83 protein-coding genes and 2 riboswitches (2 of these 85 only partly in view) are annotated in these 115,343 nt (G+C 73.6%); of the genes, 37 read left to right on the top strand and 46 right to left on the bottom strand.

What is annotated here, in order from left to right:
* Both ASC82_RS06550 and ASC82_RS06555 read left to right on the top strand, forming a co-directional pair.
* A protein-coding gene (locus tag ASC82_RS06550; protein WP_056642860.1) for a non-ribosomal peptide synthetase crosses the window boundary here: on the top strand, positions 1-13,073 show its 3' portion. 1,402 nt of this gene lie to the left of the window's left edge; only the last 13,073 of its 14,475 coding nucleotides appear in the window; the start codon falls outside the window, past its left edge; its stop codon occupies positions 13,071-13,073.
* Positions 13,070-13,279 (top strand): MbtH family protein, encoded by a 210-nt coding sequence (locus tag ASC82_RS06555; RefSeq protein WP_056642863.1) that lies wholly within the window; start codon positions 13,070-13,072, stop codon positions 13,277-13,279. The genes ASC82_RS06550 and ASC82_RS06555 overlap by 4 nt, the downstream gene beginning before the upstream one ends.
* Positions 13,280-13,371: 92 nt before the next feature.
* Here ASC82_RS06555 and ASC82_RS06560 read toward each other — a convergent pair whose 3' ends face one another.
* Positions 13,372-15,225, bottom strand: coding sequence for an ABC transporter ATP-binding protein (locus tag ASC82_RS06560; protein ID WP_056643387.1), 1,854 nt, complete (start codon positions 15,223-15,225; stop codon positions 13,372-13,374).
* 65 nt (positions 15,226-15,290) lie between these two features.
* On the bottom strand, positions 15,291-16,988 hold the full coding sequence (locus ASC82_RS06565; protein ID WP_079039092.1) for an ABC transporter ATP-binding protein: 1,698 nt from the start codon (positions 16,986-16,988) through the stop codon (positions 15,291-15,293).
* A 166-nt stretch (positions 16,989-17,154) separates the two neighbouring features.
* Between ASC82_RS06565 and ASC82_RS06570 the strand changes: the two genes are divergently transcribed.
* From ASC82_RS06570 to ASC82_RS06585, 4 genes are read left to right on the top strand one after another with little or no spacing between them, the layout of a single operon-like run.
* Positions 17,155-18,216, top strand: coding sequence for an iron chelate uptake ABC transporter family permease subunit (locus tag ASC82_RS06570; protein ID WP_107105837.1), 1,062 nt, complete (start codon positions 17,155-17,157; stop codon positions 18,214-18,216).
* A complete protein-coding gene (locus ASC82_RS06575) occupies positions 18,213-19,304 on the top strand; it encodes an iron chelate uptake ABC transporter family permease subunit (protein ID WP_056642868.1) in 1,092 nt (363 codons plus the stop codon). The genes ASC82_RS06570 and ASC82_RS06575 overlap by 4 nt, the downstream gene beginning before the upstream one ends.
* Positions 19,301-20,293 (top strand): ATP-binding cassette domain-containing protein, encoded by a 993-nt coding sequence (locus ASC82_RS06580; RefSeq protein ID WP_242427575.1) that lies wholly within the window; start codon positions 19,301-19,303, stop codon positions 20,291-20,293. Before ASC82_RS06575 ends, ASC82_RS06580 begins: the two co-directional genes overlap by 4 nt.
* A gap of 38 nt (positions 20,294-20,331) precedes the next feature.
* A complete protein-coding gene (locus ASC82_RS06585; protein WP_056642870.1) occupies positions 20,332-21,906 on the top strand; it encodes an amidohydrolase in 1,575 nt (524 codons plus the stop codon).
* Positions 21,907-21,913: 7 nt separating this feature from the next.
* On the opposite strand, the gene ASC82_RS06590 is transcribed toward ASC82_RS06585, so the two are convergent.
* Genes ASC82_RS06590 through ASC82_RS06610 form a run of 5 tightly spaced genes read right to left on the bottom strand, consistent with a single transcriptional unit; the run spans position 21,914 to position 27,504 of the window.
* Positions 21,914-22,840, bottom strand: a complete 927-nt coding sequence (locus ASC82_RS06590) for an adenosine kinase (RefSeq protein ID WP_056642873.1) — start codon at positions 22,838-22,840, stop codon at positions 21,914-21,916.
* Between the two features lie 59 nt (positions 22,841-22,899).
* Complete coding sequence (locus ASC82_RS06595; RefSeq protein WP_056642876.1) at positions 22,900-23,760, bottom strand: amidohydrolase family protein; 861 nt, start codon at positions 23,758-23,760, stop codon at positions 22,900-22,902.
* 35 nt (positions 23,761-23,795) lie between these two features.
* On the bottom strand, positions 23,796-24,680 hold the full coding sequence (locus tag ASC82_RS06600; protein ID WP_056642879.1) for a 3-hydroxyacyl-CoA dehydrogenase NAD-binding domain-containing protein: 885 nt from the start codon (positions 24,678-24,680) through the stop codon (positions 23,796-23,798).
* The gene (locus ASC82_RS06605; RefSeq protein ID WP_079039094.1) at positions 24,677-26,743 is read right to left on the bottom strand and encodes an acetoacetate--CoA ligase; all 2,067 of its coding nucleotides are present in this window, start codon (positions 26,741-26,743) and stop codon (positions 24,677-24,679) included. Before ASC82_RS06605 ends, ASC82_RS06600 begins: the two co-directional genes overlap by 4 nt.
* On the bottom strand, positions 26,740-27,504 hold the full coding sequence (locus tag ASC82_RS06610; protein ID WP_242427576.1) for a crotonase/enoyl-CoA hydratase family protein: 765 nt from the start codon (positions 27,502-27,504) through the stop codon (positions 26,740-26,742). The genes ASC82_RS06605 and ASC82_RS06610 overlap by 4 nt, the downstream gene beginning before the upstream one ends.
* A 131-nt stretch (positions 27,505-27,635) precedes the next feature.
* On the opposite strand from ASC82_RS06610, the gene ASC82_RS06615 reads away from it, so the two are divergent.
* A complete protein-coding gene (locus ASC82_RS06615) occupies positions 27,636-28,061 on the top strand; it encodes a MarR family transcriptional regulator (protein WP_056642883.1) in 426 nt (141 codons plus the stop codon).
* A 42-nt stretch (positions 28,062-28,103) separates the two neighbouring features.
* Here ASC82_RS06615 and ASC82_RS30950 read toward each other — a convergent pair whose 3' ends face one another.
* From ASC82_RS30950 to ASC82_RS06630, 3 genes are all read right to left on the bottom strand, one after another.
* Positions 28,104-30,293 (bottom strand): DUF4157 domain-containing protein, encoded by a 2,190-nt coding sequence (locus ASC82_RS30950; RefSeq protein WP_242427577.1) that lies wholly within the window; start codon positions 30,291-30,293, stop codon positions 28,104-28,106.
* Between the two features lie 169 nt (positions 30,294-30,462).
* Positions 30,463-30,918 carry a nitroreductase family deazaflavin-dependent oxidoreductase gene (locus tag ASC82_RS06625; RefSeq protein WP_056642887.1) on the bottom strand — a complete coding sequence of 152 codons (456 nt, stop codon included), beginning with the start codon at positions 30,916-30,918 and terminating at the stop codon, positions 30,463-30,465.
* Between the two features lie 65 nt (positions 30,919-30,983).
* Positions 30,984-31,949 (bottom strand): LysR family transcriptional regulator, encoded by a 966-nt coding sequence (locus ASC82_RS06630; protein WP_056642890.1) that lies wholly within the window; start codon positions 31,947-31,949, stop codon positions 30,984-30,986.
* A gap of 265 nt (positions 31,950-32,214) precedes the next feature.
* Between ASC82_RS06630 and ASC82_RS06635 the strand changes: the two genes are divergently transcribed.
* Complete coding sequence (locus ASC82_RS06635) at positions 32,215-33,387, top strand: molybdopterin-binding protein (protein ID WP_242427578.1); 1,173 nt, start codon at positions 32,215-32,217, stop codon at positions 33,385-33,387.
* 119 nt (positions 33,388-33,506) lie between these two features.
* Complete coding sequence (locus ASC82_RS06640; protein ID WP_242427599.1) at positions 33,507-35,144, top strand: FUSC family protein; 1,638 nt, start codon at positions 33,507-33,509, stop codon at positions 35,142-35,144.
* On the opposite strand, the gene ASC82_RS06645 is transcribed toward ASC82_RS06640, so the two are convergent.
* Complete coding sequence (locus ASC82_RS06645; RefSeq protein ID WP_056643408.1) at positions 35,122-37,392, bottom strand: FdhF/YdeP family oxidoreductase; 2,271 nt, start codon at positions 37,390-37,392, stop codon at positions 35,122-35,124. The two genes, ASC82_RS06640 and ASC82_RS06645, sit on opposite strands and share 23 nt — an antisense overlap.
* A 305-nt stretch (positions 37,393-37,697) precedes the next feature.
* On the opposite strand from ASC82_RS06645, the gene ASC82_RS06650 reads away from it, so the two are divergent.
* The 3 genes from ASC82_RS06650 to ASC82_RS06660 are packed head-to-tail and all read left to right on the top strand — an operon-like array spanning position 37,698 to position 40,143.
* Entirely contained in the window at positions 37,698-38,693 is a 996-nt protein-coding gene (locus tag ASC82_RS06650) for a Dyp-type peroxidase (RefSeq protein WP_056642895.1), read from the top strand.
* Positions 38,690-39,505, top strand: coding sequence for a family 1 encapsulin nanocompartment shell protein (locus ASC82_RS06655; protein WP_056642898.1), 816 nt, complete (start codon positions 38,690-38,692; stop codon positions 39,503-39,505). Before ASC82_RS06650 ends, ASC82_RS06655 begins: the two co-directional genes overlap by 4 nt.
* Positions 39,506-39,507: 2 nt before the next feature.
* On the top strand, positions 39,508-40,143 hold the full coding sequence (locus ASC82_RS06660; RefSeq protein WP_242427579.1) for a DUF1345 domain-containing protein: 636 nt from the start codon (positions 39,508-39,510) through the stop codon (positions 40,141-40,143).
* A 127-nt stretch (positions 40,144-40,270) separates the two neighbouring features.
* Here the strand turns inward: ASC82_RS06660 and ASC82_RS06665 are convergent, their stop codons facing one another.
* A complete protein-coding gene (locus ASC82_RS06665; protein ID WP_056642901.1) occupies positions 40,271-40,762 on the bottom strand; it encodes a GreA/GreB family elongation factor in 492 nt (163 codons plus the stop codon).
* 332 nt (positions 40,763-41,094) lie between these two features.
* Here ASC82_RS06665 and ASC82_RS06670 point away from each other — a divergent pair, with 332 nt between their 5' ends.
* Both ASC82_RS06670 and ASC82_RS06675 read left to right on the top strand, forming a co-directional pair.
* Positions 41,095-42,309, top strand: coding sequence for a S8 family peptidase (locus tag ASC82_RS06670; RefSeq protein ID WP_056642904.1), 1,215 nt, complete (start codon positions 41,095-41,097; stop codon positions 42,307-42,309).
* Between the two features lie 121 nt (positions 42,310-42,430).
* Entirely contained in the window at positions 42,431-44,119 is a 1,689-nt protein-coding gene (locus ASC82_RS06675) for a glycosyl hydrolase family 8 (protein ID WP_056642907.1), read from the top strand.
* A gap of 20 nt (positions 44,120-44,139) precedes the next feature.
* On the opposite strand, the gene ASC82_RS06680 is transcribed toward ASC82_RS06675, so the two are convergent.
* The 5 genes from ASC82_RS06680 to ASC82_RS06700 form a co-directional block, all read right to left on the bottom strand.
* Positions 44,140-45,297, bottom strand: a complete 1,158-nt coding sequence (locus ASC82_RS06680) for a phosphoribosylaminoimidazolecarboxamide formyltransferase (protein ID WP_056642910.1) — start codon at positions 45,295-45,297, stop codon at positions 44,140-44,142.
* A gap of 34 nt (positions 45,298-45,331) precedes the next feature.
* Positions 45,332-45,427: riboswitch (ZMP/ZTP riboswitch) on the bottom strand.
* A gap of 85 nt (positions 45,428-45,512) precedes the next feature.
* A complete protein-coding gene (locus ASC82_RS06685) occupies positions 45,513-46,958 on the bottom strand; it encodes a glyceraldehyde-3-phosphate dehydrogenase (RefSeq protein ID WP_056642913.1) in 1,446 nt (481 codons plus the stop codon).
* Between the two features lie 27 nt (positions 46,959-46,985).
* Entirely contained in the window at positions 46,986-47,678 is a 693-nt protein-coding gene (locus tag ASC82_RS06690; protein ID WP_056642917.1) for a GNAT family protein, read from the bottom strand.
* Positions 47,679-47,785: 107 nt separating this feature from the next.
* Positions 47,786-48,817, bottom strand: coding sequence for a serine hydrolase domain-containing protein (locus tag ASC82_RS06695; protein WP_056642919.1), 1,032 nt, complete (start codon positions 48,815-48,817; stop codon positions 47,786-47,788).
* A gap of 117 nt (positions 48,818-48,934) precedes the next feature.
* Positions 48,935-50,674, bottom strand: a complete 1,740-nt coding sequence (locus ASC82_RS06700) for a VanW family protein (protein WP_079039097.1) — start codon at positions 50,672-50,674, stop codon at positions 48,935-48,937.
* A gap of 199 nt (positions 50,675-50,873) precedes the next feature.
* On the opposite strand from ASC82_RS06700, the gene ASC82_RS06705 reads away from it, so the two are divergent.
* From ASC82_RS06705 to ASC82_RS06725, 5 genes are all read left to right on the top strand, one after another.
* Complete coding sequence (locus ASC82_RS06705; RefSeq protein WP_056642923.1) at positions 50,874-51,638, top strand: IclR family transcriptional regulator C-terminal domain-containing protein; 765 nt, start codon at positions 50,874-50,876, stop codon at positions 51,636-51,638.
* A 45-nt stretch (positions 51,639-51,683) separates the two neighbouring features.
* Complete coding sequence (locus ASC82_RS06710; RefSeq protein ID WP_056642926.1) at positions 51,684-52,016, top strand: putative quinol monooxygenase; 333 nt, start codon at positions 51,684-51,686, stop codon at positions 52,014-52,016.
* A gap of 104 nt (positions 52,017-52,120) precedes the next feature.
* Positions 52,121-53,155, top strand: a complete 1,035-nt coding sequence (locus tag ASC82_RS06715; protein WP_056642929.1) for a LacI family DNA-binding transcriptional regulator — start codon at positions 52,121-52,123, stop codon at positions 53,153-53,155.
* 303 nt (positions 53,156-53,458) lie between these two features.
* Positions 53,459-57,922, top strand: a complete 4,464-nt coding sequence (locus tag ASC82_RS06720; RefSeq protein WP_347336071.1) for an aminotransferase class I/II-fold pyridoxal phosphate-dependent enzyme — start codon at positions 53,459-53,461, stop codon at positions 57,920-57,922.
* Positions 57,922-58,716 carry a class I SAM-dependent methyltransferase gene (locus ASC82_RS06725; protein ID WP_056642931.1) on the top strand — a complete coding sequence of 265 codons (795 nt, stop codon included), beginning with the start codon at positions 57,922-57,924 and terminating at the stop codon, positions 58,714-58,716. Before ASC82_RS06720 ends, ASC82_RS06725 begins: the two co-directional genes overlap by 1 nt.
* Before the next feature lie 4 nt (positions 58,717-58,720).
* Here ASC82_RS06725 and ASC82_RS06730 read toward each other — a convergent pair whose 3' ends face one another.
* From ASC82_RS06730 to ASC82_RS06740, 3 genes are all read right to left on the bottom strand, one after another.
* Positions 58,721-59,815 (bottom strand): glycosyltransferase family 4 protein, encoded by a 1,095-nt coding sequence (locus tag ASC82_RS06730; protein ID WP_056642934.1) that lies wholly within the window; start codon positions 59,813-59,815, stop codon positions 58,721-58,723.
* A gap of 58 nt (positions 59,816-59,873) precedes the next feature.
* Positions 59,874-61,730 (bottom strand): glycosyltransferase, encoded by a 1,857-nt coding sequence (locus tag ASC82_RS06735; RefSeq protein WP_056642936.1) that lies wholly within the window; start codon positions 61,728-61,730, stop codon positions 59,874-59,876.
* A gap of 676 nt (positions 61,731-62,406) precedes the next feature.
* A complete protein-coding gene (locus tag ASC82_RS06740; protein ID WP_079039099.1) occupies positions 62,407-63,240 on the bottom strand; it encodes a glycosyltransferase family 2 protein in 834 nt (277 codons plus the stop codon).
* A gap of 158 nt (positions 63,241-63,398) precedes the next feature.
* On the opposite strand from ASC82_RS06740, the gene ASC82_RS06745 reads away from it, so the two are divergent.
* From ASC82_RS06745 to ASC82_RS06765, 5 genes are all read left to right on the top strand, one after another.
* Positions 63,399-65,249 carry a glycoside hydrolase family 15 protein gene (locus tag ASC82_RS06745; RefSeq protein ID WP_056642939.1) on the top strand — a complete coding sequence of 617 codons (1,851 nt, stop codon included), beginning with the start codon at positions 63,399-63,401 and terminating at the stop codon, positions 65,247-65,249.
* Positions 65,250-65,330: 81 nt separating this feature from the next.
* Positions 65,331-66,401 carry a phosphatase PAP2 family protein gene (locus tag ASC82_RS06750; RefSeq protein ID WP_056642942.1) on the top strand — a complete coding sequence of 357 codons (1,071 nt, stop codon included), beginning with the start codon at positions 65,331-65,333 and terminating at the stop codon, positions 66,399-66,401.
* Between the two features lie 45 nt (positions 66,402-66,446).
* Positions 66,447-68,672, top strand: a complete 2,226-nt coding sequence (locus ASC82_RS06755; protein WP_056642944.1) for an NADP-dependent isocitrate dehydrogenase — start codon at positions 66,447-66,449, stop codon at positions 68,670-68,672.
* 132 nt (positions 68,673-68,804) lie between these two features.
* Positions 68,805-69,095 carry a hypothetical protein gene (locus tag ASC82_RS06760; RefSeq protein WP_056642947.1) on the top strand — a complete coding sequence of 97 codons (291 nt, stop codon included), beginning with the start codon at positions 68,805-68,807 and terminating at the stop codon, positions 69,093-69,095.
* A gap of 110 nt (positions 69,096-69,205) precedes the next feature.
* Positions 69,206-70,669 (top strand): sigma-70 family RNA polymerase sigma factor, encoded by a 1,464-nt coding sequence (locus tag ASC82_RS06765; protein WP_056642950.1) that lies wholly within the window; start codon positions 69,206-69,208, stop codon positions 70,667-70,669.
* Positions 70,670-70,687: 18 nt separating this feature from the next.
* Here the strand turns inward: ASC82_RS06765 and ASC82_RS31445 are convergent, their stop codons facing one another.
* From ASC82_RS31445 to ASC82_RS06785, 4 genes are all read right to left on the bottom strand, one after another.
* Positions 70,688-71,356, bottom strand: coding sequence for a CAP domain-containing protein (locus ASC82_RS31445; protein WP_347336072.1), 669 nt, complete (start codon positions 71,354-71,356; stop codon positions 70,688-70,690).
* A 236-nt stretch (positions 71,357-71,592) separates the two neighbouring features.
* Complete coding sequence (locus ASC82_RS06775) at positions 71,593-72,465, bottom strand: universal stress protein (RefSeq protein WP_056642956.1); 873 nt, start codon at positions 72,463-72,465, stop codon at positions 71,593-71,595.
* Positions 72,466-72,602: 137 nt separating this feature from the next.
* Positions 72,603-73,919, bottom strand: coding sequence for an acyl-CoA dehydrogenase (locus tag ASC82_RS06780; RefSeq protein WP_056642960.1), 1,317 nt, complete (start codon positions 73,917-73,919; stop codon positions 72,603-72,605).
* A 194-nt stretch (positions 73,920-74,113) separates the two neighbouring features.
* Positions 74,114-74,569, bottom strand: a complete 456-nt coding sequence (locus ASC82_RS06785; protein WP_056642962.1) for an Rrf2 family transcriptional regulator — start codon at positions 74,567-74,569, stop codon at positions 74,114-74,116.
* A 547-nt stretch (positions 74,570-75,116) separates the two neighbouring features.
* Between ASC82_RS06785 and ASC82_RS06790 the strand changes: the two genes are divergently transcribed.
* Positions 75,117-75,977 carry a glutathione S-transferase C-terminal domain-containing protein gene (locus ASC82_RS06790; RefSeq protein ID WP_056642964.1) on the top strand — a complete coding sequence of 287 codons (861 nt, stop codon included), beginning with the start codon at positions 75,117-75,119 and terminating at the stop codon, positions 75,975-75,977.
* A gap of 39 nt (positions 75,978-76,016) precedes the next feature.
* Here ASC82_RS06790 and ASC82_RS06795 read toward each other — a convergent pair whose 3' ends face one another.
* Positions 76,017-77,054, bottom strand: a complete 1,038-nt coding sequence (locus tag ASC82_RS06795) for an NAD-dependent epimerase/dehydratase family protein (protein ID WP_056642967.1) — start codon at positions 77,052-77,054, stop codon at positions 76,017-76,019.
* Between the two features lie 140 nt (positions 77,055-77,194).
* Here ASC82_RS06795 and ASC82_RS06800 point away from each other — a divergent pair, with 140 nt between their 5' ends.
* Entirely contained in the window at positions 77,195-77,437 is a 243-nt protein-coding gene (locus ASC82_RS06800) for a DUF5133 domain-containing protein (protein WP_056642971.1), read from the top strand.
* 157 nt (positions 77,438-77,594) lie between these two features.
* Positions 77,595-79,985, top strand: a complete 2,391-nt coding sequence (locus tag ASC82_RS06805; RefSeq protein WP_056642973.1) for an excinuclease ABC subunit UvrA — start codon at positions 77,595-77,597, stop codon at positions 79,983-79,985.
* Here the strand turns inward: ASC82_RS06805 and ASC82_RS06810 are convergent.
* Both ASC82_RS06810 and ASC82_RS06815 read right to left on the bottom strand, forming a co-directional pair.
* A complete protein-coding gene (locus ASC82_RS06810) occupies positions 79,970-80,614 on the bottom strand; it encodes a DUF6058 family natural product biosynthesis protein (protein ID WP_056642977.1) in 645 nt (214 codons plus the stop codon). The two genes, ASC82_RS06805 and ASC82_RS06810, sit on opposite strands and share 16 nt — an antisense overlap.
* Positions 80,615-80,772: 158 nt before the next feature.
* The gene (locus ASC82_RS06815) at positions 80,773-82,074 is read right to left on the bottom strand and encodes a serine hydrolase (protein WP_056642980.1); all 1,302 of its coding nucleotides are present in this window, start codon (positions 82,072-82,074) and stop codon (positions 80,773-80,775) included.
* Between the two features lie 451 nt (positions 82,075-82,525).
* On the opposite strand from ASC82_RS06815, the gene ASC82_RS06820 reads away from it, so the two are divergent.
* The gene (locus ASC82_RS06820) at positions 82,526-84,475 is read left to right on the top strand and encodes an NAD(P)-binding protein (protein WP_056643420.1); all 1,950 of its coding nucleotides are present in this window, start codon (positions 82,526-82,528) and stop codon (positions 84,473-84,475) included.
* 61 nt (positions 84,476-84,536) lie between these two features.
* Positions 84,537-85,787 (top strand): cytochrome P450, encoded by a 1,251-nt coding sequence (locus ASC82_RS06825; RefSeq protein WP_056642983.1) that lies wholly within the window; start codon positions 84,537-84,539, stop codon positions 85,785-85,787.
* A gap of 19 nt (positions 85,788-85,806) precedes the next feature.
* Here ASC82_RS06825 and ASC82_RS06830 read toward each other — a convergent pair whose 3' ends face one another.
* The 5 genes from ASC82_RS06830 to ASC82_RS06850 form a co-directional block, all read right to left on the bottom strand.
* A complete protein-coding gene (locus ASC82_RS06830; RefSeq protein ID WP_056642987.1) occupies positions 85,807-86,052 on the bottom strand; it encodes a hypothetical protein in 246 nt (81 codons plus the stop codon).
* 63 nt (positions 86,053-86,115) lie between these two features.
* On the bottom strand, positions 86,116-86,592 hold the full coding sequence (locus ASC82_RS06835; protein ID WP_056642990.1) for an NUDIX domain-containing protein: 477 nt from the start codon (positions 86,590-86,592) through the stop codon (positions 86,116-86,118).
* Between the two features lie 192 nt (positions 86,593-86,784).
* Entirely contained in the window at positions 86,785-88,014 is a 1,230-nt protein-coding gene (locus ASC82_RS06840; RefSeq protein ID WP_107105838.1) for an FAD-dependent oxidoreductase, read from the bottom strand.
* A 59-nt stretch (positions 88,015-88,073) separates the two neighbouring features.
* Positions 88,074-89,492, bottom strand: a complete 1,419-nt coding sequence (locus ASC82_RS06845) for an FAD-dependent oxidoreductase (protein ID WP_056642997.1) — start codon at positions 89,490-89,492, stop codon at positions 88,074-88,076.
* Positions 89,489-90,964, bottom strand: a complete 1,476-nt coding sequence (locus tag ASC82_RS06850) for an FGGY family carbohydrate kinase (RefSeq protein ID WP_056642999.1) — start codon at positions 90,962-90,964, stop codon at positions 89,489-89,491. Before ASC82_RS06850 ends, ASC82_RS06845 begins: the two co-directional genes overlap by 4 nt.
* 315 nt (positions 90,965-91,279) lie before the next feature.
* Between ASC82_RS06850 and ASC82_RS06855 the strand changes: the two genes are divergently transcribed.
* The 4 genes from ASC82_RS06855 to ASC82_RS06870 all read left to right on the top strand — a co-directional run bounded on the left by ASC82_RS06855 (position 91,280) and on the right by ASC82_RS06870 (position 97,313).
* A complete protein-coding gene (locus ASC82_RS06855) occupies positions 91,280-92,254 on the top strand; it encodes a hypothetical protein (protein WP_024759263.1) in 975 nt (324 codons plus the stop codon).
* A gap of 72 nt (positions 92,255-92,326) precedes the next feature.
* Positions 92,327-93,859 (top strand): amino acid permease, encoded by a 1,533-nt coding sequence (locus tag ASC82_RS06860; protein ID WP_056643003.1) that lies wholly within the window; start codon positions 92,327-92,329, stop codon positions 93,857-93,859.
* A gap of 139 nt (positions 93,860-93,998) precedes the next feature.
* Complete coding sequence (locus ASC82_RS06865; protein WP_056643006.1) at positions 93,999-95,324, top strand: phytase; 1,326 nt, start codon at positions 93,999-94,001, stop codon at positions 95,322-95,324.
* Positions 95,325-95,510: 186 nt separating this feature from the next.
* Positions 95,511-97,313: a rhamnogalacturonan lyase gene (locus ASC82_RS06870; protein WP_107105853.1), complete on the top strand. Its 1,803-nt coding sequence runs from the start codon at positions 95,511-95,513 to the stop codon at positions 97,311-97,313.
* Positions 97,314-97,320: 7 nt separating this feature from the next.
* Here ASC82_RS06870 and ASC82_RS06875 read toward each other — a convergent pair whose 3' ends face one another.
* On the bottom strand, positions 97,321-98,085 hold the full coding sequence (locus ASC82_RS06875; RefSeq protein WP_056643011.1) for a GntR family transcriptional regulator: 765 nt from the start codon (positions 98,083-98,085) through the stop codon (positions 97,321-97,323).
* A gap of 182 nt (positions 98,086-98,267) precedes the next feature.
* Here ASC82_RS06875 and ASC82_RS06880 point away from each other — a divergent pair, with 182 nt between their 5' ends.
* Positions 98,268-99,608 (top strand): DUF2252 domain-containing protein, encoded by a 1,341-nt coding sequence (locus ASC82_RS06880; RefSeq protein WP_056643014.1) that lies wholly within the window; start codon positions 98,268-98,270, stop codon positions 99,606-99,608.
* Between the two features lie 64 nt (positions 99,609-99,672).
* Here the strand turns inward: ASC82_RS06880 and ASC82_RS06885 are convergent, their stop codons facing one another.
* Together ASC82_RS06885 and ASC82_RS06890 are read right to left on the bottom strand one after the other, a co-directional pair.
* A complete protein-coding gene (locus tag ASC82_RS06885; protein ID WP_056643016.1) occupies positions 99,673-101,064 on the bottom strand; it encodes an FAD-dependent monooxygenase in 1,392 nt (463 codons plus the stop codon).
* 23 nt (positions 101,065-101,087) lie between these two features.
* Positions 101,088-101,465, bottom strand: coding sequence for a metalloregulator ArsR/SmtB family transcription factor (locus ASC82_RS06890; protein ID WP_024754524.1), 378 nt, complete (start codon positions 101,463-101,465; stop codon positions 101,088-101,090).
* Between the two features lie 119 nt (positions 101,466-101,584).
* Here ASC82_RS06890 and ASC82_RS06895 point away from each other — a divergent pair, with 119 nt between their 5' ends.
* On the top strand, positions 101,585-103,483 hold the full coding sequence (locus ASC82_RS06895) for a heavy metal translocating P-type ATPase (RefSeq protein ID WP_242427580.1): 1,899 nt from the start codon (positions 101,585-101,587) through the stop codon (positions 103,481-103,483).
* Positions 103,484-103,571: 88 nt separating this feature from the next.
* Here ASC82_RS06895 and ASC82_RS06900 read toward each other — a convergent pair whose 3' ends face one another.
* The 6 genes from ASC82_RS06900 to ASC82_RS06925 all read right to left on the bottom strand — a co-directional run bounded on the left by ASC82_RS06900 (position 103,572) and on the right by ASC82_RS06925 (position 109,063).
* Entirely contained in the window at positions 103,572-104,111 is a 540-nt protein-coding gene (locus tag ASC82_RS06900) for a helix-turn-helix transcriptional regulator (RefSeq protein ID WP_056643019.1), read from the bottom strand.
* 75 nt (positions 104,112-104,186) lie between these two features.
* Positions 104,187-106,220, bottom strand: coding sequence for an NADPH-dependent 2,4-dienoyl-CoA reductase (locus ASC82_RS06905; RefSeq protein WP_056643022.1), 2,034 nt, complete (start codon positions 106,218-106,220; stop codon positions 104,187-104,189).
* A 115-nt stretch (positions 106,221-106,335) separates the two neighbouring features.
* Positions 106,336-107,217 carry an ATP-binding cassette domain-containing protein gene (locus tag ASC82_RS06910; protein ID WP_056643026.1) on the bottom strand — a complete coding sequence of 294 codons (882 nt, stop codon included), beginning with the start codon at positions 107,215-107,217 and terminating at the stop codon, positions 106,336-106,338.
* On the bottom strand, positions 107,214-107,963 hold the full coding sequence (cbiQ, locus tag ASC82_RS06915) for a cobalt ECF transporter T component CbiQ (protein ID WP_056643029.1): 750 nt from the start codon (positions 107,961-107,963) through the stop codon (positions 107,214-107,216). Before cbiQ ends, ASC82_RS06910 begins: the two co-directional genes overlap by 4 nt.
* A 6-nt stretch (positions 107,964-107,969) precedes the next feature.
* On the bottom strand, positions 107,970-108,368 hold the full coding sequence (locus ASC82_RS06920) for an energy-coupling factor ABC transporter substrate-binding protein (protein ID WP_056643032.1): 399 nt from the start codon (positions 108,366-108,368) through the stop codon (positions 107,970-107,972).
* A complete protein-coding gene (locus ASC82_RS06925; protein ID WP_056643035.1) occupies positions 108,365-109,063 on the bottom strand; it encodes an energy-coupling factor ABC transporter permease in 699 nt (232 codons plus the stop codon). The genes ASC82_RS06920 and ASC82_RS06925 overlap by 4 nt, the downstream gene beginning before the upstream one ends.
* Before the next feature lie 28 nt (positions 109,064-109,091).
* Positions 109,092-109,286, bottom strand: a riboswitch (cobalamin riboswitch).
* 42 nt (positions 109,287-109,328) lie between these two features.
* On the opposite strand from ASC82_RS06925, the gene ASC82_RS06930 reads away from it, so the two are divergent.
* Complete coding sequence (locus ASC82_RS06930) at positions 109,329-109,721, top strand: RidA family protein (RefSeq protein ID WP_056643038.1); 393 nt, start codon at positions 109,329-109,331, stop codon at positions 109,719-109,721.
* 89 nt (positions 109,722-109,810) lie between these two features.
* Here the strand turns inward: ASC82_RS06930 and ASC82_RS06935 are convergent, their stop codons facing one another.
* The 5 genes from ASC82_RS06935 to dhaK form a co-directional block, all read right to left on the bottom strand.
* Positions 109,811-110,203: a VOC family protein gene (locus ASC82_RS06935; protein WP_056643041.1), complete on the bottom strand. Its 393-nt coding sequence runs from the start codon at positions 110,201-110,203 to the stop codon at positions 109,811-109,813.
* The gene (locus ASC82_RS06940; RefSeq protein WP_056643425.1) at positions 110,200-110,502 is read right to left on the bottom strand and encodes a metalloregulator ArsR/SmtB family transcription factor; all 303 of its coding nucleotides are present in this window, start codon (positions 110,500-110,502) and stop codon (positions 110,200-110,202) included. Before ASC82_RS06940 ends, ASC82_RS06935 begins: the two co-directional genes overlap by 4 nt.
* A gap of 73 nt (positions 110,503-110,575) precedes the next feature.
* A complete protein-coding gene (locus tag ASC82_RS06945) occupies positions 110,576-110,983 on the bottom strand; it encodes a PTS fructose transporter subunit IIA (protein ID WP_056643044.1) in 408 nt (135 codons plus the stop codon).
* On the bottom strand, positions 110,980-111,600 hold the full coding sequence (dhaL, locus tag ASC82_RS06950) for a dihydroxyacetone kinase subunit DhaL (RefSeq protein ID WP_056643426.1): 621 nt from the start codon (positions 111,598-111,600) through the stop codon (positions 110,980-110,982). The genes ASC82_RS06945 and dhaL overlap by 4 nt, the downstream gene beginning before the upstream one ends.
* Before the next feature lie 44 nt (positions 111,601-111,644).
* Positions 111,645-112,637, bottom strand: a complete 993-nt coding sequence (gene dhaK / locus ASC82_RS06955; protein ID WP_056643047.1) for a dihydroxyacetone kinase subunit DhaK — start codon at positions 112,635-112,637, stop codon at positions 111,645-111,647.
* Positions 112,638-113,374: 737 nt separating this feature from the next.
* On the opposite strand from dhaK, the gene ASC82_RS06960 reads away from it, so the two are divergent.
* Positions 113,375-115,343 carry the 5' end (the start) of a DNRLRE domain-containing protein gene (locus ASC82_RS06960; RefSeq protein ID WP_242427582.1) on the top strand. The gene runs 5,294 nt beyond the window's last position, so 1,969 of the gene's 7,263 nt are visible here — the first part of the coding sequence; its start codon is at positions 113,375-113,377; its stop codon lies beyond the right edge, outside the window.

The following is a 115,343-nucleotide window of genomic DNA, read 5'->3' on the forward strand; positions in this document are numbered from 1 at the left end:
CCTTCGAGCGACAGGTCCGCCGCAGGCCCGACTCCGTCGCCCTCGTCTGCGAGGACCGGGAGCTGACGTACGCCGAACTCAACGCCGCCGCCAACCGGCTGGCCCGGCTCCTCGCCGCCCGCGGCGTCGGAACCGAGGACGTCGTGGGCGTGGCCCTGCCCCGCTCGCCCGAGCTCGTCGTCGCCCTGCTCGCCGTGATGAAGGCCGGCGCCGCCTACCTGCCGCTGGACGCGGACCACCCCCGGGACCGCATCGCCTACATGCTCGACGACGCCGGGGCCCGGACCGTCCTCACCGTCCGCGACCTCGCCGGAGAGCTCCCGGCGCCCGCGGGCGTCACCCATCTCCTGCTCGACGACCCGGCGACCGAGAGCGCCCTCGCCGCCCTGGCCGACACCGACCCGGGCGTCCCGGTCGCCCTCGACCAGGCCGCGTACGTCATCTACACCTCCGGCTCGACCGGCCGCCCCAAGGGCGTCGTCGTCCCGCACGACGGCGTCGGCAGCCTGATCGCCACGGCGACCGACCGCATCGGCGTCACCGCCGACAGCCGGGTCGTGCAGTTCGCCTCCGTCGGCTTCGACGTGACGGTGTGGGACCTGATCATGTCGCTGTGCGTCGGCGGCCGGATCATCGTGGTCCCCGCCGAGCGCCGCGTCGCCGGACCCGCGCTCACCGACTACATCGCCCGCCACCGCGCCACCCACATGATCCTGCCGCCCTCGCTCGTCTCCGCGCTGCCGCAGGAGTGCGAACTCCCTTCTGGCGCCGTGCTCGTCGTCGGCACCGAGGCGGTCCCGAGCGAACTGATCGCCCGCTGGGACGGCAGGCTCCGGGTCGTCGTCGCCTACGGCCTCACCGAAGCCAGCGTCAACTCGACGCTCTGGCTCGCCGAGGCCGACCGGCCCGGCCCCGCTCCCATCGGCCGCCCCGACCCCAACACCCGCGCCTACGTGCTCGACACGGCGCTCCGACCGGTGCCCGTCGGCGCGGAGGGCGAGCTGTACGTCGCGGGGCGCGGCCTCGCCCGCGGCTACCTGGGCCGCCACGGCCTGACCTCCGAGCGGTTCGTCGCCGACCCGTACGGCGAGCCCGGCACCCGGATGTACCGCACGGGCGACCGCGTCCGCTGGGGCGCCGACGGCAACCTGGAGTTCCTCGGCCGCGCGGACGGCCAGATCAAGATCCGCGGCCACCGGATCGAGCCCGGCGAGATCGAGAGCGCCCTCATGGCCTGCCCGGGCATCGCCCAGGCCGCCGTCCTCGCCCGCGAGGACCACCGGAGCGTGAAGCGCCTCGTCGCCTACCTCGTCGCGGAGGCGGACGGCGCGGAGGCCGAGGCCGCCGTGGCGGCCGCCCGCGCCCACGTGACCGACGCGCTCCCCGACCACATGGTCCCGTCGGCCGTCGTCGTCCTCGACGGGCCCCTCCCGCTGACCCCCAACGGAAAGCTCGACGGCAAGGCCCTGCCCGAGCCCCGGTGGACCGCCCTGACCGGCGCCGACACCCCGGACACCCCGGCCGAGACCGCGCTCGCCGCGCTCTTCGCCGAGGTCCTCGGCCTGCCGTCGGTCGGCGTCCACGACAGCTTCTTCGAACTGGGCGGTGACAGCATCGTCGCCATCCAGCTCGTCAACCGCGCCCGCGAGGCCGGACTCACGATCACCCCGCGCGAGGTGTTCCGCAACAGGACCGTCGCCGCGCTCGCCCGGGTCGCCCGGACCCCCGGCGAGACCGCCTCCGCCCCGGCGCACCGGGTGGAGCTCGACGCGGACGCGCTGCCCGTCTCCCCGCTCCAGGAAGGCTTCTTCTTCCACGCGGAGTTCGACGACCGGGCCGCGGACCTCTACGTCGTCCAGGAACTCCTCGACCTCGCAGGACCCATCGCCCCCGAACGGCTCCGCGGCGCCCTCCAACTCCTCCTCGACCGGCATCCGTTGCTGCGGGCTTCGTTCCGCCAGCTGCCCGACGGGGAGATCGTCCAGCGGCTCGCCGAGCACGCGACCCTGCCCTGGCGGGAGGCCGACACCGCCGGCACCGCACTCGACGACATCCTGCGCGCCGACCGCGCCGAGCGGTTCGCCCTCGACCGGCCACCACTGCTGCGCGCCACCCTCATCAGGGACGGGCAGCGCCACCGGCTCCTCCTCACCCTGCACCACATCGTCGCCGACGGGTGGTCCGTCTCCGTCCTCCTGCGCGAACTGACCGCTGCCTACGAGGGGTTGACGCTCCCGGAGCCGGTCGCCCCGGAGCCGTACCTGGCCTGGCTGGCGGGCCGGGACCGGGACGCGGCGCGCGAGGCCTGGCGCCAGGCACTCGACGGGCTCACCGGCCCGACCCGACTGCCCGAAACGCCGGCCAGGGGCACCGCGGAGGCCGGGGGGACTACGGAGACCAGGGACACCGCCGACGGCTCACGGGCCCGGCCCGAGCACGTCGACACCCGGCTGCCCCAGGACCTGGCCGAGAGTCTGACCGCCTACGCCCGGACCCACGGCCTGACCCTGAGCACCGTCCTCCACGGCGCCTGGGGCCTCCTCCTCGGCGCGCTCACCGGAAGCCGGGACGTCGTCTTCGGCACCACCGTCTCCGGGCGCACCACCGAGGTCGCGGATCTCGACTCCGCAGTGGGCCTGTTCATCAACACCGTCCCCGCGCGGGTGACCCTGCGCCCCGAGGAGTCGCTCACCGACCTCCTGCGACGCGTCCAGGACGAGCACGCGGCCCTGCTCGACCACCAGCACCTCGGGCTCGCCGAGATCCAGCGGGTCGCGGGCGGCGGCGAACTCTTCGACACGCTCGTGGTGTTGGAGAACTACCCGACCGGCGGGCAGCAGGCGGAGAAGCCGCTCGTCACCGGCGCCGAGGTCCTCGACGCCGTGCACTACCCGCTCGCCCTCGTCGTCGAGCCGGCCGACGACGGGCTGCTCCTGCGGTTCAAGCACGACGCGGCACGCCTCGACCAGGTCGCCGTCGCCGTCCTCGCCTGCCGGTTCACGGCCCTGCTGCGGACGGTCGTCGCCGAACCCGCCCGCCTCGTCGGCCGGACCGGTCTGCTCTCCCGCCGCGAGCGGGACCACCTCGCGGAGCTCAACGCCACGGAGCACCCGGTTCCCGAGGAGACCCTCGCCTCCCTCTTCGCCGCCCGCGTGGCGGAGACTCCGGACGCCCCGGCCGTCGTCTTCGAGGACACCACCCTCACGTACGCGGAACTCGACCTGCGCGCCGAGGTGTTGGCCCGGCGGCTACGGGCCCGCGGTGCCGGGCCCGAGCGGTACGTCGCCGTCGCCGTGCCGCGCTCGGCCGAGCTGATGGTCGCGCTCATCGGCGTCCTCAAGTCGGGCTCCGCCTACCTGCCGGTCGACCTCGACTACCCCGCCGACCGGGTCGCGTTCATGCTCGCCGACTCGGGCGCCCGTACCGTCGTGACGACCGAGGAGGCCGCCCGCCGGCTGCCCGCCGTCCCGGACCTCGACCCTCTGTTCGTCGACCTGTTCGTCGACCTGTCCGTCGACGGGGAGGAGCGGGACGAGGCCGGTCGCGACGCTCCCGTCCTGCCCGCCGGACCCGACCACCCCGCCTACCTGATCTACACCTCGGGCTCCACCGGCCGCCCCAAGGGCGTCGCCGTCACCCACCGGGCGATCGTGAACCGGCTCGCCTGGATGCAGCACGCGTACGGGCTGACCGCCGACGACCGGGTCCTCCAGAAGACCCCGTCCAGCTTCGACGTGTCGGTGTGGGAGTTCTTCTGGGCGCTGACCGAGGGCGCGGCCGTCGTCCTCGCCCGCCCCGACGGCCACCGCGACCCGGCCTATCTGGCGGCCCTGATCCACGAACGGGCCGTCACCACGGCCCACTTCGTGCCCTCGATGCTGGCCGCGTTCGCGCAGGTCATGGAGACCTCCACGGACGTCTCCGGCTGGGCGGCGAGCCTGCGCCGGGTGTTCTGCAGCGGAGAGGCCCTCACCGGCGCCGACGCCCGCCGCTGGCGTGAGCTCACGTCCCGGACCTCCGGCGAGGGCCGGGGACCCGTACCGCTCCACAATCTCTACGGCCCCACCGAGGCCGCCGTCGACGTCACGTACTTCCCGTACGAGGGCGGCGACGAACCGGCCGTGCCGATCGGCCGGCCCGTGTGGAACACCCGGCTCCACGTCCTGGACCCGTTCCTGCGCCCGGTGCCCGACGGGGTGCCCGGCGAGCTGTACCTCGCGGGCGTCCAGCTGGCGCGGGCCTACCACGACCGGCCCGGCCTCACGGCCGAGCGGTTCGTGGCCGACCCCTTCGGGGAGCCCGGCACCCGGATGTACCGCACCGGCGACCTGGTGCGGCGACGCGCCGACGGTGCGATCGAGTACCTCGGCCGCACCGACCGCCAGGTCAAGATCCGTGGCAACCGCGTCGAGCCGGGCGAGATCGAGACCGCGCTCGCGGCCCTCCCCGGCGTCGCCCGCGCCGCCGTGATCGTCCGCGACGGCGCGCTCGTCGGCTACGCCGTGCCGGCCCCCGGAGCCGTCCCTGAACCGGCGGCCCTCCACGAGGCGCTCGCCGCCGCGCTGCCCGCCCCGATGGTGCCCGGCGCCGTCGTCGTCCTCGACGAACTGCCCCTGACGCCCAGCGGCAAGCTCGACCAGAACGCCCTGCCGGCCCCCGAGGCCGCACCCCGGGCGGACGGACGAGCGCCCCGCGACGAGCGCGAGCGCGCCCTGTGCGCGATCTTCGCCGACGTCCTCGGCGTGCCGGGGATCGGCGTCGACGACGACTTCTTCGTCCTCGGCGGCGACAGCCTCACCTCCATCACCGTCGCCACCCGCGCCCGCGAGCAGGGCCTGACGCTCAGCCCGCGCGACGTGTTCGCGTGCCGCACCCCCGCGGCCCTCGCAGAGACGGCCGCAGTGACGGCCGCAAAGACGGCCGCAGTGACGGCCGCACAGACGGCCGCAGTGACGGCCGCACAGACGGCCAGGCAGACGGCCGCGCAGACGGCCCCGGCCGAGGCTCCGGCCGACCCCACCGCACCCCAGACACCCGAGGTACCCGTGCACTCAGACGGCGTGACCGTCTCCGCCACCGACGCCGGGCAGGCCGCCGCCGCCCTCCAGGCCGTCCTGGCCCTCCAACAGCAGTCCGGCGCGGCCGTCGACCCGGCCCTGAAGGCCCTGCTCGACCAACTGACCGCCGCCGCGCCCCCGGAGCCCCCGGCCACGGCCCCGGTCCCGGCCCCGCTGGGCGGGCTCGTCCTCACCCCCGAGGAGACCGAGCGCGTCCACGCCGCCGCCGGGCTCCCCGTCGCCGACATCTGGCCGCTCTCCCCGCTCCAGGAGGGCATGTACTTCCACGCCACCTACGACGCGGGAGACGCCCTCGACGTCTACCAGTCCCAGGAGGCCCTGGACTTCGACCGCAGGGTCGACGCCGACCGGCTGCGGGCCGCCTGCCGCACCCTCCTCGCGCGCAACACCAGCCTGCGCGCCGGATTCACCGGCGACGGCCTGCCCCGGCCCGTGCAGTTCATCGCGGACGGCGCCGAGATCCCGCTGGTCGAGGAGGATCTGAGCCACCTGCCCGAGGAGGAGCAGCGGACCCGGGTGGAGGAGCTCCTCGCCACCGACCGCCACCGGCGCTTCGACCTGTCCGCCGCACCCCTCTGCCGCCTGCTGCTCATCCGCCTCGGCGAGGGCCGCGACCGGCTGGTCGTCACCCACCACCTCATCCTCTGGGACGGCTGGTCCGCCTGGCTGTTCCTGGAGGAGCTGTTCACGCTGTACGAGCGGGCCGGCGACGCCACCGGTCTGCCCGAGCCCGGCTCGTACCGCGACTACCTGGCCTGGCTCGACGCCCAGGACACCACGGCCGCCCTGGCCGCCTGGCGCGGGACGCTCGCCGGATTCGACGAACCGACGCTCGTCGCCCCGACCGGCCGCGACGCGGGCCCGGTCATCCCGGCCGACTTCGACGCCCTCCTCACCCAGGAGAGCAGCGACCGGCTCCGGACCCTCGCCCGGCGCCACGGACTCACCCTGAACACCGTCCTGAACGCCGCCTGGGGCCTCGTCCTCTCGGCGATGACGGGCCGCGGCGACGTCGCCTTCGGCACGGCGGTCGCCGGACGCCCGGCGGACGTGCCGAACGTGGCCGGCATCATCGGCATGTTCCTGAACACCGTCCCCGCCCGCGTCGCCTTCGCCCCCGACGAGCCGCTGCTCGACCTGCTGCGGCGGATGCAGACCGAGCGCGCCTCCGTCATGCCGTACGAGTACGTGGGCCTGGGCACCCTCCAGCAGGAGACCGGCCACCGCCGCCTCTTCGACACCCTCTTCGTGCTCCGCTCGGCCGACGGCGAGGACCGGGCGGCCGAACTCCGGGCGCGGCACGGCATCACCGGCGTCTCCAACGTCGACGGCACCCACTTCCCCCTCACCCTCATCGTCACGCCCGGCGCGCGACTGCGGGTGACCCTGGCGGCCAGGCCCGACCTCTTCGACGCCGGGGCCGCCACCACGATCCTGGCCCGCTTCACGACGGTCCTCGACCGGCTGGGCGAAGCCCTCGACGGCGCGACGCCCACGGGTACCGCCGGAGTGGACCTGCTGCTGCCGGAGGAGCGCGCCGCGCTGGAATCCGGCCGGGCGGCCACCCGCGAGGACGTGCCCGACGAGACCGTCGCCGACATGCTGACGGCCCAGGTCGCCCGTACCCCCGACGCCGTGGCGCTCGTCTTCGGCGACCGGGCCCTCACGTACGCCGAACTGGACGCGCAGATCAACCGGCTCGCCCGGCTGCTCCTCGCCCGCGGCGCCGGACCCGAGACGGTCGTGGCGCTCGCGCTGCCCCGCTCCATCGAGATGGTGGCCGCGCTCTTCGCCGTCCTGCGGACGGGCGCCGCCTACCTGCCGCTGGACCTCGACCACCCCGCCGACCGGCTGCGCCTGATGGCCGAGGACACGGGACCGCTCTGCCTGCTGTCCACCACCGCCGTCGCCCCGACCCTGCGCGGCGAGGACGGGCCCGTCGCCCCCGAGGTCCTCCTCGACGACCCGGCCGTCGCGGCCGAGCTGGCCGCGCTGCCCGGCGACGGGATCACCGACGCCGAGCGGCCCGCCTTCGCCCACGGGGTGCCGGACCGCCTGGAACACCCCGCGTACGTCATCTACACCTCCGGCTCCACCGGCCGCCCCAAGGGCGTCGTCACCCCCTACCGGGGATTGACGAACATGCAGCTCAACCACCAGAAGGAGATCTTCGACCCGGCCATCGCCTCGGCCGGCGGACGGCGCCTGCGCATCGCGCACACCGTCTCCTTCGCCTTCGACATGTCCTGGGAGGAGCTGCTCTGGCTCGTCGAGGGCCATGAGGTCCACGTCTGCGACGAGGAGCTCCGCCGCGACGCCGAGACCCTGGTCGCCTACTGCGACGAGCACCGGGTCGACGTCGTCAACGTGACGCCCACCTACGCCCAGCTCCTCATCGAGGAGGGCCTGCTCGACCGCGACGAGACCACGGGCCGGCACCGGCCCGCGCTGGTCCTGCTCGGCGGCGAGGCCGTGTCCGACACGGTCTGGACCCGCCTGCGCGACACCGACGGCACCTACGGCTACAACCTGTACGGCCCGACCGAGTACACGATCAACACCCTCGGCGGCTCCACCACCGAGAGCGCGACGCCCACCGTCGGCCTGCCCATCCGCAACACCCGCGCCCACGTCCTCGACACGATGCTGCGCCCCGTACCCCCGGGCTGCTCCGGCGAGCTGTACATCGCCGGTACGGGCCTCGCCCGCGGCTACCACGACCGGGCGGGACTGACGGCGGAGCGGTTCGTCGCCGATCCCTTCGGCGAGCCCGGGGAGCGCATGTACCGCACGGGCGACCTCGTACGGCAGCGCCCCGACGGCCTGCTCGACTTCCTCGGCCGCACCGACGACCAGGTGAAGATCCGCGGCTACCGCATCGAGCTCGGCGAGATCTCCACGGCCCTGTCCGCGCACCCGGAGGTCGCCCACGCCGCCGTGGTCGTCCACGAGTCCGCCGGGACCAAGCGCCTCGTCGGCTACGTCGTACGGGAGGAGGGCGCCGGAGCGGACGAGACCCTGGTCCGGCGGCTGCGCGAGCACCTGAAGGCCGGCCTGCCCGACTACATGGTCCCGTCCGCGCTCGTCACCGTGGCGACGCTGCCGCTGACCGTGAACGGCAAGCTCGACGTCAAGGCCCTGCCCGCCCCCGACCTCTCCGGCACCGGCGAGACCCGTGCGCCGCGCACCCCGCGGGAGGAGACGCTGTGCGCGCTCTTCGCGGAGGTGCTCGGCCTCGACGAGGGCGCCGTCGGCATCGACAGCGACTTCTTCGAGCTGGGCGGGCACTCGCTCCTCGCCACCCGGCTCGTCAGCCGCGCCCGCACCGCGCTCGACGCCGAGCTCGCGATCCGCGACCTCTTCGAGGCGCCCACCGTCGCCGAGCTCGTCGAGCGCGCGGCCGCCTCGCGCGGCGCCGCCCGCCCGGCCCTGACCGCGCTCACGCCGGCCGAACGGCCCGAGGAACTGCCGCTCTCCCACGCCCAGCAGCGCCTGTGGGTCATCCAGCAGATCGAGTGCACCTCGGCCGCGTACAACTTCCCGCTCGTCATGCGGCTGCGCGGCGCCTTCGACCGCGCCGCCTGGTGCGCCGCCCTCACCGACGTGACCGCCCGCCACGAGGCGCTGCGCACGGTCTTCGCCGAGCGCGAAGGACAGGCGTTCCAGCGGGTCCTGCCCGCCGGCGTCCGCCCCGTCGTGGAGCACCTGCGCGCCACCGAGGACGAGGTGCCCGGCATCGTCGACGCCGCCGTCCTGCGGCCCTTCGACCTCGCCCACGAACTGCCCGTCCGCGCCACCATCGTGGAGGTCGCGCCCGACGACCACGTCGTCGCGCTGCTCCTCCACCACATCACCACCGACGAGTGGTCCGACCGCCCCTTCCTGCGGGACCTCACCACCGCCTACACGGCCCGCCTCGGCGGCGCCGCCCCCGACTGGGAGCCGCTGCCCGTCCAGTACGCCGACTACGCCCTCTGGCAGCAGCGCCTCCTCGGCGACCCGGCCGACCCGGCAGGGCTCGCGGCCCGGCAGCTGGACTACTGGAGCACGACCCTCGCCGGCGCCCCCGAGGAGCTGGAGCTGCCCACCGACCGGCCGCGGCCCGCCCGCCCGGCGTTCACCGGCGCCGAGCTGGACATCGTCTTCGACCCGACGGTCCACGAGGGCCTCAGGCGGCTCGCCCGCGAGACCGGCGCCAGCATGTTCATGGTGGCGCACGCGGCCGTCGCCGTCCTGCTCCACCGGCTCGGCGCGGGCACCGACATCCCTCTCGGCGCACCCATCGCCGGGCGCGGCGACGAGGCCCTGGACGAGCTCGTCGGCTTCTTCGTCAACACCCTGGTCCTGCGGACCGACCTCACCGGCGACCCCGGCTTCACCGAGCTGCTCGGCCGGGTCCGGGAGACCGACCTGGCCGCGTTCTCCCACGCCGACGTCCCCTTCGAGTCGGTCGTGGAGAAGCTCAACCCGACCCGCTCCCTCTCCCGGAACCCGCTCTTCCAGGTGATGGTCGGCTACCACGCCCGCACCGACGACGAACTGCGGCTGCCGGGCCTCCGGGCCTCCTACGTCCCCTTCGGGATCGGCACCGCCAAGTTCGACCTCGTGTTCGGCTTCACGGAGCACACCACGGCGGACGGCGGCGCCGACTCCCTCGGCTGCCGCCTCGAGTTCGCCACCGAACTCTTCGACCGGGAGACCGCCGAGCACATCGCCGACCGCCTCCGCAGGCTCGTCACGGCCCTCGTCGCCGCCCCCGACCAGCCGGTGTCGAAGGCCGGGATCCTCTCCGCCGAGGAACGCCGGCTGGTCCTCGAAGGCTTCAACGGCACGCCCCGCGCGGTCGACGAGGAGACCCTGCCCGCGCTGTTCGCCCGGTGGGTCGCCGAGCGCCCGGACGCCGTCGCCGTCGTCGACCGCTCCCGGTCGGTGACGTACGCCGAACTCGACGCCCGCGCCGACCGCGTCGCCCGGCTGCTCGCCGCCCGCGGAGTCGGGGCCGAGAGCGTCGTCGGCGTGGCCGTGCCGCGCTCGGCGGACATGATCGCGACGGTCCTCGCCGCCCTGAAGCTGGGCGCCGCCTTCCTGCCGCTCGACCTCGTCCACCCGGGCGACCGGCTCACGTACATGATCGAGAACTCGGGCGCGGCCGTCGTCGTCGGCACCGAACCGGTCGCGGGGAAGATCCCGGACGTCACGGGCGTCCCGGTGGTCCTCCTCGACGACCCCGACACCGCCGCCACACTGGACGCGCTGCCCGCGACGCCGCCGCCCGGCGGACCCGTCGGGCTGCACCAGGCCGCGTACGTGATCTACACCTCCGGCTCCACCGGCCGCCCCAAGGGCGTCGTCGTCCCGCACGAAGGCATCGCCAGCCTCGTCGCCACCGCCGTCGACCGCATGGGCCTCGAACACGACAGCCGCGTCCTCCAGTTCGCCTCCATCGGCTTCGACGTCTTCGCCTTCGAACTCGCCATGGCGCTCTGCCACGGCGGCCGGCTCGTGCTCATCACCGACGAGGCCAGGGTCGCCGGCCCCGCGCTCACCGACTTCCTCGCGGACCAGCGGATCACCCACATGATCCTGCCGCCGTCCCTCGTCTCGGCGCTGCCCCCGGGCTGCGCCCTGCCCGAGGGCTCGACCGTCCTCGTCGGCACCGAGACCGTCCCGCCGGACCTCTTCGAGCGGTTCGGCGCCACCGCGCACCTGATCTGCGCGTACGGACTCACCGAGGCCACGGTCAACTCGACGCTCTGGCCCGCCCGCGAGCACGGCGGCCGGGCCACCGGCCGGGTGCCGATCGGCCGCCCCGACCCCAACACCCGCTGCTACGTCCTCGACGAGCACCTGCGGCCGGTGCCGCCCGGTGTCGTCGGCGAGCTGTACGTCGCCGGGCGCGGCCTCGCCCGGGGCTACCTCGGGCAGCCGGGGCTCACCTCGGAGCGGTTCGTCGCCGACCCGTTCGGCGCGCCCGGCAGCCGCATGTACCGCACGGGCGACCGCGCCCGCTGGCGCGCCGACGGCAACCTCGACTTCCTCGGCCGCGTCGACACCCAGGTGAAGATCCGCGGCTTCCGCATCGAGCTCGGCGAGATCGAGGCCGCGCTCGCCGGCCACCCGTCCGTCGCCCAGGCCGCCGTCCTGCCCGACCGCGACGGCGACATCGTCCGGCTCGTCGGCTACGCCGTACCCGAGACCGGGGGAGGCGCGGCGGGGGAGCTCGACCCGCAGGAGCTGCGCGCCCATGTCGCCGGGCAGCTGCCCGAGTACATGGTCCCCGCCCTCGTCGTCGCCCTCGACGGCCCGCTGCCGCTCACGCCCAACGGCAAGCTCGACCACAAGGCGCTGCCCGCGCCGGAGTGGTCCGCGATGACGGGCGACGCCCGACCGGCGACCCCGACCCAGACCCGGCTCGCCGAGCTCTTCTGCGAGATCCTCAATCTGGACGGAGTGGGCGTCCACGACAGCTTCTTCGCGCTCGGCGGCCACTCCATGGCGTCGATGCGGCTGCTCGGCAGGATCCGCGCCGAGTTCGGCGTCGAACTCAGCATCCGGGACGTCTTCGACGCCCTCACCGTCGCCGGCATCGCGGGCAAGCTGGACGGCGCGACCGCCGCCCGGCCCGCCCTGCGCCCGGCCCGCGCGGCCCGTTCGGCCCAGGACGCCTCGGCCGACGGCGCCGACCTGCCGGTGGCGCCCGTCCAGCAATGGCAGTGGGACGCCTACCGCCGGAGCCCCGCCTTCGACCACACGCTCGTGCTCCGCTCGCCGGGCGGGCTCGACGCCGACGCCCTCACCGCGGCGCTCGCCGACGTGACGGCCCGGCACGAGCCGCTGCGCACGGCCTTCGCCGAGCAGCCCGACGGGACGGTGCTGCGTCGGCCCGCCGAGGCACCCGTCCCGACCTCGGAGCGGTGCGCCGACCTGGACGCCCGACTCGCCGAACTGGCCGGACAGGCACCGGACCTGGAGCGGGAACCCGCCCTGAGGGTCCGGCTGCTCACCGCCCCGGACGGGGCCCAGGCCGTCCTGCTGACCATGCACTACCTGGCCGTGGACGAATGGTCCGTGGTCCCGCTCCTGCGCGACCTCACCACCGCCTACGCCGCGCGCACCGCGCGACGGGCACCCGACTGGGAGCCGCTCCCGGTGACGTACGCCGACTACACCCGCTGGGCGCGCGAGGTCCTCGGTGACCTCGACGACCCGGACAGCCGGGGCGGCCGCCAACTGGCCTACTGGCGGCGGACGCTGAGGGAGGCGCCGCGCGAACTGGCCCTGCCGGCCGACGTCCCGGACCCCGGGACCGACGGCCCCGCCGGGCGCGGGGCGGCCGGGGTCGTCGAGTTCGCCCTCGACGAGCGGCTGCACGCCGACGTCGACCGGCTCGCGAGGGCCACCGGCACCAGCATGTTCATGGTCCTGCACTCGGCGCTCGCCGCACTGCTCACCGCCCACGGCGCGGGCACCGACCTGCCCATCGGCACCATGGTCGCCGGGCGCACCGACGATCAACTGGCCGATCTGGTCGGCTGCTTCTTCCAGACGGTCGTGCTGCGCACCGACACCGCCGGGGACCCGACCTTCGCCGAACTGCTCGCCCGCGTACGGGAGACGACGCTCGGCGCCCTCGACCGGCAGGACGTCCCCTTCGACGCGGTCGTCCGCGCCGCCGGTCTACGGCCGGAAGGCCCGCAGGTGATGGTGATCCACCACGAGCAGGCCGACCTCGACCGGCTGGAAGGCCAGGTGGGCGCGCTCGGGGCCGTCCCGACCGGCACCACCCGGGCGGAGCTGACGCTCTCCTTCTACGAGCCCCGCGGCGACGGCCCCGTGCACTGCGGGCTGATCCACGCGACCGGGCGGATCGGCGCCGCGAAGGCCCGCCGGCTCGCCGAAGAACTCCAGACCCTGCTGCGCACGGTGACGGCCGACGCCGAGCAGCCGCTGTCCGAACTGTTCCACGTCACATCCATGAGGAGTGAGAACGCATGACGACCAACCCCTTCGAGGACCCGCAGGGCCGCTTTCTGGTGCTCGTGAACGAGGAGAACCAGCACTCGCTGTGGCCCTCCTTCGCCGCGGTGCCCGCCGGCTGGCGGACCGTCTTCGGCGAGGACACCCGCGAGGCCTGCCTGGCCCACGTCGAGTCCCACTGGACCGACCTGCGGCCGGCGAGCCTCGTCACCCGGCAGGGCTGAGCCGAACGAAGGAGGGGCGTCACGACGATCCGTCGTGACGCCCCTCCTTCGTTCGTTGCGCCCCTCATTGGGCCGGTGAGACCGGCCGCCTCTCAGTGGGCCGGTGAGACCGGCACGTCGGAGTCGGCGTCGGAGGTGGCGGCCGGCTTCGGCACGCTCCCGCTCCCCTTCTCCCCGGGCTGCCGCCGGCTGTCGGACCACGCCGCCCAGAGGTCGGCGTACCGGCCGCCCGCGGCGATCAGCTCCTCGTGGGTGCCGTTCTCCACGACCCGGCCCCCGTCCAGGACGACGACGCGGTCGGCGGTCGCGGCCTGCGGCAGACGGTGGGCCACCATCAGCCCCGTACGGCCCTCAAGGGCCCGCGCCGCCGCCTCCTCCAGGACGCGCGCGCCCGCGCTGCCCGCGTCGGCCGTCGCCTCGTCGAGGATGGCGACGGGCGGATCGGCGAGGACGAGCCGGGCCAGCGCGAGGTGCTGCGCCTGCGTCACCGTCAGCCGGTGGCCGCCCTCGCCGACGACCGTGGCGAGCCCCTCGGGAAGCGCCTCCGCCCACGCCAGGGCGCCCACCCGGTCCAGGGCCGCGCGCAGTTCCTCGTCACCGGCGTCGGGCCGGGCGAGACGCAGGTCCTCGGCGAGCGGACCGGCGAAGACGTGCACTTCCTGGCTGATGAGGGCCACCGCGCGCCGGACCCCGGCCGGGCCCAGCTTCGCGACCGGGACGCCGCCGAGGGTGATCGAGCCCGACGTCGGCTCGTGGACCCCGGCGATGACCTTGGCGAGGGTCGTCTTGCCCGCCCCGCTCGCGCCGACCAGGGCCACCCGCTCCCCGCTGCGTACGGTGAGGTCGACCTCGTGCAGCACGGGAGCCCCCGTGCCGTACGCGTGGCTGAGCCCCGACACCGTGACCGAGCCGTCCACGGGAGCGTCCGCGCCCTGCGGCGCGGGCTCGGCCGGGAGGGCCGAGACCCCCACCAGGCGGGCGAAGCTCGCGCCCGCGGACTGCGCGTCGTCCAGGAGGTACAGCGTCGCGTTGATCGGGTTGAAGAGGCTGTGGAAGTACAGCGCGGCGGCCGTGGCCGTACCGATGCTGACCGAACCGCCGTCGACCAGGACGAATCCGGTGGCGAGCATCGCGGCCAGGCCGATGAACTCGGCGAGGTTCAGCCGGGAGAAGAAGCCGCTGACGAGGTGGATGCCCCGCAGGCCGAGGTCGCGCGCCGCCGCCGACCGCTCCTCCAGGAGACCGGAGTGCGTCCCGCCGAGGCGGAAGGCGCGGACGGTCCGCGCGCCGCCGACGCTGTCGAGCAGCTGGTGCTGCAAGGCGCCGGTGGCGATGCGGTGCTCGCCGTACACGGGGGAGGAGCGGCGCATGTACCAGCGGACGGAGAAGACCTGGACCGGCGCGGCGAGGAGCGCGGCGAGCAGGAACCGCCAGTCGAGGACGGCGAGTCCGACGAAGGTGAGCACGATCGTGAGCGCGGAGCGGCTGAACTCGGGCAGCGCCTGCCGCACCGACTTCGCGATCATGGACACGTCGCTCGTCACCCGGGAGACGAGGTCGCCGGAGCCGGCCGCCTCGACGCGCTCCAGCGGCAGCCGCAGCGCCCGCTCGATGAACTGCTCGCGCAGCGCGGCGAGCACGGTCTCGCCGAGCCGGGCGACGAGCGTGCTGCCGACGGCCGCCGCCGCGCCGCGGGCCACGGCGACGGCGATGAGCAGGACGAGCGGCAGCGTCAGGGCCTGGGGCCCGCGCTGCTCCACGACCAGGTCGACGATGTGCCCGAGGAGGGGCGCGGTGAGCAGGCCGATCGCGGTTCCGGCGACCAGGACGGTCATCGCGCCCACGGCCAGGAGCCGGTGGCCGTGGAGCATCGTGCGGAGCGCCGCCCTGCACGCGGCGCCCGAGGCGGTCGGCAGGAGCGCGCGGTCGGGGCTGCTTGCGGTCATGGTCTGTTCCGTCTCCTCGGGCGGTGTCGTACGCGGTGCCTCGTCGGTCGTCATGGCGGCGTCCGTCATGCCAGCACCGTCGCGCGGTACGTCTCGTCGGCGGCGAGGAGGTCGTTGTGGTGGCCGGCGGCCCGTACCGCGCCGTCCTCCAGGACCACCACCCGGTCGGTCACCGCGAGGAGCGCGGGGCTGGTGGTGACGAGGACGGTCGTACGGCCCCGGCGGACCTCCCGCAGCCGGCTCGCGATCCGCGACTCGGTGACGGTGTCGACGGCGGTGGTCGGATCGTGCAGCACGAGCACGGGCCGGTCGGCGGCGAGCGCCCGGGCCAGCGCCACGCGCTGGCGCTGGCCGCCGGAGAGCGACCGGCCGCGCTCGGCGAGGAGGGTGTCCACGCCGTCCGGGAGGAGCTGGGCCACGTCGTCGGCGGCCGAGGCCCCTAGGGCGCGGTCGACCGCCGCCGTGTCGCCGTCGGCCGCGGCCCGTACGTTGTCGATGAGGGTGCTCTCGAACAGGTCCGCGTCGTGGTGGGCGACGAGGACGGCCCGGCGCAGCGCGTCGGGGTCGAGCCCGGTGAGGGGCACGCCGTCGAGCTCGATCGTGCCCTCGGCGGGGTCCTTCTCGCGGGCCAGGCAGAGCAGCAGGTCGGCGGCGGCCGCCGGGTCCCGGGCGACGATGCCGGTCAGGCCGCCGGCGGGCAGGTCGAGGTCCACGCCCCGGAGGGCGCCGAGCGACACCCCGCGCAGGGCGAGGTGACCGGCGGCCGGGTCGGCCGGGACCGCCTGCCCGCCCTCGACGGCGGCGGGCTCGGCGAGCACCTCGGCGATCCGCCGTGCCGAGGCCCGGCCCTGGGCGAGTTCGGCGTTGACGTAGGTGAGCAGCTGGAACGGCCCGAGGAGGAACTGCGCCAGGCCCACGGCCGCCACCAGGTCGCCGACGCTGATGCTGCCGTCCATGGCGAGGTAGGCGCCCACCAGACCGATCACGGCGATGAAGACGCCGGTCAGGGCGAGGACCGCGCCCTCGTGCCCGGCCCGGCTGCGGGCCGCGCGCAGGGCGGCGGCCAGCGAGTCCTGGCTCGTGGTGCGGTAGCGGGCGACGGCCGCCGACTCGGCGCCCATGCCCTTGAGGACGCGCAGACCGGAGACGAGGTCGGCGGCGACGCCCGAGGCGTGGGCGGCGCGCTCCTGCTCGGTCTCGCTGCGCCGTTCCAGGGGCCGGCTGATGCGGTGTCCGAGCCAGAGCAGCGGCGGGATGCCGAGCAGGACGAGGAGGCCCAGCGGGACGGAGATCCGCAGGAGCGCCACGGCGCTGATCGCGAGGGCCGCGACCGCCGACACCCCGTACGCGATGATGGTCGCCACCGAGCCCACCCGGCGGGCGTCGTTGGTGGCGATGCTCGTCAGGGCGCCGGGGAGCCGGTTCGTCTCGGCGCCGCCCCGGGGGTCGAGGACGCGCGCGGCCAGCTCCATGCGGAGCCGGTGCGCGGCGTGCTCGCCCGCGCCCTCGGTGATCCGTGCGCTCGTGCGGTAGCAGGTGGAGAGCACGAGGAAGAGGACGGCGAGGACGACCAGCCAGCGCAGCAGGGCGTCGGAGGAGCCGGTCGCCACCGCTGTGTCGATGATGACGCCGATGACCACCGGGATCAGGGCCTCGCACCCTTGGTGGGTCATGCCGAGCAGGGACGCCGCGATGATGCGGGGACGCTGCCCTCTGATCGCTCGACCGAGGACAAGTGCCCCTGTCGGTCCGCCCGTTGGCATGTGGCTCCTCCACGGAGAGCTTGATGATGGTTAGGTAAGCCTACTCTGACCTTGCGGCGCGTTGACCGGTCGATTGCGTTCGGTTAGCCTCACCTAAGTACCGGCCTGTCAGTCTCGGTTCCGCGGGGTCCGCCCCGCGCGCCAACTGCCTTCAGGGGAGCTGTCGTTGTCCGTCCAGTCCCGCGAACAGGTCGGGAAGGCCGTCGACGCCGCACCCCCCTCGGGCCGCACCGGGGCGACGCTCCGGAGCCTCGGCCTGCTGCTCGGCGTCGCGGCCCTCGTCCTCGTCTCCCTCCTCAGCGTCTGGGTCGGCACCCGGGGCATCCCCTTCACCGCCACCTGGCACGTGCTGTGGAACCCCGACGGGTCGGAGACGTCGGTCATCATCCATGACTACCGCATCCCCAGGACCCTCCTCGGGATGCTGGTCGGCACGGCGCTCGGCCTCGCCGGCGCCCTGATGCAGGCACTGACCCGCAATCCGCTCGCCGACCCCGGCATGCTCGGCGTCAACCTCGGGGCCTCCGCGGGCGTCGTGGTGGCCATCGCCTTCTTCGGCGTCGCGGCGCCCCTCGGCTACGTGTGGTTCGCCCTCGCCGGCGCCGCCGCCGCGTCCGCCGGGGTCTACCTCCTCGGCTCCTCCGGCCGGAAGCTCGCCTCGCCCGAGCGGCTCGTCGTCGCCGGCGCCGCCGTCACCGCCGTGCTGTACGCCTTCAACTGGGCGATCCTCATCCTCGCCCCCAAGGCCTTCGACCAGTTCCGCTTCTGGACCGTCGGCTCCCTCGCCGGCCGCTACTACGACGTCGTCCTCATGGCGCTGCCCTTCATCGCGGTCGGCCTCGTCGTCGCCCTCTTCCTCGCGCCCTCGCTCAACGCCCTCGCCATGGGCGACCAGATGGGGCGGGCCCTCGGCGTGAACGTCGGCAGGACCCGCGCCCTCGGCGCCGTCGCCGTCATGCTCCTGTGCGGCGCCGCGACCGCAGCCGCCGGACCGATCGGCTTCGTGGGGCTCGCCGTCCCGCACGTCGCCCGGTTCGTCGTCGGCCCCGACCAGCGGTGGGTGTTCGCGTACTCGATGCTCATCGCCCCCGTCCTCCTCATCGGCTCGGACGTCATCGGCCGGATCCTCGGCGCCCCCGGCGAGGTGCAGGTCGGCATCGTCACCGCCTTCATCGGAGCGCCCCTCTTCATCGCCCTCTGCCGCCGCCGAAAGCTGGTCATGCTGTGACTGCCGTACGGGAGGCGAAGGCCTCCGGACCCCCGCCGCCGCCCCGCGTCGTCAGCGGCCGGGTCGTCCGTACGCCCTCGGGGACCGTCTCCCTGCTCGTCCGGGGCCGGACCGTCGCCGTCACCGCCGGCATCCTCGCCGCGCTCCTCGTCGTCGCGGGCGTCACCCTGACCACGGGCGACTTCGACCTCTCCGTCGGGGAGGTCCTCCAGGCCCTCACCGGCAACGGCTCCGGCATCGCCGACTTCGTCGTCAACACCCTGCGCATGCCGCGGCTCGTGACCGCGCTCTGCGTCGGCGCGGCCCTCGCGGTCAGCGGGGCCATCCTGCAGAGCGTCACCGGCAACCCCCTCGGCAGCCCCGACATCATCGGCTTCACCAACGGCTCCGCCGTCGGCGCGCTCGTCGTCATCGTCGTGCTCCACGGCAGCATGACGCAGATCGCGCTCGGCGCCCTCGTCGGCGGACTCGCCACCGCCCTCGCCGTCCACCTCCTCATGCTCGGCCGGGGGATCCAGGGCTTCCGCCTGGTCGTCGTCGGCATCGGCGTCAGCGCCCTGCTCCTCGCCGTCAACTCGTACCTGATCACCCGCGCGACCTTCCAGGAGGCCCTGGAGGCCCAGGCCTGGCTGATCGGCAGCCTGGGGAACCGGCTCTGGACCCACGCCACCGCCATCGGCATCGCCGTCGCCGTCCTGCTGCCGCTCGCCTTCTTCCTCTCCCGCCGCCTCTCCATGGTCGAGATGGGCGACACCACCGCCATGGCCCTCGGCGTCGACGTGGCCCGCACCCGCACCCTCCTCCTCGTCATCAGCGTCGCCCTCGCCGCGTTCGCCACCGCCGTCACCGGCCCCATCTGGTTCATCGCCCTGGCCGCGCCGCAAGTGGCCCGCAAGCTGACCCGCTCCGCCGGGCCCGCCCTGCTGCCGTCCGCCCTCATGGGCGCGGTCATGCTCGCGCTGAGCGACCTCGCCGTGCAGCGCCTCTTCGCCCCCGCCCTCCTCCCCGTGGGCACGGCGACCGGCTGCGTCGGCGGGCTCTACCTGATCTGGCTACTGGTCACCGAGTCGCGAAAGAGCCGCGCATGACAGCAACAGCGAACCGCCCGAAGAACGGCCCGTCGGACCGCCCGGAGAACAGCCCGACCAACGGCCCGACCGACCTCCCGGCGTCCGACCCGACCGGCCTCCCGGCGTCCGGCCCGACCGACCGTCCGACGTCCGACCCGACCGGCCGCCGCCCGGCCTCCCGCCTGCGCGCCGAGAACCTGACGCTCTCCTACGACCAGCGGACCGTCGCGACCGGCCTCGGCGTCGACATCCCCGACCACTCGTTCACCGTCATCATCGGGCCCAACGCCTGCGGCAAGTCGACCCTGCTCACGGCCCTCGCCCGGATGCTCAAGCCCCGGACCGGGCAGGTCTACCTGGACGGAGCGGCCATCTCCTCGTACCGCTCCCGCGAGGTCGCGCGCCGCCTCGGACTGCTCCCGCAGTCCTCGACCGCCCCCGGCGGCATCACCGTCGGCGACCTCGTCGCCCGCGGCCGCTACCCGCACCAGGGCATGCTGAAGCAGTGGTCCGCCGACGACGAGGCGGCCGTGGTCGAGGCGATGCGGCAGACCGGCGTCCTCGAACTCGCCGACCGGCCCGTCGACGACCTCTCCGGCGGCCAGCGCCAGCGCGTCTGGCTGTCCATGGTCCTGGCACAGCAGACCTCGATCCTGCTCCTCGACGAGCCGACGACCTTCCTGGACATCGCCCACCAGGTCGAGGTCCTCGACCTGTGCGCCGAACTCCACGCCCGCAAGGGCCACACGATCGTGGCCGTCCTCCACGACCTCAACCAGGCCTGCCGCTACGCCACGCACCTCATCGTGATGCGGCCCGGGGGCGTGATCGCCGCCGAGGGCGACCCGTCGACCGTCATGACCGCCGAGCTGGTCGAGGACGTGTTCGGCCTGCCCTGCCGGATCATCGACGACCCGGAGACGGGCACGCCGCTGATGGTGCCGGCGGCGCCCAAGCGGTACGCGCCCACGACGGAACCCGCGGAGCTCACCCCGACCTCTGTCTGACCCCTGACGACTCCGACGACCAACCGGACGGACCGCCCATGCTCTGTACGAGGCTGACGAACGCGCACATCCTCACGATGGACCCGGACCACCCCGTCGCCCACGACCTGGGGATCTGGCGCGGCCGGATCGTCGGCCTCGACGAGGCCGTGACCTCGCTGCCCGCCCGCGAGGTCGTCGACCTCCAGGGCGCCACCGTGCTGCCCGGCTTCATCGACAGCCACGTGCACCTCGCGTGGACCGGGCTGAAGGCGAACACCCCGAGCATCGCCCCGTGCGAGCGCGTCGAGGACGTGCTCGCCGTCATCGAGGAGGCCGCCGCCCGGAAGGCGCCCGGGGCCTGGGTGGACATCGCCGGATACGACCAGCGGGCCCTCGGCCGCCATCTCACCGCCGCCGAGCTCGACCGGGTCGCCCACGGGCGCAGGCTCTTCGTCATGCACGACTCCGGACACGCCTGCGTGGTCGACAGCGCCGTCCTGGAGCTCCTCCCGGCGGACGTCCCCCACCAGGACGGCTTCCTCGTCGAGAGCGCCATGGCCGCCGTGCGCCGTCTCCGGCTGCCGTACTCCCAGGAGGAACTCGCCGACGCCATCGAGCTCGCGGGCCGCGCCTGCCTCGCCGAGGGGATCACCGCCGTCGCCGAGGCGGGCATCGGCGGCGGACTCCTCGGCCACAGCCCGGTCGAGCTCGGCGCCTACCAACTCCTGCGCGACCAGGGACGACTGCCTCTGCGAGTCCAGGTCATGGCCGCCGGCGACACCCTGCGGCCGCGCGCCGCGCACCGCGACGACGGCATCCCCCGCGCCCTCGACCTGGGCCTGCGGACGGGCTTCGGCGACGACTGGCTGTCCCTCGGCGCGCTCAAGATCTACACGGACGGCGGGATGATGGCCCGTACGGCCGCCCTCACCGCCCCGTACGAGGGGATGTCCCACACCGGCCAGCTCCAGGACGACCCCGAACGGCTCACGCAGCTGATCGTGGACGGCCACCTCGCGGGCTGGCAGCTCGCCGTCCACGCCATCGGGGACCGGGCCGCCGACCTCGCCATCGAGGCCCTGGAGCGCGCCCAGGAGCTGCGGCCCCGCCCCGACGCCCGGCACCGCATCGAGCACGCCGGGCTGATCCGCCCCGACCAGCTGCCGCGCCTCGGGCGCCTGGGCGCCAGTGCCGTGGTCCAGCCCAACTTCCTGCGCTCCTTCGGTGACGACTACGCCGAGGTCATGGGGGAGACGCGGGCGCCGTGGATGTACCGGGGCCGGGGATTCCTCGACCACGGCGTCACGCTCGTCGGCAGCTCGGACCGCCCGGTCACGGACGGATCGCCGCTGCGGGCCGTCCAGTTCATGGTCGAGCGCGCCTCCCTCTCGGGTCGCCGGATCGGCCCCGACGAGGCCGTCACCGTGGACGAGGCCCTGCACGCCTACACCACCGCCGGCGCGTACGCCTGCCGCTGGGACGACACGGCGGGCAGCCTGAGCCCCCGCAAGCGCGCCGACCTCGTGGTCCTCGGCGACGACCCGCACCGCGTCGACCCGGCCCGGATCGGGGACATCGAGATCGTGGCGACGTACGTGGACGGCCGGCGCGCGGGGGAGGGGAAGCCCTGAGCCCTGGTCAGCCGGACACCCCCTGGGGGGCCGTCAGTTCGGCGACCTCGCGGAGCAGTCCCGCGCGGTCGATGGCGTCGCTCCCGGTCGCCGGTACGGTGCAGGCGTAGGCGCCGGCCACCGCGCCGTACAGCGCGCACCGGGCCGGGTCCTCGCCCGTCAGCCGGCCGAAGAGGAAGCCGGCGGCGAAGGCGTCGCCGGCGCCGTTGGAGTCGACCACCGGCGCGCGCGGCGTGACGGCCGGGACGTGGACGAGTCCGTCGGCGGTCAGCAGGTACGCGCCCTCGGCCCCGGCGGTGGCGACGACGGCCTCGGCCCTGCCCCGCTCCAGGATCCGGCGCATGGTCTTCTCCGGGTCCACCAGGGCCGTGGTGGACACGAAGACGACGTCGGAGCCGTAGGCGAACGGCTCGTGATACGGATTCTCGCCGTCCCAGTTGTGCAGGTCCGTGGAGACCGTGAGGCCCGCTTCGCGCAGCTGGGGCAGGGCGAAGGCACACGGGTAGGTGATCGAGACGTGGGCGTGGCGGCTCGCGGCGGCCAGGGAGCGGACCAGCTGCTCGGGCAGCCGGTCCGACTCCCGGGAGCGGCTGTCGTCGTAGAGCGAGAGCCGTCGGCCGTCGGGGCCGACGAGGTTGACGGCCCGCTTCGTCCCGCCGGGCAGGGGGACTTCGGTGAAGCCGATGCCCCGGTCGCGGTGGAAGGCGCGGACGAGGTCCCCCTGGGCGTCGTCGCCGATCATGTCGAGGTGGTGCGTCCGCAGGCCCAGGGCGGTCAGGCCGAGCGCGACGAAGTCGCCGGTCTGCCCGGCGCGGGTCTCGATGCCCGGTCGGATCATGTAGCTGTCGGCGTACGGCAGGGGGAGCTCGGGGACGTACACGATCGTGTCGACGCCCGCCCCTCCCAGGACGAGGACGTCGTACTCGCCGGCCATCGCTGTTCCTCTCGTCGTGCAATACCTTGCTGGAGTTTTCAGCAAGATATTGCACAGCGTCAGAGGTTGAGAAGACGCGCGGCGTTCTCCTTGAGGATCAGCGGCCGGACCTCGGGCTTGATGTCGAGGGCGTCGAAGTCGGCCAGCCAGCGGTCCGGGGTCACGACCGGGAAGTCCGAGCCGAACAGCACCTTGTGCCGGAGGAAGGAGCCCGCGGCCCTGACCAGTTGCGGAGGGAAGTACTTCGGCGACCAGCCCGACAGATCGATGTGGACGTTCGCCTTGTGGGTGGCGATGGAGATCGCCTCGTCCTGCCAGGGCACCGACGGGTGCGCCAGGATGATCGTCAGACCGGGGAAGTCGGCGGCGACGTCGTCCAGGAGCATCGGGTCCGAGTAGCGCAGCTTGATGCCGCGCCCGCCGGGCAGGCCCGCGCCGATCCCGGTCTGCCCCGTGTGGAACAGCGCGGGGACACCCAGCTCCTGGAGCGCCGCGTAGAGCGGGTAGTGCTCCCGCTCGTTCGGCGCGAAGGCCTGGAGGCTCGGGTGGAACTTGAAGCCGCGGACGCCGTGGTCGAGGACGAGCGCGCGGGCCCGCGCGACGGCGTCGGGCCGGTGCGGGTCGACCGAGCCGAACGGGACGAGTACGTCGGGGTGTTCGGCCGCGGCCGCGGCGATCTCCTCGCTGGACAGGGCCGGATGGCCGAGGCCCGTGGCGGCGTCCACGGTGAAGATCACGGCGGCCATCCGGCGCTCGCGGTAGTACGCCGCGAGGCGCTCGACGGTCGGGGTGCGGTCCTGGCCGGATCTGAAGTAGGCGGCCGAGGCGTCCATCAGCTCGGCGTCGAGCGCGAGCCGGCCGTGGGCGTCCTGCTCCACGTGCACGTGGAAGTCGATCGCGGTCAGATCGTCGGGGTTCAAAGGGATCACGGGACTCACGGGGCTCATCGGGATGCTCACAGGTGGTCGGTGCGGTTCTTGGCGTCGAGCAGGAGGGCGAGGAGCGCGTCGCGTTCGGCGACGAGCTCGGCCTCGGCGGTCCCGGCCAGCTCCTCCGCGACGCCTCGGGTGATCTCGCGCGCCAGCTCGGGCGTGAGGCGCGGTGCGCCCAGGTCGGCCCACCACTCCTCCATGGGCGGACCGAGATGCTCCAGTACGTGCGCGATGCCGCCCGCACCGCCCGAGAGGTGCTGGTTGAGGAACGGCCCGAGCAGCGCCCAGCGCAGACCGGGCCCGTGGGCGATGGCCGTGTCGATGTCGGCGACGCTCGCCGCGCCCCGCTCGACGAGGGAGTACGCCTCGCGCCACAGCGCCGCCTGGAGCCGGTTCGCGACGTGCCCGGGCAGCTCCCGGCGCAGCCGGATCGGCCGCCGGCCGAGGCCGCGGTAGAAGGCCATGGCCTCCTCGACCGCCGCCTCGCCCGTCCGTTCCCCCGGCACGACCTCGACCAGCGGGATGAGGTGCGGCGGGTTGAACGGGTGCCCGACGAGGACCCGTTCGGGATGGGCCGCGCAGGCGCGCTGGATCCGGGACGGCAGCAGCCCGGAGGAGCTGCTCGCCAGGACCGTCCCCGGTGGGGCGGCGGCGTCGAGGACGGCGAAGACCTCGTCCTTCGCCTCGGGCCGCTCGGGGCCGTTCTCCTGGACGAAGCCCGCGTCCGCGACGGCCCGCGCGAGGTCCTTCGTGAACGACAGCCGGGTCTGGTCGGCGGTGACGGCCGCCCGGAGCCGGGCCTCGGCGCCGGGCGCCGGGTCGGTCGCGACGACCTCGTGCCCGTACTCCAGGAAGAGGGTGGTCCAGGAGGCCCCGATGACCCCGGTCCCGACGACGGCGACCCTCATGAGGCGCTCCGACGGTCCGTGCCCATGTCCGTGCCCATGTCCGCGTCCGCGTCCGTGTCCGCGCCCGTGTCCGTGGCCGTCTTCGGGTCGGCGGCGCGCCCGACCGCGTACGCGACGAAGACGTCGAGCGAGCGGGGGTCGGCGAGGACGTCGGTGCTCGCGACGGACTCCGGGGCCGCCCCGAGGAGGATCCGCTTGACCGGCACCTCCAGCTTCTTGCCGGTGCGGTTGCGCGGGACGGCGGGCACCCGCTCGATGACGTCGGGGACGTGCCGGGGCGACAGCGCCGACCGCAGGGCCCGGGCGATGCCCGTGCGGAGGGCGTCGTCGAGCTCGGCGGGGCCCGCGACGAACAGCAGCAGTTCGCCGTTGCCGCCCTCGGGGTCCTCGATGTGGACGACGAGGCTGTCGTCGATCCCGGGCAGGTCCTCGACGACGGCGTAGAACTCCGCGGTGCCGAGCCGGACCCCGCCCCGGTTGAGGGTGGCGTCGGAGCGCCCGGCGACGACGCAATGGCCCTCGGGCGCGAACCGCACCCAGTCGCCGTGCCGCCACACCCCCGGGTACGCCTCGAAGTAGGCGGCCCGGTAGCGGGAGCCGTCGGTGTCGCCCCAGAAGCCGACGGGCATCGACGGCATCGGCTCGGTGATCACCAGCTCGCCCAGCTCCCCGACGACCCGCCTGCCTTCGCCGTCGTAGGCGTACGCGGCGACGCCGAGACAGGGGCCGGAGATCTCCCCGGCGCGCACGGTCTGGAGCGGGCCGCCCTGGAGGATGCCGGTGCACACGTCGGTGCCGCCGCAGCCGACGTTCAGGAGCACGCGGTCGCCGAACTGCTCGGCCACCCAGTGGAAGCCGTCGGCGGCGAGCGGGCTGCCCGCGGCGCCGAGCTGCCGCAGCCGCGACAGGTCGAACTCCTCGGCCGGCCGGACACCGGCCTTGCGGCAGGCCATCAGATAGCCGGGGCTGACGCCCATGAGCGTCGCCCCCGTCTCCGCGGCGATCCGCCACTGCTCCCGCAGCTCCGGGTGGACCGGGTTGCCGTCGATCATGACGATCGACGCGCGGACGAGCAGCGCCGAGACCAGGGTGTTCCACAGCATCCAGGCGGTCGTGCTGAACCAGAGCATCCGGTCGCCGGGCTTCAGGTCCCAGCTCAGCGCGTTGTTCTTCAGGTGCTCCAGGAGGATCCCGCCGTGACGGTGGACGATCGCCTTCGGGATGCCGGTGGTGCCGGAGGAGAACAGGACGAACAGCGGATGGTCGAACGGCACGGGCTCGAAGGACAGGGGCTCGACGGGCCCGGCACCGCCGGCCGGCTCCGCGAGCAGCCCGGCCCAGCCCAGTGCGTCGGGCAGCGCGTGCGGACCGTACGGGACGTGGACGACGTGCTCGACGGTCGGGAGCCCGGCGGCGATCTCCGCGACCTCGGTACGGCGGTCGACGTCCCGCTCCCCGTAGCGGTAGCCGGCGACGGCGAGCAGCACCTTCGGTTCGAGCTGGGCGAACCGGTCGACGACGCTGCGCGGCCCGAACTCCGGCGCGCAGGCCGCCCAGACGGCCCCGATGCTCGCCGTGGCGAGGAAGGCGACCAGCGTCTCGGGGATGTTGGGGAGGTACGCGACGACCCGGTCGCCCTTGCGGACGCCGAGGCGGAGCAGCCCGGCGCGGGCCCGGGCGACCTGCTCGCGGAGCTCGCCGAAGGTCAGCTCGACCGGCGCCCGGGTCTGGGAGTGGGCGACGACCGCGACGGCGGCGGCGTCCTCGGCGGACCCCTCCCGCCCGAGCGCGTGCTCGGCGTAGTTGAGCGTCGCGCCGGGGAACCACTCGGTGTCGGGCATGGACCTGCGGCCCAGGGTGGCGGTGGGCGGGGTGTGCGGACGGACGTCGAAGAACTCCCAGATCGACGACCAGAATCCGTCCAGGTCGGTCACGGACCACTGCCACAGGCCGTCGTAGTCCGGGAAGCTCAGCCCCCGCTCCGACTCCAGCCAGCGGAGGTAGCGGCCGATCTCCGACTCGTCCCTGACCCGGGGGCCCGGGGTGCTGAGGATCTCGCTCATCGGGCGACCTTTCCGGTGCGGCCGTCGAGGAACGCCCGCATCCTGGCCTGGGCGTCGTCGCTGCCGGCGGCGACGGCCGCCATGAGGGATTCGAGCAGGAGGCCGCCGGCGGGGGAGGCCTCGGCGATGCGGGGGAGTGCCTGGAGGACGGCGAAGTTGGTCAGCGGCGCGTTGGCCGCGATCCGCTCCGCGAGCTCCAGGGCCTTGGCGCGCGCCCCGCCCTCCTCGGTCAGATAGTGCGAGAGGCCGGCGGCCTGGCCCTCGGCGGCGTCGAGGACGCGGCCGGTGAGCATCATGTCCGCCATCCGGTGCGCGCCGATCAGCCGGGGGATCCGGACCGAGCCGCCCCCGCCGACGAACAGGCCGCGCTGCCCCTCCGGCAGCGCGTAGAACGCGGACGGCTCGGCCACCCGGAGGTGCGCGGCGGCCGCCAGCTCCAGGCCGCCGCCGATGACCGCGCCCTTCAGCGCGGCGACCACGGGGACCCGCCCGCCCTCGATGGTGTCGAAGACGCGGTGCCACATGAGCGAGTGCTCCAGCGCCTCCTCGGTGGACCGCTCGGTCAGCTCGCCGAGGTCGAGCCCGGCGGAGAAGTGGTCGCCCTCGGCGGCCAGGACGACGGCCCGTACGCCGGGGCCCGGCGTACGGAAGAACGCCTCGACGGCCAGCACCGTGGCGTCGTCGAGGGCGTTGCGCTTGGCCGGCCGGCAGAGCGTCAGGACCGCCACTGCGTCGTGGCGGTCGATCGACAGCGTGCTCAAGAAGGACTCCTCCATCATCAGGAATCCTGAGTATCGGAGGGTGTCCCACCGCCGGGCAAGGGGGTTGCGCTAGAATTTTCGACAGGATTCCTGATGATGGATCGCTGGTGACGGCGAGAAGGGGAGGGGATGTGACGGACACCGCTCCGCCGTCTCTGCTGTACTCGGTGAAACAGGTCGAGCTGGCCACCCGGGCCCGGCTGGACGAGCTCCTCAGGCCCTCGGGCGTCACCGCCCTCCAGTACACGGCGCTGACCGTGCTCGAACGCCGGGACGGCATGTCCTCGGCGGAGCTCGCCCGCAACTCCTTCGTCACGCCCCAGTCGATGTCCGACCTGGTCGGCGCCCTGGAACGGCGGGGGCTGATCACCCGGTCCCCGGACCCGGCGAGCCGACGGCGCCACGTCATCAGCCTCACCGACGAGGGCCGCGCCCTGCTCGCCCTCCACGCACCGGCCGTCCAGCACCTGGAGGACGCGATGCTCGCGGGCTTCACGGCCCGCGAGCGCGCCGCCTTCCGCGACTTCCTCAACCGCGCCCGCGCGGCGCTCGGCTGACACCGGGGCGCCGCACGGGGGCGGGACCGTAGGGGCAGGCCGTCACAGTTCGGCTTCGGGCTCCGTGTCGCTGTCGTCCGCCACGGGCTCCTGGTTCAGGGTCGTCGCGATGAACGCCCTGATCGCGTTCTCCACCTTCTTCTGCAGGTAGCCGAACTCGTCCTCCGTGATCGTTCCCCGTTGTGCGTCCATGATCTGCCGATGGACCACCTGCCGGGCCGTCGAATTCGGCTCCACGACGCTGATCTGATAGCTGATCCACTCCGCCTGGAGAGGGAGCGAGCGTGCCGGATCCTGCTCGGGCGCGTGTCGGAGCGTCGCCTTCACGTCCAGCTCGATCGCCAGTCCCTCGTTGGCGAGTTGGGCGCGATAGCGGCGCAGGCCCGTCTCCATCGCCAATTGCTCCGTGTTCACGGCGTTCGTGCCGATCACGAGGTTCGCGGGCACGCTCGGGCCGTTGTCGCCGTCCCCGATCAGATGGCACCACTCGTACTTGGCCAGGGTTCCAGGGCTGCCGCCCGCGGCGCCGTTGGGGGCCATCCACTGGTGCGCCTGCGTCCCGCCCATAGCCGTGGCCGTGCTCCGCCCCGCGGTCCTCCGGTCGTCGCTCGGAGGGATGGAGTTCGCCGTCTGCTGCCGCACCGAAGCAGGGTTGGACAGGAGCTTCCCGAAGTATTCGGCATCGAATTCCTGCGCCGTCTTGAAATCGCGCTCGTCGTCCAGGAAGCGGGTGTCCCTCAGGCCCGTCTCCACGTAGAAGATGAACGGCTGATCCGATGATGTCGGCAGTGCCTCGAACGCCGGGCCCGGGTTGTCGTCCCGATTATTCGTGTCCATGTCGTGCTCGGCTATGAAGTCGTCCGGGCTCCCGAGCAGGGGGTTGATCCAGAATTCGAGATTGAGGCCCCACCGGTGATCGTAGAGGTAGGCCCTGCCCTGCGAGCCCCTGCCGCCGGAACGGGCGCTTTGACTGAGCACCTCGAACGGCCCGTTGACGTTGATGCTCGTCGGTGAGTTGAGGTCGTTGATCAGCTGGATCTTGTAGATGAAGTAATCGGAGTGGTAGAAGGCCGGGAACGTCCCGTGAAGGGCGCCCCTCCGCGTTCTCACGTCGACGTCCACCCAGCGCTCGCGCTCCAGGAGGGTCGCGCCGTGGTGGTTGAGATGAGCCCGCGCGTTCAGGGCGAAGTCGGGCTTGGTCGCCGTGATGCCTCCCGCCGCCCCCTCGCTGAGGGACGGGATGATCATGAGGTCCAGGGAGTTCAACTGGTCGGCCTGCGCCTCCCGCACCACCGTGGCGGCGGCCGGCCGGGTCCCCCTGAGGGGCTGACTGAAGGAGAAGGAGCCGCCGAAGGAGGAGAAGGAACTGCTGCTGTCCTGGGACTGGGAGAAGTCCTGGGACTGCGAGAAGCCCTGGGACGGGAACATGAACTGGGACGGCGTCGGGGTGCTCGAACCCTGGCTCGACTGTCCGTAGGCGATCGTCTGCTGCGAGTCCGAGTCCATGTGGACGTCGCCGTCGGTGTCGAGGCTCATGGTGTTCCCGGTGTTCCCGGGCCACGGCATCATCCGCTGGACGACGCCGGTCTGCCCGGAGTCCGGTCCGGCGTCGGGCACCTCGTCGGCCCGGGGCGCGGGGGTGGCGCCCATCACGCGCCGCGCGTTCTGCTCCGCCTCGCGCTCGAACCGGTCGGACGGGTCGCTGACCTTCAGTCCGTCGCCGTTGTCCGTGCCCGCGACGGGTCCCTGCCGCTGCTGGATGACATGGGTCAACTCATGGGCGAGGGTGTGCCTGTCCGCGCCGCCGTCGCCGATGACGACATGGCTGCCGCTGGTGTAGGCGCGGGCGCCGACCTCGGCGGCCGAGGCCCTGGCGGCGCTGTCGTCGTGGATGCGGACGTCGGAGAAGTCGGCCCCGAGGCGCGCCTCCATGTCGGCCCGGGTGGCGTCGTCCAGCGGGGTCCCGCTGCCGCGCAGCACGTCGTGGACGGTCGAGCGCTGCACCTGAGGCTGTCCGGCCGTCCCGTGACCGCAACCTGCGCCGTGCTGGTGCTGCTCCGCCGCCCAGGAGTGGCCGGCCTGGCGCAGCATCTGCACGACGGCGGCGTTGCCCGCGCGGCCCTGGAGGGCGAGCAGACCCAGAGGGGTGCCGCCGCCGGGGGCCGGGGTCCTGGCCTGGGTCCGGTCGACCTGTTCGCCGTCGGGGCCTCGGGTCTGTTCGCTGGCGCGCATCGGGTCCTCTCGCGGGCGGCGCGATGGGACGGGCCCGGACACGCGCTTGCGGCGTGCCCGGGCCGGATACGCCGAAAACCCGGCGCGTACACGCCCTTCGCCTCACGGGAGAGTCTTCCGAGGGCCGCCAACGTTCGGCTAACGCGACGTCAGCGGCCCGCCGGGGACGTCAGCTGTCGGACAGGTCCCGGTCGACGGGCTCGACCACGAAGACCGGGATCTCGCGGTCCGTCTTCCGTTGGTAGTCCGCGTAGTCGGCGAAGGCCTCGACGGCCCGCTCCCACCACGCCTGCCGCTCCTCGCCCGTGACGAGACGGGCCTTCATGTCCCAGACCCGCGGGCCGTCACGCAGCTCGACCAGGGGCGTGGCGACCAGGTTGTGGTACCAGACGGGGTGCTTGACCGCCCCGCCGTTGGACGCCACCAGCGCGTACGCGCCCTCGTGCTCGACGCGCATCAGCGGCGTCTTGCGGATCTTGCCGCTCCGCGCGCCGAGGTTCGTCACCAGGACCACGGGCAGGCCGCGCATCGTGGTGCCCTTGGTGCCGCCGGACGACTCGTAGAGCTCGACCTGGTCGCGCACCCACGTCGACGTGCTCGGCTCGTACTCACCTTCGAGGGGCATGGCTGTCCTTTCGTTCGTGTCGCCTGCGCCGGCATCCGGACACCGGCGCCGCTCGCCCCCCGACGCTAGCCGACGTCCGGTCGCCCGTGCCCGCTCTGGAGGGGGTGCGGCGCGGGGTCCCCCGGCAGGCGTTCCAGAGCCGCGGCGACGTCCGTGCGGCGGGCGGCCTCCGTGAGCGCCCGGGCCATGACCGAGACCGGGTCCCGGGCCACCGTCACCAGGCCGACCGGCACCGTCCGCGTGGGCTCGACCAGCGGCACCGCCCGCATCCCGTACGGCACGCCGAAGACGTGCAGCCAGGTGTGCGGTACGACGCTCGCCCACCGGCCGGTGCGGACGTGGGCGAAGAGGGCGGCCACCGCATCGGTCTCCACCCGCGGCGAGGGCCGCACCCCGACCTCCGCGAACACCTCGTCGAGCACCTGACGCCCCTGCATCGCCTCGGTCAGCAGGCACAGCGGCAGCCGTGCGGCCTCCGCCCAGGTCGCCGTCATCCGGTGGACGAGGCCGTCGGCGGCGTCCGTCAGCAGCACGTACCGCTCCTCGTACAGCGGGACCGACCGGAAGCCCTCGGTGAGATCCTCGCGGAGGTACGTGATCCCGGCGTCGATCTCGAAGCTCCGCAGCTGCCGCAGCACGTCCTCCGAGGAGAGGTCCGCCCGCACCTCCACCGTGACCAGTGGATGCGCCAGACAGAACGGGGCGGTCACCTGGGCGACCGCCCCGGACGCCGTCGGCACCGCGCCGATCCGGATCCTGCCGCCGAGCCCGTCGCGCAGGGCGCCGACCTCGCTCGTGAGGGCGTCGCGGTCGGCGAGGATCCGCCGTGCCCACACCACGATCCGCTCGCCCTCGGGCGTGAGGCCCTCGTACGCACGGCCGCGCAGGACCAGCGGGACGTCCAGCTCCTCCTCCAGCTTCCGGACGGCCTCGGAGAGCGCCGGCTGGGAGACGTGGCAGGCCTGGGCGGCGCGGGCGAAGTGACGCTCCCTGGAGAGGGCCACCAGATATTCGAGTTGGCGGAAGAGCACCTCACCGGTCTACCCGACCGCCCGCCGGAATACCCGTCGCCCCTCGGCCGATCGGCTCGTGACGTGCCCCGGAGCGCCGATAGGCGCCGCCGATGACGTCATCGAGAAAGCCTCTTTGACTTCCCGATGGAATGCGCCGAAGGTGATCGGCGGGTGAATGTTCCGGTTTCGGCGGCCATCGGGAATGGCGATGAATTCCGGCTCGGCCATCGGCGGCTTTCGCACGAGAACAGGGCCTGAGGAGAAGGGGAGCCGGATGTACCAAATGCGTCAATGGATCGCTGCGGCCGAGGCGGAATTGAACAGGGATTTCACGCTCGAACGACTGCTCGATCTGATGGCCGCGCCGGGGCCGACCGCCGAGCCCGGTCCGGAGGACGCCGAGCCCGGTCCGGCTGCCGAGCCCTTTCCGAACGCCCAGCCCCGCCCGTCCGCCGAGCCCGCTCCGACGCATCACGCCCTGGCGTGGGAGCAGGCCCGCGCCCGCGCGCGGGACAGCGCCGGGCAGCCGCTGCCCCTCGTGACCCGCGACCTCGACGCGGCCCTCGGCCACGCCCTCGCCGCATCTCTGACGGCCCTGACGGGCCCGACGGCTCTGACAAGCCAGACCGACGTGCCACCGGCCGGATCCGTCCCCGCTCCTCCCCGCCGCCAGGAAGGTCGTACGGGCGAGGTGCTGCTTCCCGCCGGGACGGTCGTCACCCCGGTCGTCCTCGGTCTCGCGGCCGCCGCCGGTCACGACCGGCTCGCCGTGCATCGCCGCCCCTGCGTGGAACTCCTCCTCCTCGACGAGGAGTTGCCGCGGTCCGGCCCGGCCCGCGCCCATCGCGCCCCCGACGTCATCGGACCGCTCCTCCACCCGTGGCTGACCCGCCACGGTGCGGAGGTGATCGGCCGCCGCCGCGTCCAGGAAGACACCGCGCGGGTGCGGGATGCCCTGCGCGACTCCACCGCCGACGTCGTCGTCGCGGCCGGCGGTACGGCCGCCGGGCCCACGGACCCGCTGCGCACCGCCCTCGGCGGGTCCGGTGCGCGGCTCCTCGTCGACTCCGTCGCCGTACGGCCCGGACACCCCATGCTGCTCGCCGAGTTGCCGCCGTTCCCCGACGGCCGCCCCCGCCTCCTCGTCGGTCTGCCCGGCGACCCGCAGGCCGCCGTCGCCGGCGCGGTCACCCTCGCCGTACCCCTGCTGCGCCGCCTCGGCGGCCACGCGGACCCCGAGCCGTACCGGATGTCCGCCGCCGTGGACCTGCCCGGGCACCCGCACGACACCCGGCTGCTCCCGGTCCGGCGCGCGGCCCACGGGGTCGCCCCGCTCGCGTGCGACGGACCGGCGAAGCTGCTCGGTCTCGCGGTCGCCGACGGCCTCGCGGTCGTCCCGCCCGGCGGCGCACCGGCCGGAACCGACGTCGAGGTGCTGGAAGTACCGGGACCGTGACGTCCGGAAGAGTGCGCCGGACGGCGGCTCGTGCGCGGAGCGCCCTCTCCCCGCGTGGGGCGCTCGCCCTGCAGAGCGTGGACGGCGCCCTGTCCTTCGCGCTGCGGGCCGCCCTCGCGATGGCGCTGCCCGCCCTGCCGATGGCCCTGGCGGGGCGGGCGGACCAGGCCGTCTACGCGATGCTCGGCTCCTTCACCACCACCTTCGGCCGCAACCTGCCGTACGCGCGGCGCGCCCGCGTGCTCGCCGTCGTCGCCGTGGCCATGACCGCCTGCGTGGGCGGCGGCTCGGCGCTCGCCGCGTGGGCCGATCCGACGGCCGGGGGAGCGGGCGCCGCCGTGGTGGTCGTTGCGACGGCCGTCGTGGCCGGGCTCGCCAAGTTCGCCTGCGACGCGGCACGCCTCACCGGCCTCGGCGCGGTCCTGTTGCTTTTCTCCTTCGCCGTGGCGGCCAACGGCTCCTCGACGCCGGCCGACGTCCTGCCCCACACCGCCCTGGCCGCGACGGGCGCGGCCGTGGCCTGGGTGCTCGCCGTCGCCGGCCGGTTCGTCCATCCGGACCGGCCGCAGCGCCTCGCCGTGGCCGCGGCGCTCCGCGAGCTCGCGGACCTCCTCGACGTCCAGGAGGCCACCGGCGCGGCGTACGGCAGGGGGCTTCCCCGGCATCGCGCGACCGCCGCCGTCCTCCAGGCGTACCGGACGCTGGGGCTCGTGCCACCGACCGCCGCCGGAGCCGCACGCGGAGACCGCGGCGGCACCTGCGTGCGTCTCGCCGACCTCGCCTGGTCGCTGCTCATGGACCGCGCCCGCCGTCCGTCCGACGACCCCACCGGCCTGGCCCGCGTCCTCCGCGCCCAGGTCCGCCTGCTCGTGAGCCGTCGGCTGCGGGCCCCGCGGCTCCTGCCCGAACTCGCGCTCCTGTCCGCCCTGGCGAAGGACGACACCGCGCCCGGCCCGGCCTCGCCCGACCCGACCACGCGCCGCGCCGCCGAACTCCGGGCCGCGGAACTCCTGACGGGCCGCCCGAACTCCGCGACGCACGCCGCGGTCCTGCTCGTCCCCGCCCTGCGCATGGTCCTCGGCACCGGACTCGCGGGCGGCGCCGCCCTGCTGCTCGGCCTCGGCCACGGCTACTGGGCGGCCGTGTCCGCCGCCGCCGTCCTGCACTCGATCAACGTCCGTACGGCGACCCAGCGCGCCGTCCAGCGCACCCTCGGCACGGTCGTCGGTCTGGCGCTCGCCCTCGGCGTGCTCGCCGCGGGCCCCGAGCCCGTGGTGCTGGTCCTGGTGATCGTGCTCCTGGAGTTCCTGCTCGAATACGTGGTCGCCCGGAACTACGGCCTCGGTGTCGTCTTCCTGACCCCGCTCGCCCTGCTGCTCACGGACCTGGCCGCCGCCTCGCCGGCCGGGGCGCTCGTCCAGGACCGGGCGCTGGGCAGCGTCCTCGGGATGGGCATCGCCCTGCTCTGCGCGCTGCTCGTCGTCCACGACCGGGCGGCGGTCCGGGCGCAGCGCGCGCTCGCCGCGTGCACGGCGGCGGCCGACGCGGCGGCACGCGCCCTGGCCGACGGGGCGGAGGGCGCGTACCCGCTCGTGCAGACGCGGCTCGCGGCGGCCGTCGTGGAGCTGCGCGAGGCCGACGACGCCGCGGCGGGCGAGCTCTGGCCCGCCGAGATGGACCCCACCGAACTGGCCGCCGCCGAGCAGCGCGCGTACCGGCTCCTGGAGCGGCTCGTCAGGCCGCCGGGCCGATCGTGACCTTGAGGTGCTTCATGATCGGCTGGTCGCTCTGGGTGCTGTAGTCGCTCAGCGCGCACAGCACGTTCATCTCCGGCATGTAGCCGGCGGCGCAACCCCGGGGGATGTCGTACGGGACCGCGAGGTAGCCGCGCAGGAACCGCCGGCTGCCGTCCTTCGCGGTGCTCGTGATGTCGACGGGCCCGAGGTCGGGGATGCCGCGCTCGCGCATGTCGGCCCGGTTCATGAAGACGAGCGTGCGGAGGTTCTTGACGCCCCGGTAGCGGTCGTTGTCGGAGTAGATCGTGGTGTTCCACTGGTCGTGGGACCGCATCGTGCCGAGCGCCAGGGTGCCGGGGGCGGGGACGACGTCCGGCAGGGCCGCCGAGGAGAACTCGGCGCGCCCGGACGGCGTGAGGAAGACCAGTTCCCGGGCGGGCTGCTTGATGCGGAAGCCGAGCGGCAGCCGGACGCGCCGGTTGAAGTCCTCGAAGCCGTCGAGGGCCCGGGCCATGGTGTCGCGGATGCGGTCGTAGTCCTCGATGTACCACTCCCACGGCGTCGCGCTGCCGGGCAGCGCCGCGCGCGCCATGCCCGCGACGATGGCCGGCTCGGAGAGCAGGTGCGGCGACGCGGGGCGCTTCATGCCGACGGACAGGTGGACCATGCTCATCGAGTCCTCGACGGAGGTGCTCTGGATCCCCTTGCGCTGGTGGTCCTTCTCGGTCCGGCCGAGGCACGGCAGGATCAGGGCCCGGCGGCCGTGGACGACGTGGCTGCGGTTCAGCTTGGTGCTCACCTGCACGGTCAGGTCGCAGTTCGCGAGCGCCGCGTAGGTGTACGGGGTGTCCGGCGCCGCCAGGGCGAAGTTGCCGCCCATGCCGACGAACACCGTGACGTCGCCGTCGTGCATGGCCGTGATCGTCCGGACGGTGTCCAGGCCGTGCTCGCGGGGCGGTTCGATCCCGCAGACCTCGGAGAGGCGGTCGAGGAAGGCCTCGCTCGGGCGGTGGTCGATGCCGCAGGTGCGGTTGCCCTGGACGTTGCTGTGGCCGCGGACGGGGGAGGGGCCCGCGCCCTCGCGGCCCAGATTGCCGCGCAGCAGCAGGACGTTGACGATCTCCCGGACCGTGTCGACGCCGTGCTCGTGCTGGGTGACGCCCAGACACCAGCTGACGATGGACCGGTCGGCCTCCCCGTACACGCGCGCCGCCGCGAGGATGTCCGCGCGGCTCAGCCCGGACTGCCTCTCCAGCTGCTCCCACGACGTCGCCTCGCACACCGCGCGGTACTCGTCGAAGCCGGCCGTGTGCCGCTCGATGAACTCCCGGTCCAGCGCCTTGGGGTCGGTCTCCGACTGCTCCAGGATCGCCTTGGCCATGCCGCGCAGCAGCGCCATGTCGCCGCCGATGCGCGGCTGGAGGTTCAGGGTGCTCGTCTTCGTCGTCTTGAAGAGGGCCATGTCGAGGAAGTCGTGGGGCACGATCGTGCGGGTCGCGGCCGCCTCGACCAGTGGATTGACGTGCACGATCTGCGCGCCGCGGTGGTGCGCCTCCGCGAGGGCGGTGAGCATCCGGGGCGCGTTGGAGGCGGCGTTGACGCCCAGGATGAACAGCGCGTCGGCGGACTCCCAGTCCTTCAGATCGACGGTCCCCTTGCCCGTGCCCAGCGAGGCCTGGAGGGCGCGGCCGCTGGCCTCGTGGCACATGTTGGAGCAGTCCGGCAGGTTGTTCGTGCCCAGTTCGCGGGCCATCAGCTGGTAGAGGAACGTCGCCTCGTTGCCGAGCCGGCCGGAGGTGTAGAAGGCCGCCCGGTGGGGGCTGTCCAGCTCCCGCAGGGTGCGCCCGACCACATCGAAGGCGTCCTTCCAGCTGATCGGCACGTAGTGGTCCGTGTCCGGGTCGTAGACCATCGGCTCGGTCAGCCGGCCCTGGTTCTCCAGGTCGTAGTCGCTCCACCCGGCAAGCTCGGTCACCGAGTGCGCGGCGAAGAACTCGCGCCCGACCCGCTTCCTCGTCATCTCCCACGTGACGTGCTTGATGCCGTTCTCGCAGATGTCGAGGTGCAGGCCCTTGGTGTCGTCAGGCCACGCGCAGCCGGGGCAGTCGAACCCGGTGTTCTCGTGGTTCATCTTCATGATCGCGCGGGGGCCGTCCACGAGGGCGCCCTCGGCGAGGAGGAAGCGGGTCACGCTCTTGGCCGCGCCCCAGCCCGCCGCGGGGTGGTGGTACGGGTGGAACTCCGGTTCGCCCTCGGGAGTGGGCCCCACACGGGCCTCCGGCCGTTCCGGGTGCCGGGGACGTTCCTGGTCGGTGTTGTCGGCGCTGTCGGCGTTCACGACTCTCAACCCTTCCGGCCTTCGGGCACGGGGAGGCGATACGGCTCTCTTCGGCAGGCTAGGTCCGGTGGTGGGCGCCTGCCACTCGGCCCCGGGAGGCCCCGCGCGCCTCGGCCGGCCGGGCGGGGCCCCACCCGCGCCTCCGTCCGGCCGGGCGGTCCCGTCCGTACGCGGATACGCTGGCGCCGCCCCAATGATCTGTTTTGCAACTGTTTGTCTTGTTCGACGGGAGTCCCATGGTCGTCGCGCAGTCCGTCCTCACGCCCACCTCCCCGACGGCCGTCTTCGTGGTGGCCACCGTGTCCCCCGGTGGGGAGACGGCCGTACGGGAGGTGCTCCAGGACCTGGCCGGGCTGACCCGTTCGGTGGGGTTCCGGTCCCCGGAGTCCGCCCTCCGCTGCGTCGTCGGCGTGGGCTCGGACGCCTGGGACCGGCTCGTCGGCGGCCCGCGCCCGCGCGACCTGCACCCCTTCCCGCCCCTGCGTGGCCCCCGCCACCGTGCCCCGGCCACCCCCGGTGACCTGCTGTTCCATCTCCGCGCCCGGCGCATGGACCTCTGCTTCGAACTGGCCCGGCTGATCCTGGACCGGCTGGGCGGCGCGGTGACGGTCGTCGACGAGGTCCACGGCTTCACGTACTTCGACGAGCGCGACCTGCTCGGCTTCGTCGACGGCAGCGAGAACCCCTCCGGCGAGGCCGCCGCCGACGCGGTCCGCATCGGCGACGAGGACCCGGACTTCCGGGGCGGAAGCTATGTCGTCGTGCAGAAGTACCTGCACGACATGACGGCCTGGGAGTCCCTCACCGTCGAGGAGCAGGAACGCGTCATCGGCCGCACCAAGCAGGCCAACGTCGAACTGCCCGACGGCGTCAAGCCCGCCGACTCGCACGTCGCGCTCAACACGGTCGTCGACGACGACGGCGCCGAGCAGCAGATCCTGCGCCAGAACATGCCGTTCGGCCAGGTCGGCAGCGGCGAGATGGGCACCTACTTCATCGGCTACGCCCGCACGCCCGCCGTCACCGAGCGGATGCTGCGCAACATGTTCCTCGGAGATCCCCCGGGCAACACCGACCGCATCCTCGACTTCTCCCGCGCCGTCACCGGCTGCCTCTTCTTCGTGCCGAGCGCCGACCTGCTCGACGACCTCCCCGCCGCCCCGTCCGCGGCCGCCGCGAGCCCCGGGGACTCCCTGGGCATCGGCAGCCTGAAAGGAGCCCCCGCGTCATGACGACTCCCGACGTGACGAACAACCTGCACCGGGAACTCGCCCCGATCACCCCCGCGGCCTGGGCGGAGATCGAGGAGGAGGCCCGCCGTACCTTCCGCCGGCACGTCGCCGGCCGCCGCGTCGTCGACGTACCGGACCCGGCCGGCCCCGGGCTCGCCGCCGTCGGTGTCGGCCACCTGACCGACATCCACCCGCCCGCGCCCGGCGTCTCGGCGCGGTTGCGCGAGGCGAGGCCGATCGTCGAACTGCGGGTGCCGTTCTCCGTCTCCCGGGCCGCCGTGGACGACGTCGAGCGCGGGTCCAAGGACTCCGACTGGCAGCCCGTCAAGGACGCGGCGCGCACGATGGCGTACGTCGAGGACCGCACGATCTTCGACGGGTACGGCGCCGCCGGTGTCGACGGACTGCGCTCCCGCTCCTCCCACCCGGTGCTGCGGTTGCCCACCGAGGCGCGAGAGTACCCCGACGCCGTCAGCCGGGCGCTGACGCAGCTGCGGCTCGTCGGCGTCGACGGGCCGTACGCGCTGCTGCTCGGCGCCGACGAGTACCGGGCGGTCAGCGAGACCTCCGACCACGGGTACCCGATCGCCGCCCATCTGGGCCGGATGCTCGACGGCTCGCCGATCTGGGCACCGGCCCTCAGCGGCGGCTTCGTCGTCTCCACCCGGGGCGGCGACTTCGAGCTGCTGCTCGGCCAGGACGTGGCGATCGGCTACACGGGTCACGACGCGACCACCATCGACCTGTACTTCCACGAGACGCTGACGTTCCTCACGTACACGGACGAGGCCGTGGTCGTCCTGGAAGCCTGACCGTGCACCGGTGGCTGGTCGACGCCGTCCCCCGGCTCGTCGGAGCGACGGCCGTGGGGGCGGCGGCGGGCGTGCTCGTCGGCCTTCTCTCGGACGCGCCGCTGGGCGCCCTTGCCGGCATCGCCGCGGCGGAGGCGCTCTTCGTCGTCACGGGCTGGCTCGTGCTCTGGCCCATGGACGCGGCCACCACCCATCGCAACGTCCGGCGGGAGGAGTTCCGGCCGGTCGTCGAGGAACTCGTCGTCGTCGGGACCGCCGTGTGCGGTCTCGTCGGCATCATCGTGATGCTCCTGGTCGGGCAGTCGGGCCTGGGCCACGCCGCCGCCGCGACGGCGCTCGGCGGCGTCTTCACGGCCTGGGCGGCGCTCCACCTGATGTACGCGACCCGCTACGCGTACGACTACTACGCCGTGGAACCCGGCGGCGGGATCGACTTCAACACCGACGACCCGCCGCGCTACAGCGACTTCCTCTACTTCAGCTTCAACCTCGGCATGACCTACCAGGTCTCCGACACGAACGTCTCGCAGTCGTCGCTCCGCGCGATCGTCCTCCGGCACTGCCTGCTGTCGTACGTCTTCGGCGCCAGCATCCTGGCCACCACCATCAACCTGGTCACCGGCATCGTCACGGGCTGAGCAGGTGATCAGGCGCGCCACCAGGGCAGCGCGAGGGCGAGCGCGACCAGGACGGTGTGACCGGGGCCGCCCTTGCGGCCGGCCTGTTCCACCTGTTCGGCGTGCCGGTCCCGGGCGGTACCGCCGCCTATGACGGAGCGCCCTTGCCGTCGCCGTCACCGAGCGACAGCACGACCGCGGTCGCCGGGCCCCCGGGCGTGTCGTACGTGACGGTGTCGCCGACGCGGTGGCCGAGGAGCGCGCTGCCGAGGGGGCTGTCGGCGGTGACCATGGTCGCGTCCAGGACCTCGGCGACCTCGCCGATCTGGACGGTCGCCTCCATGGCGTCCGCGAGCCGCAGGGTCACGGTGCTGCCGACGCCGACCGTGTCGGTGCTCGGCGGTCCGGCGACGGCGCCCTCGCGCAGCCGTCCCTCGATCTCGGCGATGCGGGCGTCGAGGTGCTGGAGCTCCGTGACGCGCTGGAGTTCGTCGGCCTGGTCGGCGCGGTCGCCCACCTGATCGCCGCCGCCGTCGCGCAAGGTCACGGCGACCGCTTCGCGTTCGGTGCGCAGGTCGGCGAGTTCGCGCGTGAACGCCTCACGGGCGACATCGCTGAGGGGCTCGGGTCCACCGGTCATGTCTGATCCCGTCGGGCTGCGGGCGGCACGTGTGCGTGCCGCGGGTCGGTCACGGCAAACCGAAGGTATCAGGCGAAACGGGGCATTTCGTCGCTCTCGACCTTCCGTCAGGGGGTGGGTGTTTTCTGGCGGTTCGACGGGAGTTCGATTGCGGGAGTATGGCAGATGCATGACAAGCCTCCAACTCCCTTGAGCTACGCCCGTAGACCGGACAGTCTGCTGATCACCCGGAGCGCCCACACGGCTCCGGACCGTGCGTGTGACCCACACGCGCCCCCCACAGTCGCGCCGCCCCACACGAGGCGCGACGCCGAAGAGGAGGACTCCCTCGTATGGCACTCCCGCAGCGCACCAAGGCCCGGCTCGCGCTGACCGTCTCCGCCGCGACCGCGGCCGCCCTGCTCGGCACCTTCGCCGCCGTCCCCGCCCAGGCGGCCCCCGCCGAGGGCGTCGTCCTCGGGGCCGGTTCGGCCGACGCGGTGCCCGGCAGCTACATCGTCACCCTGAAGCAGGGCGCGGGCTTCAAGGCCGGCTCCGCCAAGGGCCGGACCCTGATAGCCGGCTACGGCGGCACGGTCCGCAAGACCTTCGGCTCCGCCCTCAACGGCTACACGGCCACCCTCGGCGCAACGGAGGCCCGCCGCCTCGCGGCCGACCCCGCCGTCGCCTCCGTCGAGCAGAACCGGGTCTTCCGTGCCGACGCGACGCAGACCAACGCCCCCTGGGGCCTGGACCGCATCGACCAGGCGAACCTGCCGCTCGACGGCTCGTACACGTACCCCGACTCGGCGGGCGGCGGCGTCACCGCGTACGTCATCGACACCGGCGTCCGCATCTCGCACGCACAGCTCGGCGGCAGGGCCGTGAACGGCTACGACGCGGTCGACGGCGACACCGTCGCCCAGGACGGCAACGGGCACGGCACGCACGTCGCCACCACCATCGCGGGATCGACGTACGGCGTGGCCAAGGCCGCGAGGATCGTCGCCGTCCGCGTCCTCGACAACGCCGGATCCGGCACCACCGCCGGCGTCATCGCGGGCATCGACTGGGTCACCTCCCACCACACGGCGGGGGCCCCGGCCGTCGCCAACCTCTCCCTCGGCGGAGGCGCCTCCACCGCCCTCGACAACGCGGTGAAGAACTCCATCGCGGACGGCGTCACCTACGCCGTCGCCGCGGGCAACTCCGGTGTCAACGCCTCCTCCTCGTCCCCCGCCCGGGTCGCCGCCGCCATCACGGTCGGCGCCACGAGCAACACGGACGCCAAGGCGAGCTGGTCCAACTACGGCTCGGTGCTCGACCTCTTCGCCCCCGGCGTGTCGATCACCGCGGGCTGGAACACGAGCGACACGGCCACCAACACGATCTCGGGTACGTCGATGGCCACCCCGCACGTCGCGGGCGCCGCGGCCGTCTACCTCGCGGGGCACCCCTCCGCGACTCCGGCGCAGGTCGCGACGGCCCTCGTGAACGGCGCGACCCCGAACAAGGTGACCAGCCCGGGCAGCGGCTCGCCCAACCGCCTCCTGCGGATCGTCCCGTAACGCGCATGTGACCGGTCGGGGGTCTTGCGCGGACCCCCGACCGTCTCTACCCTCGCGGCTCAATGGTTAGGAAAACTTCCTAACGAATGCATGAACGAGTCGTGAAGGAAAGGGAGTTGTCATGCGTCGACGAAGCGTCTCGCTTCTCGGGCTCGCCGGATTGCTGGTATTGCCCCTGACGTCGGTGCCGCAGGCACTGGCACAACCACAGGCCCAGCCGCGCGCCCAGGACCAGGCTGCCGCCGCCGACAGCCTGGTCTCCGTCGGCAAGCCGGTGACGGCCTCGTCCGTCGAGGCCTCGGGGTTCGAGCCCGGCCTGGCCGCCGACGGCAGCGCCACCACCAGATGGGCCAGCGCGGAGGGCGTCGACCCGCAGTGGGTGCGCATCGACCTCGGCACGAACCACACCGTCTCCCGGGTGAAGCTCAACTGGGAGGCCGCGTACGGCAAGGCGTACAAAATACAGACCTCGGCCGACGGGTCGACCTGGACCGACGTCTACGCGACCACGACCGGTGACGGCGGCGTCGACGACCTCGCGGTCACCGGCAGCGGCCGCTACCTCCGCATGCACGGGACCGCGCGCGGCACGCCGTACGGCTACTCCCTCTGGGAGTTCGAGGTCTACGGCTCCCCGAGCGGCGGCGGCGTCCCCGGCGGACCGGCCGTCCCCTTCGGCAGTCACCTCAAGCCCTACGCCGCCGGCACCCTGAAGCCCTCCGGCGCCCAGGCCACGATCGACCAGAAGGTCGTCGACTACTACAACAAGTGGAAGGCCGCCTTCGTCCGGCAGAACTGCGGCAACGGCTGGTACCAGATCATCTCGCCCGACGCCGACCACCCGTACGTCGCCGAGGCCCAGGGCTACGGCATGGTCGTCACCGCGACCATGGCCGGCGCCGACCCCGACGCGAAGAAGATCTTCGACGGTCTCGTGAAGTGGAAGATCGACCACCCGTCCGCGATCAACCCGAACCTCCTCGCGGCCGAACAGGACGTCGCCTGCAAGAGCGTCAACGGCGGCGACGGCGCCACCGACGGCGACATGGACGTGGCCTACGGCCTGCTCCTCGCCGACAAGCAGTGGGGGAGCGCCGGCACGTACAACTACAAGGACCTCGCGCTCAAGCACATCGCCGCGATCAAGAAGGACGAGCTCAACCCGACGACCAAGCTCCTGAAGCTGGGCGACTGGAGCAGCTCCGGCGACCAGTACTACTACATCTCCCGCACCTCGGACTGGATGGTCGACCACTTCCGCGCCTTCCGTACGGCCTCCGGCGACACGACCTGGGACGCCGTGCGCACCGCGCACCAGACCCAGATCACGCGCCTCCAGTCGACGTACGCCTCGGGCACCGGCCTGCTGCCCGACTTCGTCGTCGACACGAACACCACGCCCAAGCCCGCCCCCGGCCAGGTCCTGGAGGACCCGAACGACGGCGCGTACTGGTGGAACGCGTGTCGCACCCCGTGGCGCATCGCCGACGACGCGGTGACCAGCGGGGACGCCGGCTCGCTCGCCGCCGCGCGGAAGCTCAACAGCTGGATCAAGACGAAGACCGGCGGCGACCCGAACAAGATCGCCATCGGCTACAAGCTCAACGGCACCCAGATTTCGGCGGGCAGCGAGGCGGCCTTCTTCGCGCCGTTCGCCGTGGCCGCCATGACCGACCCGGGCAGCCAGGCCTGGCTGGACGCCCTCTGGAACAAGATGCTGGTCACGCCGGTCGACACCAGCAGCTACTTCTCGGCCAGCATCCAGCTCCAGGTCATGATCACGGCCTCGGGGAACCACTGGGTCCCGTAGGCCCGTAGGGGCCGCTCCGATCAGTGGTGGAAGAGCCGCAGTCCGGTGCGGGCGAGCGTGATGCCGTGCTCGCGGCAGGCGTCCTCCACATCGGCGGAGCGGATCGACCCGCCGGGTTCGGCGATGAAGCCGACGCCGTGCCGGTGCGCGTGGTCGACGTTGTCGCGGAAGGGCAGAGCGCCGTCCGAGGCGAACGCCACCCCGGTCAGCTCGGCCAGCCACTCGGTGCGCTGCTCGTCGGTGAGGTCGGGGGCGGGCACGGACAGGACTCCGGACAGGCGCGCGCGCTCGTCCGGGGTGAGGTCGCCCTCGACGAACCGGATCCGCCAGTTGATCCGGTCCTGGCGGCGGACGCCCGGCCGGAAGGCGAGCGCGCGGACGGCGGGGTGGCGGCGCAGCCACCACGTGTCGGTCTTCGCGCCCGCCAGCCGGGTGCAGTCCACCCGGGACTGCTGCCCGGCGCCGATCCCGAGCGTCGCGCCGCCGCGCACGTAACAGACCGAGTTGGACTGGGTGTGGCGCAGCACCGCGAGTCCGAGCAGCAGGTCCTCCGTGGCCGGGGCGTCGAGCGCACCGCAGACGACGTCGTCCAGGAGGGCGGGGGAGAGCGGCACGTCGTCGCGCTGCTGCGTGATCCGCAGGCCGAACACCTCCCGGGCCTCCTGGCCCGGCGGGGTGAAGGTCTCGTCGGCCTCCATGACCAGGAAGCGGCCGCTCTTCTTCCGGCCGAGGGTCGCGACGGTGCCGGGAGCGTAGCCGGGGGCGATGACCCCGTCGCAGACCACCCGGGTCAGCACCTCGGCGAGCTCGGCGTCGACCGGCCGCGAGACGGCGGCGAAGTCGCCGTAGGACGACTTCGGGTCGGCGTCACGGGCCCGCAGGTAGGCGCTGGTGAGCGTCCCGACGCGGGCCCGGTCGACGCCGTACGCCTCGGCGGTCACCTCGTCGACGGGCCCGGCGACCGCCGCGCCGGCCGGCGAGACGTGCTTGAAGGAGGCGGCGGCCGGCCGCCCCAGGACGCGGCCCGCCTCCCGTACGAGCTGCCAACTGTTCAGCGCGTCGAGGAGGTTGACGTAGGACGGGCTGCCGTTCAGCACCCGGACCGGCCGTCTCCCGGACTCCACCGGTACGGCGCTCGCCACCAGCTGCTGGGGATTGATGCCGTAACGCAGTTCCATCTCAAGACCTCCTGGGTCAGCGGGACATCACTGACGCAGGCGCCCAGGCGGTCGACGCGTACGCGGGGAAGGACGGGCTCAACTGCCGCTCCCCGGTGGTGATCCACCTTCGCCAGTCGCGGCGGGCACGATGCTACCGCCGGCCGGAAACGCGGCGCGCCGCACCCCCCGTACGGGAAGTGCGGCGCGCGGCCGTGCTGTCGGACTCCGGGGGATCAGACCGCCGGGACCGGGAAGGTCGGGTACTCCACGCCGGAGACGTGCTGGACGACCCGGATGACCTGGCACGAGTAGCCGAACTCGTTGTCGTACCACAGGTAGAGGATCGCGTTGTCGCCGTCGACCTTGGTCGCGCCGGCGTCGACGATCGACGCGTGGCGCGAGCCGACGAAGTCCATCGAGACGGCGTCGGGGGCCGTGGTGAAGTCGATCTGACGCTTGAGCGGCGAGTGCAGCGAGACGTCGCGGAGGTACTCGAGGACCTCTTCGCGGGTGGTCTCGCGGCCCAGGCGCAGGCTCAGGATGGCGATCGAGACGTCCGGCACGGGCACGCGGATCGAGCTGCCGGTGATCGGGGCCTTGAGGTCCGGCAGCGCCTTGGCGACGGCCGAGGCGGCACCGGTCTCGGTGATCACCATGTTCAGCGGCGCCGAGCGGCCGCGACGGTCGGCCTTGTGGTAGTTGTCGAGCAGGTTCTGGTCGTTCGTGAACGAGTGGACCGTCTCGACGTGACCGCGGAGCACGCCGTACTCGTCGTCCATCGCCTTGAGCGGCGGGACGATCGCGTTGGTCGTGCAGGACGCGCAGGACAGGATCTTCTCGTCCGGCTTGACCGTCTCGTGGTTCACACCGTGCACGATGTTCGGCACGTCGCCCTTGCCGGGCGCGGTCAGGACGACCTTGTCGATGCCGGGGCGCAGGTGCTTGGAGAGGCCCTCGCGGTCGCGCCACTTGCCGGTGTTGTCGATGAGGATGGCGTTCTCGATGCCGTACGCCGTGTAGTCGACCTCGGAGGGGTCGTTGGCGTAGATCACCTTGATCGTGTTGCCGTTGGCGACGATCGTGCTGTTCGCCTCGTCGACCGTGATCGTGCCCTGGAACTGGCCGTGGATCGAGTCGCGGCGCAGCAGCGAGGCGCGCTTCACCAGGTCCTGGTCGCCGCCGCCGCGGACGACGATCGCCCGCAGGCGCAGACCGTTGCCGGAGCCGGCCTTCTCGATGAGGAGGCGGGCGACGAGCCGGCCGATGCGGCCGAAGCCGTACAGGACGACGTCGCGGCCGTCACGGCGCTCGATCTTGTTCTCGCCGATGGCGCCGGCGACGGCCTCGGCGGTGAACTCGGCGACGGTGAGACCGCGGTCGTCGGTCTTGTAGTCCGCGGCCAGCACGCCGATGTCGATCTGGCACGGGCCAAGGTCGAGGGTCGTGAGCGTCTGGAGGAACGGGAGCGTCTCGGTGACCGAGAGCTCCTCGCCGTCGATCTGCCGGGCGAAGCGGTGGGTCTTGAGGATGCTGACCACCGACTTGTTCACCAGGGAGCGGCTGTGGACCAGGACGGTGACGTCCTGCTCCCGGTGCAGCTTCCCGATGATCGGGATCATCGACTCCGCGATCTCCTCGCGGTTCTTCCAGCTGGTGAACGAGTCGTCATTGACAGTCACAAGTTTATCTTTCGAGCTAGGCGGCGCTCATATGGTAACCCCAGGTCCGTGTGGTGCTTCAGAGGGGTGGCGCATCCCACGTTCCGCCCCCGCCCGCCGCTCGTGGACGCGCGCCAGACGCTCCTCCAGGGCCGCCCGGCGCGCGGGCCACTCCTCGGCCACGATCGAGAAGACGGCGGTGTCGCGGAGGCGGCCCTCCTCGCCCGGGACCCAGGAGACGGACCAGTTCCGCAGGACGCCCTCGAAGGTCGCGCCCGCCCGCTCGATGGCCGCCCGGGAGCGGGCGTTGCGCGCGTCCGTCTTGAGGTCGACCCGGGCCACGTCCCAGCTCTCGAAGGCGTGCCGGAAGAGCAGGTACTTGGCCTCGGCGTTCACGCCCGCCCCCTGGGCGGAGGCCGCGAGCCAGGTGAAACCGATCTCGATCGCGCACAGGCGCCCGTCGGAGGGCCAGAAGCGCGGATCCCAGAAGGAGGTGGCGCCGACCACCCGCCCGGTCGCCACGTCCACCTGCGCGTACGGGGCGAGCTTGCCGTCGGCGGCGCGGCCGAGCTGCGTGTCGACGTACGCCCCCATCCCCTCCCGCCCCGGCACCCAGGTGAAGCCGTACGAGTCCCGGCTCTCCTCGGCGGCCCGCGCCAGTCCGGTGACGTGCTGATGCCCCAGCGGCTCCAGGCGCACGAACGCGCCCTCCAGAACCGGCCCTTCCAGCGTGAATCCCATGCGCTCGCACCCCGTGCATCCGTTCGGACTCGGCGATCACCGCCGAGCGGGAAGCAGAATCGCAGAGTCCCGCCGAGGGAGCACCTGCGTTTCGGGGGGTGGGCTCCTCAGGGGAACGCGAGCGTCCGGAAGACGTCGCGGACGCGCGCGAGCGGGCCGGGGTCCCGCGTGAAGTACAGCCGGTTCGTGAGGAGGACCGCCCAGCGGCCGCGCGCGGGCGAGACCCACAGTCCCGTGCCGGTGAAACCGAAGTGCGCCCAGATGTCGTCCGCCGGGTCCGTGCCGGGCGCCGGGTGCCAGAAGAGGCCGCGCGGCGGGGTGAGCGCGCCGGTGCGGACGCGCAGCGAGGCCGCCGTCCACTCGGCGGAGAAGGTCCCGGGGACCGGGGCGAGGAGGTGCCGCAGGAAGCGGCCGATGTCCCCGGCCGTGGTGAAGACGCCGGCGATCCCGCAGGCGCCGCCGAGCAGGCGGGCCGAGAAGTCGTGCACGGTGCCCCGCAGCGGCGCGCCGCTCTCCTCGTCGTACTCGGTCGGCGCGCAGCGCTCCACGACGCCGGCGGGCAGCGGCCCGTACCGGGTCTCCGTCATGCCCAGCGGCGTCCAGACCCGGTCCTGGGCGAGCCGGGTCAGCGGTCGGCGCGTGAGGTGCTCGGCGAGGTAGCCGAGGACGAGCGCGGCCCGGTCGGTGTACGCGACGGCCTCCCCGGGCCGGTGCCGCAGGGGCTCGGCGAGGACCCCGTCCCGGACGTCCTGCGGATCGGAGCCGTACAGGGGCCGCAGATTGGCGCGCAGCGGCAGCCCGGCGGTGTGGGTGAGGAGGTTCAGGGCCGTGACGCCGGCGAGGGGCCGCCCCGCCGCCTCCGGCCAGTACGAGCCGAGCGGCGCGTCCGGCTCCAGCTTCCCGGCGTCGACGAGGGTGCCGACCACGGCCCAGACCGCGAGGATCTTGGTCAGGCTCGCGACGTCGAAGAGCGTGTCCCGGAGCGTCGGATCGCCGGGCCGCGCGGGATCGAGCGCTCCGACGGCCCCCTCGGAGAGGGCCGTACGGGCGTCGCCCACGGCCCACACCGCCCCGGGGTACACGCCCGCGCGCACGCCGTCGTCGAGGAGCCGTTCGAAGGGATCGCTGCGCTGGGACAAGACGTGCCTCCGGCGGGTCGGGGCGCACCCGTCCCCGGGGGGCCGACGGGCCGCGCTCCGGAGTCATGCCCGGGCAGTGGGGGAAGACACCCTTCCGTCAGCTCCCGTCCCAGGAGGTCACTTGCACGTGACCTCGTCACGCGGGGTGTAGTGGGTCGTGAAGGGCTCCCGCTTCACCTCGACGCCGTCCTTCGTGAAGACCCGGTCCACCGAGATGTCGAAGCCTTCGAGGGGCGGCTGCGGCACACAGGTCTCGCCGGTGCCCTCGCGCTTCGTGGGCTCCGTGAGGTTGGTGCGCGGACCGGCCACCGCCTCCACGGAGTCGTACTTCTTCGTGCCGAGGAAGCTGACGGTGACCGAGGAGTCCGTCGCGCCCGCCTTGATGTAGATCGGCTTGCCCGAGTCGTTGCGGAACTTCAGGTCCAGGCTGCCCCAGGCGACGGTGGCCTCGCGGCCGGCCGGGTAGCGCTCGATGTAGAAGGAGTGGGCGCCGTACTCGACGGGCTTCACCCCGGCGAAGAACATCGCGTTGAAGACGGTGGTGGCCATGGCCGAGACGCCGCCGCCCGGCGCGGACTGGTACCGGCCGTCGAGGATCATCGTGCCGTCCACGAAGCCGTTGTCCGGGGTGCGCTCGCCGACCGTCTCGTTGAAGCTCCACACCTCGCCGGGCTGCACGATCGAGCCGTTGATCAGCTCGGCGGCCCGGCCGATGTTCGTCGTCCGGTAGGGCGCGGTCGGGAAGTCGACCGTGAAGGTCGACATCTGCTCGGTGATGCCGAGGCGGGCCAGGGAGTCGGAGGTCAGCTCGGGCTGCGTGACCTTGGTGGCCACCGAGGCCGTACGGGCCGCGGAGCCGTCCTTCGTGAGCAGCGGGCGCACGGCGTCGCCGAGGGCCCGCGCCGTCACCTCCTGCCCCGGCTTGCCCTCCTTCTCGACGACGACCTTGCCGTCGCGCACCCCGAGGGTCGCCTCCACGGGCGCGCCCGTCAGGGACGCGAGGGGCTCGGCGACGTCGGGGTCGCGCAGGAGGGCCTCGGAGTCGAGCGAGCCGCTGAGCCTGCCGTTCTCGGCCTTCACCGTGAGGTGGTCGCCGAGGGTGGCGGGGGAGATCCGCAACTGCTCGCTCCCGGCCGTGAGCGTCACCGGGCCGGAGACGGCGGGCTTCGCGTACGCGTCGAGGAAGCGGGTGACCTCGGAGTCGGTCAGCTTCGGCTCCGTGAGGGTCACGGGGAGGGTCACGGGCGCGGCGCCCGAAGCGGCGGGATAGGCGGCGCGGAGGTTCTCGACGGCCCGCCCGGTGTCGAGCTTCTGGCCGGTCACCGCCCGGGTCGCGACGGCCTCGCCCTCGCGGAAGGCCACGGATCCCTCGCGGACCTTCCGGTCGTTCTTCTTGGCCAGCTCGGCCACGGCGGCCTTCGCCTTGGCCTCGTCGTAGGCGAACACCGGCTGGATCTCGCGCTCGCCGGAGGAGAAGAGGCGGCCGATGACGGTCACGGGGTCGCGGGACGGGTCGGCCGCCAGGTCGGCGGTCTTCTCCACGTCGACCGTGAGGCCCGCGGCCGCGGGGGAGACGGTGGCCGCGCGCTCGCCGACCTGGACGGGTATCGGCGCGTTCCAGGAGGCGGGTGCCTCGGCCGCGAGCTTCGCCCGCGCCTCCGCGCGGCTCATGCCGCCCACGTCCACGCCGGCGACGCTGGTGCCGGCGGATATGTCGTCCCCGGTCGTGACCAGCCCCGCGACGTACAGTCCGCCCGCGGCGACGGCGACCACACCCGTCGCGATCGCCGCCGTCCGGAGGCGCGGACTGCGCCCCTCACGGGGCGTCGGGGCATGGTCGGTCCTGGAGCGGGGCACACGCTCTCCCGGGGCGTCGAGGGTGGAGGGATCTCCACGACGGTACGCCGAAAGAGTGTCAAATGCACATAAAGCAGGGTTGACCTGCGGGGATACGGAGCGGGGTGGAAGCGGTACGGAGCGTTCCGAGGCGCCTGCGCGAGGGTCCGAGGCACCTGCGCGAGGGAGGGAGCGGCAGGCGGCCGCCTAAGCTGGAGCGATGCCCGCCACCCCGAGCCCCAGTCCCGGACCCCAGTCCGTCGACCGGGCCCTCGCCGTGCTCGACGCCGTCGCCGACGCCGACCGGCCCGTCGGCGCGAAGACGCTGGCCCGGCGGCTCGGCTGCGCCCTCTCGACCGTCTACCACGTCACCGGGCCCCTGCTCGCGCGCGGCTACCTCGTCCGCACCGCGGAGGGGTACGCCCCCGGGCCCCGCGTACCCGCCCTGCACCGCTCCCACCAGCGCCACCACGGCCTCGGCGCCGGGACCGGCGAACTCCTCGGCAGGCTGCGGCGGGCCACGGGAGCGGAGGCGTACCACACCGCCTACCGCGACGGCCTGATCACCGTCGTCGACACGACCGCCCCGGTGACCGACGCCGCCCACCCCTTCACCCCGGGCCCCGAGGACCGCGCCCACGCCACCGCCCACGGCAAGGCGCTCCTCGCCGCGCTCCCGCGCCCGCTGCGCCGCCGCTACCTCGCGGAGCACGGCATGGCCCGCTTCACCGAGCGGACCATCACCAGCGCCGAGCGCTTCGAGGCGGAGGCCGCCCGGGTGCGCGGCCAGGGATTCGCCGTCTCCGTGGGCGAGGCGGACCTCGCCTACACCTGCCTCGCCGTGGCGCTGCCCGAGCGCGGCGACGGCATCGTGCACGCGCTCTCCGTCTCGCTCCCCACCGCCGACTTCGGACGGCGACAGGGAGAGATCCGGGCGGCGCTCGCCCGCGCCGTCCCCGAGTTTCCGGCCCTGCCGGAAACCTGACCCGCCCGGCTGGCCCGCCGCGCGGGAGCGTCGCAGGCTGGACGCATGATCTTCATCGCCGTCCGTTTCACCGCCCGACCCGACCACGCCGACCGCTGGCTCGACCTGGTCGCCGACTTCACCCGCGCCACCCGCGAGGAGCCCGGCAACCTCTTCTTCGACTGGTCCCGCAGCGTCGACGACCCGAACGTCTTCGTCCTCCTGGAGGCGTTCGCCGACGCCGAGGCCGGCGCCGCCCACGTCTCCTCCGCGCACTTCGCGGCCGGTCTCGCCGCCATGGCCGGAGCCATCGCCACCACCCCCGAGATCATCAATGTCGAGGTCCCGCAGCAGGGCTGGGGCGCGATGGCCGAGCTCACCCCGACCGACGCCAACTGACCGCTCCCGGGCGCCTGGGAGCGACCCCCCGGGCAGCCACCGCCCCGCCTGATAGGTTCGCGGGAAACGCAGGCGGGGCGGCGGCCCGAGGGGAGAAGCGGCACATGGCGGTGAGCGGACGGCAGACCGGCAGGCCCACCCTGGAAGAGGTCGCGGCCCGGGCCGGAGTCGGCCGCGGCACGGTCTCCCGGGTCATCAACGGCTCCCCGAAAGTCAGCGAACAGGCCAAGGCCGCCGTCGAACAGGCCGTCGCCGAACTCGGCTACGTCCCCAACCGCGCCGCCCGCGCCCTCGCCGGCAGCCGCACCGACGCCGTCGCCCTGGTGATCCCCGAGACCGAGGCCCGCCTCTTCGCCGAGCCGTACTTCCTCGACATCATCCGCGGCGTCAGCGCCGAACTGGCCGACGCCGACAAGCAGTTGCTGCTCACCCTGATCCGCAGCGAGCAGGAGCGGCAGCGCTTCGAGCAGTACCTCGCCGCCCAGCGCGTCGACGGCGTCCTGCTCGTCTCCGTCCACGGCGACGACCCGCTCCCGGACCAGGTCCGCGCCCTCGGCCTGCCCGCCGTCCTCAACGGCCGCCGCCGCGAGGACGAGCGGGTCGCCTTCGTCGACTCCGACAACACCGGCGCAGGCCGGACCGCCGTCGCCCATCTCGCCGCGCGCGGCCGGCGCGCGATCGCCACCATCACCGGCCCCCTCGACATGTACGTGGCCCGCTGCCGCCTCGACGGCTACCGCGAGGGCCTGGCGGACGCCGGACTCGCGCCCGACGAGGAGCTCGTCGCCAACGGCGACTTCACCGAGGAGGGCGGCCGGCGCGCCATGCGGGAGCTCCTGGACCGCAGGCCGGACCTGGACGCCGTCTTCGCCGCCTCCGACGTGATGGCGGCCGGGGCGCGCGCGGTGCTGCGCGCGGCGGGCCGCCGGGTCCCCGAGGACGTCGCGCTCGTCGGCGTCGACGACTCGGCCGTCGCCCGGCACATGGACCCGCCGCTGACGAGCGTCCGGCAGCCCATCGAGGAGATGGGCCGCACGATGGCGCGCCTGCTCCTCCAGGAGATCGCCGCGCCCAGCGAGCCGGACGAGCAGCCCCGCCGGATGCTCCCCACCGAACTGGTCGTCCGCGCCTCGTCCTGACGCGCCTCCTCCTGACGCGCCGCTCGCGTCACGCCGCTCCTGACGCCCCGACGCCCCGCTCCTGACGCCCCGCTTGCGGCGCCCCGCTCCCCGCGCCCCGCCCGGTCCGAGATGCAGCCGCCTCCGGGCCCCCGGACAATGGACTCCGTACGGGGTCCGTACGGATTCCGTATCCGCGACCAGGGCGTCCCCTCGGCGTCCGACCCGGCAAGGGGGCGGTCGACGATGGCGCTGCTTCAGCCCATCCGGTCACTCTTCGCGTCCGCGTCACTTCGCACGTGGACGCTGGTCTATCTCCTGATAGTGACCCTGCTGACCGTCGCCTACCTGCAGTTCCCCGCCCGTCACACCGTCCTCTGGGCCCTCATCGGCCTCGGCGGCGTCATCGCCATCCTCGTCGGCGTGCACCTCCACCGGCCCGCCCGGCGCTGGCCCTGGCTGGTGCTCGCCGCGGCCAACTTCGCCTTCGTCGCCGGCGACACCGCCTACAACGCCCTGGAGGGTTTCTTCGGGCAGACCCGGCCCTTCCCCTCCGTCGCCGACGCCCTGTACCTGGCCACGTACCCGCTGTTCGCCATCGGCCTCTTCGGCTTCATCCGCTACCGGGCCGCAGGCCGCGACCTCGCGGTCGTCCTCGACGCGCTGATCCTCACCTCGGGACTCGCGCTGCTCTCCTGGGTCAACCTCATCACCCCGCTCGCCCGGAGCGAGGAGATGACGTGGACCGAGAAGGCCATCTCCATCGCCTATCCCCTCGGCGACGTGCTGATGCTCGCGATGCTCGCCCGGCTGCTCGTCCCCGGCGGCCTGCGCTCCCGGTCGGTACAGCTCCTCACGCTGGGTACCTGCGGCATCCTCGCCTCCGACGTCATCTACGGGACCCTCCAGCTCAAGGGCACCTGGCAGGTCGGCACCCCCTTCGACCTCGGCTGGGTCGTGTTCTTCACCGCCTGGGGCCTCGCCGCCCTCCACCCCTCGATGACCGGACTGACCGAGCGCGCCCCCGAACCGGCGCCGCGCGTCGCGGAACGCCGCCTCGCGCTCCTCGCCGGCGCCTCCCTCGTCGCCCCCGCCCTGCTCCTCCTCCAGTCGCTCCGCGACGACCGGGACCAGGACATCGCCGTCATCGCGATCTTCTCGGCCCTCATGTTCCTGCTGGTCCTCGCCCGGCTGTGGAGCATGATGACCGCCCACGGGAAGGCCGAGGCGCGCGAGCGCAGCCTCCGGGTCGCCGCCGCCTCCCTCGTCGCCGCCCTGAGCCCGCGCGAGGTCGGCGGAGCGGTGGAGACGGCCTCCGCCACGCTCTTCGGCCCCGGCACCGACCACCGGGTCCTGCTCCTCACCAGGGGCCGGGGCGGCCTCAACGCCGTGGCCACCGTCGCCCACCCGTGGAGCTGCCAGACCGAACGGCTGACCGTTCCGCCCGCGACGGCCTGGCCCGAGCTCGTCGCCCACGGCGCCCGGCTCCTGCCCGTGACCCGGCTCGACCCCGCCGTCGCCGCCGAGGTGTCGCCGGAGTCGCACGCCCTGCTCTGCCCCCTGGAGCTCCAGACCCCGGCCGGACGCGAACCGCTGCTCGGCGTGCTCCTCCTGGCCGGGCCCGAGAAGAAGCTCTCCGAGATCGCGGGCCCCGCCCAGTCGCTCGCCTCCCAGGCGGCCCTCGCCCTGGAGCGCTTCGGGCTCAGCGAGGAGGTCAACCGCCGGACGAGCGAGGCCTACTTCCGTACGCTCGTGCACAACACCTCGGACGTCATCCTCATCGTCGACGACGACGACACCGTCCGGTACGCGAGCCCCTCCGCCGAGGCCATGTTCGGCCACTCCCTGCTCCCGGGCACCCCGCTCACGGAGCTGCTCGCCCCCTCCGACAAGGCCAGTGCCCTGCGGGTCCTCGCCGACGCCCGGTCGCACCAGTCGGTCGACGCCCGGGACGACTGGAAGCTTCTCCACGGCGGGCCCGGCGGCGCCGGCGGCTCCGCCGACCTCCAGGTCGAGGTCCGGTGCAGCAACCTCCGCGACGAACGCACCGTGCACGGTCTCGTCCTCACCCTCAGGGACGTCACCGAGCAGCGGAAGCTGGAGCGGGAGCTCACCCACCGGGCCTTCCACGACTCCCTCACCGGCCTCCCCAACCGCGTCCTGCTGCTCGAACGGATCGAGCGCGCCCTGCTCCGCGGCCGCCGCGAGTCCACCCTGACCTGCATGCTCTTCGTCGACCTCGACGACTTCAAGGTCGTCAACGACACGATGGGGCACTCCGTGGGCGACGAACTCCTCGTCGCGGTCGCCCGCCGGCTCACCTCCGTCCTGCGGCTCACCGACACCGCGGCCCGGCTCGGCGGCGACGAGTTCGCCGTCCTCATCGAAGGGGCCAGGGAGCCCCGGGACGCCGAGACCCTCGCCGCCGAGATCGTGCACACCCTCAGCCAGCCCTTCCACCTCACCGACGGAGCCGTCTCCGTCTCCACGAGCGTCGGCATCGCGACCGTCCTCGACAGTGCGCACGCCGAGGAGCTCCTCGGCCACGCCGACCTCGCCCTGTACGCGGCGAAGGCCGCCGGCAAGAAGCGGTGGCGGCTCTTCCACCCCGAGCTCCACTCCCGGCTCGTCGCCCGGCACGAACTCCAGGCGGGCATGGACACGGCCATCGCCGACCACGCCTTCGCCCTGCGCTACCAGCCGATCGTCGAAGTCGACGGAGGTGCTCCCGCCGGTCTGGAAGCGCTCATCCGGTGGCCGCACGCCCGGCGCGGGATGGTGCCGCCCGACCAGTTCATCACCCTGGCCGAGGAGAGCGGCCACATCATGCCGCTGGGCGCCTGGGTCCTCGAACACGCGGCGCTCGACATCGCCCGCTGGCAGCGCTCCCGCCCGCGCCGCCCGCCCCTGTACGCCAACGTCAACGTCTCCGCCCGCCAGTTCCGCGACCCGGGCTTCCTCGAAGGCGTACGGCGCACCCTCCGCTCCTCGGGGCTCGCCCCGGGCTCGCTCGTCCTGGAACTCACCGAGACCGTCCTCATGCGCCAGGACGCCCAGATCCGTACGACCATGGCCGCCCTGAAGGACCTCGGCGTCTCCATCGCCATCGACGACTTCGGCACCGGATTCTCCTCGCTCAGCTACCTCCGAGAGTTCCCCATCGACATCCTCAAGGTCGACAAGTCGTTCATCGACGACATCACCACCGACCCCCAGCAGGTCGCCCTCGTGGAGGGCATCGTGCGCATCGCCGACGTCCTCGGCCTGCTCGTCGTCGCCGAGGGCATCGAACGCGAGGAACAGCGGGAGCTCCTCGCCGAGATGGGCTGCCGCTACGGGCAGGGCTTCCTCTTCGCCCGGCCGATGACCGCCCACCAGGCCGAGTCGTACCTGCACCGGGCCCCGCCGCTCGGCCCCCAGCCCGTCGCCCGCCCCGCCCCGGCGGCCCCTCCCGTCACCATCGGGACGGCCCCCGCCACCATGGCCGGCACGGCGAACACCCCCGCCAGGACCGGCCGGCCGCCGCGCGCGACGCGCTGGCGCGACCTGGAGCACCTCCAGCGGACCAGCCTCATGTGCGACGCCGTCATCGACGAGATCGACGGCCGTCGCATCCGGGTCGGCGAGGACTGGCTGATCGACTTCGCCTCCTGCAACTACCTCGGTTTCGACCTCGACCCCACGGTCATGGACGCGATCATGCCGGAGGTCAGACGGTGGGGCACCCACCCAAGCTGGTCCCGGCTCATCGGCAGCCCGAGGCTCTACCCGCGCATCGAGGAGCGGCTCACCGAGCTCCTGGGCGCGCCCGACACCCTCCTGCTGCCCACGATCACCCTCATCCACCAGTCCGTCATCCCGCTCCTCGCCGGCACCGGCCAGATCTTCATCGAGGCGCAGGCCCACCGCACCGTGTACGACGGCTGCGTCGTCGCCCGCGGCCAGGGCGCCGAGATCCACCGCTTCCGCTCCGAACGCCCCGAGGAGCTGGCCACGCTGCTCCGCGGCGCACCCGGCGACGCGGGCCGGCTCGTCTGCATGGACGGCGTCAACAGCATGACGGGCAACTTCCCGGACCTGCCCACCGTGGCCCGGATCTGCCGGGAGAACGGCGCCCTGCTGTACGTCGACGACGCCCACGGCTTCGGCGTCATCGGCGAGCGCGGCCCCGGCGAGAGCAGCCCGTACGGCTCGCGCGGCAACAGCATCGTCCGCCACTTCGGCGAGACCTACGACGACCTGGTCCTGGTCGGCGGCTTCTCCAAGGCCTTCTCCTCGCTGCTCGCCTTCCTCGCCGTCCCGAAGTGGCTCAAGGACCACCTGAAGGTGGCGGCGGCCCCGTACCTCTACTCCGGGCCCTCGCCGACGGCCTCGCTCGCCACCGCCCTCGCCGGGCTCGACGTGAACGACGAGCGCGGCGACGAGATCCGGGCCGACCTGTACCGCAAGACCGCCGTGGTCCTCGCCCACGTCCGGGGCCTCGGCCTGGCCACCCCGAACACCGACGGGCTCCCGATCATCGAGATCCCGCTCGCCGACGCCGAGGACCTCGACGCCGTCGCCGCCTTCCTGTGGGAGCACGGGATCTACGTGACGCTCGCCTCCTACCCGCTCGTCCCGCGCGACCGCGTCGGCTTCCGCATCCAGATCACCGCCGCCAACACCGACGAGGAGATCGGGCAGCTGTGCGAGGCCCTCACAGCGCTCGCCGAGCGGTTCACCCTCCAGCACGCCGGCGCCCCGGGCCCCGACGCCGTCACGGCCGGCCGTCGGCCCCCGGAGCGGTGATGGACGCGGCCTGGGTCGCCGGCCGGCCGGGGCGGCGACACCCGCCGGACCGGGCGGGGCCGCGCCGCAACAGGGACGCCGACTGGAACGCCTGGCCCGTCGCCGACTACCTCGCCGAGAACTACCGCAGGCTCCACCCCTGCGACGTCGGCGTCATCCGCCACCACGCCACCGTCTACCGGACCTTCGCCCCCGGCAGCCTCCCCCGCACCCTCGAACTGGGCGCGGGCCCCAACCTCTACCCCCTCATGCTCGCGGGCGCCGCCGCCCACCGCATCGACGCCCTGGAACCGAGCGCCGCGAGCGTCCGCTACCTGCGACACCAGCTCGCCGACGGCCCCGACGAGAGCTGGCGGCCCTTCTACACCCTGTGCCGCAGCCTCGACCCCGCGCTCCCCGAGAGCCTGACGGACGCGCTCCGGCCCGTACGGGTCGTGCGGGGCACCGCGGAGAACCTGACCGACGGCACGTACGCCCTCGCGTCGATGAACTTCGTCGCCGAGAGCGTCACCGAGGACTTCACCGAGTTCACCGCCCTCTGCGACGCCTTCGTCCGGGCGGTCCGCCCCGGCGGCCGGCTCGTGGCCTCCTTCATGGAACGCATGCCGAGCTACCGCATCGGTACGGGACCGGTCTGGCCCGCCTGCCCGGTCGACGCCGCCGCCCTGCGGGCCGTCTTCGCACCCCGTACGACCGGCCTGCTCATCGAGCGGCTCGCGAAGGACCGCACCCTGCCCGAGTACGGCGACACCGGAATCCTGCTCCTGACCGCGCTGCGGCGCGCCCACCCCTGAACCGTCAGGACAGCAGCTCCCGGTAGAGCGCCCCGTACCGGGCGGCGAACCGCTCGGGGCCGAAGTGGTCCTCGACCAGCGCGCGTCCCCGCTCCGCGAGCACGTCCCAGGAGCGCGGCTGGTCGAGCAGCCACGCCAGCTGCTGCCCGGTGCGCCGCGCGTCGCCCGCGGGGGCGCGCAGCACCGCGTGCCCGAAGTCCGCGAACTGCGGCAGGTCGCTGAGGATCGCCGGCCGCCCCGTGGCCAGCGACCGGAGCACGGGGAGCGGGATGCCCGCCTTGCAGCCGAGCACCTCCGGGGGGAACAGCAGCACGTGGATCGAGGCGAGCAGGGCCCGCATGTCCTCGACGTGGCCCCGGACCTCGACGTCGGGGAGCCCCGCGGCGCCGGCCCGCTCCCGCAGCGCCTCGTTCAGCATGCCGGGATGCTGCCCGTGACGCGCGCGCATCACGAGCACCAGCCGGAACCTCGCCCCCTCGTGCCACGCCTCCGCGGCCGCGTCGATCGAGGCCTCCGCGCCGCCCCGCGGATCGTGGTGCCCGGCGAAGAGGACCACCGGATAGCCCTTCGGGCGCGGCAGGTACGGCCAGGCGTCCGGGTCGATCATGGGCGGGATGACCCGTACGTCCCCGTAGGCCGCGGCGCGGAGCCTGCGGGCCATCGACTCCGACAGGGCGACCGTCGTCCCCAGCGGCCTGCTGCGGGCCAGGAGCCGCGGTTCCGCGACCCCGGGCACGGTGTGGACCACCGGCCGCCCCCCGAGGAACAGCGGACGGAGCCACGAGTAGACGGGGAACGCGCGGCCGACGGAGAGGAAGGCGTGCACCAGGTCGACCCGGCGGGCGAGCACGGCCCCGGCGAGCGCGGCCTGCGCCCGCTGCGGGACGCCGTCCCGGGAAAGGAAGCGCACCGGGCGCCCGCGCCGCGGCGGATCCTGCCGGTGGCCGGGCCAGGGGGTGAACCAGACGAAGTCCATGTCGGGCAGGGCGTCGAGGACGTCGGACGCGAGCCGGACGTCCGAGCCCTCCGTCCCGTCCAGCGGGCTGCTGGTCAGGAGCAGGACACGGGGCCGCCCGGCAGGGCGTTCACGGCGGGCCATCACGCACCCCCGCCGCCGCCCGGTGAGCGGCGGCTCCCGACGGCGCCGGACGCACGGGTCAGCGGGTCGTCTGCCATGACGTCCCCCTCTTCCTCGGCCGCCGTGCGGGGGCGGGTGCGTCCAGGAGCCGGTGGACGAGCGCCAGGTAGCGGCCCGTCGTCTCATCCCACGCGTAGTGCCGGGCGGCGAGCGCGGAGCGCCGGCCCAGGCCGCGGCGGAGCGCCGCGTCCCCGGCCAGCTCGCCCATCCGCTCGCCGAAGGCCGCCACGTCGAACGGCGGGACGGCCACGTCGCCGCCGTCGCGCATCCAGCGCAGGGCGGGCAGGTCGAAGTGGAGGACGGGCTTGCCGTACGACATGCCTTCGAGGGCCATGAGCCCGAACGTCTCGTGGCGCGAGGGCACCACCAGGAACGCGCAGTCGCGCAGCAGCTGCCGCTTGCGATCGTCGTCGGCGCGGCCCACCCAGTGGATCCGGGGCTCGGGCCCCGGGGCGCGGGCGGCGACGAGCGCCGCGAGCCGGTGTTCCTCGGCCGGTGTGCCGCTGCCCGCGAGCAGCAGGTCCAGCGGGGGTGCGGCGCGGTCGTAGGCGTCGAGGAGCAGGTCGAGGCCCTTGGCCCAGGTGTCGATCCGCCCCAGGTAGAGGATGAACTGCCCCCTGCCGAGCCGGGACTCGTCGAGGACGCGCGGCTCCACGCCGTGGGCGATGACCTGGACGTCGGCGCGGGGGCTGAGTTGCCGGATCACCGCGCCGTCCGCCTGGCTCGTCGCCACGAGGTGCCGGTAGCGGCGCAGCCCGAACCGCTCGGTCAGGAAGAACGGCAGGTGGTGGGCGCGCCGCGGAGCCCCGGTGCCGCGGCCCTGGTCGATGCCGACGACGGGGGAGCGGGTCGCCAGGGGCACGAGACCGGTCGCGAACGGGGGAGCGAAGCTCTCCAGCCACAGGTCGTGCCGGATGCGCCGGGCCGCGAGCGGCAGCAGTGCCAGGAACGCCAGCTGTCCGGCGCGCGGTCCCGCCCGGCCCACGGGCAGCCGTACGTACCGGATGCCGTCGCGGTACTCGGTCCCGGCACGGCGGCCCGCCGTCACGACCGTCACGCGGAATTCCTCGGCGAGCCTGCGGGCCACCTTGCCGACGACCACGGCACCGGTCCCGCCCCGGCAGTCGGGGTCGTCGGCGTCGTCGTAGACGGAGACCACCACGTGCGGACGCCCGTCGGGCACGCCGTCCGGGATCCCCCCGTCTCCGTCCCCCGGGGCCGCGGCCTTCTCCCGTACGGCGTCGAGGACCAGCTCCAGGGCGGTGCCCGCGACGAGCGACGGAGCACGCGCGCCGTCGATCAGCGCCACCTGCGGCAGCCGTACGGACCAGGCCCGGTAGCGGGCCCACCAGGCGGCCGGCGGCCCGGCGCCGTCTCCCCGGCCGCGCCCGAGCGGCGTCTCGGTCCCGGTCTCCACGAGGAGCGTCAGACCGTACAGGCCGTCGATCCGGCGGAAGGCGCGCGCGACGGGCGACGAGACGGGCGGGTCGAACCGCGCCAGACCGTCCAGGGGGCCCCGGTCGGTCACGACCACGGCCTGCCTGCCGTCCGCCCGCGCGCTCGCCCTCATTCCGGCGGCCGCGATCCGCACCGCCAGCTCGGCGGCGTCGAGGAACGCGTGGGCACGGCGCGGCAGGGATCCCCGGAGCCCGGGATCCGAGGAGCGTCGTGCCCACCGCCTACCCGGTTCCCCCTCATCCCTCACCCATGGCGGAACCGGGAACCTGCGGCACAGGAAGCAGCCGTGGCACTGCGTGGTGACGACCGGGACGCCGCGCTCGCCGAGCAGGGTCGCCAGCCGGCGGACCAGCGCGGACCTGCCCGCGCCGTCCGGACCGGACACCGCGACGAGGAGGACACCGGGCGGGGTCGTCACGGGACCCGCCTCCTCCGCGTGCGGCAGGGATCCCGTCGCGGTGCTCCAGGGCGCGCGAGCCGGGGCACCGTGACGGGACGAGGGTGGTGTGGTTGCGGGCCATGGCGAACCGTCGGGCGGCCTTCCGGCGGTACGGGCCGGCGGGGGAGCGGTTCGCGGGTGCGCGGGATCGCCATCACGCCTCGCCTCCTCGGGGGAAGGCGCGGCGCGCGGATCGCGCGGTCGTGCGGGGGATCAGGGCGGGGAGCTTGCCACCGCGCTTGCCACTGCGCTCGCGGGAGGGCTCACCGCAGGAGGAGTGGTCTGGGGCGGATGGACCGTCGGACCCCGCTGGGCCGCCTGAGCCGCCGCGGTGCGGGGCGTGCGTCCTGACCGTACGAGCGCGTCGGCGGCGGGCGGCGCCCCGGGGCCTGCACGCCCTGTTGAGGGGTGCGGGCGCGGTGGCGCGGAGCCGGTCGGAGACCCGGCGGGCCGGGTGGGCGCCGGGGCGGTGCGGGGGGCGGCAGACCGGTCGGCGGCGGGCCTCGCTGAGGGGCCAGTCGGTCACCCGCCGCAGGGGGTGCGGAGCGGGTGCCGCCGGCACGCGGTTGATGTGGCGTGAGGTCACGACGAGCCTCTTCCGGCAACCGACCCTACCGAGGGTCTGCTAGGTCCTGAAATGGTGCTCTTTCCAGCCTTAGCCCTTGGGATGTGATTCGTCAACCGGAGGAGTGCGGGCAGCACCGGGGGTGCCGGGGGCTCCGGCGGCGTGCCGGAAGCGGCCGTGGGCGAACCGCGAGAGGGCGTTGTGCGGCCGCTCGTCGAGGAGCGTGCCGAGGATGCGGGCGCCGTCGCGGACCGTGCGGGGGTGCGAAGGGCCGTGGCGGCGCGGCAGTTCGCGGCTGGGCACCTCGGCGACCCGCAGCCCGTAGTGCAGGGCGTGCGTGACGAGCTCCGCGCCGAGCTCGACCCCGTCCTCGTGCAGGTCGAGCAGGTCGACGAAGCCCCGCCGGAACGCGCAGAATCCGTACCAGAGATCGGTGAGCTGCTGGCCGTACAGCCGGCGCGCGACGCGCAGCAGGGCCCGGTGGCCGAGGCGTCGCGCGAGCGGATAGTCGGCGACCTCGCCGCCCGCGATGAATCGGGAACCCTTGACGAAATCGAATCCGCTCTCCAGGTAATAAAGAAAATGCGGGATCTCGTCCGGCGACATGCTGCCGTCGGCGTCCATGAGCACGATCAGGTCCCCGGTGGCCGCGCGCAGTCCCGCGTGCGGAATGTCGCCCCGGGAGAAGTCCCAGACCCCGAGCGTCCGGACGGTCATGCCGTCCCGCACGGGCCCCGCGCCCGTCGGACCGCCGATCAGGACCACGTCCCGCACGACTTGCGGCACCTGGTCGAGGAGCAGGTCGAGCGCCTTTCCCGGGTCCTGCCCGTCGGGGCGGACCGTCAGGACGAGGCTTACGGTGCGCGTGCCGGAGCCCGGCGCCCGGTCGGTCGACCGGCGGAGGGGGTGCGCGTCACTGCTCATGGGCACGGCCTACGGCCTTCCGCGCGGCGAACCCGCGCATTTCAGAATCCTGCGTGGAAGGGCGACGCGTCAAGGAAAACGCAAGAATATGCGGCCGAACGCGAAAGAATGCCCTCGCGCTTTCTGCGCGGAAATCCTGGACGGCATAGAATCCGGTCATGGCAGGGCGAATTGAAGACTACGCCCTCGTCGGAGACCTGGAGACGGCAGCGCTCATCGGGACCGACGGGTCCGTCGACTGGTGGTGCGCACCGCGCTTCGACTCGCCGGCCTGTCTCGCGGCCCTCCTGGGCGACCCCGGCCACGGCCGGTGGCTCCTCGCCCCGGTCGGCGGCACCCGCTGCACGCGCAGGAGCTACCGGGGCGACACGCTCGTCCTCGACACGTACTGGGAATCCCTCACCGGAACCGTCCGGGTCACCGACTTCATGCCCCCGCGCTCCAATGGCCATCCCCTCGAAGGCGTGCCGAGGATCATCCGCGTCGTCGAGGGAATCTCCGGACGGGTCGCCATGCGGGGTGAGTTGAGGGTCCGCTTCCACCACGGCAGCATCGTGCCCTGGACCCGCGCGGTGGACCGGCGGACCGTCGCCTCCGTCGCCGGACCCGACGCCGCCTACCTGTCCTGCGGCCCCGGCGCCGACCCCGTCGTCACCCGGGACCGCACGACCTTCGAGTTCACCGTCCCCGCCGGGAGCCGCGTCGCCTTCGTCCTCGGCTGGCGCCCCTCGCACGTGCCCGTGCCTCCCACCGCCTCGCCCGCCGAGATCGACGCCACCCTCCTGCGCACCCTCGCCTACTGGAACGACTGGGCGGCCGGGCTCCGCTACGAAGGCCCGGCCCGGGAGGCCGTGCTCCGCTCCCTCCTCACCCTCAAGGCCCTCACCTACGCCCCCACCGGCGGCGTCGTCGCGGCCGCCACCGCCTCCCTCCCCGAGAGCATCGGCGGGGAGCGCAACTGGGACTACCGCTTCTGCTGGTTGCGCGACTCGACCTTCACCCTCTCCTGCCTGCTGCGCGGCGGATTCCGCCGGGAGGCCCGGGCCTGGACGGACTGGCTGCTCCGGGCCGTCGCCGGCGATCCCGCCGACCTCCAGCCGCTGTACGGGGTCGAGGGGCAGCGCAGGCTCCCCGAGACGCACGCCGACTGGCTTCCCGGCTACGAGAACTCACGCCCCGTCAGATTCGGCAACGCGGCCGTCGGCCAGTTCCAGCTCGACATCTACGGCGAGGTGCTCAACACCGTCTACTCGGCCGTCCGGGCCGGGATCGCCCTCGATCCGCCGGCCTGGGCCCTGGTGGCCGCGCTCCTGGAGTACCTGGGCACGCGCTGGCAGGAACCCGACGAGGGCATCTGGGAAGTCCGCGGCCCGCGCCGCCACTTCGTGCACTCCAAGGTCATGGCCTGGGTCGCCGCCGACCGCGCCGTCCGCCTCGCCCGCGTCGCCGGCCTGCGCGGCTCCGTACGCCGCTGGCAGGCCCTGCGCCGCGACATGCACGCGGAGATCTGCGCCCGCGGCTGGAGCGAGGAACAGCGGTCGTTCACGCAGTCCTACGGCAGCCCCGAGGTCGACGCCACCGCCCTGCTGATCCCCCGGCTCGGCTTCCTCCCCGCCGACGACCCCCGGGTCCTCGGCACCGTCGCGGCGATGGAACGGCTCGACGAGCACGGCTTCCTGCGCCGGTACGGCGACGTCCGGGACGGCGGGAGACACCACCTCGACGACCTGGGCGGCACCGAAGGGGCCTTCGTCGCGTGCACGTTCTGGTACGCCGACGCCCTGGCCGCGACCGGCCGCCAGGACGAGGCCCGGACCGTCTTCGAGCGTGTCCTCGCCATCCGCAACGACGTCGGGCTGCTGTCCGAGGAGTGGGACCCGGTGGCCCGCCGCCAGCTCGGCAACACACCGCAGGCGCTCAGCCACGTGGCCCTCGTGAACACGGCCTTCACGCTGTACGGAACCCGCCGCCATGACCGCACGACCCCCCGCCCCTTCGCCGTGGCCTGATCACGGCGCCCGGCGGGCTTCGGCGTGTCGTTCGGGTGCATCCAGCGGGCGGGCCCGCCGCGCGTGGGTTCGAATCGGGGCATGGCTTCCTACGACAGGCTCCGCGCCCGCGGCACCCCGAGGCCGCTGGAGACCGGTGACACCTGGTGGTACGCCGCCGTGGCCGGCGAGGCCGCCGGCTCCTTCAGCACCAGGGTCCGCACCCGGACCCGGCGTGCCTGCCTCGGGACCGTCCTCCTCCTGACGGTCGTCTACGCGGGCCTCGTGCTCACCGCGACCGGCCGCCGCTGGGGCGACGCCGCCCTCACCGGACGGCGCGCCGACACCGCCGCCGTCACCCTGCTCCGCGAGCACCCCTCGCTCGCCGGGCTCACCACGCTCTCCCTCGTCCTCGGCTGCGTCCTGCTGCTCGCCGTCGGCCTCCTGCGCAAGCGGTACGCGCTCACCGGCTTCGTCGCCGGCGCCCTCGTCACCTCCCTCGCGCTCACGGGACTCCTCCAGCGGTACGCGCCACGCCCCCGCGTCCTCGACACCGGCGGCGCCCTCCTCCAGAGCGGCTTCCCCAGCGTGCAGACCACTCTCGCGCTCGGCATCGCCTTCGGCCTCGCCCTCGTCGTCCCCTACCGCCAGCGGGGGCTCACCGTCCTCGCCGGCACCCTCTGGGCCGGAGCCGTCGGCGCCTACACCGTCGCGACGGGCGGCCACCGCCCCGGCGACCTCATGGCCGCCGCCCTCGTCGTCCTCGCCGTCTTCTGCGGTCTGGCCACGTTCCTCGCCCGCAAGGGCAAGCTCCGCCCCGCCCCCCGCGCCCCGCTCCCGCGCGCCCTCCTCGCGGCCGTCCCGCTCGCCGCCCTCGCCGCCGTGGGACTCGGCGCCGGCTTCTGGCTCCTCGGCGACACCCTCTCCCTGCCCGCCGCCGCCCCCTACGACCCGGCCGAGCTCCGGCTCGCGCACCGCTGCGGACAGGCCCTCGCCGCCGGCGTCACCGCCGCCGCCGGACTGCTCCTGCTCACCCTGCTCCGCCGCGTCGACGTGGACGGGGCCCCCGCCCCGTACCGCCTCGGCGGCCCCTTCGTGGAGGCCGCGGGAGCGCCGCACGACGGTGAGCTCGTGGGGCCCTTTACGGAGGACCGCGATCACGAGATATCTTGATGTCGAGCAATCTCGCATACGCAGACGTGGAGCTGGAGAACCCTGGTGACTGACTCGACCATCATCTACACCCACACTGACGAGGCGCCCGCCCTGGCGACGTACTCGTTCCTGCCCGTGATCCAGGCGTATGCCTCGCAGGCCGGCGTCACGGTCGAGACGCGGGACATCTCCCTCGCGGGCCGCATCATCGCCGTCTTCCCGGAGTACCTGGAAGAGGGCCAGCGCATCGCCGACGCCCTCGCCGAGCTCGGCGCGCTCGCCAAGACGCCCGGTGCCAACATCATCAAGCTGCCGAACGTCTCGGCGTCCATCCCGCAGCTGAAGGCCGCGATCGCCGAGCTCCAGGCGCAGGGCTACGCCCTCCCGGACTACCCGGACGACCCGCAGACGGACCAGGACAAGGACGTCCGCGCCCGCTACGACAAGATCAAGGGCTCGGCCGTCAACCCGGTCCTGCGCGAGGGCAACTCCGACCGTCGCGCCCCCGCCTCGGTCAAGAACTACGCCAAGGCCCACCCCCACCGCATGGGCGCCTGGACCCCCGAGTCGAAGACGAACGTCGCCACGATGAGCGACAACGACTTCGCCTCGACGGAGAAGTCCGCCGTCATCGCGCAGGACGACACCCTCCGCTTCGAGTTCACGGCCGCCGACGGCACCGTCTCCGAGCTCCGCGAGCCGCTGAAGGTCATCGCCGGCGAGGTCGTCGACGCCGCCGTCATGCGCGCCGCCGCGCTGCGCACCTTCCTCAGCGAGCAGGTCGCCCGCGCCAAGGCCGAGGGCGTGCTCTTCTCCGTGCACCTCAAGGCCACGATGATGAAGGTCTCCGACCCGATCGTCTTCGGTCACGTCGTCCGCGCCTTCTTCCCGGCGACCTTCGCCAAGTACGGCGAGGTCCTCGCCGGTGCCGGCCTCACCCCGAACGACGGCCTCGGCGGCGTCCTCAAGGGCCTGGAGTCCCTCCCGCACGGTCTCGGCGAGGAGATCAAGGCCTCCTTCGACGCCGAGCTCGCCGCGGGCCCCGCCCTGGCGATGGTCGACTCCGACAAGGGCATCACCAACCTGCACGTGCCGTCCGACGTCATCGTCGACGCCTCGATGCCGGCCATGATCCGCACCTCCGGCCACATGTGGGGCCCGGACGGCCAGGAGGCCGACACCCTCGCGGTCCTCCCGGACCACAGCTACTCGGGCGTCTACCAGGTCGTCCTCGACGACTGCCGCGCCCACGGCGCCTTCGACCCGTCGACCATGGGCTCCGTCCCGAACGTCGGCCTCATGGCGCAGAAGGCCGAGGAGTACGGCTCGCACGACAAGACCTTCGAGATCGCCGAGGCCGGCACCGTCCGCCTCGTCGACTCCGCGGGCAACGTCGTCCTGGAGCAGGAGGTCGCCGAGGGTGACCTCTTCCGCGCCTGCCAGACCAAGGACCTGCCCATCCAGGACTGGGTCAAGCTCGCCGTCACCCGCGCCCGCGCCACCGGCTCCCCGGCCGTCTTCTGGCTGGACGAGAACCGCGCCCACGACGCGCAGCTGATCGCCAAGGTCGAGCAGTACCTGCCGGAGCACGACACCGAGGGCCTGGACATCAGGATCCTGTCCCCGATCGAGGCCACCAAGTTCTCCCTGGAGCGCATCCGCCGCGGCGAGGACACCATCTCGGTCACCGGCAACGTCCTCCGCGACTACCTGACCGACCTCTTCCCCATCCTGGAGCTGGGCACCAGCGCCAAGATGCTGTCGGTCGTCCCGCTGATGGCGGGCGGCGGCCTCTTCGAGACCGGCGCCGGCGGCTCCGCCCCGAAGCACGTCCAGCAACTCGTCAAGGAGAACTACCTCCGCTGGGACAGCCTCGGCGAGTTCTTCGCCCTGGCCGCCAGCTTCGAGCACCTCGCGACGACCACGGGCAACGGCCGCGCCCAGGTCCTCGCCGACACGCTGGACCGCGCCACCGGCACCTTCCTCAACGAGGACAAGTCGCCGACCCGTCGCCTCGGCGGCATCGACAACCGCGGCAGCCACTTCTACCTCGGCCTCTACTGGGCCCAGGAGCTGGCCGCCCAGACCGAGGACGCGGAGCTGGCCAAGGCCTTCGCCCCGCTCGCCGAGACGCTGGCCGCCAACGAGCAGAAGATCGTCGACGAGCTCGTCGCCGTCCAGGGCTCCCCGGCCGAGATCGGTGGCTACTACCAGCCCGACCCGGCCAAGGCCGCGGCCGTGATGCGCCCGTCCGCCACCCTGAACGAGGCCCTCGCGTCCCTCGCCTGATCCGGCGCCGTCCGCCCCGGCGGACGACACGGACCGCTCCGGCGGCCGACAGGCACTGCCCCGGCCGGAAGGATTCCGGCCGGGGCGGTCCCGTCGGTGGCGCATCCGCCGTCCGGGTGTGAACCTGGATGGATGAGCTGGGCATCTTGGACGACCGCCGGTGTTTACACCGGGCGAGGTGGGGTGCTGACCGAAGAGGCCGGAGTCGTCACGGGCGATCTGACCGTGCACACGACCTGGACCGAACGCGAGGCACGCGTGGCCGTGCAGTACAGCGGCGCATCCGACTGGTTCACCATGTCGGGCAGTCCCGTTCCGTGTTCGACGGAGGAGGAGAGCCGCGATCTCCACGACGCGGTCGTGGAGGCCGTCCGGAGAGGGGACGGGGCCACGGTCCCGTCACTGCCCGGAGCGGTGCCGTAGTCGCGACGGCCCCGGCGGTCGCGACACCGACAGCAGAAAGTGTTATCCCTCCCGCTCCCAGGAGTCTCCGAAAGACGGGGGACTCGGACCACGGATGAGGGAGCAGACCCATGCACAGCGACGAGCGCCGCACCACCGCCCTGGTGGAGGCGGCCAGGGCCGGTGATGCACAGGCCAGGGACGAGCTGGTGCGCGCGTACCTGCCCCTCGTCCACAACGTCGTCGGCCGCGCCCTCGACGGCCACGCCGACACCGACGACATCGTCCAGGAGACGATGGTCCGCGCCCTCGACGGCCTCCCCGGCCTCCGCGATCCGGCCCGCTTCCGCTCCTGGATCGTCGCCATCGCCATGAACGGGATACGGCGACGCTGGCACGAGAAGCGGCGGGCGCCCCTGCCCGGCCTCGACCGGGCCGCCGACCTCGCCGACCCGGCCGGCGACTTCACCGAGCTCACCATCCTCCGCCTCCGCCTCTCCGGGCAGCGCCGCGACGTGGCCCGCGCCACCCGCTGGCTCGACGACGAGGACCGCGAACTCCTCTCCCTGTGGTGGCTGGAGGCCGCCGGGGAGCTGACCCGCGCCGAGCTCGCCGAGGGCCTCGACCTCTCCCCGCAGCACGCCGCCGTCCGGGTCCAGCGCATGAAGGAACGCCTGGAGACCGGCCGGGCCGTGGTCCGCGCCCTCGACGCCGAACCCCCCTGCCCCGGACTCGCCGACTCGCTCACCTCCTGGGACGGCCGCCCCTCGCCCCTCTGGCGCAAGCGGATCGCCCGCCACCTGCGCACCTGCGCCGCCTGTACGGGGCAGGCGACCGGCAGCCGCGGTCTCGCCCCCGTCGAGGGCCTGCTCGTCGGCATCGGCCTGGTCCCGCCGCTGGCGGCGGCGGCCGCCGCCCGGCACGGCGCGGAAACCCTCGCCGCCGAGCCCGTGGGCCGGTGGACGCCGATCCGGCGCGCCGGCCTCGTCGGAGCCGCGACCGTCGTCGTCCTCGGCGCGCTCGCCGTGCTCGTACCCCGGCAGGCGGAGGTACGGGTGGCACCCGACGTCCCCCGCGCCGCGCCCCCGGCACCCGCGACCCCGGCCACCACCCCGGCGCCCCGCCCCACCCGGGCCGCCACCGTCGCCGCCCCGGCCCGCACGACCCGTACCCCGGCACCCCGCCGCACGACGCCGCCCGCCCCCGTGCCCACCCCCGGGGAGCAGGTGACGGCGGAGGTCAACAGGCTGCGGGCGGCGAAGGGTTGCGCCCCGCTGCGGACCGACCCGCGACTGGTCGCGGCGGCCCGGGCGTACGCGCGCGACATGGTCGCGCGCGGCTACTACGCGCACAGCAGCCCGGAGGGCGACTTCGCGGACGCCCGGATCACCGCCGCCGGCTACGACTGGAGCGCCTGGGCCGAGAACCTGGCCCAGGGGGCGAAGGACCCGGAATCCGTCGTCGACGACTGGACCGACGGGTCGATGCACGAGGAGAACATGCTGGACTGCCGGTACCGGGACACCGGCGTGGCGTCGGCGCCCGGTCCCGGCGGCACGATCTGGGTGCAGAAGCTGGCGGCGCCCGCCTCCTGAACGCCGCCCGGCCGGGGGTCAGCCCTTGGCGCCGAAGTTCTGGACCCACCAGGGACCGTTGGCGGTGAGGGTCACCCCGACGCCGATGTCCTTGAAGGAGCAGTTGAGGATGTTCTCGCGGTGGCCGGGACTGTCCATCCAGTCCTCCATCGCCCGGGCCGGGGTCTTCGGCCCGCGGTGGATGTTCTCCCCCCACGTCGACCACGTGTACCCGGCGCCGGTCATCCGGTCGCCCGCGTCCCGGCCCTCCGGGCTGTCGTGCTCGTAGTAGTCGCGCGCGGCCATGTCGTCGGAGTGCCGCTGGGCGGCGGTCCGCAGATGGGTCTCCGCGCGGACGGGCCCGCAGCCGGCCTTCTCCCGCTCGGCGTTGGCGAGGGCGACGACCTGTTGGACGTACTCCGCGACCTTGGCGCCGGCGGCATCGGTCTCGGCACCCGCAGCGGCACCGCTGTCGACTCCGGCCGCGATGGCGGGCGCGGCGGCTGTGGCGGGTGCCGCGGCGGTCGGCGAACCGACGGCCGGGGCGGGGGAGGCCACGTACAACCCGGCGGCCACCGTCAGGACGGCGGCAGCCGCGCCCGCGGCGGTGACGGCGGCGCGGAAGCCCGGACGCCGAGGAGTGCCCCGCCGCGCCCAGCGGCCCTTCCGGTGCCGGCCGCCGGCCCGCACGGGGCGACCGAGCCGCACGAGGTGCTCCTCGCGATCCTCGCGTCGGACGTGTTCGCCGTCTTCGACGTGTTCAGGGTTCTCGGGGTGACCGGGGTGGTCGTGGTGCCGCATGGAGCTCCGCTCTCTCGCCTCGCCGAGGTCGCCGGACGGTCCGGCGCTGGGAGAGCCACCGGGGCGACGGCGGTAACCCTTTCCGCCCCCGGCCGCCCCGACACTCCTCGTCAACCCGACGCGTCAACCCACGGCAGAGCCTTTCAGCCCTGCGGGATCACCGCCACCGGGCACGGCGCGAGATGGAGCGCCGCGTGCGCCACGGAGCCGATGCGCGGACCGACGGCGCCGCGCCGGGCCCGCCGCCCGACCACCAGGAGCTGCGCGGCCCCCGAGCCGGAGAGCAGCACCTGCCCCGCGCTGCCCAGTTCGACGTGCTCCGTCACCGGCACCTCGGGGAACCGCTCCCGCCACGGAGCGAGCGCCTCGCGCAGTGCCTTCTCCTCGTACGGGACGAGTCCGCCGGCCTCGTCGGCGAGCCGCATCGACGCCGGGCTGTACGCGTAGAGGGGCGGCAGGTTCCAGGCGCGGACGGCCCGCACCGACGCCCCGCGTGCGGCGGCGGTCTCGAAGGCGAAGCCGAGCGCCGCGGCACTGTCCTCGGGGCTGCCGAGCTGCCCGACGAGGACGTCGCCGACCGGCGGCTCGGCGGGCTCGCCGTCGCGGGACCTGACGGCCACCACGGGACGGGTGGCGGCGGCGATGATCTGCTGCCCGTACGAGCCGAGCAGGAATCCGGCCACGGCGCCGTGGCCGCGCGAGCCGATGACGAGCATCTCCGCCCGCGACGCGGTGTCGAGGAGCGCGGCGACGGGTGTGTCGGGGAGTACTTCGGCCGTCAGGGTGAGGTCCGGGTGGCTCCGCGCGACCGTCGCCTCGGCCTCGCGCAGGACCTCGTCGGCGGCCCGCTCCTGGTCGGCCCGGTCCTGGACCAGGGGGAGGTCGAGGGGTTCCCAGCGCCACGCGTGGGCGAGCCGCAGCGGGAGCCCCCGGTGGAGGGCCTCGCGCGCGGCCCAGTCGGCCGCGGCGAGGCTCTCCGGGGAACCGTCCACTCCTGCGACGATCTCACGACTCATCGGGCTGCCTCCGTCGGTGGTGTGACGGGCCCGCCGGGCGGCCGGGCCCTCCTCCCCCCAGCTTGGGCCCATCGGCGGTCCGGCGAGAGGGACGGACGTCCCGACTTGCCGGACCGTCCGTCCCTTCTGCCGTGCCGTCAGGCCGGCAGGGTGAGCCGCGCGTGGGTGCCGTTGAGGTAGTGGTCGCCGATGTCGCGCAGCCGGTGGGAGGGCTGCGTGTGCGCGGTGAGCGCGCGGGCGTTGCGCCAGAAGCGGTCGAATCCCGGCCCGCCTGACTGGGCGTCGGCTCCTTCGGCGCCGTCGACGAGTTCGAGGACGCGGGTGGTGATGCGGACGGCGGCCCGGCCGGTGACCGTCTCGGCGGCGGAGACCAGGACGGCGATGTCGGCGCGCTCCTCGGGGCCCAGCGTCTCTCCGGCGAGCAGCCCGCGGGCCAGGGCGTCCGTCGCCCGCTCCACCACCGCCGAGGCGGCGTGCGCCGCCGTGGCCAGTTCGCCGTAGGCGAGGAGGAGATAGGGGTCGTCGCCCGTGCCGAGCGGATGCCCGCCGGCGGTGGTCGGCCTGCCGTCCGGCGAGGAGGCGGGGACGGGTCCCGCCTGCCCGGCGCGGCTGATGTCCCGGGCCTCGGCGAGCGCGCCCTCGGCGATGCCGAGCCCGACCTGGACGAGGAGCAGCCGCAGGGCGAGCGGGGCGAGTGTGGCGAAGGGGGTGACGGCGTGTTCGTCGTGGGGGAGCAGCCCGAGGACGTGCTCGGCCGGGACCGGGACGTGGTCGAAGGTGACGGTGCCCGCGCCGGAGAGCCGCTGCCCGACCCGGTCCGCACCGGCGTCGGTGAACACGCCGGGATGCGCCGGGTCCACGAGGACGATGAGCCAGTCGCCGGTCCCGCCGGGCCGGGCGCCGACGACCAGCCGGTCGGCCACGGTGACGCCGGAGGCGAACGCGCGGCGCCCGTCGAGGATCCAGCCGTTCGTGGTGGGCGTGAGCCGGAGGCCGGGGTCGGTCTCGGTGCGCGGCGGTTCGACGCCGCCGCCCAGCAGCCAGTGCTCCTCGGCGGTGCGCACGTCGAGGGCGGTGCCGGTGGCCGCGTCCTGCGGAGCCGGGCCGAAGAACCGGCTGCTCCAGGACAGGACGTAGTGGTGGGCGAGGAGTTCGCCGACCGAGCTGTCGGCGGCGGAGATCTCGCGTACGACGGCGGACGCGGCCCGCCAGTCCGCGCCCCGCCGGTTCGCCCCGGGCGCCGTGAGGAGGGCGGGCAGTCCGGCCTCCTGGAGCCGGGCGACCTCGTCGAAGGGGGCCTTTCCGGCCCGGTCCCGGGCGGGCGCGTCGACGGCGAGGTCGTCGGCGAGCTCGCGGGTGACGCGGGGCCAGATCTCGTCGTCCGCGGGCCGATCGGCCGGTGCCGGGACGATGCGTATCGCGGTTCTCCTGAGCGATTTCCTCGGCGTACTCACGTCACCTCACCCGATCCCTTGTATTCCCACTGGAACACTAGGGATAGTGGCAGAGGCAGTCGCCCGCCCCCAAGGGGCGTCCGAGTGGTGGACACGTGCGTCTTGGTCCGTGAGATTTTGTCACGTCGGCGCAGGTCGTGCGGAGTTGGCTCCGTCGAGAACCGGCCGGGTAGGCGATTTCCGGACACGCCCGGTCAGGGGTTGGTCCAGGCCTCCGGGTCGTCCGCGAGCGCGGTGATCCCCGCCGGCAGCTCGGCCGCCGCCACCTCCGCGAGCGAGACCCCGAGCACCTCGCGCACGCTCGCGCGAAGGGCGATCCACAGCGGGAGCAGCGACTCGGCGGGACCCGTGTACGCCAGGTCCGGCGGCCGCTCCCCGCGTACGGAGACCAGCGGCCCCTCCACGCAGCGGATGACGTCCGCGACCGAGATCGACTCGGCCGGCCTCGCCAGCCAGTACCCGCCGTTGCCGCCGCGCTGGCTCTGCACGAGCCCGCCCTTGCGCATGTCGCCGAGGATCCCCTCCAGGAACTTGTGCGAGATCCCCTGGACTTCGGCGATCGCCTCGGCCTTCAGCGGCCCCGCGTCGTGGGCGGCGGCGAGCTGGAGGGCGGCCCGTACCGCGTAGTCGGCCCTGGCTGAAATGCGCATGCGCGCATTATTCCGTACCGGCCCGGACGGATCCGGGCACCCCGGGGTGTCGGGAGCCGGCGCGTCCGCACCCTTGACGCCAGGGGTGACCGGTCGGAGACTCATGAAGGGGAAAAACCGAGTGAACGGGTAGGGAACCATGGGACGCACCGGCCGGCGGGACACCGCACACGCCGTGCCCCGCCTTCGCTCCGTGCCCCTCACGTCCCGCCGTCACATCGATCTGCTGCGGGTCTGCAGCGCCGCGAGTCGACGCTCGAGCCGGGGCCTCCACCGCGTCCGCTGAGCCCGCCCGCCCTGCCCACCCCTGTCCTCCCCACCCCGATCGGCGCCGCACCGGCGCACCGGCCGGGTCGGGACCGGCCGGGTCCGGGCACGGGCCCGGCTACGGGGCCGGACGCGCATCGCGCCGCCGTCCGCCCGTCTCCTCCTTCCCGTTCCTCTGCTGCCTCCGGGCCCTGCACGGCGGCCGACACCCGCGCCTCCCCGCGACCGTCGCCGCCGCGCACCGCCCCGACCCAGCACCGAGCACCCTCCAGGGAGAAGCATGTCCGTCGTCCCGTCCTCGCTCCTGCCCGCCTCCGCCGTGCCCGCCTTCCGCGGCCGGATCGGCCGCGACGTGCGCAGCGGCCACTACGCCGTACCGCACCGCTACCGCCTCCACCTGGCACCCTCCGGCCCCGGCTGTCTCAGGATCGCCCTCACCCACGGCCTCTTGGGCCTCGACGAGACGCTGCCGCTCACCGTGCTCCCCGCCACCCCCGACACGCCCGACGGCGGGTACGCCGCGCTCCGCCCGCTCTACGAGGCGAGCGCCCACCTCTACCGCGGACCGGCCGCCGCACCCGTCCTGAGCGACGGCTGGACCGGGCGGATCGTCAGCACGCACGTGCCCGACATCCTGCGGGACCTCGCCCTGCGCTTCCGCGGCGAGGGCCCCGACCTGCTGCCCGAGGAGCACCGGGGCGAGATCGAGGCCATCGCCGACCTGTGCGAGCGGAGCATCAACCGGGCCGCCCAGCGCGCCGGCGAACTCGGCCTCGACGGCGACGCAGCCCACCACGACCCGCTCACCGTCCTCTTCGCGGCGCTCGGCTCCCTGGAGCGGCGGCTCACCGACCGCCCGTACGTCCTCGGCGACCGCCCGACCGCCGCCGACGTCCAGGTCTGGGTCACCCTCGTCCAGCTCGACACCGTGCACCGCTGGCACCTGGACGCCGCCGCGATGGAGCGGGTCGCCGGACACCCCGCGCTCTGGGCGTACGCCCAGCGCCTCGCGGCCCGGCCCGAGTTCGCCCGGCACCTCGACATCGACGCGGTACTGCGCAGGCACCGCGCCCACTGTCGCGGCCACGAGGCGGCGGGCGCCGGGATCAGGATCGTCGACTGGTCCGGCGCCACGGGCTGACGGCATCGGCTGCCGCCGTCGCCGCGCCCTCCGTCGCGGTCAGCCGATGCGGTGGCCCGCCAGCGGAGCCGTAGCGTCGCCCGACCCCGCGCGGACCCCTCGCAGGAAGGCCTCCAGAGCCTCCAGCGAGGTCGACGAGGGCTCCCACCCCAGCTCCCGCCGGGCCCGCTCGGTGGCGAGCAGGGGCATCTGCAGCAACGCGTCGAAGAGCCCGGGGGAGGCAGGGGCGAGCCGCAGGCGCCAGGCCGCCGACAGCGCGCCGCGCACCGCACCGGCCGGGACCTTCACCGGCCGGGCGTGCAGCAGCCGGCCGAGGGCCGCGGCGTCCAGCACCGGTTCCGCGGCGAGGTTGAACGCGCCGCGGACGTCCCGGAGGAGCGCCCTCCGGTAGGCGTCCGCGGCGTCGTCGGTGTGCAGGACCTGGAAGCGGAGCCCCTCGAACTCCGGGAGCAGCGGCAGCAGTTCCGGCCGCATCAGCTGGCCGGGGAAGAACCGGCCCGCGAAGATCCGCCGCTGGCCGCTCGCCGACTCCTCCTTGAAGAGGAAGGCCGGGCGCATCCGCACCACCCGGGTCAGCGGATGGTCCCGCTCGAAGGTGTCGAGGACCCGTTCCAGATACGCCTTCTCCCGGGTGTACGCGGCGCCGGGCCAGCCGTGCGTCGGCCAGGCCTCGGACACCGGGGCCCCGCCCTTCGGGCCGGGGGAGTACGCCCCCACCGAGGAGGCGTGGACCAGCACCGGAACCCGCGCCGCCGCGACCGCGTCGAAGACCCGCACCGAGCCCAGGACGTTGGTCCGCCAGGTCTCCACCGGATCGTGCGTCGGCCCGAACCGCCAGGCCAGGTGGACGACCGCGTCCGCGTCCGCCACGTACTCCGCGAGCAGGGGCTCGTCCCCCTCCAGGGAGAGGTCGACCTCGGCCCACTCCACGCCCGGCAGCTCCAGGCCGGGCCTGCGCCGGGCGAGCCCGAGGACGGAGCCGACCTGCGGCTCGCGGGCCAGCGCCCGCACCAGGCTCGTACCGACGTTGCCGGTGGCGCCGGTGACGACCACCCGCTGCTGCGTGCTCGGGTTCATGTCTCCGACCCTCCGCCATGGGCGGGGGAAGCGCACTCCGGAAACCCCTTCCGTCACGGAGCGTGCCCGTGCGGGTCGCGAGTGTGGTCGACCGCCCTGAAAATGGAGCGACTCGGGAGCGAGAAGATCAGGAGGACGCGATGCTGTTGCCCGACACGAACACGGTCGACCGGCTGCTCCGGCACTACCGCACCCAGGAGCGGTCCGTGCTCGCCAGGCCGTGCGACCTGTCGGTGCGCCGGCGGTTCGAGGACACGGCGTACACCCTCTGCGTCCTGATGGGAGAACGGACCGCGCACGAGGCGGTCCGCGCGGCCGAGCGGTACGTCTCCCAAGGGCGGCCCACACCCCGGGAGCCCCTGGGAGGCCTGGCGGGGAGCTGACCGGAGACCCGTCAGGAATCGAGAAGCGCGGCCGTCGGGCGCCGGTTAGCGTGGCCGTCGTGGACATCGCGGTTTCCCGGACGCCGGAGCCGACCCGATGCGATGATCACGAAAATCACGAAGGTCACGATTCGGCCCGTCCGACGGAGGAGAAACGATGAGCCAGACCCCGAGGACGGGCAAGAAGCAGGCGGCCGCGCCGCACGCCGCCGACAGCCACGACACGATCCGGGTGCTCGGCGCGCGCGAGAACAACCTCAAGGACATCAGCATCGAGATCCCGAAGCGCCGGCTCACGGTCTTCACGGGCGTCTCCGGCTCGGGCAAGAGCTCCCTGGTGTTCGACACGATCGCCGCCGAGTCCCAGCGGCTGATCAACGAGACGTACAGCGCCTTCGTCCAGGGCTTCATGCCGACCCTCGCGCGGCCCGAGGTCGACGTCCTCGAAGGCCTGACGACCGCGATCATCGTCGACCAGCAGCGGATGGGCGCCGACCCCCGCTCCACCGTCGGCACCGCCACCGACGCCAACGCGATGCTGCGCATCCTCTTCAGCCGCCTCGGCAAGCCCCACATCGGCCCGCCCAGCGCCTACGCCTTCAACGTCCCGTCGGTCCGCGCGAGCGGAGCGATCACCGTCGAGCGCGGGAACAAGAAGGCCGTCCGGGCGACCTTCGAACGCACCGGCGGCATGTGTCCGCGCTGCGAGGGCCGGGGCTCCGTCTCCGACATCGACCGCACCCAGCTCTACGACGACACCAAGTCGCTCGACGAGGGCGCGCTCACGATCCCCGGCTACACCCCGGGCGGCTGGAACTACCGCCTCTACAGCGAGTCGGGCCTCGTCGACCCGGCCAAGCCGATCCGCAAGTACACGAAGAAGGAACTGGAGGCCTTCCTCCACCACGAGCCGACCCGCATGAAGATCGCGGGCATCAACATGACCTACGAGGGGCTGATCCCCCGGATCCAGAAGTCCTTCCTGGCCAAGGACAAGGAGGGCATGCAGCCGCACATCCGGGCCTTCGTCGACCGGGCGGTCACCTTCACCACGTGCCCCGACTGCGAGGGCACGCGCCTGAGCGAGGGGGCCCGCGCGTCGAAGATCAAGAAGGTCAGCATCGCCGACGCCTGCGCCATGCAGATCAGCGACCTGGCCGAGTGGGTCCGCGGACTCGACGAACCGTCGGTCGCGCCGCTGCTCACCGCCCTCCGGGACACCCTCGACTCGTTCGTGGAGATCGGCCTCGGCTACCTCTCGCTCGACCGGCCCGCGGGCACGCTGTCCGGCGGCGAGGCGCAGCGCGTCAAGATGATCCGCCACCTCGGCTCCTCGCTGACCGACGTCACGTACGTCTTCGACGAGCCGACCATCGGCCTGCACCCCCACGACATCCAGCGGATGAACGACCTGCTGCTCCGCCTGCGCGACAAGGGCAACACGGTGCTGGTCGTGGAGCACAAGCCGGAGACGATCGCGATCGCCGACCACGTCGTCGACCTCGGCCCCGGCGCGGGTACGGGAGGCGGCACCGTCTGCTTCGAGGGCACCGTCGAGGGGCTGCGGGCCGGGGACACCATCACCGGCCGGCACTTCGACGACCGGTCCTCCGTCAAGGAGACGGTGCGGACGCCCACCGGCACGCTGGAGATCCGCGGGGCGTCCACGCACAACCTCCGCGACGTCGACGTCGACATCCCGCTCGGCGTCCTCGCGGTCGTCACCGGCGTCGCCGGCTCCGGCAAGAGCTCGCTCGTGCACGGCTCGATCCCGCACGGCGAGGACGTCGTCTCCGTCGACCAGGGCGCCATCCGCGGCTCGCGCCGCAGCAACCCCGCGACGTACACGGGGCTGCTCGAACCGATCCGCAAGGCGTTCGCCAAGGCCAACGGCGTCAAGCCGGCGCTGTTCAGCGCCAACTCCGAGGGCGCCTGCCCGACCTGCAACGGCGCGGGCGTCATCTACACCGACCTCGCCATGATGGCCGGGGTCGCCACCACCTGCGAGGACTGCGAGGGCAGGCGTTTCCAGGCCTCGGTCCTGGAGTACCACCTCGGCGGCAAGGACATCAGCGAGGTGCTCGCGATGTCGGTGACCGAGGCCGAGGAGTTCTTCGGCGACGGCGAGGCCCGCACGCCGGCCGCGCACAAGATCCTCGAACGGCTCGCGGACGTCGGCCTCGGCTACCTCAGCCTCGGGCAGCCGCTGACGACCCTGTCCGGCGGCGAGCGCCAGCGGCTCAAGCTGGCCACGCACATGGGCGACAAGGGCGGGATCTACGTCCTCGACGAGCCGACCACCGGCCTGCACCTCGCCGACGTCGAGCAGCTCCTCGGTCTGCTCGACCGCCTCGTCGACTCCGGCAAGTCGGTCATCGTCGTCGAGCACCACCAGGCGGTCATGGCCCACGCCGACTGGATCATCGACCTCGGCCCCGGCGCCGGTCACGACGGCGGCACCATCGTCTTCGAGGGCACGCCCGCGAAGCTCGTCGCCGACCGCGCCACCCTCACCGGCGAGCACCTCGCGGCCTACGTGGGCGCCTGACCGGACGTCCCCTCAGGGCTGCCGGGGAGCGGCGGGAAAAGGGCCCGGGGCACGTCGACGCACGTGTCCCGGGAGGTGGGTCCCCCGAAGCGCAGCCGGTCGTACTCGGTGAAGGCCGGTTCGAGGGCGTCGAGTTCGTCCACGCGCGCGTGGAGGGCGGTGCGCCACTCCGGCGAGGGGTCGGGCCCGGCCGCGGCGAGAGCGGCGGCGATCCCCGCCGTGAGCTCGCTCTTCCTGCGGATCGTCGCCGGGGTGACGGTGTGCAGGCAGACGTACTGACCGCTCAGATACGCCTCCCACTCCGCCGCGCCCTCGGCCGGGTCCTCCCAGTGCGCGGTGAACCAGGCGGCCAGCCGCCCCGGCCCGCCCGCCTCCGCGACGAGCCGGAACAGATCGCGCGGCACCATCTGGGCGCCGTCCGAGCGGAGATAGCCGGGCAGCGGCAGAAGCCCGTCGAGCATCAGCCGGCGGACCTCGTCCGCGTCCCGGCCCTCGGCCTCGCACAGCGTCTCCAGCGGGACGAACTGGCCGGTGACGTACGCGTCGTCCGCGGCCGCCATGGGATGGTCGCCGTTCACCTCGCGGAACCGCTCGGAGATCCGCCGCACCAGCGTCCGGTCCGTCGTCATCGCGCCACTCCCAGGGGAAAGCCGCCCGGGTCCCTCCCGGCGGCGTTCCCGCAGGCTATGAGCCGGACCGTGCGGCGCCCACCGAACCGTCGCCGACACGACCGTCCGATGTCTCCAGTGGCGCCGCACGACCGGCGGTCCTCGTCCCTCCGGGAGGCTCAGGCCCGGTGGGCCGCCTTGCGTCGCCAGCCCCAGAGCGCGAGCGCCGCCGCGCAGGCCGAGCCCACCAGGGTCAGCGGAAACCCGGCCGACGGACCCGACGGCTCGCCGTCGCCCGGGGAGTCCCGGTGGGGCGCGGCCACCGCCTCCGCCCCGGCGCGCGGAGCACCACCCGCAGCGACGGACACGGTCTCGTCCCCACGGCCGCCGTCACGCTTCGCCGCCACGGCCCGGTTGCCCGCCTCGGCCTCGGACTTCGTCGGGCCCGGCAGCAGCGAGCCCACCGGCTGCACCCGCCCCGCGGCCTCGAAGCCCCAGTCGAGCAGTTCCCGTGCCTCCTCGTAGACGGCGAGCCCGCCGCCGCCCTGCGGGTTCATCACCGAGACGACCAGGGTCCGGTCGCCCCGGCGCGCGGCGGAGATCAGCGTGTTGCCCGCGTTGCTCGTGTAGCCGTTCTTGATCCCGAGGAGCCCCGGGTAGCGGGCCACCCCGTCCGCGCCGGTGAGGAGACGGTTGGTGTTGGCGATGCCGTACGACCAGGAACCCGCGGGGAAGTCCGCGTACGGAGTGGAGCAGTACCGCACGAAGGCGGGATCCTGGAGCCCGGCCCGCCCGAAGACCGCGAGGTCGTACGCCGAGGACACCTGGTCGGGCGCGTCGTAGCCGTCGGGGGAGACCACGTGGGTGTCGCGGGCGCCCAGGGAGCGGGCCTTCTCCTGCATCTTCCGGGACATCGCGTCCCAGCCGCCGTTCATCGCGGCGAGGACGTGCACGGCGTCGTTCCCCGAGCTGAGGAAGACGCCGTTCCACAGGTCCGAGACCTTGTACGTGTACCCCTCCTTGATCCCGACGAGGCTGCTGCCCGCCCCGATCCCGGTCAGCTCGGAATCGGCCACGGTGTGCTGCTCGGACGGGTCGTTGTGGGGGAGCGCGGTGAGCGCGAAGAGCGCCTTGAGGGTGCTGGCCGGCGGCAGCTTCCGGTGGGCGTTCCGCGCGGCGAGGACCTCGCCCGACGACGCGTCCGCCACCACCCAGGAGAGCGCGGAGACCTCCGGTACGGAGGGAGCGCCCGACAGCTTCTGCACCTGCGTGCCCCGCCGGTCGAGACGCGCCCGGTCGACGAAGCGGGGCGCGGGCGGTGTCGGCTCCTCCACGGAGGAACCGGAGGCGACGGAGCCGGAGGTGAGGGAGCCGGGGGAGAAGGGAGGTGCGGGGGAGGCCGTGGCCGCCGGAGCGGACAGCACGAACAGCAGCGCCGCGGTACCGGCGGCAGCATGACGGACAGCTGACGTGACGATCATTCAGCCACCGTAGGAAGGAGGTGCGCCCCGCGCAGATCGAAGTGCGCCGACCGGCGTAGAGGTTCCGGCGTACGGCCGCACGACGTGCGCCCGCCCGGGGGAGGAAGGGACCGCACGGCCACCCGCATCCGCTGTCGGTTCCACAGGGCATGCTGGTGACGTGCCCTCACACCCGAACCAGAACAACGCCGTTCCGGCCGGCAGCGCCATGCCGGCCGGCAGCGCCGCTCCGACGGACAGCACCGACGTCCCACCCGTCGCCGCCCCGCCCGCCGCCGCGCCGCCCGTCAAGGCCCCGCCCGCCGGGGCTTCCCCCGCCGGTGCGGCCACCCGGCCGGTGCCCGGTCCCGCGCGGCCCCCGGGAAGCGCGGCCGGCGGGTCCTTCGGCGGTCCTTTCGGCGCGCCCGCGTTCCGGACCGAGCGGCAGCCCCGTACCGCGCCCGCCGGGCACATGATCGTCTGCGGGGACGACGCCCTCGCCCACCGCCTCGCGGGCGAGCTGCACGGGGTGTACGGGGAGCGGGTCACCCTCCTCGTACCGGTACGGCCCGACGCCCCGAGCACTCCCATCGCCCGCACGGGCAGGGCCCTCGCCCTCTTCGGACGCGTCACCGCCGCCGTCACCCGCACCACCACCGCCACCGCGCCAGCCGGTGGCGACGGAGACAGGGACGGCGGCGAGCCGACCGGCACGCTGCGGGTCGTCGAGGCCGCGGAGGCCGACGACCGGGCCCTGGTGGACGCCGGAGTCGAGCGCGCCGCCGCGCTCGCGCTCGTCCACGAGGACGACGAGACCAACATCCGGGCCGCGCTCACCGCCCGCCGCCTCAATCCCCGGCTGCGCCTGGTCATCCGGCTCTACAACCGCAAGCTCGGCCAGCACCTCGAAACCCTCCTCGACCAGGCCGCCGCCGTCGCCGAACCGGGCCTCGACCCCGAGAAGCTCGACGCCGCCACCACCGTCCTCTCCGACGTCGACACCGCGGCCCCGGGGCTCGCCGCCGCGGCCGTGGCGGGCACCACCAAGGTCGTCCAGGCGGGCGGACTCCTGCTCCAGGCCCTGGAACGGACACCGCCCGCGGGCGAGGCACCCGACCCCGGCCGGTGCACCCTCGCGCTGCTGTCCGCCACGGCCCGCGACCCGGCGGGCTGCGAGGGCTCCGAGCGCAGCGGCGACGAGGGCCCGCGGCTGCTGCCGGACGACCGAACGGTGGCCGCCGCCACCGGCCGGGCCGCCATCACCCTCGAAGCGGTCACCCCGGCCGCCCCGAGCTCCCCGTCCGGCCGCTTCGGCGGCTCCGGGCTGCCCGTCGCCTCGCTCTTCTCGCGCCGCCTGCGCTGGTCCCTCGGCGGAGCGGCCGGCGCCGTCCTCGCCCTGGCCCTCGCCTCCACCTTCACGACCGGCGACCACCCCCTGCACGCCGCCTATCTGACGCTCCTCGACGTCTTCGCCATCGGCGACCCGGCCGTCGGCGAGCCGACCGGCCGTCAGGTCCTGCAGATCCTCGCCGGGTTCGTCGGACTGCTCCTGCTGCCCGTGATCGTCGCCGCCCTCCTCGAAGGCCTCGGGACCTTCCGCACGGCGACCACGCTGCGCCGCCCGCCGCGCGGACTCTCCGGCCACGTCGTCCTCCTCGGCCTCGGCAAGGTCGGCACCCGGGTCCTCGCCCGGCTCCGCCGGATGGACATCCCCGTCGTCTGCGTCGAGTCCGACCCGGAGGCCCGCGGCATCGCCGTCGCCCGGCGGCTGCGCGTCCCCACCGTCATCGGCGACGTCACCGAGGAAGGCGTCCTGGAGGCCGCCCGCATCCACCGCGCCCACGCCCTCCTCGCCCTGACCAGCGTCGACATCACCAACCTGGAGGCGGCGCTCTCCGCCCGCTCCGTCAGCCCCGAGCTGCGGGTCGTGCTCCGTCTGTACGACGACGACTTCGCCACCGCCGTCTACCGCACCCTGCGCACCGCCCACCCCGAGGCGCGCACCCGCAGCCGCAGCGTCTCCCACCTCGCCGCGCCCGCCTTCGCCGGGGCCATGATGGGCCGCCAGATCCTCGGCGCCGTACCCGTCGAGCGCCGGGTCCTGCTCTTCGCCGCCGTCGACGTCGCGGACCACCCGCTCCTGGAGCACCGCACGGTCGCCGAGGCCTTCACGCCCGGAGCCTGGCGGGTGGTCGCCCTCGACCGGGCCGCCCCCGCGTACGGCGTCCCGTACGGCACCGGGGCCGCGGCCCGCGGCCAGGACTGGCGCCTCGCCCCGGACCGGGTCCTCGGCCCGGCCGACCGGGTGATCGTGGCCGCGACCCGCAGGGGGCTCGCCGAACTCCTCGGCCGCGGCGCCGCGACGGGCCGCGGTACGGCCGCTGCCGCACCGGACAACTCCGTACAGGCGGAGCGGGGTTGACCGTAGGATCTGACCGCCCGCGTGCCGCTCCGGCCCGCCTCCGCAGTCAGGAGTGCCTACCGTGAACACCCCGCCCAGCGCCGCCCCCGGCCGGCCGCCGCACCGCATGGACCCGGCCGGCGGCTGCCCGCACGCGGCGAACGCCCGGCTGCTCGCCGAGGGCGCCGTGACCCCGGTGGTCCTGCCCGGCGAGATCGAGGGCATGGCGGTACTCGGCCACGATGCCCTCCGCGACTTCCTCTCCCACCCCGACGTCGCCAAGGGCGCCCAGCACTTCACCGCCCTCACCGAGGGCCGGATACCCGACGGCTGGCCCCTGCGCACCTTCGCCACCGTCCCCGGCATGACCACCGCGGACGGCGCCGACCACCGCCGCCTGCGCGCCCTGGTCAGCAGCGCCTTCACCGCGCGCCGGGTCGAGGAGCTCCGCCCGCGCGTCGAGGCCGTCACGGCCGGGCTCCTCGACGGACTCGCCGAGGCCGCCCGGACCGGCGGCGGCGTCGCCGACCTGCGCCGCCACTACGCGCTCCCGCTGCCCCTCGGCGTCATCTGCGAACTCCTCGGCGTCGACCCCGCCCACCAGGACCGGCTGCACCGCCTCTCCAGCCTCGTCGTCGCCACCGACACCGAGCCCGCTCAGGCCGTCGCCGCCAACCGCGAACTCGTCGAGCTGCTCGCCTCCATCGCCGGCGACAAGGCCCGGGCACCCGGCGACGACCTCACCAGCGCGCTCATCGCCGCCCGGGACGAGGGCGGCGACCGGCTGAGCCAGCCCGAGCTGATCGGCACCCTGCTCCTGATGATCATCGCGGGGCACGAGACCACGCTGAACCTCGTCACCAACGCCGTACGGGCGCTCTGCGGCCACCGGGAGCAGCTCGCCCTCGTCCTCGAAGGCCGGGCCGCGTGGGCGGACGTGGTGGAGGAGACCCTGCGCTGGGACAGCCCGGTCAGCTACTTCCCGTTCCGCTACCCCACCCGGGACCTGACGGTCGACGGCACCCTCATCCCCCGGGGCACCCCCGTCCTCGCCGGCTACTCGGCGGCGGGCCGCGACGCGAAGGCCCACGGCCCGGACGCCGACCGTTTCGACATCACCCGCACCACGGCGGCGAAGCACCTCTCGCTCGGTCACGGCCCCCACTACTGTCTGGGCGCCCCGCTCGCCCGCATGGAGGCCGCGATCGCCCTGGAGGCGCTCTTCACCCGCTTCCCCGACCTGGACCTCGCCGTCCCGGAGACCGAGCTGACCCGCCACGCGGGCTTCGTCGGCAACAGCGTCCGGGCGCTCCCGGTCCGCCCGACCCCCTGACGGACCGCCGCCGACGGCGCTACCCGGTCCTCCCCCATACGCTCGCGGGGGAGGCCCGCAGCGAGGAGACGAGGCGCAGCAGCCGGTCCTCGTTCCCCGAGAGGCCCGCCGCGCGGAGCGCCTCGTCGGCCTCGGCCATCGGATGGGTCAGCATCACCCCCGCGTACGGGGCGAGCTGCGGGTCGGTCAGCACGGCCTGCGTGGATTCGAGCAGCCGCAGGTACGCCTGGGCCGCCGCGCGCTCGTGGGCGGTCATCGTGGTCATGTCGGGCTCCCTCTCGACAGTTCTGCGCTCACCACCCTCTCGCACGGGTCTGACAATGGGGGTTCAGGCCTGTGTGCCGAGGTGCTCCGTCAGTCGTTCCAGGAAGACCCGCTGCCCGGTGACGAGCAGCGGAGCGGCCGCCTCCGGGGCGAACCAGCCGACCCGGTCGATCTCCGGGAACTCCTGGTGGGCGCCGGACCGCGGCGGCCACTCCATGGTGAAGGTGCCCGGCACCACCGCCGCCGGGTCGAGGTCCCCCTCCACCGCCCAGACGATCACGGTCTTCCCGCTGCGCTGCCGGGCCTCCCCGAGCCCGATCCACGGGCCCTCGGGTGCGGGCAGCCCCAGCTCCTCCAGGAACTCGCGCCCCGCCGCCGCCTCGGGAGCCTCGTCCGGCTCGTACTCCCCCTTGGGGATCGACCAGGCCTCCTGCTCCCGGGAGGCCCACAAGGGCCCGCCCATGTGGCCGATGAGCACCTCGACACCCCCGCCCGTCGTGTGACGGAAGACCAGAAGACCCGCACTGCGTTTGTCCGACATGCGGTCAAGTGTGACGGAACGAATCCTGGAATCGGAGGTTCCGGGGCAACCCCTCACATCCTGTTCAGGCATGAGTGGTTGACCCGTCGATCTCGATTGCCTGCCGTACAAGCGTCCTGAAAGCCTTCGTTCGATTCGGCTGTCGCAGCAGCAGCAGCAACAACGGAGCCGATGTCGCTCACGATGCCGTTCCTACGCGGTTTCGGGGCACTCCTCCGCGCCGATCACGACCGGTCCGCCCGCAGGGTCCACGCCGCTCGTCCACTCCGGACCGAGCCGCACCGAACGCCACGGGACGAGCTCCCCGCGCAGCCGCTCCCGCCGGAGCGGGACGCCCTCCTGGGCGACGGTCAGGACCGGTCGTACGAGCCGCCGGTCCGGTCGTACGAGCAGGGGGACGGCCGCAGGACCGAGGAGGCCGGGCGTCACCCACCGCACGGGCCCTGCCGTCACCACCGGCACTCCGGTGGCGTGCGCGGGCAGCCCGGCGAGCAGGTCGAGGACGGCGGCGGCGACCGCGCGGCCCTCGGCGGCGGCCACCGGCGCCGGTTCCACCCCGTGCAGGAGGTTGCCGACGGCGAAGACCCCCGGCTCGACCGTGCGGTGGGCGCCGTCCGTGACCGGCCCGCGGGTCCCCGGCGCCGGTGCGAGTCCGCGCGCCCGGGCCAGCTCGTGGTCGGGGATCCAGTCCCCGGTGAACACCACCGTGTCGCAGCGCAGGACGGACGTCCGCCCGTCCCGTCCCCGGACCGCGACCCCGGTCAGCCGGCCGCGCCCCAGGAGCTCGGCCACCACCGTGCGCGTCAGGACCGGTACGGCTCCGAACCCGGTGGCGGCTCGCGGCAGTTCGGTCACGACCGCGGCCACCTCCACGCCCGCCGCGCGCAGCGTCCGTACGGCGTGCCGGGTCACCGGCTCGCCACCGACGACCACCGCGCGCCGCCCGACACGGCCGCGCAGTGCCCCACTCGGCCCGAACAGCCGTACCGTCTGCTGGAGTTCGCCCGTGGTGAGCACCCCGGCCGGCCGTGATCCCGGCACGAGGCGGGCGCTGCGCGGTCGTTCGCGCGCGCCCGTCGCGAGGACGACCGCGTGCGCCCGGATCCGTTCGAGCCCGGTCGGCGCGGTGACGTCCAGGGTGAGCGGTCCTGCCCAGCCGGTCGCGGAGACCCCGGTGCGGACGACCGCTCCGCCGCGGAGCGCCGCCCGGACAGCGCGGCGCGCGAACGCGGGGCCGTCGAGGGGCCGTCCCCGGTGGTCCGCGCCGAAGCCGGGATGGCCGCAGTGACGCGGCACGCCCCCGGCCGTGCGCTCCCGCTCCAGGACCTCGACGCGCCCCGCACCCGCCGCGGCGAGCCGCGCGGCGGCGGCGAGCCCGGCGGGTCCCGCGCCCACGACGAGCACGTCGACCACGCGGCTCACCGGACCTCCCCGCACCGGACCCGCATTCACCGGCCGCCCTTCGTTCCTCGGAGCCCCGCTCACCGGGCTCCCCGCCCGTACTCCTCGCTCAACGCCCGCAGCTCCGCGCCGCAGAAGTGCCCCTGGCACCGTCCGCCGCGGGCGCGGGTCCGGCGACGCAGGCCGTCCGGGCCCGCCGGGGGGATCGTCGACGCGTAGGCGTCCCGGATCTCGCCCCGCGTCACCCGCTCGCAGTGGCAGACGATGGAGCCGAACTCGGGGTCCGTGGCTATGAGTTCGGCGTCGCGGTACGGGCGGGGGAAGGCCTCGCCGAGATTCGGCATGCGGACGGGGGCGAGCGGGCGCTCGGGCCCGGGTTCGAGTCCGCAGTCCGCGAGGAGTCCGAGCACGTGCTCGGCGAGGGCGAGGGACGCGGTGAGCCCGGTGGAGCGGATCCCGCCCACGGTCACGTACCGCAGCGAGGGATGGGCGGCGCACCGGTAGTCCTCCTGCCCGGTGGCGGCCCGCAGCCCCGCGTAGACCGCCGTGACCTCCTCGTCGAGCAGCGCGGGAAGGATGCGTCCGCCCTGCTCGCGGAGGTCGGCGAGCCCCTCCGCCGTCGTGCCGGTGGCGGTCTTGTCGTCGAGGTCCTCGGCGGTGGGCCCGAGCATGACGTTCCCGTACACCGTCGGCGAGACGAGCACGCCCTTGCCGAGCGGGCCGGGGACGGGGAGCAGGATGTGCCTGACCAGGTCGCGGGCGAACTTGTCGAAGACGAGCAGCTGGCCCCGGCGCGGGGTGACGGTGAAGTCGCGGCGGTCGAGGAGCGCGTCGAAGGCGTCGGCGTGGAGTCCGCAGGCGTTCACCAGGTGGCGGGTCCGCAGCTCTCCGCGCCGGGTGACGAGACGGTGCCACGGGTCGCCCGTACGCACCTTCTCCACCCGGCAGCCGAGGTGGAGGTCGACTCCGGAGCGGACGGCCTGTGTCGCGTACGCGAGGGTGGTCGTCCACGGGCAGACGACCGACTCGCCCGGCACGGCGAGTGCGGCGAGTGCCCCCGGTCCCAAGTGAGGTTCACGGGAACGGAGTTCGTCGGCGGACAGCATGCGCGTGGTGTGGTGGCCGTTCCGCTCGGCCTTCTCCACGAGGCGGGGGAGCGTCGCGAGCTGCTGCTCGTCCCAGGCGACGAGGAGCGCGCCGAGCGGCTCGACGGGTATGCCGGCCTCCCCGGCGAACGCGCCGAGCAGCCGGTGCCCCTCGCGGACGAGCCGGGCTTCGAGCGTGCCCGGTGCGGCGTCGAAGCCGGTGTGCAGGATCGCGGTGTTGGCCTTGGACGTGCCGTCGCCGACGTCGTTCGCGGCCTCCACGAGCGCTACCCGCAGCGGGTGCCGGGCCAGTGCGCGGGCGATGGCGCAGCCCACGACGCCCGCACCGACGACCACGACGTCGTACTCGGCCTCCCGGCCGGTGGGCAGCGGCCCCGAGCGGGTGACGCTCACCCGGCACCCCCCGTGCCGGAGCCCCCGGCACCCCCGTTGTCGCGGTCGAGCAGCGCCGACACCTCCGCACGGAACGCTCCGAGGCGCGCGGCGGCCTCGCCGCCCGAGATCCGGGGCTCGTAGACGGCCGAGGGCTTCCATTCCGGCACGGCCTCGCGGAGCGTGAGCCCCGGCTCGTGTCCGAGCCGGGCCACCGCGCCCACCCCGAGGGCCGTGGCATCGGGCAACGACGAGACCTCGACGGGGAGTTGCAGCAGATCCGCCTGCGTCTGCATGAGCAGCGCGGACCGGGTCAGGCCCCCGTCCGCGCGCAGCGAGGTCAGCGGTGCGCCCCGGTCGGCGGCGACCGCCGCGGCGAGCTCCACCACCTGGGCGGCGATGCCCTCGCACAGCGCGCGGACCAGATGGCCGGGGGAGGTGTCCAGGCCGAGCCCGGTGAGCGAGCCGCGCACGTCCCCCCGCCACCACGGCGCGGCGAGACCGGCGAGCGCGGGGACGAAGGTGACCCCGCCGGTGTCCGGCACGCCGCCGCCGACCGTGTCGATCTCCTCCGCCCCGGCGAGGACGCCCAGCTCGGTGAGCCAGCGGACCGCAGACGCCACCGTGTACACCTGGCCGTCCAGGCAGTGGTCGACGCGCCCGCCGAGCCGCCAGGCGACACAGCTCACCAGGCCGGAGGTGCCGCGTCGGGGCTCGGGCCCGGTCTGCGCGAGGAGGAAGGCGCCCGTGCCGTAGGTGCACTTGGCGGCGGCCGGGTCGCTCGCGCTCTGCGCGAGCAGGGCGGCCTGCTGGTCGACAAGGAGGCCGGTCAGCGGCAGCGGCGGGCCGAAGGCCGTCGTCGTGCCGACCGGCGTGTCGCAGTCCACCACCGCGGGCAGCCGCTCGCCGCCCAGTCCGTACAGGTCGAGGGCCGTCTCCGACCAGGCGACCGTGTCCAGATCGAGCAGTCCGGTACGTCCGGCGGTCGCCGCGTCGGTGACGAAAGCGCCCGTCAGCCGGTGGACGAGCCAGGAGTCGCTGGTCGTGACGACCCCGGCGCCGGTGGCGTGACGGCGGATCCAGGCCATCTTGGGCGCGGCGAAGTAGGGGTCCACGGGCAGACCGGTCAGCCGGCGGAGCAGCTCGGCGTGGTCGTCGAGCCCGTCGCAGACGGAGGCGGCCCGGCGGTCCTGCCAGACGAGCGCGTCCGTGAGGGGTTCGCCGGTGGCGGGGTCCCAGGCGAGCACGGTCTCGCCCTGGTTGGCGAGCCCCACGGCCGAGACCGGCGTGCCGGCCTCGGCCAGCGCCGCCCGTCCGGCCGTGACGACGGAGTCGTACAGCTCACGCGGGTCGACCTCGACCAGGCCGCCGGGGAGATACCGGGGCCGGACCGGGGCCGTGCCGCTGCCGATCACCCCGCGCTCGGGACACAGGACGAGCGCCTTCGTGCCCGACGTGCCCTGGTCCACGGCGAGTACCGGGCCGCCCGTCATTCCGCTGCTCCCGTCGCAGGATCGGAAGGTGATCGTCCGATCACCGAAAAGGGTCAGGGTGCCGCTGTCGGGGCGCCGCGTCAAGCGTCGGCGGCCGACACCGTCAGGTCGGTCCGACGTGCCTGACAGTAAGTCAAATTCAGTCGCTGGCTTAATAGTTACCGTCGTCGAGAAGAGTGGACTGGTCGAGTCCAGTGCCCTCTATAGTGATCGCCGATCAACGGCAGGAAGGCCGTCGGGGGACTGACCACCCCCCTTCATCCACCGAGGAACCATGTCGCCCACACCAGGCCCCACACCAGGCCCCACCCCCTGATGGCCGCTCAGGGCTTTCGGCCCGTCTACCACCCCGCGGGCCACGACCACGCCCTGCGCGGTGCCGTCCAGGACCTGCGCACCGGCCGCTGGGTGGCCATGGCCCGGCTGCTCGACGAGACCTCGGGGTGGGACGGCTGGACCAGGCGCACCCAGGTGCTCGCCGCCGTCGCCGCGGGCACCGACGTCGTCCACACCTGGCGCACCGAGCAGCCAGGGAGCATCGCCGCCACCGTGATGCACGGCCGCGTCGCCGTCGAGCGGGCCGTCCGCGCCCACCGCGCCGGCCACGCCCGCACCCGCGAACTCTGGCAGGAGGCCTGGACCGCCTGCCGCGAGGCCGCCGAACTGGCCCCCGCCGACCCCGTGCCCTGGGTCGGCCTCCTCGCGCTCGCCGCCCTCGACGGACGCCAGCGCATGGCCGAGCACCGGATCTCCCCGCCGGCGCCCATGCTGGCCCCCGGCCCCTGGGGGCTGCTCGCCGAGGCGGAGAAGCGCGACCCGTACAACCGCGAAGCACACCACCGCATGCTCCAGTTCGTCTACGCCCGCAGCCCGGGACCGCTCTCCGAGGCCGTTAACTACGCCCAGTGGGCCGCCACTTCCGCGCCCGTCGGCTCCGCCCTGCACGCCCTCCCGCTCTATGTGCGGGTCGAGCGCTACCGGCGCGAGCGCGGCCACGAGCGCGCCCTCGACCTCCACTGGGTCGCCGAGGACGCCGTCCGCGACGCAGAACGCGCCCTGGACGCCTGGTTCCTCTTCTGCGCCACCGAAGAGGCCTCCCTGCTCGACCTGAACCACCTGGCGCACGCCCTCTACGGAGCCCTCCGCTTCGACGACGCGGCCCGGGTCTTCAAGGCGCTCGGCCCGTACTACGCGACGCTGCCGTGGGCCTACCGCACCGAGCGGCCGGACGACCGGGCCCTCGCGGAGGACCTCTTCCTGCGCGCCCGCGCCCGCTGTCTCACCGGCTGACCCCCGCCTACGGCGCCCCCGCACGTACGACCCCGTCCCCCCCCCGCTCACCGCCTGTCCCCGGAGGTACCCATGTCCCGCACCACGGCCCCGACCGACGCGATACGCAAGCCACCCCCCGCCCAGGACGAGGAGGCGCGGCTCAGAGAGCTCGGCTACCAGCCGGTCCTGGCCCGCCGCATGGGAGGCTTCGGCAACTTCGCGATCAGCTTCTCCGTCATCTCGGTCCTCTCCGGCTGCATGACCCTCTACGGCTTCGGGATGGGCACCGGCGGCCCCGCCGTCATGCTCTGGGGCTGGGCGGGCGTCGGCCTCTTCGTGCTGTGCGTGGGCCTCGCCCTCGCCGAGGTGACCAGCGCCTACCCCACCTCCGGCGCCCTCTACTACATGGCGGACCGGCTCGGCGGACGGCGCTGGGGCTGGTACACCGGCTGGCTGAACCTCCTCGGCCTGCTCGGGGCCATCGCCGGCATCGACTACGGAGCCGCGCTCTTCACCGGGGCCTTCCTCAACCTCCAGTGGGGCTTCGAACCCACGGCGGGCTCCACCTTCCTCATCTTCCTCGCGATCCTGCTGCTGCACGCCGTCCTGAACCTCTTCGGCGTCCGCCTGGTCAGCGTCCTCAATTCGGTCAGCGTCTGGTGGCACCTTGCGGGCGTCGCGCTCATCGTCGGCGCGCTCGCCTTCGTCCCCGACCGCCACCAGTCCGTCGAGTTCGTCTTCACCGAGTTCGTCAACGACACCGGCTGGGCCAACCCCTTCTACGTCGCCGCGATCGGCCTGCTCCTCGCCCAGTACACCTTCTCCGGCTACGACGCCTCGGCCCACCTGTCCGAGGAGACGTCCAACGCCTCCGTCACCGCCGCCAAGGGGATCGTGCGGGCCATCTGGGTCTCCTGGATCGCCGGCTTCGCTCTCCTCGCCGGACTGAGCTTCGCCATCCAGGACTACGCGGCCACGCAGAACACGGCCACCGGAGTCCCGCCCGCCCAGATCCTCCTGGACGCGCTCGGCACGGGCGGCGCCACCGCCCTCCTGCTCGTCGTGATCGTCGCCCAGCTCTTCTGCGGCAACGCCGAGGTCGCCGCCGCCAGCCGCATGGTCTTCGCCTTCAGCCGCGACAACGCCCTTCCCGGCTCCGCGATCTGGCGGAAGGTCAGCACCCGTACGCAGACCCCGGTCCCGGCCGTCTGGCTCGCCGTCGCTGTGGCCGCGCTGCTCGCCGTGCCCTCGCTGTACTCGGCCACCGCCTACGGCGCGGTCACCGCGATCAACGTCATCGGCATCACCCCCGCCTACGCCATCCCGATCTACCTCCGCCTGCGCGCCGGGAACCGCTTCACCCCCGGGCCGTGGAGCCTCGGCCGCTGGAGCAAGCCGATCGGCTGGACCGCCGTCGTATGGGTGGCCGTCGTGACCGTCCTGTTCTGCCTGCCGCAGAAGTCCCCCGTGACGGTCGACACCATGAACTACGCCGTGATCGCGCTCGCCGTCGTCCTCGTCCTGGCCAGCGTCTGGTGGTACGTCGCCCGCCGCTCGTACGGCACCCCGACGACGTACGGCACGGCCCGCGAGGAGGCGGACATCGCGGAGGGGATCGTGTAGCGGATCCGCCTGCGGCACCGTGAACCCCGGCACGCGCAACGGGGGTTCACGGTGCATCCCGTGTTCACCCCGGCGTCCCCGGTGCTCCACCCTCCGTCCGTAGCGTCACGCCCGTCCGTAAACGCTACCGAGGAGTACTGTGAGCGCCTCCGCTCTGACCGCTCTCGCCGCCGCCCTCGCGGTGGTCACCGCGGCCTCCGCGACCACCCCGCCCGCCCCGGCCACCGTCGCCGCGCGCGTCGAGACGCCGGCCGTGTACGACGACGAGGCGGGCGGCAACGCGAACGCCGACGACCCCGCCGTCTGGGTCGACCCGACGCGGCCCGGCCGCAGCATCGTGATCGGCACCCTGAAGGAGGCCGGGCTCGACGTCTACGGCCTCGACGGACGCCGCCTCCAGCACATCGCCGCGCCGCAGGCCCCCGGCGAGGACGCCGCCCCCGGCCGCTTCAACAACGTCGACATCGTCTACGGCTTCGAACTGGCCGGCCGGAAGACCGACCTCGCCCTGGTCAGCGACCGGGGCCGGGACCGGGTCCGCGCCTACGCCATCGACCCGGTCGCCGTCGCCGCGGGCCGCCCGCCGCTGCGCGACGTGACCGCCGCCGACGTGGCGCCCGTCTTCGCCGGCTCCGAGTCCGAGGTGGACGAGCAGCACACCGCGTACGGTCTCGCCGCGTACAGCGACGACGACGACGCGTACGTCGTGGTCTCCCGGCGCGAGGAGACGAGCCTGCGCCTGCTCGAACTGGAGGACCGCGGCGGCCGGGTCGGCTACCGCACCGAGGACACCCTCGACCTGCCCGCCTCCTTCACCCTCCCCGACGGCACCTCCTGGCGGCCCTGCGCCGACCCCGGCGAGCGCCCGCAGGTCGAGGGCATGGCCGTCGACCAGGAGGAGCACGTCCTCTACGCGGCCCAGGAGGCCGTCGGCCTCTGGCGCGTCGAGCTCGACGACGCCGAGTTCGAGAAGCCCGAACTCCTCGACCGGGTCCGTGAGTACGGCACCCCGTGGACGTACGACACCGCCGAGGAGGAGTGCGTTCTCGACACCGCCCACGACCCCGGCTTCGGCGGCGAGCACCTGAGCGCCGACGCCGAGGGCGTCACCGTCTACCACGCCGGTGACGGCGCGGGCTACGTCCTCGCCTCCAGCCAGGGCGACAACACCTTCGCCGCCTACGAACGGCAGGGCCGCAACGCCTACCTCGGCTCGTTCGCGGTCGGGGACGGCGCCGCCACCGACGGAGTGCAGCACTCCGACGGCAGCACCGTCGTCAACGTCCCGCTCGGCCGCAGCTTCCCCCAGGGCATCCTCATCACCCACGACGGCGAGGCCGCGCCCGCCGACGGCGACCGCGAGAGCACGAACTTCAAGTTCACCCCCTGGGAGTCGGTGGCCCGCGCCTTCCCCCGGCCCCTGCGCATCGACACGGAGTCCTTCGACCCGCGCGACGCCGACTGACCCGTACTCCTACCCGTACTCGTACCCGTGCCCGCACTCGTACCGGTGCGGTCCGGGCAACCGATTCCGCGGCGGCGACGACTGGGAGGTACGCAACGGCTCTCTTCCCCCGCAGGAGGAATCGTGCAGTACCCGCAACCCCCCGTCGCCGCCCACCGCTTGGCCGCCGCGCTCGCGGCGGGCGTCATGACCTGTGCCGCGCTCACCGCGACCACCGGAACCGCGTCCGCCGCCACCGCGCGGCAGGCCGAACGGCTCGACCGGGGCGTGGTGAGCGTCCACACCGACACCGGGAACCTCGTCAGCTGGCGCTGGCTGGGCACGGACCCGGACTCCGTCGGCTTCAACGTCTACCGGGCCGGTACGAAGGTGAACTCCACGCCCGTCACGGCCTCCACCAACTTCTTCCACTCCGGCGCGCCGAGCACGGCCGACTACACGGTCCGCGCGATCGTCGGCGGCGTCGAACAGACGGACTCCGTCCACGCCGTCCAGCTGCGCACCGGCTACAAGGACGTGCCGATCACCCCGCCGGCCGGCGGCACGACCCCCGACGGCGTGGCGTACACCTACGAGGCCAACGACGCCTCCGTCGGCGACCTCGACGGCGACGGCGACCTCGACTTCGTCCTCAAGTGGCAGCCCACGAACGCCAAGGACAACTCGCAGTCCGGATACACCGGCAACACCGTCGTGGACGGCATCACGCTCGACGGCACCCGGCTGTGGCGGATCGACCTCGGCCGCAACATCCGCTCCGGCGCGCACTACACGCAGTTCCAGGTCTACGACTACGACGGCGACGGCAGGGCCGAGGTGGCCATGAAGACCGCCGACGCGACCGTCGACGGACGCGGCACGGTGATCGGCAGCGCCTCCGCCGACCACCGCAACAGCAGCGGATACGTCCTGGCGGGGCCCGAGTACCTGACGATGTTCGACGGGCTCACGGGCGCCGCCCTGGGCACCACCGCCTACGTGCCCGCGCGCGGCACCGTCTCCTCCTGGGGTGACAGTTACGGGAACCGGGTCGACCGGTTCCTCGCGGCCACCGCGTACCTCGACGGTGCCCGGCCCTCGCTCGTCATGGCGCGCGGCTACTACACGCGGAGTGTGATCGCCGCCTGGGACTGGCGCGACGGCGCCTTCACCCGCCGCTGGACCTTCGACTCGTCGAGCTCCACGAACGCCGGGAAGGGCTACGACGGCCAGGGCTCGCACAGCCTCTCCGTGGGCGACGTCGATGCCGACGGCAAGGACGAGATCGTGTACGGCGCGATGGCCGTGGACGACAACGGCAGCGGCCTGTGGACCACGAGGACGGGCCACGGCGACGCCCAGCACCTCGGCGACCTCGACCCGGGGACACCGGGCCTGGAGTACTTCAAGGTCTCCGAGTCCTCCTCCCAGCCCGCGCAGCTGTACATCGACCCGGCGAACGGCGCCGTCCGCTGGCAGCTCGCGGCCTGCTGCGACAACGGCCGCGGGGTCGCCGGCGACATCTGGGCCGGGAACGACGGAGCGGAGGTGTGGTCCTCCTCCGACACGTCGGTGCGCGACGAGGCCGGGGCCACCAAGGGCCGCGAGCCCTCGTCCACCAACTTCCTGAGCTGGTGGGACGGCGACACCACCCGGGAGCTCCTCGACGGCACCCGCATCGACAAGTACGGCACCGCCGGCGAGACCCGGCTCCTCACCGGCGCCTCGGTGGCGTCGAACAACACCACCAAGGCGACTCCCGCGCTCTCCGGGGACATCCTCGGCGACTGGCGCGAGGAGGTGGTGTGGCGCACGAGCGACAACACCGCGCTGCGGATCTACTCGACGCCGCACGAAACGGGGACCAGGATCACGACCCTGCTGCACGACACGATGTACCGCACGGGGCTGGCCTGGCAGAACACCGCCTACAACCAGCCCCCGCACCCGAGCTTCCACATCGGCAACGGCATGCGCACGGCGCCGAGGCCGCTGATCACGACTCCGTAGCGTCGGGTCAGGCGCTGAACTCGTAGGTCCAGGCGGCTGATTGGGCCGAGAAGTCGATGTCCGTGATCTCCAGCGCGTGTCCGTGCTGGTCGCTCACCGTCCGGTGGACGATCAGCCGGGCCGCGCCGCCGGCCGCCGTCGTCGCGGCCGGGCCCGGCGGGACGCCGATCGACTCCCGATGGGTGACCCGCAGCCCCGCCTGGTGCATCCAGTGGTACAGGAGCCGCAGGTCGGGCTGGTGATGGCTGTCCTTGATCCGCCGGTAGCGGGCGAGTTGGGGAATCTCGGCGAGCGCCGGCCGGGAGAACCACGACACCGCCCGTTGCAGCGCCGCCCCTTGGGGCCCGAGCACCAGATGGCGGTGGACGAGCGTGGGCTCGCCGGGGGCGAGCAGCAGGCGGGAGGTGAGCGGGGTGGGCGGTGGCTCCCAGGCGAGCGAGGCCCGCACCAGGGCCTCGCTCACGCGCGGCCCGCCGGGGAAGGTCGGCCGGCGGGCCGCGAGCGCGGGCGGGGGCGCCTGCGCGGCGGGATCGGCGCCCGCCGCCGCGGCGAACGTGCCGCGCCGGTCGGTGACGACGAGGCGCTCGTCCCGCAGGAGCTGGAGCGCGCTGCGGACCGTCTGCCGGTTGACGTGGTACCGCTGGGACAGGGACCGTTCCGAAGGGAGCCGGCTCCCGGGGGAGATGCGCCGGTGGGCGAGATCCTCGCGCAGGACGGCGGCGACCCGGAGATAGAGCGGCGCCTCCGCCACCTCGGTATCGGGCTCGGCCATGATCAACCCTCTCTAAGCACAGCGTGACCGCATGGGCCGTATCGGTGATCAATTCCTATCATTGGTCTAAACCATTTCGCTAGGGCGGCCCGGCAGAGTGGCCGAAACGAGCGCCGCGCCTTGTAATGGGGTCCAGGCGGCGGGCACCGTACCGCCGCGGCGGAAGAGGCGGGTGAGGCCGGATGACGACACCGTCGGAGCGTGCGGCGAGGGGCCGGGAGGCCCGCAAGCGAGCCCCCCGCTCCTCCCACGGCCGCTGGATCCCCTCCTCCCAGCGCCCCGACCCGCTGGCGGTCCTGGAGCGCGAGTCCCAGGACCGGCTGCCCGACCTCGTCCCCCTCCGCTACGGCCGGATGGCGGTCTCGCCCTTCGCGTTCTTCCGCGGCGCCGCCGGCATCATGGCGGCCGACCTCGCCGCCCCGCGCCACACCGGACTCACCGTCCAGCTCTGCGGCGACGCCCACCTGCTCAACTTCGGGGTGTACGGCTCACCCGAACGGACGCTCCTCTTCGATGTGAACGACTTCGACGAGACCCTCCCCGGGCCCTTCGAATGGGACGTCAAGCGGCTCGCCGCCAGCGTCACCATCGCCGCCCTCCAGAACGGCAGCACGAAGCCCAAGGCCCACCGGGCCGCGCTCGTGGCCACGGAGGCGTACCGCACGGCCATGAGCCGCCTCGCGGAGCTCGGCGAACTCGAGGTCTGGTACGAGCGGATCGCCGCCGACGACTTGCTTCCCCTGGTCCGCCGCGGCGAACGCGCCCGCCTCTCCGACCGGCTCGCCCGGGCCCGCCGCCGCACCAGCCTCCAGGCCTTCGCCAAGCTCACCGAGACGGACGAGTCCGGTGCCCGGCGCATCGTCGAGGACCCGCCGCTCCTGGAGCGGGCCACGGACGTGGACCGGGTCGGCCTCGGCAAGATCTTCAGCGACTACCGCAGCTCGCTCTCCGAGGAGAGGCGCGTGCTGCTCGACCGCTACCGCTTCGTCGACGCGGCCCGGAAGGTCGTCGGGGTCGGCAGCGTCGGCACCCGCTGCTTCGTGCTCCTCCTCGAAGGCCGCGACGACGGCGACCCGCTCTTCCTCCAGATCAAGGAGGCCGGCCGCTCCGTCCTGGAGCCCTACCTGCCGCCGACGGCCTACGAACACCAGGGCCGCCGCGTCGTCGCCGGGCAGCGCCTCACGCAGGCCGCCAGCGACATCTTCCTCGGCTGGATGACCGGACCCGGGCAACGCCACTTCTACTGGCGCCAGCTGCGCGACATGAAGGGCTCTGCCGAGGTCGAGACCATGTCCCCGGCCACCCTCCGGAACTACGCGCGGCTCTGCGGCAGGGCCCTGGCCCGCGCCCACGCCCGCTCCGGCGACCGGATCGCCATAGCCGGCTACCTCGGCAGCTCGGACGTCTTCGACCGCTCCGTCGCCGACTTCTCCCTCGCCTACGCGGGCCAGAACGCCGACGACTACGCGGCGCTCGGCGCCGCCATCGCGGCCGGCGTGATGGCGGCGGCCCCGGGCGCCTAACACTGCCTCCGGTCCCGGGCGCCTGAAGAACTCTCAGGAACCCGGGACCGTTGCTCCCTGGGCCCTACGCGTCGCGCCGCAGCGGCGGCTCGGCCGGCGTCTCGGACACCGGTCCGAAGAGCACCGCCCGCGCGACCGCCGGGGCGAACAGTGCGGTCAGCGGGGAGGTCAGGGTGAGGGCCCTGCGGAAGGGAATGCCGACGACCGGGTCGCCCGCCGCCCGCTGCTGCACGCGGCTCAGGTACCAGCCGACCGCCTTGTCGAGGGCCCCGGGGGCCGCCGCGTCACCGAGCACCCCCGGCATCTTCTTGTCGGCGCCCGTCGAGATGTCCCAGGCCTGCTTCGACGCGTCGAGGAGCGCGCGCTGTACCTGCCGGGTGGTCGGGGTCCGCTTCGGGTCGGCGAGCGCCCGGCGCAGCGCGACGGCGGAGAGCGCGGCGACCGCCATGCCCTGCCCGTAGATCGGGTTGAAGGCGCAGAGCGCGTCGCCGGTGGCGAGGAAACCGGCCGGGCGGCGGCCCGGACGGTCGTACCGGCGCCGGATGTTGGCGGTCTTGCGGAAGCCGTACACCGGCGACACGGGCTCCGCCTCCGCCAGCCAGTCGCTGATCACCGGATGCGGCAGCCGCTTCGCGTAATCCTCGAAGGCGCCCTCCTCCGTCGGCGGTTCGTTGCCGCGGAGCCCCGACAGGGTCACGAGGTGCGTGCCGTCGCCGACGGGCAGCACCACGCCGCCGTACTCCTGGTCGGGGTTGGGCACGATGAAGTAGCCGATGGCGTCGCTGTCCAGGACCCCGGCCGGGGCCCGGTAGACCCGGGTGCCGTAGGCGAGACCGGTGTCGATGGTCTCCTCGTGCGGGGCCTCGGCGCCGATCGCCGCCAGCCAGTCCGCCGCCTTCGTGGACCGCCCGGAGGCGTCCACGACCAGATCGGCCTCCAGGACGCGGGTCTCCTTCTCGGCGCCCGCCCCGCGCTCCCGGAGGCGTACGCCGCGCACGCGCGAGGAGTCCCCGGTCAGCCCCACCGTCTCGTGGCCGTCGACCAGTTCGATGCGCGGGTCGGCGAACACCCGCTGCCGCACCAGCCATTCCAGCTGCGGCCGCGCCCCCGAGTAGAAGTGCGCGCTCGCGGCCGTCCGGCGGAACCACTTGCCGTTCTGCCACTGCACCATGTCCTCGGGCACGCCCACCTTGGGCGCCCCGAGGTCGCGCAGCTCGTCCATGAACCCGGGGAGCAGCGCGTCGAACGCCGTCTGCCCGCCCGCGATGAGCACGTGGAGGTGCCTGCCCTGCGGCACGCCCGGCCGGGCCTCCGGGCCCTCCGGGAAGCGGTCGCGCTCGACGACCGTCACCTTCTCCGCGTGCTCCGCGAGGACCCGTGCGGCCAGGAGGCCGGCGAGACTTCCCCCGATGACCACGGCGTGACGTGTCGCGCGGTGCCCCAAGTCGTCGGCCATGCCCGCCCTTTCGTTGCGTGGATTTACAACTGACCAGTATCCACGGTGGTGCGTGCGGCGTCGCGTGCCCCGAGGCGCAGGTGCTCGATGTGGTAGACGGCTTCGTCGAGGAGCTGGGCGACGTGGTTGTCGTACAGGCTGTACTCGATCCGGCGGCCCTGGCGGACGCCGCTGACGAGGCCGAGCGCGCGCAGCAGCCGGAGCTGGTGGGAGACGGCGGACTGCTCCATGGCGACGGCGGCGGCGAGCTCGGTCACTCCGCAGGGGCCCTGGCGGAGCTTGGTGAGGATCATCAGCCGCGACGGGGTGGCGAGGGCCTGGAGGGTGGCGGCGATGGTCGCCGCGGACTCGGCGTCCAGGTGGGTTGCGGGGGTCGTCTCGCCGTGCACTCCGTGTCCCATGCGCTCATCGTAGCCGCGCTTGTATGTCAATACGTGAAGACCTCTTCATGTGTTCGGGTATGGTGAGGCCCGCGTCGTCCCCTCACCCTCCCCGCCACCCTCGAAAGAGGTGCTCGTCCATGGCCCTCCCGGAGCTGGACACCGCCCAGGCCACGGCCTCCGCCCCCGCCCGGCCCGTCACGCGCACCCGCGCCACCGCCCTCCCCGAGGTGCGCTGGGCCGCGCTCGCCGCCCTCGCCTTCCTCGCGGCCTTCCCCCTCGACCTGGCAGGCGCACCCGCTTGGACCTGGGCGCCGCTCTACGCCGTCTGTTACGCCGCCGGCGGCTGGGAACCGGGCCTGGCCGGGCTCCGGGCACTGCGCGAGCGGTCCCTCGACGTCGACCTCCTGATGGTGGTCGCCGCGCTGGGCGCCGCCGCCATCGGCCAGTACCTCGACGGCGGCCTCCTCATCGTGATCTTCGCCGTCTCCGGCGCCCTGGAGGCCCTCGCCACCCGCCGTACGGCCGATTCCGTCCGCGGGCTCCTCGATCTCGCGCCCGCCACGGCCGTCCGCCTCACGGCGGCGGGCGAGGAGGTCGTCGAGGCCACCGCGCTCCGACCCGGCGACACCGTCCTCGTACGCCCGGGGGAGCGGCTCCCCGCCGACGGCACCGTCCTGAGCGGCGCGAGCGACGTCGACCGCACGAGCGTCACCGGCGAACCGCTCCCCGCCCCCGCGGCACCCGGCGACGAGGTCTTCGCCGGCACTCTCAACGGCTCGGGGGCGCTGCGCGTCCGCGTGGACAAGGACCCCGCGGACTTCGTCGTCGCCCGGATCGCCGCCCTCGTCGAGGAGGCCGGCGCCACCAAGGCCCCCACCCAGCTCTTCGTCGAGAAGATCGAACAGCGCTACTCCGTCGGGGTCGTCGTCGCCACCCTCGCGCTCTTCGGCCTGCCCGTCGCCTTCGGCACGGACCTCACCGAAGCCCTGCTCCGCGCGATGACCTTCATGATCGTGGCCTCGCCCTGCGCGGTCGTCCTCGCCACCATGCCGCCGCTGCTCTCCGCCATCGCCACCGCCGGGCGGCACGGCGTCCTCGTGAAGTCCGCCGTCGCCATGGAGCGGCTCGGCGCGGTCGACCGGGTCGCGCTCGACAAGACGGGCACCCTCACCGAGGGCACGCCCCGGGTGACCGCCGTACGCGGCGACACGACCGCGCTCGCCCTCGCCGCCGCGGCCGAACTGCCCAGCGAACACCCGCTGGCGCGCGCCGTGGTCGCCGAGGCCAGGGCCCGGGGACTGTGCGTCCCCGAGGCGACGGACTTCGCCGCCGAACCGGGCCGGGGCGTACGGGCCGTGGTGGACGGCCACGATGTACGGGTCCACCGGGCGTCCGGCACCCACGGCGACACCGCGGTCGAGGTCGTCGTCGACGGCGCGCCCGCGGCCGTACTGGAACTCTCCGACCGGCTCCGCGAGGGCGCCACCGAGGCCGTCGCCGCCCTCGGACGGCTCACCGGCTCCACCCCCACCCTGCTGACCGGCGACAACGCGGGCGCGGCGGCCCGGATCGCCGCCGAGGTGGGCATCGACGACGTCCGCGCGGGACTCCTCCCGCACGAGAAGGCGGAGGCGGTACGGGAGTGGGAACGGGCGGGCGCGAAGGTGCTGCTCGTCGGGGACGGCGTCAACGACGCACCGGCCCTGGCCGCCGCGCACGCGGGCGTCGCCATGGGCCGGGCCGGCTCCGATCTGGCCCTGGACACCGCGGACGTGGTCGTCGTCCGCGACGAACTCGGCGCGATCCCGGCCGTCGTGGCCCTCTCACGCCGGGCCCGCCGCCTGGTCGTGCAGAACCTGCTGATCGCGGGCGTCTGCATCGGCGCCCTCGTCGTCTGGGACCTCGTCGGCCACCTGCCGCTGCCCCTGGGCGTCGCGGGCCACGAGGGCTCGACGGTCCTCGTGGGCCTCAACGGCCTCCGGCTGCTGAGGGACGCGGCCTGGCGACGAGCGGAGAACGGCACGGCCCGAGGCTGAACCTGGGCCTGGGAGTCGGGGCCGAGCCCGAGCGCGAGCCCCAGCCCGGCCTAGGGTCGGGGCTGAGCCCGAGCACGGGCCCCAGCCGCTACCCCGCCTCGCCCAGCTCCGCCAGCGCCGCCGTCAGCCACTCCACCCAGAACCGCTCCAGGTCCACCCCGCCGCGCAGGACGAGATGCCGCAGCCGGTCCGGTTCCGTACGGCGGCGCTCCGCGGGGAAGTCCCGCTCCTCGATCGCGAGGTACTCGTCCAACTGCTCCCGGTGCAGGGCGAGATGGCGTTCCAACTCGGCCCGGAGGCCCGCGGACCCGACGATCGCGGCGGCCCGCATCCGCAGCAGCAGCGCGGACCGCATCGGCTTCGGGTCCTCGGACCTGGCGACCCAGTCGCTCAGCTCCGCCCGGCCCGCGGGCAGTACCTCGTACTCCTTCTTCTGCCCGCGCACGGGCACCGGAGCGGGCAGGGCGCGGATGTGTCCCGCCTCCTCCAGCCTGCCCAGCTCGCGGTAGATCTGCTGGTGCGTGGCCGACCAGAAATAGCCGATCGACTTGTCGAAGCGGCGCGTCAGTTCGAGGCCGGAGGACGGCTTTTCGAGCAACGCGGTGAGGATCGCGTGCGGGAGGGACATGCTCGCATCCTAGGTTCGGCCGGCCACGCGGGTCAGGGCACGCGGATCAGGGACAAGCGGATCAGGGGGCGGTGATCACAGCTCGGCGGCGAGCCGCGTGCCCTGGTCGATCGCCCGCTTGGCGTCCAGCTCGGCGGCGACGTCCGCGCCACCGATCAGGTGCGGCGAACGGCCCGCCGCGACCAGCCCCTCGTACAGGTCGCGCCGCGGGTCCTGGCCGGCGCAGAGCACGATCGTGTCGACCGGCAGGAGCTGGGCCTCGCCGTCGATCGTGACGTGCAGGCCCTCGTCGTCGATCCGCTCGTACGACACGCCCGCCACCATGGCGACGCCCCGGTGCTTGAGCTCGGTGCGGTGGATCCACCCGGTCGTCTTGCCGAGGCCCGCGCCGACCTTGGTGGTCTTGCGCTGGAGCAGGTGCACCTGGCGCGGCGGCGCGGTGCGCTCGGGGGTGCGGAGGCCGCCCCGGTTCTCGTAGGAGGTGTCCACGCCCCACTGGCGGAAGTACGTCTCGGGGTCCTGGCTCGCGCCCTCCCCGCCGTCCGTGAGGAACTCGGCGACGTCGAAGCCGATGCCGCCGGCGCCGATGATCGCCACCCGCTCGCCGACCGGCGCGCCGTCCCGCAGCACGTCGAGGTAGCTGACGACGCTCGGGTGGTCCACGCCCGCGATGGCGGGGGTGCGGGGGGAGACGCCGGTGGCGACGACGACCTCGTCGTACCCGTCCAGGTCGCCCGCCGCGACCGGGGTGTTCAGTCGGACCTCGACGCCGCGCTCGGCGAGCTGCACGCGGAAGTAGCGCAGGGTCTCGTCGAACTCCTCCTTGCCCGGCACGCGCTTGGCGATGTTGAGCTGGCCGCCGATCTCGGCGGCGGCGTCGAAGAGGGTGACGGCGTGGCCGCGCTCGGCCGCCGACACCGCGCAGGCGAGCCCGGCCGGGCCCGCGCCGACCACGGCGACGCGCTTGGCGCGGCGGGTGGGGGAGAGGACGAGCTCGGTCTCGTGGCAGGCGCGCGGATTGACCAGGCAGGAGGTGATCTTCAGGTTGAAGGTGTGGTCCAGGCAGGCCTGGTTGCAGCCGATGCAGGTGTTGATCGTGTCGGCGCGGCCTTCCGAGGCCTTCGCGACGAAGGCGGGGTCGGCGAGGAAGGGGCGGGCCAGCGAGACCAGGTCGGCGCGGCCGTCGGCGAGGATCTCCTCGGCGACCTCGGGGGTGTTGATGCGGTTGCTGGTGACGAGCGGGACGGAGACCTCGCCCATGAGCTTCTTCGTCACCCAGGTGTACGCGCCGCGCGGCACGGAGGTGGCGATGGTGGGGATCCGCGCCTCGTGCCAGCCGATGCCGGTGTTGATGATCGTCGCGCCGGCCGCCTCGATCTCCTTGGCGAGCCGGACGACCTCCTCCAGGGTGGAGCCGCCGGGGACGAGGTCCAGCATGGAGAGGCGGTAGACGAGGATGAAGTCCTCGCCGACCCGCTCGCGGATGCGGCGGACGATCTCCAGCGGGAAGCGGACCCGGTTCTCGTACGAGCCGCCCCAGCGGTCGGTGCGCTGGTTGGTTGCCGCGGCGATGAACTCGTTGATGAGGTAGCCCTCGGAGCCCATGACCTCGACGCCGTCGTAGCCGGCCTCCTTGGCGAGCTCGGCGCAGCGGGCGTAGTCCTCGACGGTCTGCTCGACCTCGGCGTCGGTCAGCTCGTTCGGTACGAAGGGGCTGATCGGCGCCTGGATCGCGCTGGGCGCGACGAGGGCGGGGTGGTACGCGTACCGGCCGAAGTGCAGGATCTGCATCGCGATCCGGCCGCCCTCTCCGTGCACGGCGTCGGTGATGAGCCGGTGCTCGGCGACCTCCTCGGCGGTGGTGAGCTTGGCTCCGCCGTCCCAGGGGCGGCCGGCCTCGTTGGGTGCGATGCCGCCGGTGACGATCAGGCCGACGCCGCCGCGGGCGCGCTCGGCGTAGAAGGCGGCCATGCGCTCGAAGCCGTGCTCCGTCTCCTCCAGGCCGACGTGCATCGAACCCATGATCACCCGGTTGGGCAGGGTCGTGAACCCGAGGTCGAGCGGGCTCAGCAGATGCGGGTACGGGGTGGGGGTGGGGGTCGCGGTCATGGGGGCGCCTCCTCGCGCAGGATCAGTCGACCTCAGTTCTAGGGGACCCCTCCCTGTTATGCAACTAGTTGCAGAAGGTTCGGCACGTGATGTCTACTACTCGGTAGCAAGAGGTCTACTGGTCGGTGGCAAGCGGCGTGGCGGCCGTCCACGGGTCCAGTTCCTCCGGCGTACGGGGCTCGGGCGCGTCCGGGGCGAGCAGCCCGTGCGCGCGCAGCAGCCGGGCCACGGACGTGCCCCACGGCCGTCGCAGCCGCGCCGCGTCGAGCAGCGCGTCGTCCCCGAGGAGCTCGGCCACCGGCCCGGTCCGCAGACCGGCCGGGGAGAGCACCGCCGCCTCGTCCGCCCAGCGCAGCGCGAGGTCCACGTCGTGCGTGGCCATCACCACCGTCGTACCGGCCTCGCGCAGCCGCCCGAGGGCGTCGAGGAGCCGCTCCTGGCCGTGCGGATCGAGCCCGGCCGTCGGCTCGTCCATGATCAGCACCCGCGGCCGCATCGCCACCGCGCCCGCGATCGCCGCCCGCTTGCGCTGCCCGTACGACAGCAGGTGCGTCGGCCGGTCCTCCAGGGCCACGATGTCCAGCGCCTCCAGGGCCTCCCGCACCCGGAGCCGTACCTCCTCCTCCGGCAGCCCCAGGTTCATCGGACCGAACGACACGTCCTGACCGACCGAGGCGGCGAAGAGCTGGTCGTCCGGGTCCTGCACCACGAGCTGCACGGTCGTCCGCAGCCGGGTCAGCCCCTTCCGGTCGTACGTCACCTCCGCCCCGTCCAGGAGCAGCGCCCCGCTCCCGCGCCGCAGCCCCCCGCTGAGCAGCCGCAGCAGCGTCGTCTTGCCGCTGCCGTTCCGCCCGAGGAGCGCGATCGACCGCCCTTCCGGCACCGCGAAGTCCACGCCCGACAGGACCGCCGGCCCGTCCTCGTAGGCGAAACCCGCCTTCACCAGCTCCACGACGGGCGGTGGAGGGGACGTCGGAGAGGCCGTCGGAGACGTCACGGCAGGAACCTTTCGAGTACGAGGGTGAGGGCGACGAGCCCGCAGAGCAGGACGGCCACCGCCGCCAGGAACCGGCGGGACACCGCGGCGGCGGGGACCAGGACCCGCAGGGTCCCGTCGTAACCGCGCCCGGCGAGCCCCGACTGCAGGCGCTGCGCCCGGTCGAAGGCGCGCACGAACGAGGTGGCGCCGAGCCCGGCGAGCGAGCGCCAGGTGGCCGCCCGGGTGGTGTGCCCGAGCCGGGCCGCCTGCGCCTGGCGGATCTTCGACATCGAGTCGAGGAGCAGGAAGATGATCCGGTACATCACGAGTGCCACGTCCACCACGGGAGCCGGCACCCCGGCCCGGACCAGCCGGGGGAGCACGTCGGAGACGGGCGTCGTGAACGCGAAGAGCAGCACCCCCAGCGAGGCCGAGGCGGTCCGCAGCAGCAGCTCGCCCGCGTGGACAGGCCCGCCGGGCGTGAGGGCGACGAACCCCCGCGCCCCGCCCACCTCGAAGAGGAGCGGGACCGCGCCCGTGACGCAGAACCCGAGCGGCACGCGGAACGCCCGCCACAGCTGACGGCCCGCGACCCCGGCCGGGCCGAGCAGCACCGCGAGCGTGGCCGCCGCGACGAGCACGGCGCCAGGCCACGGCGGCAGACACACCGCGCAGAGCGTGAGCCCGAAGCCGAGCAGGGCCTTCTCGACGGGATGGCGGCGGCGCCAGCGACTGCTGTGCGCCGCCGCGTCGATCGGCAGCATGAGCGGCTACGCGTCCTTGTCGCCGGCGGCGGTGCTGCCGGAGCCCGCGGCGGTCTCCGCCACCACCGCCGCCTCCGAGGCCTTCGCCGACGCGCGGGCCTCGCCCTGCCGGCGTCCGCGCCTCACACCGAAGTAGTACGCGAGGACACCGGCGCCGAGCGCGGCCTGGAGGGCGAACAGCGCCGACTCGATCTCCCCGGACGGCGGTTCGTACAGGGGGCTGAACCACGGTTCGTAGTCCGGCTGGAGCTCGGTGATCGCGGTCTCCGCCTCCGCGTCCGCCCCGGTGAACGGCTCCTCCTTGTGGTCGCCGAGCCCCAGCGCGAGCGGCAGCACCGCGAGCGCGGCGACGACGAGCAGCAGGAGGGCGTTGATCTTCGTGTTCCGGCTGACGGTGAAGCTCATCGCGCGTCCGCCTCCTCGTGTCGCTTCGCGGCGGACCGGGTCAGGACGCCCAGTCGGGTCAACTCGCCCTTGCTGGACTGCGTGAGCAGCCGCATCACGAGCACGGTGAGCAGGCCCTCGCTCACCGCGAGCGGAATCTGCGTCACGGCGAAGATGGAACCGAACTTGGCCAGGGCGCCCATCACGCCGCTGCCCTGGTCCGGGAAGGCCAGCGCGAGCTGCACGCTCGTGACGCAGTACGTGGACAGGTCGGCGACGAACGCGCCGAAGAAGACGGCGACCATCAGCGGAGCACCGAAGCGGCGCACCAGCAGGTAGGTCCCGTACCCCGCCCAGGGGCCGACGATCGCCATCGAGAAGGCGTTGGCGCCGAGCGTGGTGAGCCCGCCGTGTGCGAGCAGCAGGGCCTGGAAGAGCAGGGTGATCGTCCCGAGGACCGCCATGATCGGCGGCCGGAAGAGGATCGCGCCCAGACCCGTACCCGTCGGATGCGAGCAACTGCCCGTCACGGAGGGGAGCTTGAGAGCCGACAGGACGAACGTGAAGGCGCCGGAGGCGCCGAGCAGCAGGGTGGACTCGGGGTTGGAACGCACCTCGCGGGTGAGCGCGCGGACCCCGTGGACGATGAACGGAGCGGCCGCGACGCCCCAGGCGGCGGCGTGAGCGGGGGGCAGATACCCCTCGGCTATATGCATGGTCGGGAGACCCTCTCCAGCACCTCGTGGATGGACAACGCACCCTGGCCGGTCTCCTGGCTGACGGTCATACGTCCCGACTCCGCCTTCCCACACCGCGGCGGTCCAGTGGCTTGCCCGAGGGTGTCTCCCCCGAGTGTGGAGCCGGAACTCCCGATCACAGTGGCGAGGGCCGCACCGGTACCGCACCGGTTTCCCGTACACCAAGGCCCTGCGACACTAGTGCGTTGATCAGGTGCATCACAACGCGAAGGGGCGCGAGGCCATGGGGAATGTCCGACGGACGGTCGGTTCCGGCTCGCCGCTCGAACCGGAGATCGGGTTTTCCCGTGCCGTTCGAAAGGGTGCGCACGTGGCGGTCGCCGGGACGGCGCCGATCGGCGACGACGGGGCGACCGTGGCGCCCGGCGATGTGTACGCGCAGACCGTCCGGTGTCTGGATATCGCCTACACGGCACTGAAGGCCGCGGGCGCGTCGCTGGAGGACGTCGTACGGACGCGGATCATGCTCACCGACGTGACCCGCTGGAGGGAGGCCGCGCGGGCCCACGGGGAGCGGTTCGCGGCGGTGCGGCCGGTCACGACCTTCGTCGAGGTCTCGCGCTTCATCGACCCCGAATGGCTGGTCGAGGTCGAGATCGACGCGGTCGTCGACTGACGGTGTCGACTGACGGCGTCGACGGGAGCGGGCCGTCCGATGGCCGGCCCGCTCCAGGACTGCTTCGGACTGCTTCCGAACGCCTCGGACTACTTGGGCTCCGTCGCGATCTGGATCAGGTTGCCGCAGGTGTCGTCGAAGACGGCGGTGGTGACGGGGCCCATCTCCAGGGGCTCCTGGGTGAAGCGGACACCGAGGCCGCTCAGGCGCTCGTACTCCGCCCGCACGTCGTCGACCGCGAACTGGGCCAGCGGGATGCCGTCCTGGATGAGCGCGTCGCGGTAGGGCTTGACGGCCGGGTGGCCTGCGGGCTCCAGGAGGAGCTCGGTGCCGCCGGGCTCCTCGGAGGAGACGACGGTGAGCCACCGGTCCGTCTCGCCCAGCGGGACGTCGTGCTTCTTCACGAAGCCGAGGATCTCCGTGTAGAAACGCTCGGCCTTCGCCTGGTCGTCGACGAAGATGCTGGTCAGATGGATTTTCATGGGGTGCTCTTCTCCGGTCCTGGGGTGTCGGGCACGGGCCACCGCTCGGTGATCTGCCGCAGCGGGGCCGTATTCAGGTCGTGGAACTTGTAGCGGCCCTCCCGCCTGGTCTCGACGAGCCCGGCGGCCTCCAGCACGGCGAGGTGCTGGGAGACCCCCTGGCGCGAGATGCCGAGCTGGTGCTTCATGCTCAGCCGCGAGCAGATCTCGAACAGTGTCTGTCCGGACTTCTCCGAGAGCTCGTCGAGGATCGTGCGGCGGGTGGGGTCGGCCAAGGCTTTGAACAGGTCGTCGGCCACCACCCCAGGATAGGCAAGTGTTCACTTCCCTATCAAGTCGAGGGCGCGGCGTGTCCTGCGCCCCGACGAGAACTCACTCCTTGCGATAGGCGTACGCCTCCGAGGCCGCGGCGGCCACCGCGTCGAGATCCCCGCCCGCACTCGCCGTCACCAGTGCGGCGACCGCGCCCTCGACGAAGGGCGCGTCGACCAGCCGGGCGCCCTCCGGCAGCTCGTCGCCCTCGGCGAGCAGCGCCTTCACGGTCAGGACCGCGCTGCCCAGGTCGACCAGGAGCGCCACCCCGGCGCCCCGGTCGACGGCCTTCGCCGCCGCGGTGATCAGCTCGGCGCTCGTCCCCAGACCGCCGTCGGGCAGCCCGCCCGCCGGAAGGACGGGCGCGGTCCCGCCACCCGCGAGTCCCTGCGCAAGGGCCACCACCGAGGCCGCGACATCCGCGCTGTGCGAGACCAGGACGATGCCCACCGGCGCCGCCGCGCTCACGCGGCCCCCTCCGACCGGGCGGTCTCGGCGAGCTCCGCGAACAGCAGCGCCGACGACGTCGCCCCCGGATCCTGGTGCCCGATCGACCGCTCGCCGAGATAACTGGCCCGACCCTTGCGCGCCTGGAGGGGTACGGTCGCGAGGGCGCCCTCCTCGGCCGCCGCGCGCGCGGCTCCGAAGGAGCTCCGCAGACCCTCGACGGCCGGGACGAGCGCGTCCAGCATCGTCTTGTCGCCCACCTGGGCGCCGCCCAACTGGGACACGGCTGCCACACCCGCGCCGAACGCCTCCGCCAGCCGCTCCCGGCCGACGCGCTCGTCCTCGCCGAGCGCCTTGCCCGCCCGGCGCAGCAGCGTCCCGTACAGCGGTCCCGACGCCCCGCCCACCGTGGAGATCAGCTGCCGCCCGGCGGCGACGAGCACCGCGCCGGGCGTCGCGGGAGGCTCCTTCTCCAACAGCTCCGCGACGGCCGTGAACCCGCGCTTCAGATTGACGCCGTGGTCGGCGTCGCCGATCGCGGAGTCCAGCTCGGTGAGCCGATCGGCCTCACGCTCCACGGTCCGGGCGGAAGCCTCAAGCCACCGCACGAGAAAGTCCGCACCAAAGTCCACACTCATGCCCTCACGCTCACCCTGACCCTCACCCTCACCCATCCCTCCGGTCACCGCCCCCAACGCAGCGCGGGCGTCTGCACCGGCGCGTCCCACAGGCGCAGGAGCTCCTCGTCGACCTCGCACAGGGTCACCGAGCAGCCGGCCATGTCGAGCGAGGTCACGTAGTTCCCGACGAGCGTCCGGGCCACCGGGATCCGACGCTCGGTCAGCACCCGCTGGACCTCGGCGTTGAAGCCGTACAGCTCGATCAGCGGGGTCCCGCCCATCCCGTTGACGAGCGCGATCACCGGCCCGGACGGGCGCAGGTCCTCGACGACCGCGTCGACGGCGTAGTCGGCGATCTCCCGGGACGTCATCATGGGGCGCCGTTCGCGCCCCGGCTCGCCGTGGATGCCGACCCCCAACTCCAGCTCTCCTTCCGGGAGATCGAAGGTGGGACTGCCCTTGGCGGGGGTGGTGCACGCGCTCAGCGCGACCCCGAAGGAGCGCGAGCGCTCGTCGACCCGGCGGGCGATGGCCTCCACCCGCTCCAGAGGCGCGCCTTCCGCGGCGGCGGCACCCGCGATCTTCTCCACGAACAGGGTGCCCCCGGTTCCGCGCCGCCCCGCCGTGTACAGACTGTCCGTCACCGCCACGTCGTCGTCGACCAGGACCTTCGCGACCTGGATGCCCTCGTCCTCGGCGAGCTCCGCAGCCATCTCGAAGTTGAGCACGTCACCGGTGTAGTTCTTGACGACGAACAGGACCCCGGCGCCACTGTCGACGGCCGCCGCGGCCCGCACCATCTGATCCGGCACGGGCGACGTGAAAATCTCCCCGGGGCACGCGGCCGCCAGCATCCCCGGCCCCACGAACCCTCCGTGCAACGGCTCGTGCCCGGACCCGCCCCCGGACACCAGCGCGACCTTCCCGGCCACGGGCGCGTCCCGCCGCAGGACGATCCGCCGCTCCACGTCCACGGTCAGCTCCGGATGAGCGGCGGCCATCCCGCGCAGCGCATCGGCCACGACCGTCTCCGGAACGTTGATCAACATCCTCACGGATACCTCCTGGGGGACTGGCAGGCATGTAACTGAGCAAGGTTTTCGCAGGTCAGAGTGGGCGAGGTCAGTTATTGATCTTGGCGGTGTGCGGTGACTGGGGGCGGTTTGGCGCGGTACCGATGCTGACCTGCTGCTGACTTTCCAGACCACCCGTCAGGGTCGTCTGGCGCTGCGTGCTCTTTGCACTTGTGCACGATGGGGCAATTATCGGCGCGGGGGCGCGCTCGCGCACCGGTGCGTCGCGGGTGGAAGCGACCGATTCCATGCCGACAGGCTTCGTGCGGTGCCTCGGGTCTTGGCCGCCGCCGGCATCACCCCCGAAGGACGGCGGGGTGACACTCGCTGCCGAGACCGACGGCCGTGCCGGCAACGCCCTCCGAGAACGCCCGGTTCCCGAAGTCGGATCACACTTCGATCACAAGGGCTACATGCATCGCCGCTTCTGTTCGTCTATGTATCGTCCCGTGTCTTTCTCGCAGCCTTAAGTTTCTCCCGATCAACACCACTTGATGAGGGGACACATGACGAGCGCGAGAAATCGGAGAGTCGCTCCATCCGAGCGGCATCCGCTGCCATCACCGGGGCGAATGAGACGAATAGCCCTGGCCACGGCCGTGTTGATGACGTTCGGACTGCTGGAGGGGATCGCGTCAGCGGAGCCTCCCAGCGCTCCCGTCGCAGAGCCTCAGGTTCAGGGGCCGGCCGAGGCGGAGGACTCGGCTTCGGCCGTGGTCATGGCCCGGTTGCAGAACCGGCGGATCGAGGTCACCGGTGAGCGGACCGAGGCCACGACGAGCTGGGCGAACCCCGACGGCTCGATGTCGCTGGAGTCGTACACGGGACCGGTCCGGTTCAAGGACGACAACGGCACCTGGCGCAACGTCGACCCCAGCTTCGTCGAGGCACCGGGCGGTGGAGTCCATGCGGCCGCCCACCCGCTCGACCTGAAGCTGGCCGGCGAGTCGTCGGCCGCGGATGTCGCGCGCATCGAGGCATCGGGTGGCGAGCCGGGCGAGAAGACGACGCCTGCCATGCCGCTGCTCTCGCTCGACAGCGGTGAGGGCCACGAGATGACCCTCTCGTGGCGCGGTGCCCTGCCCGACCCGACCGTGCACGGGACCGAGGCACGCTACCCGGGTGTGACGACCGGCACCGACATGGTGATCGAGTCGACCCGCACGGGCTTCGAGCAGTTCCTGGAGCTGAAGGACCGCACCGCCGTCGACGCCAACGGCTCGGTGACGATGACGCTTCAGGCCAAGGGGCTCACTGTCAAGGCGAACGCGGATCGCTCCGTGTCGTTCACCGAGCCCGGCACCGGTAAGAACGTGGGCGTGCTGCCCGCGCCGGTGATGTGGGACGCGACGGTCGACCCGAACTCGGGCGAGCACGAGCGCAAGGCCGATGTCGGTCTGAAGGTCACCCAGAACGGTGACACGGTCGACCTCACGCTGACCCCGAACGCCGCCTTCCTCGCCGACCCGGCGACGAAGTTCCCGGTGACGGTCGACCCGGCCGTGAACATCGGGGCGAGCTTTGACACCTTCGTACAGCAGGGGTACACGACCGACCAGTCGGCCGCGACCGAGCTGAAGCTGGGCAACAACGGCTCGGGCCAGGTGGCCCGGTCGTTCCTCGCCTTCCCCATGTCGAAGATCACCGGCAAGGTGATCAAGTCGGCCAGCCTGAACCTCTACAACTTCCACTCCTGGTCGTGCAGCGCGCGCAGCTGGGAGGTCTGGGACACCAGCTCCGCCTCCACGGGCTCGCGGTGGACCGCCCAGCCGAACTGGAACAACAAGTGGGCCACCAGCACGGCCACCAAGGGCTACTCGTCCTCGTGCGCCGACGGGTGGGCGACCACGGACATCACGAGCCTGGCCGCCGCCTGGGCGGGCAATGGCAACGGGACCAACACCCTCGGCATCCGGGCGACGGACGAGAGCGACGAGTTCGCCTGGAAGAAGTTCAACTCCGGTAACGCGACCTCCGGTACGCCGTACCTCTCGGTCACGTACAACACCAGGCCGGGAGCGGCCGCTCCGCTGTCCCCGCTGACCGGCACGGCGACCAACGACACGACGCCGACCCTGTCGGCCAAGGCGACCGATGCCGACGGCAACACCGTCCGGCTGACCTTCGAGGTCTGGGCCTCGGCGGGGGCCGCGGCCCTGCAGTCCGGCACCTCGGTCTACGTGGCCTCCGGCGCCGCCGCGACCTGGACCCCCGGCACGGCGCTCGCCCCCGGCTCGTACAAGTGGCGGGCGGCGGTCTACGACGGACAGGACTGGAACGGCACCTGGTCGGCCTGGCAGACGTTCACGGTCGACACCACCAAACCCGGCGCCCCGTTCGTGTCGTCCACGGACTATCCGCAGGACGGCGCGTGGCACGGCGGTGGCGGCACGGCGGGGAAGTTCACCTTCACCCCGGCGACCGGTACCACGGACCTGGACGGCTACGTCTACTCGCTGGACGGCGCCGCGGCGGTGACCGTGGCGGCGACCGGCTCGACCACGGTGTCGATCACTCCGGCCGCCGACGGCCACCGCACGCTGAAGGTCCAGACGAAGGACAAGGCCGGCAACGTCTCGACGGCGGTGCTCTACGACTTCCTGGTCGGCCAGGGCGCGATGCTCCAGCCCGCGGAGGGCGCGGTCAGCGCGCGGCGGGTGCAGATCGCGGTCGACGCGCAGCCCAAGT

The sequence above is a fragment of the Streptomyces sp. Root431 genome (genome assembly GCF_001426585.1).
Taxonomy (GTDB): domain Bacteria; phylum Actinomycetota; class Actinomycetes; order Streptomycetales; family Streptomycetaceae; genus Streptomyces; species Streptomyces stackebrandtii.

Excerpts from the sequence above, each read along its gene's own strand:
- ASC82_RS06805 (WP_056642973.1), top strand. The coding sequence starts at position 77,595 with ATGAGCCAGACCCCGAGGACGGGCAAGAAGCAGGCGGCCGCGCCGCAC.
- ASC82_RS06835 (WP_056642990.1), bottom strand. The coding sequence starts at position 86,592 with ATGTCGGACAAACGCAGTGCGGGTCTTCTGGTCTTCCGTCACACGACG.
- ASC82_RS06640 (WP_242427599.1), top strand. The coding sequence starts at position 33,507 with ATGGCGCTGCCCGCCCTGCCGATGGCCCTGGCGGGGCGGGCGGACCAG.
- ASC82_RS06920 (WP_056643032.1), bottom strand. The coding sequence starts at position 108,368 with ATGAGCTTCACCGTCAGCCGGAACACGAAGATCAACGCCCTCCTGCTG.
- ASC82_RS06580 (WP_242427575.1), top strand. The coding sequence starts at position 19,301 with ATGACAGCAACAGCGAACCGCCCGAAGAACGGCCCGTCGGACCGCCCG.
- ASC82_RS06895 (WP_242427580.1), top strand. The coding sequence starts at position 101,585 with ATGGCCCTCCCGGAGCTGGACACCGCCCAGGCCACGGCCTCCGCCCCC.
- ASC82_RS06725 (WP_056642931.1), top strand. The coding sequence starts at position 57,922 with ATGGACGCGGCCTGGGTCGCCGGCCGGCCGGGGCGGCGACACCCGCCG.
- ASC82_RS06605 (WP_079039094.1), bottom strand. The coding sequence starts at position 26,743 with ATGAGCGAGATCCTCAGCACCCCGGGCCCCCGGGTCAGGGACGAGTCG.
- ASC82_RS06745 (WP_056642939.1), top strand. The coding sequence starts at position 63,399 with ATGGCAGGGCGAATTGAAGACTACGCCCTCGTCGGAGACCTGGAGACG.
- ASC82_RS06815 (WP_056642980.1), bottom strand. The coding sequence starts at position 82,074 with ATGATCGTCACGTCAGCTGTCCGTCATGCTGCCGCCGGTACCGCGGCG.
- ASC82_RS06635 (WP_242427578.1), top strand. The coding sequence starts at position 32,215 with ATGCGTCAATGGATCGCTGCGGCCGAGGCGGAATTGAACAGGGATTTC.
- ASC82_RS06740 (WP_079039099.1), bottom strand. The coding sequence starts at position 63,240 with ATGAGCAGTGACGCGCACCCCCTCCGCCGGTCGACCGACCGGGCGCCG.
- ASC82_RS06810 (WP_056642977.1), bottom strand. The coding sequence starts at position 80,614 with ATGACGACGGACCGGACGCTGGTGCGGCGGATCTCCGAGCGGTTCCGC.
- ASC82_RS06760 (WP_056642947.1), top strand. The coding sequence starts at position 68,805 with ATGAGCTGGGCATCTTGGACGACCGCCGGTGTTTACACCGGGCGAGGT.
- ASC82_RS06905 (WP_056643022.1), bottom strand. The coding sequence starts at position 106,220 with ATGACCGCGACCCCCACCCCCACCCCGTACCCGCATCTGCTGAGCCCG.
- ASC82_RS06890 (WP_024754524.1), bottom strand. The coding sequence starts at position 101,465 with ATGGGACACGGAGTGCACGGCGAGACGACCCCCGCAACCCACCTGGAC.
- ASC82_RS06565 (WP_079039092.1), bottom strand. The coding sequence starts at position 16,988 with ATGCCAACGGGCGGACCGACAGGGGCACTTGTCCTCGGTCGAGCGATC.
- ASC82_RS06900 (WP_056643019.1), bottom strand. The coding sequence starts at position 104,111 with ATGTCCCTCCCGCACGCGATCCTCACCGCGTTGCTCGAAAAGCCGTCC.
- ASC82_RS06650 (WP_056642895.1), top strand. The coding sequence starts at position 37,698 with ATGGTCGTCGCGCAGTCCGTCCTCACGCCCACCTCCCCGACGGCCGTC.
- ASC82_RS06925 (WP_056643035.1), bottom strand. The coding sequence starts at position 109,063 with ATGCATATAGCCGAGGGGTATCTGCCCCCCGCTCACGCCGCCGCCTGG.
- ASC82_RS06680 (WP_056642910.1), bottom strand. The coding sequence starts at position 45,297 with ATGGAACTGCGTTACGGCATCAATCCCCAGCAGCTGGTGGCGAGCGCC.
- ASC82_RS06830 (WP_056642987.1), bottom strand. The coding sequence starts at position 86,052 with ATGACCACGATGACCGCCCACGAGCGCGCGGCGGCCCAGGCGTACCTG.
- ASC82_RS06785 (WP_056642962.1), bottom strand. The coding sequence starts at position 74,569 with ATGCGCATTTCAGCCAGGGCCGACTACGCGGTACGGGCCGCCCTCCAG.
- ASC82_RS06875 (WP_056643011.1), bottom strand. The coding sequence starts at position 98,085 with ATGGCCGAGCCCGATACCGAGGTGGCGGAGGCGCCGCTCTATCTCCGG.
- ASC82_RS06600 (WP_056642879.1), bottom strand. The coding sequence starts at position 24,680 with ATGAGGGTCGCCGTCGTCGGGACCGGGGTCATCGGGGCCTCCTGGACC.
- ASC82_RS06555 (WP_056642863.1), top strand. The coding sequence starts at position 13,070 with ATGACGACCAACCCCTTCGAGGACCCGCAGGGCCGCTTTCTGGTGCTC.
- ASC82_RS06870 (WP_107105853.1), top strand. The coding sequence starts at position 95,511 with ATGACCTGTGCCGCGCTCACCGCGACCACCGGAACCGCGTCCGCCGCC.
- ASC82_RS06705 (WP_056642923.1), top strand. The coding sequence starts at position 50,874 with ATGCCCGCCACCCCGAGCCCCAGTCCCGGACCCCAGTCCGTCGACCGG.
- ASC82_RS06730 (WP_056642934.1), bottom strand. The coding sequence starts at position 59,815 with ATGGCCCGCCGTGAACGCCCTGCCGGGCGGCCCCGTGTCCTGCTCCTG.
- ASC82_RS06795 (WP_056642967.1), bottom strand. The coding sequence starts at position 77,054 with ATGAACCCGAGCACGCAGCAGCGGGTGGTCGTCACCGGCGCCACCGGC.
- ASC82_RS06885 (WP_056643016.1), bottom strand. The coding sequence starts at position 101,064 with ATGGCCGACGACTTGGGGCACCGCGCGACACGTCACGCCGTGGTCATC.
- ASC82_RS06880 (WP_056643014.1), top strand. The coding sequence starts at position 98,268 with ATGACGACACCGTCGGAGCGTGCGGCGAGGGGCCGGGAGGCCCGCAAG.
- ASC82_RS06710 (WP_056642926.1), top strand. The coding sequence starts at position 51,684 with ATGATCTTCATCGCCGTCCGTTTCACCGCCCGACCCGACCACGCCGAC.
- ASC82_RS06715 (WP_056642929.1), top strand. The coding sequence starts at position 52,121 with ATGGCGGTGAGCGGACGGCAGACCGGCAGGCCCACCCTGGAAGAGGTC.
- ASC82_RS06690 (WP_056642917.1), bottom strand. The coding sequence starts at position 47,678 with ATGGGATTCACGCTGGAAGGGCCGGTTCTGGAGGGCGCGTTCGTGCGC.
- cbiQ (WP_056643029.1), bottom strand. The coding sequence starts at position 107,963 with ATGCTGCCGATCGACGCGGCGGCGCACAGCAGTCGCTGGCGCCGCCGC.
- dhaL (WP_056643426.1), bottom strand. The coding sequence starts at position 111,600 with ATGAGTGTGGACTTTGGTGCGGACTTTCTCGTGCGGTGGCTTGAGGCT.
- ASC82_RS06585 (WP_056642870.1), top strand. The coding sequence starts at position 20,332 with ATGCTCTGTACGAGGCTGACGAACGCGCACATCCTCACGATGGACCCG.
- ASC82_RS06665 (WP_056642901.1), bottom strand. The coding sequence starts at position 40,762 with ATGACCGGTGGACCCGAGCCCCTCAGCGATGTCGCCCGTGAGGCGTTC.
- ASC82_RS06820 (WP_056643420.1), top strand. The coding sequence starts at position 82,526 with ATGATCGTCTGCGGGGACGACGCCCTCGCCCACCGCCTCGCGGGCGAG.
- ASC82_RS30950 (WP_242427577.1), bottom strand. The coding sequence starts at position 30,293 with ATGCGCGCCAGCGAACAGACCCGAGGCCCCGACGGCGAACAGGTCGAC.
- ASC82_RS06790 (WP_056642964.1), top strand. The coding sequence starts at position 75,117 with ATGTCCGTCGTCCCGTCCTCGCTCCTGCCCGCCTCCGCCGTGCCCGCC.
- ASC82_RS06930 (WP_056643038.1), top strand. The coding sequence starts at position 109,329 with ATGGGGAATGTCCGACGGACGGTCGGTTCCGGCTCGCCGCTCGAACCG.
- ASC82_RS06675 (WP_056642907.1), top strand. The coding sequence starts at position 42,431 with ATGCGTCGACGAAGCGTCTCGCTTCTCGGGCTCGCCGGATTGCTGGTA.
- ASC82_RS06860 (WP_056643003.1), top strand. The coding sequence starts at position 92,327 with ATGTCCCGCACCACGGCCCCGACCGACGCGATACGCAAGCCACCCCCC.
- ASC82_RS06775 (WP_056642956.1), bottom strand. The coding sequence starts at position 72,465 with ATGAGTCGTGAGATCGTCGCAGGAGTGGACGGTTCCCCGGAGAGCCTC.
- ASC82_RS06670 (WP_056642904.1), top strand. The coding sequence starts at position 41,095 with ATGGCACTCCCGCAGCGCACCAAGGCCCGGCTCGCGCTGACCGTCTCC.
- ASC82_RS06800 (WP_056642971.1), top strand. The coding sequence starts at position 77,195 with ATGCTGTTGCCCGACACGAACACGGTCGACCGGCTGCTCCGGCACTAC.
- ASC82_RS06750 (WP_056642942.1), top strand. The coding sequence starts at position 65,331 with ATGGCTTCCTACGACAGGCTCCGCGCCCGCGGCACCCCGAGGCCGCTG.
- ASC82_RS06625 (WP_056642887.1), bottom strand. The coding sequence starts at position 30,918 with ATGCCCCTCGAAGGTGAGTACGAGCCGAGCACGTCGACGTGGGTGCGC.
- ASC82_RS06560 (WP_056643387.1), bottom strand. The coding sequence starts at position 15,225 with ATGACCGCAAGCAGCCCCGACCGCGCGCTCCTGCCGACCGCCTCGGGC.
- ASC82_RS06935 (WP_056643041.1), bottom strand. The coding sequence starts at position 110,203 with ATGAAAATCCATCTGACCAGCATCTTCGTCGACGACCAGGCGAAGGCC.
- ASC82_RS06850 (WP_056642999.1), bottom strand. The coding sequence starts at position 90,964 with ATGACGGGCGGCCCGGTACTCGCCGTGGACCAGGGCACGTCGGGCACG.
- ASC82_RS06855 (WP_024759263.1), top strand. The coding sequence starts at position 91,280 with ATGGCCGCTCAGGGCTTTCGGCCCGTCTACCACCCCGCGGGCCACGAC.
- ASC82_RS06590 (WP_056642873.1), bottom strand. The coding sequence starts at position 22,840 with ATGGCCGGCGAGTACGACGTCCTCGTCCTGGGAGGGGCGGGCGTCGAC.
- ASC82_RS06765 (WP_056642950.1), top strand. The coding sequence starts at position 69,206 with ATGCACAGCGACGAGCGCCGCACCACCGCCCTGGTGGAGGCGGCCAGG.
- ASC82_RS06655 (WP_056642898.1), top strand. The coding sequence starts at position 38,690 with ATGACGACTCCCGACGTGACGAACAACCTGCACCGGGAACTCGCCCCG.